The following is a 100179-nucleotide window of genomic DNA, read 5'->3' on the forward strand; positions in this document are numbered from 1 at the left end:
GGTCTTGGAGGGGCTGAACTAGGATCGACGTGCGTTGAAAAGCATTGTTTTTGCCCGGCATGAATAAGCCGTGAAATGGTTCATAACCAATAGGTGCAAACGATAACTCAGCACTTGCTCTCGCAGCGTAATTTTGGGCCTCACGGTCTGAATTTACACTAAAAGAACGCGGCCGAACCTGCCGGGCAACAGAAAGGTTACTGCGGCCCCCGGGAGCCGAGCAACAGAATCCCGGGACCCTTTTAATATGCGCGTGCCGGGCAACAGAAGCCCCCACCTCTCCATCAATGCAAGGGGCAGCGATGCTCTGGCCTAAATGGTCCAAGCCGCGGCGCGTTGTTAAAGATCTTGGCCGTCAGGCGAGCGCAACGAGATCGGTGGCCTCCAGCAACACCAACCGCGCCAACCGGACTTTATCTAGCAAATCGGGGTCGCCAAGCTGGTCCGGCGTGATGGTTTCGGGCCAATGCGTGGCAACGACTTCGGCGATCACGTCCAACTTTGCCGCATCGGCGATAAAGCGTGGGTCAACCGTCGCAGGATCGGCAACAACGCGCAGGCGCAAGCAGGCTGGGCCGCCGCCATTTGCCATCGATTGGCGCACGTCCACAGGTACAAGCTTGCGGATGGGGCCATTGCCGTCGATCATTTCGGTCAGCCAGCCCCAAACCCGCGCATTTTCTTGCGCTTCGTTGGGTAAAATAAGCGCCATGCCGCCGTCAGGCAAGGTGACCAACTGCGCATTGAACACATAGCTTTGAATGGCGTCTGCGAGGCTAACGCGGTCCGCTGGAACGATGATGACCTCTGCCTCAGGCATAAGCCGTTTAACATCGGCATAGGTCTGTTCTGGGTGCTCGAACGCGTGCTCATGCGTGAAAAGCACGCGTTCATTTGCTACGGCGACAACATCATTATGAAACGCGCCAGCGGCGATGGCAGCTTCGGATTGCTGCACGAATAAAGTTTTAGCCGGGTCAAGCCGGTGCGCGCGCGCTATGGCCTTTGACGCCTCAATATGCTGCCGCGCAGGGAAGGGGCCGCCGGTTTTTCCATAGACAAATATTTCGACACCCGCTGCATCATGCGATGCGCATAAGCGCATGAAATTGGCCGCACCTTCGTCGCCAAACGGCGCTGGAACCGGGCCATGCACCGCAAAATGCCGTTCATTAGCAAAGGCCAATTGCAACTGCGCCAGCGTCCCTGTCCACTCATGGCTTCGGTGCGCCATGGTGAGCAGATTTGCCGCCGACAGATGGCATTTGCCGTCCGCCGTGTCTGGCCCGGGCGAAACAGTCGCCGCATTGGCCGCCCACATCGCAGAAGCCGAAAAAGCGGCTGCGCGGATATGTGGCTCGGCCGATTGCATGTCGGTTGCAAGTCCGGTGAGCCAGTTCTGGTTTGGCCGATCAAGCGGCATGAAAAACCCTTGCGCCAGACCAAGGCCAATGTTGGCGCGCATCTTCTCAATGCCCTGCAACGCCGCGGCTCTGGGATAAGATGCCGCGCCAGCGTTGTTTGACGATGCCAAATTGCCAAGGCTTAGCCCGGCATAATTATGGCTTGGACCTATGATTCCGTCAAAATTGATTTCGACCAAAGTCATTACCACCGCTCCACATAAGTCACTTCATCGCCAACCGAAATATTCAGCGCCCGCGCACATTCGCAGTCGATTATGACGTCATCGCCGCGATCATCAATCCAGCCATAAGCGGCCTTAAATGCGTGCAAGCGCCCTATTGTAAGCAACTTCTTTTGGTCGCTCTTCTGCTCGTGTACGAAGTGGCTTATCTTTGTTATCGTCACATCCTTTGCCTCCCGGATACTCCGGATCTGGTCAGTGCGGGCGTTCATGGTTGGGCCACCGTCAAAAATGTCGATATAATTTTCCCACCCGAAACCTTCATTCTCCAGCATACGCATGGCCGCACGGCCAGAAGGGTGCGGCACGCCAATAACGGTTTTTGCGTTTTCCGGAAGCATGGCGATATATACGGGGTGCTTAGGCATGAGGTCAGCGATGAATTGGTTGCCGAATTTCGCGTTGAATTCGTCCGCCTCTTGAAAGGTCATCCCGAAAAAGCGTCTGGCCACGCCATCCCAGAAAGGAGAGCCGCCGGCCTCGTCGATCACGCCGCGCAACTCGGCAATAGTTCTGTCCGCGAACCTTTGGCGGTGATTGCGAATGAAAAGATAACGGCTGCGCGCAATCAACAGGCCAAGCCCGCCAGCGCGTTCGCCGGGGTGCAGGAACAAACCGCCGACTTCCGTGGTGCCCTCCAAATCGGTCGAGAGGTTTAAGATGTCCGCACGGAATGTGCGTTCCAATTCCACGCTATGCTGAGTTAACGCGCCAATGCGATAGCTGTAAAATGGCCATGTCTGTCCCACCTTGCCAAAGATTTGGCAGGTGCCGCGCACCTCGCCGGTGAGACTGTTCTGCAGCACGAACACATATAGGTCGTCGGCAACATCATCCCCCACACGGTCAAATCCAGCGGCAGACCGTTCCAGCTTTGCGGACAGCGCCTCCTTGTCCGGTGGCAAGTTGGTGAAACCACCGCCAGTGCGTTTCGCCATTTCGTAAATGGGTTGTAAATCACCTATATTCGCCGGACGGATCAGGAAAGTCATAATGCGCCTTTTTCTGATAAACGCATAATGGTTAGTGCGGACAATTGCGCGCGCTCGGTTAGGCTTTCGACGATGAGGAATTCATCGTTGCTGTGAATGTTACCACCGCGAACGCCCATCGTATCGACGACCGGGACGCCGCACGCCGCGATGTTATTACCATCACACACGCCGCCGCTTGAACGCCACGCGATGGATAGGCCAAGATCAGCGCCAGTTTGCTTTACAAGGGCAAATAGCTTGGCGGCCCTGTCGTCGATTGGCTTGGGTGGGCGGCCAAAACTGCCATGCAGATGGGCACGCACGTCATGTTCGCGTTCGATGTCGGCGATGATCCGGCGCAAATCTGCCTCGGTTTGTGTCACGATCTCCGGGGTGCGTGGCCGGAAGTTAACGCGCAGTATTGCGTGATCGGGCACTACATTATTTGGACCGCCACCGTCAATTTTGGCTGGGTTAACCGATAGCCCTTCGCGCGAGAGCCGCTTGAGCCGAAGCGCGAGATCCGCCGCCGCCAATACAGCATTGCGGCCAACATCGGGGTTGCGCCCGGCATGCGCTGACAACCCTGAAAAAATAACCGAGAAATTACCACTCCCGCCACGTGCCCCGGCCAGCGTTCCGTCGGGCAGTGCAGGTTCATAGGTCAACGCCGCCAACTTGTTCCGCGCAAGTTCGGCAATAAGCTTTGCTGATGAAGGTGAGCCAACTTCCTCATCGCTGTTGATAAGGATTTGATACCCCGTACGCGAGATGCTTGCCGAAAGTTCAACCGCGCGCAACGCAGCGAGCAGGACGGAAACGCCGCCTTTCATGTCGGCAACCCCGGGTCCATTGAGCACCCCGTCATCCAACCAGCGCAGCTTCTGAAATTCATGGTCCGCAGGAAAAACCGTGTCCATATGGCCTGTAAACAACAATTGTGTTGGCGCATCAGGGCGCACTGTGACCAAAAGATGTTGGCCATGCGCAGCAGCTTTGATGGATCCGTCGGCCAGCACGCGGTCGACCGGTTCGGGGTTAACCAAGGCAACTTCGCCAGGAAGAACTGAAAACGCATCGGCCAACATTTTTGCGGTCGTCGCCAAGCCATCAAGATTGCCGGAACCGCTGTTTACCGCAGACCAGCTTTGCACCTCGTCAAGCATGGACTGCTGTTGTATCGTTTCAAGAACCTGTCGTTCGTTGTCGGTGAGTGTATGCATCACATGATCTTAGCTTTGGTCGGTTAAAAGGACCACCCCTAGCGTGTTTGGGTTATCCAACCTCTCGTGCAAGCCCGCACCATTCAGCAATGCTTAAGGTTTCAGGACGACGGTCTTCGGCAATGCCGGTTCTGTGGAGTGCCTCCAAAGCGCCGGGAACGCCTTTGAGACTTTGCCGGAGCATTTTGCGCCTCTGCCCGAAGGCGGCACCCGTCAGATTTTCCAACACGGACATTTTAACTCCGTTTGCCGCTTCCTTGGGCGTGATGTGCACTACGGCGGACATCACCTTTGGCGGCGGGGTAAAAGCGGAGCGATGGACTGGCATTGCAATTGCCGCATTCGAGCGCCACTGCGCCAATATGGCCAAGCGGCCAAAAGCGCCGGTGCCAGGAGAGGATACTATCCTGTCAGCAACTTCGCGCTGGAACATAAGCGTCAGGCTTTTCCATGTTGGTGGCCATGCATTGCCGCCAAGCCAGCCAACCGCCAGCGCCGTGCCCACATTATAGGGCAGGTTGGAAACGATGTGAAATGGTGCGCCGATTTCGGTAAAAGGATTGATCTTCAGGGCATCGCCTTCAATCACGCGCAATTGGCCGGGAAATGCCTCAGCCAGCTCGGCGAGCGCTGGTAAGCAGCGATGGTCGCGCTCTACGGCAACAACATGTGCGCCGGCGCGTAACAGCGCGCGTGTGAGGCCACCAGGGCCGGGGCCCACCTCATACACCACTTCGCCCGCCAATGGGCCGGGAATCGCGGCGATACGATCAAGCAGCTTTTCATCGAAAAGGAAGTTTTGGCCAAGCGCCTTGCTGGCGGACAGGCCATGGCGGGCAATGACTTCCCTAAGCGGGGGCAGTGAAACCGTCATCAACCAGCATCGGCGGCAGCAAGGCGGTATAATGCCGCTGACTCCGCCATTTTGATTGCTGCTATCATGGAATATGGCAGCGCCTTATTTTGGCCAGCTATATCAAAAGCTGTGCCATGGTCCGGCGATGTCCTGACCACGGGCAACCCAAGAGTTATGTTTACGGCATCGTGGAAATACAGTGTTTTTAACGGAATAAGTGCTTGGTCATGATACGCGCACAAGGCGGCGTCATATTGCGCCCGTGCCTCGGCATGAAACATCGTGTCGGCGGGCAGAGGGCCAATGACGTTGAATCCTTCGCTCCTGATCTGTGCAATGGCGGGTTCAAATATTTCCAGCTCTTCGCGTCCCATATTCCCCGATTCCCCGGCATGGGGGTTGAAACCAGCGACCGCGAGCCGCGGATTTTCAATACCAAAATTGCGCTGCAAGCCCTTTGCCGTGGCGCGCAGGCGTTGACGGATCAACCCTCCGTCCAGCTTTGCCGCTACTTCGGCAAGCGGAATATGCGTCGTCATCGGGACCACGCGCAGGTCCGGGCCAGCGAGCATCATGACCGCATTATTCTTCGCTACGCCGCAGCGTTCGGCAATGAATTCGGTCTGGCCGGGGTGCGTAAACCCAACGGCATAAAGCTGCGATTTGGAAACAGGACCAGTGACCAAAGCGGCGGCACTCCCCGCCCGGACAAAGCCAATCGCCATTTCCAACGCCTGATACGCACAATGCGCGCCGTCCAAGTCCGGGATGCCTGGTACGACCGAAAGGCAGTTGTGCAGTTGAATCACAGGCAGGGCTGTGTCGAAATGCTTGAAGGTATCTGCCGGGTCTTCAATGCGGACAACCGGTCCGTGCCAATGCGGCGCGAAACTTCCAATGTCACCAATGGCAAAGAAAGGCGCCAAGCCAGAAGCGTTGCGGGCCTCCCATGCTTTTCCAATTATTTCCGGCCCGATACCAGCCGGATCACCGACCGAAACGGCCAGCGGCAGTTCCAGTCGGCCCGTCGGCATCAGTTATATTCAATAACAGCGTCGCGGCGTAAATCGCGCAGGTAAATGCGGGCGCGCTTGTTTACGCGCTCTTCTTCCAATCGCGACATGATTTCGTCAAAACTCTCGGATGCGGCCTCTTGTGGTGCGTCGCGACCACACAGGACGAATACGCGAACGCCATCGTCCAAAGAACCATAAGGCGGCGTTGATTGGCCAACTTTTAAATCAAGCATAACCTGCTGCAAAGGAGCGGGTAACTCGCGGATTTTGATACCGTCTCGGTTAACCACATCGGCGCCAAGTTTGCGCGCCATCTCGTCCGCGACACCGCAGCCGGAGATTTGTTGCGTTTCCTCGCTGAATCTATTGATCAATGGTGTCACCTGCGCTTCAGTTGTGCCCTTAGGAAAGTTGATTGCAATTTGCTTCAAGCTTAACACGGAGTCTCGTGGATCAGAGGTAGCCACCTGACGTTTATCGATCAGCAACAGGATAGAGATACCGCCAGGCGATGCCACGGCTTTAACCTCGTTACTGTTCATACTTGCTGCTGCCGTGGCCAGCGATTGTGGCAATTGCGCGAGTGACAACCAACCCAGGTCACCACCGACGGACGCAGTAGATGCTTCAGAAAACTGCCGCGCATAAGCTACAAAGTTGCCGCCTTGGCGCAATTGATCGATTACTTTTCCAACGCTTTCCTGCACAGCCGGCAAGGTTTCAGGCGTCGCCGCCAGGTAAATTTCGCCCAAGCGATATTCAGTCGTGCCCTTGGTTGCCTTAATGCGTTCAATGATAGCGTTAACTTCGTCGTCGCTTACATTCGCAGAGGGACGTACATTGCGCGAAAGCAGTCGGCTCCACGAAAGTTCGCCCTTAATTTGGCGCTTGAGTGTTGCGATCGACGCACCAATGGAGGCCAGATATTTTTCAACCTCATTTGCTGGGCGGTTGAAGTTCTGTTGCGCAACACGGTCGAAATATTGGTTTACTTCAGCCTCAGTGACTTCGATTTCATTGGCCGCCGCCTCTTGGATCTGCAGTGTTTCATCGATCAAATTGGTCAGGATTTGTGCGCGAAAACGGGCGAGTTCTTCTGGCGGTAATTTGTTGTCATTTGCGGCGACGATGAGCGCAAGGCGGTGATCAATGTCCGTGCCTGTGATGATTTCACCATTCACTTGCGCAGTTGCACGACGCACATTGGGGTCGTTTTTGCCGAACAGCTGCTGTCCCTCGGGTATATTCAAATTGGACTCCGGGGCGATAGTATCGGAGGCCGCTTGCGCAATTAAAGGTGTTAGTGCCGAGGCAGAAACGAGCAAGGCAGCTAAGGACAGGCGCGTGAATAACTTCATTGATATTGATCCAATACAGTATCATCTTCAGACGGCCAAATAGCCAACGCCTGCTGAACAGCAGATGAGCGGCCAGAAACCCGTCAGAATATTTCTTAACGACGCCTTACACACCCAGATTGCGAAATGCCAGACGGAACAGGAAGCTGTTGCCGCTCTGGGAATCGCCCACAGGCTGATAGTCGCGCCGCCACGTCAGGCTTAATGATAAGCAGTCGTCATCATAGGAGATGCCAAGCCTATGCCGGATGGGATCGAAACCATCTGAGAGGATTGTAGGGTCTTCCTTGGCATCGGTAAGGTCAAGAATGGTCGATCCAAAAACCGACCAGTAGCGCGCCACACGGACACGCCCAGCGAGACGAATTTCTTCGCGGTCCTTCAAATCTTCTAGCGTCGGACCAATGTTGCGGTTCAACTTAAGGTAGCCCGCCTGCAAATAGGTTCCGCGCGAGCCGACAGTGGCGTCGACTTCGTTACGCCGGATGGACAAATTGTCCTTATCCAATCTGAAACGGTGCGTTAGTTTTAAGATATTTTTGTATTGAAATTCTGAACGGCCAACAATGTCTGATGCTTTATCCGAAAGTCCTGTTCCGTCGGGGAAAATCGAAGCCTGGTTGGATAGGCGGTAGCTTTGGCCCAAATTGACAACTGCCGTAAAATTAGTCTTCCGCAAGGCCCAGTCAAAGCCATAGGTTATGCGATAATCATCTTCAAACCTGTCATAGCCTGGAAACCGGTTCAACGCGAAAAGATTGCTATCCTCAAGGTCGACAGCCCGCGAATCTTCGTTTGGAATCTTTAGATTGCTAATGGCCGGCGCTGCCACGACCTGAACGCGCGGCGTGAAAATCTGCGTACCGCCAAAGGCCTGTCCTACAAAAGGCCATTTAACGTCTGCTGCCGCTGCAAATATGCCGCGCGTTTGCCAGCCGGTTTCACCGCGGTAAATTGCGGTAAGCGTGCTTGCATTATCGTTGCTGTGATAGACATCTCCACGTGCAAGCATATTAAAGCTCACTTCTTGACCAAGGCCAGTAATGGTCCGCAAGTCCCACTTGGCAGAAGCAAAGGCCCGTTGCGTGTCTTGCCCCTCCGTGCGGGCAATGGCTAGGCTGTTGGCCTGAAGCTGCAAAGTTCCCCCAACCACTGGGGCATTCATACGCAAGCGGTAATCTATTTCGGGCAGCGCGATGGGCGCAAGCCCTTGCGGGTCGCCTGTACGCAAGGTCTGCACAGCCCAGCCTGCCAAGGAAAAATAGCTTTTGTCCCCGATGCGCTCCGCCGAAAAAGTCGAACGCAGCCTGTCGTCGCGGCTTATGTCATAGCGCCGAAGGAATGTTCGGTCAGATGCATAGCGGCCGGATGCGGAAAATGACCAATATGGGTCGAATTGAAACCGGCCAGCGCCCTCCAGATATCCCCGAAACACATTTGACCCAACAGCGCTTACAACGCCGCTCGTACTAATGCGGTCGCTATATGTGCCATATGCCGTCAGGTCGACCGCGCCATATTTTTCCAATGACCGAAAATTTACGCGGCCCAAAGGTGCCGCATCGGAAAATGCCGTGACTGATCCGGTTAAATCCCGATTTTGGGAAATGCGCCAATAATAAGATTGCTCCAGCTCAACGCCGTTGTTGCGCGAGAAACCGATGCTTGGAACGAGAAAGCCGCTGCCCGCTTTTATACCGACAGGGTGCGATAATAGCGGTAATGGTATGATGGGTAAACCAAAGAGCTCAATACGCGCGCCTTCGTAATGAACACGTTTCTTGGCGGGGTCATAGACGACTTTGACGGCCTTTACCTCCCAGCTTGGCTTTTTCGGGCAGCCATCTGCGGTTTTCACCGCACACGCCGTGTAAGCTGCATAGTTTAGCGTGTAGACGCCATCTGTGCGTGCACCACGATTGGCGGCGAGGCGGCTCTTGTCGGCGAGTACCACCAGCATATTGTTGATAACGCCGTCTTTTAGGGCGTCTGTAAGCTCGACTTTGTCGCCATAAGCCACGTCGCCTTCTGGTCCGACCGTCCGGATATTTCCCTCGGCCACAACTTGGCCCGTCGTGCGGTTCCAAAGGATGGTATCTGCGCGCACGAAATAACCTTCGCGATTTGCAATTACGTCGCCTCTGGCCGTTACAATTTCGGTATTCGAGTCAAATTCGACAACCGCAGCGGAAAACCCGATCTGGTCGCTGGTCTGTTGTGTTTTTTCGGCTGATGCTGCGGTTTGAGCCATCGCGACTGCCGGCAACGCGCTGCATCCGAGCAATATCGGCATAAGCAAAGCACGAAAAGGGGTAGGCCGAGGGGCAGAAATAATCATAAAAACCGATATGCCCTTTATCGCCGCTATTGCCGTGGGTCCACCCATGTTGCCGTGCATGGCAATATTTGGGTTAAAGCGCTGGCACATTGATACCATCTTTTGCTTTAATCGGAACGGATAATAGGCCTATAGAAAAGTTAAACATGACACCCAGCGGAAAGGCTGTTCATTTCCATGATCATCAATTTTAACGATGCGCGCCCCCAAGATGCCGACGTGCTCGCATTTATCGTTACCAAAAGTACTTTTGCCGATTTCGAGTTTCTCTTGGAAAAAACGGACATTATTCAAGCAACCGCAAAGCTTGCACGGTTTGAGGGTGCTGCTGGACAAAATTTTCTGTTTATCAACGAACAAGACGGCAAGTTGGTGCGTATTGTTCTGCTTGGTGTGGCGGAAGGTGAGGCGGCTGATTACCAGAAAGTTGGCGGCGACATTATCGCCAAGGTGCAGACATCGGGCGCAAAGCACATTGCCGTTCATGGGGCTAATTTGACCGCGCAACACGCAGCAGAGGTTGCTTTTGGCGCAACGCTGCGCAACTGGCGGATGGACAAATATCGCACCAAATTGCCCGAAACGTCAAAGCCGACCGTGGAATCGTTCACCGTCGTTGCTGCGCCTGCACAGGCCAGCGCACACTGGACAAGTTACCATGCAGTGGCCGAAGGCGTTGCCTTGACTAAGGAATTGGTAACTGAACCTGCAAATATCATTTATCCCGAAAGCTTTGTTGAGCGTTGCCAGCATTTAAAAGAACTGGGCGTGGAAATTAGCGTCCTAGATGATCAGGATATGGCAGCGCTTGGCATGGGGGCGCTGTTGGGCGTGGCGCAAGGCTCTCGTCGCCCTGCGCGCCTGCTGGTAATGAAATGGGACGGCACTGGCGGCGCCCAGCAGCGGCCAGTCGCTTTGGTCGGCAAGGGTGTGACGTTCGATACAGGTGGTATCTCCATCAAGCCAGCGGCAGGCATGGAAGATATGAAATGGGATATGGGCGGTGCGGGCGCGGTCGCAGGTGCCATGAAGGCATTGGCGGGACGCAAGGCTAAGGCGTATGTCGTGGGCGTCTGCGGCCTTGTGGAGAATATGCCGGACGGTAATGCGCAACGTCCCGGTGATGTCGTTACGTCAATGTCGGGCCAAACGATTGAGGTGCTGAACACCGACGCAGAAGGCCGCCTTGTATTGTGCGACGCGCTCCATTGGGTACAGGAGAATTATAACCCAGAATATATCGTCGATTTGGCGACACTGACAGGCGCGATCATTGTGTCGCTTGGCAGTGAATATGCAGGGCTATTCTCGAACAGTGATGAACTTGCCGATAAGCTCACGGCGGCGGGTAAGGCATCAGGTGACCCTTTATGGCGTTTCCCCTTGTCGAAGGCTTATGACAAGATGATCGACAGCCCGATTGCCGATATGAAGAATATCGGCGGGAAAGGCGCAGGCTCCATTACCGCCGCGCAATTCTTGGGCCGCTTTATTAAGGACGGCGTGAAATGGGCGCATCTTGATATTGCCGGGACAGTGTGGGCCGACAAGCCGGGTACGGTATGGGACAAGGGCGCAACCGGATATGGCGTGCGTTTGCTTGATCGCTTCGTCGCCGACAATTTCGAAGGCTGATGTAGCCGCATCATGCAGGTCGATTTCTACCAGCTCACCCGCGATCCTGCTGAAAAAATACTCTCAGTCATTGCCCAGCGTATATTGGACGATGGCGGGCGGTTATTGATCGTCAGTGACGACAGCCTGCAATTGGACGCCATATCGTCCGCGCTTTGGACGGCAAAGGCGAACAGCTTTCTCGCGCATGCCAAAGCAGGCGAGGGGGAGGATGCCCTGCAACCCATATTGCTGTCGGATAATACCGACGCTGCAAATAAAGCGCGTTTTGTTGCCGTTGCCGATGGAAATTGGCGTCCGATTGAAAAAGAGTTCGATCGCATTTTTTATCTCTTTCCGCCCAGCCATATCGACAACGCACGCGCGGCATGGCGCAGCTTAAGCGATGGTGTAGAACGGCGTTACTGGAAACAGGATGGCGGCAAATGGGTGCAAGGCCCATAAAGCTTGCAAAAAAGGCCAAGCGTCGTTAGACGCGCGCCAAATTCACCCCTATATTTTTGGAGCATCTCATGGCGGTTACGCGCACATTTTCGATCATTAAGCCCGACGCAACACGCCGCAACCTGACAGGTGCCGTGACCAAAATGCTTGAAGAAGCTGGCCTGCGCATTGTGGCTTCAAAGCGCATCCACATGTCGCGCGAACAAGCCGAAGGCTTTTATGCTGTGCACAAAGAGCGTCCCTTCTTTGGCGAGCTCGTTGAATTCATGATCAGCGGACCAGTCGTCGTGCAAGTGCTTGAAGGCGATAACGCCATGCAGCGCAACCGCGACATCATGGGCGCGACCAACCCTGAAAATGCCGAACCCGGCACCATCCGCAAGGAACTCGCCGAAAGCATCGAAGCCAACACCGTGCATGGTTCGGACAGCTATGAAAACGCCGCCATCGAAATCGCCTATTTCTTCAAGCCTGAAGAGATTGTTGGGTAATTTATCCTCGAAAAGGCGATTTTTTCCATAAATCGTCGAGTACGTGCAGTTTATCTTCACTGACCCGCTCGGCAGGCGGCCAAGGGCCGTCTGCCGACATGGAGCGAAACGCTTTTTCGCGTGCAGATTCCGAAGGCCAAAGCGCAACTGCGACTAATTCTTCATTTGCACCACGACCAAGGCATGAGCCAAAAGACCCATACTCGGAGCCTTGGCGCGTTAAATCGCGCCAGCGATTTCGAAAATCTGCCTCATGTTCAGGAGCCACACGCCACCGATAAATGGCAATAAATCCGGTGGTAGCGTTAGAATTCATTGGCTAAGTCCATGAACCTAGTCAGCTTCTTCGGTGCCACCGCGCGCCAGCTTTTGGCGATCCAGTCGCCGATATGGTCCCAATCGGTGTCGCCAAGGTCTAGCCGGATGCCGACCCACCCATCCCCGAAATAGGCAGGGCGATAATAACGCTCCGCGTTGCTGTCGATCAGCATAGCTTGCTCCTCCGCACCGCTGATTTTCACCAATAGCGCGGTTTTGCCGTCGCCGTGATGGTCGATAGACACATAAGCGAATTTCTTGCCACCAACGATGCCGAAGCACGGCATGCCATGGGATGATACTTCGTCGGCTTCAGGTTGGGCGAGGGCAAGGGTACGGACTTGCGCCGTCAGATATTCCGGGTTGGTATCGCGCGCGACAAAATTGGCCAGCGTCTTGGGGTATAATTGATACTCCGCCATTTTAACGCGGTCGGCGAGCGTATCTGCGGTGTCGCCGGGCAAAATCGCCACCTCGATTTGGCCAAGCACGGGGCCATCGTCCAATTCCGCCGTGACCAAATGCACGCTGGTCCCCGCGACTGTGTCTTTGGCCTGTATGGCCCTTTGATGTGTATGTAGCCCCTTATATTTCGGCAGCAAAGACGGGTGGATATTGAGCATGCGCCCATACCATTTTGCGACGAATTCTGTGGACAATATCCGCATATACCCCGCCAAAGCGATATAGGCCGCGCCTGCCTCGATGATCGCGTCGTGCATGAGCGCGTCATGCGCGGCACGGTCAAGGCCGATATGTGACACCACAAAGGTTGGAATGCCCTCTGTTGCGGCGATTTTTAGTCCTTCTGCATCTGGGTTGTTGCTGGCGACCAGAATGATTTCATAGGGGCAGCTTGGCAATTTAGAGGCGAACAACAAGGCGGCCATATTGGTGCCCGCGCCGGAGATTAGGACGGCGACTTTAGCTTTCATTTGCACTCCCCTCCCACAGGCGGGAGGGGGATAAAGGCAGTTTAGCCCACATAAGTCGCAGTCCAATCAGATTTCGCGCTCCATGTTTCGACAGAGCCCGTGACGGTGCAGCCTTTGTCGCCATCTGCAATGTGACCGATGTTGAACACCGTCTCACCAGCGGCCTCCAGGGTAGCTGTCACATCCGCTACATCCGCCTGCGCCACAACAACAGCCATGCCGACGCCACAGTTAAATGTGCGCGCCATTTCCTCTGGCTCAATATTGCCCTGTGCCTGCAAAAACGCCATCAGGTGCGGTTGCATCCAAGCGTCCGCGTTGACATGCGCGTGAAGTCCAACTGGCAAAATACGCGGAATATTCTCAAGCAAACCGCCGCCCGTGATATGCGCCATTGCGTGGATTTTCCCAGTGCGCACCAGTGGCAGCAAGGACTTCACATAGATCCGTGTGGGCGCCATCAGCGCGTCGATCAGGATGACATTCTGGTCGAACAGAGCGGGACGATCAAGCTTCCAGCGCTTGTCCGCCGCAAGCCTGCGCACCAAGGAAAAGCCGTTGGAATGCACGCCCGAAGACGCGAGGCCCAAGATGACATCGCCCGCCTCAATTTTGTCGGCGGTCAGGACTTGGTCGCGCTCCACTGCGCCGACACAAAAGCCAGCAAGGTCATAATCGCCGTCGTAATACATCCCGGGCATTTCCGCGGTCTCGCCGCCGATCAGCGCGCATCCAGCCAGTTTGCAGCCCTCAGCGATGCTGGCCACGACTGACGTCGCTATAGCATTGTCCAGCTTGCCGGTCGCATAATAATCAAGGAAAAACAACGGCTCTGCGCCTTGCACGATCAGGTCATTTGCGCACATCGCAACGAGGTCGATGCCGACGCCTTCATGCCGTCCGGACTCTATTGCTAGCTTCAGCTTTGTGCCCACACCGTCATTGGCCGCGACCAGTAACGGGTCATGAAACCCTGCCGCTTTCAAATCGAAGAACCCGGCAAATCCGCCAAGGTCGGCGTCGGCACCTGCACGACGCGTTGCTTTGGCCAGCGGCGCAATGGCGCGTACCAGGGCATTGCCAGTTTCGATGGAAACACCCGCCTTGGCATAAGTGTAGGATTCTGAGCTGTGATCTTTTGCGTCCATTTGTCGCCGTTAGCGAGAACAGGCTTGGAATTCCACGTCTATGTCGCCTAAAGGTGCGGAGATGACAAATTTGCGCAAGAATTGGTTCCGCATATCAGCGATCGGCTTGCCTTTGGCGCTGGTTGGCGGCGGCATCGTGGTTGCGCAGATTGACGGGCCAAAGCGCGGTATTGCGCCGATTGCGAGCGCCGGCGACTTTGAAGTTACGGGCGTTTCGGTCAACGTGGTTGGCGACAACGCCTTTGAAGCACGAAAAAAGGGGTGGGAGCAGGCGCAGCGTATCGCTTGGGCGGCATTGTGGCGCAAAACCCATAATGAAGCAGGGGCCGGTCTGTCCGATTCGACATTGGACGGCATCACTGCCGCCATTGTGGTGGAACAGGAACAAATTGGTCCACGTCGTTATGTTGCAAAACTGGGCGTCTTGTTTGACCGTGCGCGCGCGGGTCAGTTGCTGGGCGTCAGCAGTGTTGCAAGGCGTTCTGCGCCTTTGATGTTGTTGCCCGTCACTTACTCTGCAGGTGCACCCACCGTGTTTGAACAGCGCACATCATGGCAACGGAGCTGGGCCAAATTTCGTACCGCAGACAGCACGATCGATTATGTTCGCCCAAGCGGGGCAGGCGGCGAGTCGCTTTTGTTGAATGCTGGCCAAGCGGAACGCCGCAGCCGCATTTGGTGGCGCACGATCCTTGACCAGTTCGGTGCGGCGGACGTTATCATTCCCATCGCGCGGATTGAACGGCAATGGCCCGGTGGTCCAGTCATAGGACGTTTCTCGGCGCGTTATGGTCCGGATAACAAGTTTCTGGGTGCATTCACGCTGCGCACATCGAATAGCGCGGGCATTCCTGCGATGATGGATCAAGCCGTATTGCGGATGGATCAATTGTTCCAATCGGCCCTCTCCTCGGGACGCCTGCGGGCTGATGCATCTTTGGTCCTAGAACCCGACGTGGTCGAGGGCGAGGATTTGGAGAGCGAAGTCGAAGACACCGCGGCTTTAAATGAAACTGGCACACCATTGCAGGAACCGGCCGCGCCATCGCTTGACGACGTTGTCAAATCCATCGTGCCAGAGTCGCAGCTTCCTTCCGCGCCTCAACCCCGGCCATAAGGGCATTTAGCGGGTCGATGCGTCAAATTGCCTTGCCCTTGGACGAGTTGCGCAGTGGCGCGTCGTCCAGCCTCATCATCACGGAATCAAACGCAGCGGCCTTTGCCGGGCTGTCCAGTGCGGCGGCCTGGGCAAAGGGCTGTGCAATTCTTACAGGGCCGGCGCGCTCCGGAAAAACACTGATGGCGCGCTATTTCTCGGGAAAGAATGGCACCGTCATTGATGAAGCCGAGGCGAGCGCTGACGAAACAATTTTCAATGCGTGGAACCGTTCGCAAGAAAGCGGCGTGCCGTTATTGCTGATATCGCGTTGGCAACCTGCGGAATGGAGTGTTGCACTGCCCGATTTGCAGTCGCGATTAGGCGCGGCAATGTTGCTCGAAATCGCGCCGCCGGATGACGAGATGATTGAACAATTACTGCAAAAACAGCTTTCCGACCGAGGCGCAGCGATTAGCATCGATGTCTTAAGCTATGTGAAGCGGCGTATCGAACGCAGCTATGTTGCCATTGAAAAATTTGCGCGATCCGCAAACGCCATGGCGCTCTCGGAAAATGCGCCCGTAAATTTGACCTTGGTAAAAAAAGTTCTCGAAGACTGATTTAAGTGGGCCTGACCCTAAGCCGGTGTTTCCCGCACCATGTCTTCTTCATGCGTGAGGGTCATCTTGAGCTTGCCATTGACCACGGCAAAGGCCAACCGTCCTTCGACAAGGTCAAGTGCATCGCGCCCGAATTGGTCAAAACGCCATCCCGTTAACACTTCAAGGTCGTCGCGCTCGCCAGCGGCCAAGCGCTCAAGCTCTTCTGTCCGCACAATCAAGCGCGGGGCCACGTTAATTTCGCGGGACCGGATTTTGAGCAATAGCTTCAGCAGATCGGCGACTAGCGAACCGTCTTTGCCACCGCCGGGAGATGATCGGGCACGGTCTGGCAAATTGTCACGCGCCATGGGCTGGCTCGCCTCAATCACCCCGATCAGGCGCGCACCAATTTCATTGTCGCGCCATGCGGGCGATAGGCCGCGCACTTTGGGCAGGTCGGCCTGACTTTTGGGTGGATGCGCGGCGATATCGGCCAGCGTTTCATCCTTCATAATCCGTCCACGTGGGATGTTTTTGCGCTGCGCCTCTTTTTCGCGCCAGGCTGCCATCGCTTGAAGGCGACCAAGCACTTCGGGTTTGCGCGATTGCACTTTAATCCGTGCCCACGCGTTTTCGGGGTCATTGCGATAATTGGCGGCGTTGGAAATCCGCTCCATTTCGTCATTCAGCCACGCGCCCCGCCCCGTTATCTTAAGCTTTTCAAGCATCATCGGAAAGATGACGGACAAATGCGTCACATCGGCAATGGCATAATCAATTTGGCGTTTATCCAACGGACGCCGTGACCAATCGGTAAAACGCGCCCCCTTGTCCAACTGGATACCCATCCACAGTTCGACGAGGTTTGAGTAACCGACTTGCTCACCCTGACCTAGCGCCATGGCGGCAATTTGCGTGTCGAACATGGGGTAGGGGGTTTTGCCGGTCAGGTTGAAGAATATCTCGATATCCTGCCCACCCGCGTGGAAAACCTTCAACACATCCTCATTTTCGCACAACAGCTCAAGCATTGGCGTCAGGTCAAGACCCTCGGCCTTGGGGTCAATTGCGGCTGCCTCATTGGCGTCGGCCAGTTGAACCAAACATAAGTCGGGATAATACGTGTTTTCCCGCATAAATTCGGTGTCGACCGCAACAAATGGCGATTGTGCAAGGCGTGCGCACAATTCGGCGAGGCGTTTGCTGTCAGTGATGAGTGGATGAATCTGCATTGGGCATCGCCCTAGCACCCATTCACGACTTGACAAAGTGCCGCTGCACTGTTGACAGGCCCGCTTTCCACAGCTTTTTTGAATTGAGCCAACAATGCACGCTTATCGTACGCACAAATGCGCTGAACTCCGCGATTCCCATGTGGGCGAAACCGTCCGCCTGTCGGGCTGGGTCCACCGTAAGCGCGACCATGGCGGCGTGTTGTTCGTCGACCTGCGCGACCATTATGGCATGACGCAGATCGTGGCCGATACCGATAGCCCCGCTTTGCCGATATTGGAGGCTTTGCGCCTCGAAAGCGTCATCACCATTGACGGTGACGTGAAGGCCCGCAGTGCAAGCTCGGTCAATGCCCATCTACCGACCGGGCAGATTGAAGTCTTCGCCCGCAGCGTCACGGTGCTGAGCAAGTCGGAAGAACTGCCATTGCCGGTCGCCGGTGAGCAAGAATATCCTGAAGAAACGCGGCTGAAATACCGCTTTCTTGATTTGCGCCGCGAAACGCTCCACGCCAACATTGTTAAGCGCACGCAGATCATTCGCGAAACGCGCCGCCGGATGGAAGATATCGGCTTCACCGAATATTCAACGCCCATCCTTACGGCATCCAGCCCAGAGGGCGCGCGCGACTTTCTTGTACCAAGCCGCATCCACGCCGGAAAATTCTTTGCACTGCCGCAAGCGCCACAGCAGTATAAGCAACTGTTGATGGTCGCCGGTTTCGACCGATATTTCCAAATCGCACCATGCTTCCGCGATGAAGACCCGCGCGCCGACCGTTTGCCGGGCGAGTTTTACCAGCTTGATCTGGAAATGAGCTTTGTCACGCAAGAAGAAATCTGGGACACGATGGAGCCAGTGATGGCAGGTGTGTTCGAAGCATTTGCCGACGGCAAAAAAGTGACACCAGCAGGACAGTTCCCGCGCATCCCGCATTCAAAGTCGATGTTAGATTACGGCACTGACAAGCCCGATTTGCGCAACCCGCTGATCATCCACGATGTTACCGATCATTTCAAAACCTCGGGCTTTGGCTTGTTTGAACGCGTTGTTGAAGGCGGCGGCGTTGTCCGTGCCATTCCTGCGCCAAAGACTGCGGACAAGAGCCGTAAATTCTTCGACGATATGAACGAATGGGCGCGCAGCGAAGGCCATGCCGGACTTGGTTATGTCACCCGCAAGGGTGGCGAGTTTGGCGGTCCAATCGCCAAGAACCATGGCGAAGAGGGGATGCGCGCTTTATATGACGCGATCGGCCTTGGACCCGACGATGGTTGCTTCTTTGCCGCTGGCAAGGAAGAGCAAGCGGCAAAGCTGGCTGGCGCGGCGCGCACGCGGACGGGCGAGCAGCTTGACCTGATTGAAAAGGACGCGTTCCGTTTTTGCTGGATCATCGACTTCCCCTTCTACGAATGGAGTGAGGAGGACAAAAAGGTCGACTTTGCGCACAACCCCTTCTCAATGCCACAGGGCGGGCTACAGGCGCTCGAAACGCAGGACCCGCTCACAATCAAGGCGTATCAATATGACATGGTCTGTAACGGCTATGAGCTTGCCTCAGGCTCGATCCGGAACCAGCACCCAGATTTGATGGTCAAGGCGTTTGAACTCACGGGTCTGACGCAGGCGGATGTTGAAGATCGCTTTGGCGGCATGTATCGCGCTTTCCAATTTGGTGCGCCACCGCATGGCGGCATGGCTGCAGGGGTGGACCGGATGGTCATGCTCTTGTGCGGCGTGCAGAATTTGCGCGAAATCACGCTTTTCCCGATGAACCAGAGGGCCGAGGACCTTTTGATGGGCGCGCCGTCGCCTGCGATGGCTAAGCAGTTGCGCGAATTGCACATTCGCGTTGTGGAACAACCGCCCAAGGCCTGATATCAGGGACAAAATCAGCAGCAGGATCTGTCCCTTTTGGGGACTGAGCTGCGCTTTCGCTTGTTTGTCTGTGCAATAGATGCTCGAACGCGGGCATGTCCATTGACCTTTCCAAGTTTGAAGCCGGCAAAATATATATATATGACGGCACATATGACAAGGACCTGAAAAGGCTTCAGGATCGCTTGTCCAAGCTACAAGCATTGCACATCCTGCATGATGCGCGCACTTTGATCATCTTCGAAGGCTGGGATGCCGCTGGCAAGGGCGGCGCAATCAAGCGCATGACCTCTTCGCTTGACCCGCGCTTTTATAAGGTATTCCCTATTTCTGCGCCGACCTCAGAAGAAAAGGACAAGCATTTCCTGTGGCGCTTCTGGAACAAATTGCCGGGTAAACGAGAGATCAGCATTTGGGACAGAAGTCACTATGGCCGCGTGCTGGTTGAGCGTATCGAGGGATTTTGCACCGAAGCCGAATGGCGGCGCGGTTATGACGAAATCAACGAATTTGAATCGCGTCAAGGCGAGATTGGCACGAAGATTATCAAGATATTCCTGCATGTGACCTCCGAAACACAAGACAAGGTTCTGACGGAAAGGCTGGATGATCCAACCAAAAGATGGAAAGTCACTGCAGAAGATTTTCGCAATCGCGAAAAGCGAGACGACTATCTCGACGCGCTAAAGGATATGTTCAAGCGCACGCATACGCATTGGGCACCCTGGACCGTTATCGACGGCAATAATCAAAAGGCGGCCCGGATTGCGGTCCTTTCGCATGTTATCGCAGAATTAGAGAAGAGCGTACCGCAGGAGTTTCCGGAGGCCGATCCAGCGGTTGTAGCGTTGGCGCAGCGGACGATTGGCTATTCCCCCAAGGGATAGTCTATCCGTAGTATTTCCCATTCTTTGGGCCCTGTGGGCAAATTCACGGTTTTGACATCACCCACGCGCGCGCCGCGTAGGGCACGGGAAAGGGGTGCGTTCCAGCCTATGCGACCGTTGCTGGCATCGGCTTCATCGTCGCCAAGGATTGTGATCGTGCGTTCAACATCATCGACATCCGCAATCGTGACGCACGCGCCAAAGAATATGCGGCTTCGGTCTTCTTGCTTAGATGGGTCGAGTATTTGCGCGACCTTCATCTTTTTGGACAACTGACCCAATTCCTGGTCAATCGCGCGGAGCTTTTGGCGGCCATAGATATAATCGCCATTCTCGCTTCGGTCGCCATTGCCTGCGGCCCAATGGACGATTTCAACCACTGTGGGGCGGTCGATGGCGAACAGCTGTTCATAGCGTTCGCGTAAGGCCGCGAATCCGGCTGGGGTAATCGGGTTGGTGCGCTCGGCCATGCATTAACCCGGTGTCGATTTACCCAAATAGGTGCCGAGCGGCGTTGCCGAGCGCACGCGCGCCTTTTCGGGGTGGAGATGGTCATACATCACCGCGTTTTCCAAAACGCGGTAGACATAATCGCGGGTTTCGCTGAGCGGGATTTTCTCAATCCAATCCAACATGTCGATGCTGCCTGTGCGCGGGTCGCCATAGGTGCTGAGCCATTTGTTCACGTTACCCGGACCGCCGTTATAGGCGGCGATGGCGAGCGGATAACTTCCGTCATAATAATCGAGCATGCGTTCAATATAGGTGGCGCCCAAGGCGATGTTGTAATCGGTATCAATGGTCAGCGCATCCGGACGATAGGCCATTGAGATTTTGCCCGATGTTTCCCGGGCTGTTCCGGGCATCAACTGCATCAGGCCGCGTGCTCCTGCGTGGCTGACGGCGGCGCGGTCAAACTGGCTTTCCTGACGCATGATCGCATGGGCGAGCGTCCAGGTCTGGCTATGCGCCGCTGGAACATTGACGGTGGGGTAGCTGTTGCCCAGCAAATCGGGGATGCCATCGGTGCGCGCTGCACGACCCGCCATCACTGCCAGATCCGGACGGGCAAGCGCTTGCGACAGGCCGATAGCAGCCGTATATGCGTCACGGTCATCCGCGTGGCGGGCAATGGCCCTGAAAAAGTTACTCTGGTCACGCCAGCTGCCATATTTTGCGGCCAACGCCGCTGCCAGATGCACAGGGGGGACATTCCCGTCTGTCAGAACTGGCGGGGTAGCTGCCACGTGCGGAACTTGCGGTAAGGGATGACGCAGCTGCTCCAAAGACAACTGGCCAAAAAAGCTCTCATAATATGCCGCTGCTTGCTCATAATAGCGTGTCGCGCTTAAAGGGTCTCCAGCCTTCGCAGCGGCCTTGCCCGCCCAATAAAAACCCTTTGATCGGGTTTGTGGGGTTTTTGCGGCAGTCGCATAGCGTTCGAACATGTTTACGGCATCACGAGGGCGGCCCAAACGGTCCATAGCCAACGATCCGGCCAGCCAAGTGAGGCTGGTATATCGATCCCGCGTCGGCAGATCCTGATCCGCCATTACAAGGCCAGCCGGGACGGCATCGTCCACACGCGATGCGATGCGATATGCCACGTCATATTGGCCGTCAATTTCGGCAGCGCGTGCATGCGTGAGTAGCAATTGGTACCAATCCTTAGGGACAGGCACCGGTGCGACCAGATTCCCTCGGTTTGCAAGCAATTCGCGCACTGCAAAGCTGTCACCAGCAGCACGCATCGCGTCCGCCCGCGCCGCCAGCAGACTGGCTTCGGTGTTCGCTAATGCGCCTGCTTCTTGCACCTTTAACGCGGCATCGGGTGATTTCATTCGCGTTGCAAGCGCAGCCGCAAACGCAGGGCGACGCTGCGGTGAGGTAAATGCGACCCAGCGTTCGGAACTGCGCGTCGATCCTGACCATAACAGCCGGTCAACTCGTGCATCATGGTCGGCGGATGTCAGCGTGCCGCTGGCGATGCGGAAAACCCGACCTTCATCTTCGTCGCTTAGTGCGCCACCGCGCCAAGCTTCGCGCGCTTGCGCTTGGGCACGCGCCTTATCGCCAACAGAATCCAGCGCTAACGCAAATTTTGCGCGACCTTCATTGGTGACTGGCGGCAAGCGGTCAAAATAAGCCACTAATTGGTTTGGAGAGTAAGATAGGGGATTGATCGCCCGTTCCGCTTTCTGCCGCATGTCGTCAGTATTTGGCCAGTCCGGGTACAGCATGAGGAATGATGCATAATCGTTAAAGCTGAAATTGCCGGGTGCGCCTAACATTTTCCATCGCTGCAGCGCGGCGGAGATTTTGCCCTCGCTTGGGTCGTAAATGACCGGTGAAGACATTGGTTGTCCGGATGGCGCAGACGTTTGTCCGCTGCCAGTGCCGGGTTTCCATATGATCCCGTCGGATTGCTGCGCGGAGGCGAGTGTAGCGCATGAAATAATGAGTGCCGTTGCTGAAAGAAGGTGCTTTACCATGCCGGACATATTATGGACCCCAACCTTATCAATCGCTGAACAAGCGACTATGATAAGCTTAGCGTTCAATTTGGATCAGAATGAAAGTCGTATAATATGTTTTCCGGATCAATACCGGCTCTAGTGACTCCTTTTTGCGACGGAGCGTTTAGCGAAAAGCATTTTCGTGCGTTAATCGATTGGCAAATCGAGCAAGGCTCAAGCGCGCTTGTGCCCGCAGGAACCACAGGAGAGGCGTCGACACTGTCTAACGCGGAGCATCATCGTGTCATTGAGATATGCATCGAGCAAGCCGCTGGGCGCGTGCCTGTCATCGCTGGTTGCGGTTCAAACGACACAAATAACGCTGTCTTGCACCTCAACTTTTCCAAAAAAAGCGGGGCCGCCGCTGGGCTTGTGGTTGCGCCTTATTATAACCGGCCAAATCAAGAGGGCATATACGCGCATTTCGAACATATGACGAAAAAGAACGATTTGCCTATACTGCTATACAATGTGCCGGCGCGTACGGTGACGGATATCAAGCCGGAAACCGTCGCCCGTCTGGCAAAGTTGCCAACCGTAATCGGCATTAAGGATGCCAGTGGCGATATGCCGCGTGTCACCGACCACCGTTTGGCGTGTGGGCCGGACTTCTGTCTGTTGTCAGGCGTCGATGAACAGTCGCTCGCTTTCAACGCGGCGGGCGGCAAAGGCTGTATTTCGGTGACGGCAAATGTCGCGCCGAAGCTATGCGCGCAGTTTCAGGCGGCTTGTGCCTCAGGCGACTATGATTTGGCGCGTCAACTGAACGACAAGCTTTATCCCCTCCATTTGGCATTGTTTTCTGATGCGTCCCCCGGTCCAATCAAATATGCTTTGTCGAGGGTAATCGAAGGTTTCCCGACGGAGTTGCGTTTGCCAATGACGCCGCCGAGTGAGGCGAGCCGTCGTCAGGTAGATGCCGCTTTGGAGAATGCAGGTCTCATCTAATGACTCGTCCAAAGCCGGAAGCATTTAACAAGGTCAAAACTGTCGCCGAGAACCGGCGGGCGCGCTATGACTTTCATATTGATGACAAATATGAAGCTGGCATTGTCCTGACCGGTACCGAGGTAAAATCCTTACGCTTTGGTGAGGGTTCAATTGCCGAGAGTTACGCCGAAGTTCGTGATGATCAAATATGGCTGATTAATGCTAATATTCCTGAATTCAGTCATGGCAACCGTTTCAATCACGAACCGAAGCGCCCGCGCAAATTACTCCTTAACGAACGTGAAATAAACAAGCTGCATGGAGCGGTCATGCGTCAAGGTATGACGCTCGTTCCGCTGTCGATTTACTTCAACGGCCGGGGTAGGGCGAAAGTGGAACTGGCGTTGGCAAAGGGTAAAAAGGCCCCAGACAAGCGTGCGACGGAAAAAGAGCGCGACTGGAAACGGGAACAAGGACGAATTATGCGGGATCGCGGATGAGCAAATTCAACGCCTGGTTACATAAGCAAGCGCCGACTCGCGACAGCTTTGAACGCAGCCGTTTTCTGCGTCCTTTTGCCCAACGCGTATTCCACCCGGCATTGTGGCGATTTACGCGCCGTTCGGTGCCGCGCGGCGTCGCGCTTGGCCTGCTCGTCGGCATCTTCCTGCTGGTACCCGGTGTTCAAATTGCTGGCGTAGCGTTATTGGCGCTGCCGCTGCGTGCCAATATTCCGATCGGCGCGGCAATGACTTTTCTCAGCATGCCAGCGACCACGCCATTTATCCTCTTCGGGTCAATCTATGTCGGTGAATCCGTTTTGCGGTTAAACAATGGTTCCGGGCGCTTTTATGAACTTGTTGAAACGGCTGCGCCCTTATCCGCTTGGGTTGATTATGTCTGGAATGAAGCGCCACTTGCACTCGTTCAGGGGTTAGCTGGCCTAGCAATTATTTCGATTGTGATGGCCGCCATTGGCTATTTCCTCTCCGCCTGGTTTTGGCGGTGGCGTGTAAGTGCCAAATGGCGTCGGCGGTCGAAGTCACTTCGGTAGGGCAGATGAAGTTTCGGCGGGTTCGAGGCAGAACCTGAATGGCAATCACGAAGTTTTGACAAATATTCCGTTGCGTTCCAGCCCAAGGCTATGGTCAGCTGCGCCTTAACTCTGCGTAGCAGGATTTTATCGGGTAACGGGCCGTTTTGAACAAGATATAGCCGCCGATTGCGCGAACAGATCAGCCTCGACAATGTCGCTTTCTTGGCTAAGCCATTTTCTGTTAAGCGCATTACAGAAGCGGTTCACGACGCGCTTGCGAAAGATGATTGGGTTAGGTACTGAAATAAAAGATGTAAATTTACTTGTTCCACTCTTGTTCTTTTAGAACATAAAGCGTACATATCAGGTGTTCCGGGGAAGTCTTTCGGAATAGGCGTGACGCTAAGGAGTGGAAAAATGGCAGCTAGTCTCAAGATAATTGATGGGAATCAGGCAAACGGTATGAAAAATTCGGAACGTGAAAAGGCCCTAGAAGCAGCATTGGCGCAGATTGATCGCGCATTCGGCAAGGGTTCGGCGATGAAGCTTGGCAGTCGTGAGGCGATTAGCATCGATGCTGTGTCGACGGGTTCGCTTGGGTTGGACATCGCACTTGGCATTGGTGGATTGCCCAAGGGACGCGTGATTGAAATTTATGGCCCTGAAAGTTCGGGTAAGACGACACTGACCCTGCACGTGATTGCAGAGGCGCAAAAGGCAGGCGGCACGGCGGCATTCATCGACGCAGAGCATGCGCTTGATCCCGGCTATGCCAAGAAGCTTGGCGTCGACGTGGACAATTTGATCGTGTCGCAACCAGATACTGGCGAACAAGCGCTTGAGATTGCCGACACTTTGGTGCGTTCAAACGCCGTGGACATCATCGTCATCGACTCGGTTGCGGCACTTGTTCCGCGCGCGGAAATCGAAGGCGAAATGGGCGATAGCCATGTGGGTTTGCAGGCGCGGTTGATGAGCCAAGCGCTGCGCAAGATTACAGGTTCGATTAGCCGATCAAACTGCATGGTCATCTTCATCAACCAGATTCGTATGAAGATTGGGGTGATGTATGGTTCGCCAGAAACCACAACGGGCGGCAATGCGCTGAAATTCTACGCATCGGTGCGTTTGGACATTCGCCGCACAGGCCAGATCAAGGCAGGCGAAGATATTGTTGGCAATGCGACCCGTGTGAAGGTTGTAAAGAATAAGGTCGCGCCGCCATTCAAACAGGTCGAATTTGACATCATGTATGGCGAAGGCATTTCCAAAACGGGTGAGCTGCTCGATCTGGGTGTGAAGGCGGGGTTGGTAGAAAAATCGGGTAGTTGGTTTAGCTATGACTCGATTCGTATTGGCCAAGGTCGTGAGAATTCGAAAAGCTATCTGACCGAAAATCCGGAGGTTGCGGCTCGGTTGGAAGCAGCCATTCGCGGAAAGACAAAAGAAGTCGCTGAGGTCCTGATGACCGGGCCAGACGCGGAAGACGATGCTTAAGGTTTTTAAGAACAAGCGCGGCCTTGCCTGAGTCCGCTGCTTTCGACCCGCCCTGGTCCACCCCGGGGCGGGTCATTTGCGTGAAGGTCGGTAGATACGTCCCCGTGCTGTCTTTACGGCATAGGCGGACGCACGGGCGCTAAGTTCTTGACAGGCACAATGGGTGGGGCACAACGATCGGCATGGGGCCCATCATTCATCTTATCGGCTTGCCGACTGATCAGAACAGCTCATTTGAGCGCGGTGCAGCATTGGCCCCCCCGGCCATCCGCGCGGCATTATGGAGCGACCGGGGCAATCTATTCGCGCAATCCGGCCTTGAGATTGGCACTGACGTTATACTCAAGGACCTCGGCGATTTGCCGTTATCGGACGTTGACTGCGCTGCCGATGACGCATTGATTTTGCAGGCGGTGACCAAAAGCGTGGAGGCAGATGCTATTCCGCTGTTGCTTGGCGGTGATCATGCGGTGACATACCCCATCGTTGCAGCGCTGGCTGCGCGGCATGGACCGCTGAACATCCTGCATTTTGATGCGCATCCCGATCTATATGCCGATTTCGAAGGCAATCCGCGCAGCCATGCCTCGCCCTTCGCGCGCATAATGGAAGGGGGGCATGCAAAGCATATCGTACAGGTGGGTGTTCGCACGTTGAATACGCACTGCCGCGAACAAGCCGACCGTTTCAATGTCGAAATTCTGCCGATAGGTAATTTCGAAGCCGCGATGGTGCCCATCCTTGACGGCCCATTGTATATCAGCGTTGATCTTGACGGCATTGACCCGTCCGAAGCGCCCGGCGTGGCGCATCCCGAACCCGGCGGCCTAACGGTCCGCGAAGTCCTGTCCATTATCGCCAAACAACGCGCGCGAATTGTCGGCGCGGACATCGTCGAACTTAACCCTGCGCGTGACGTGAACGACATTACCGCCATAGTCGCCGCCAAGCTGGTGCGCGAAATCGCCGTGCAAATGCATCAAAATTACGACCATATTTAAGGAAGCAGCTATGACTATCATCTTACACCATCTCAACAATTCGCGTTCACAACGTATCTTGTGGTTGCTCGAAGAATTGAACATTCCTTATGAAATCCGCCAGCATGCCCGTGATGCTGTGACCAATCTTGCGCCCGAAGCGCTTTTGAATGTCCATCCCTTGGGTAAATCGCCGTTGATTGAAGATGATGGCAATGTGATTTTCGAATCCGGCGCAATCGTGGAATATCTGTGCGAACGGCATAATGGCGGCCACCTTGTCCCTACACGCGGCACTGACGCGCACATCCGCTATCTGGAGTTCATGCATTTTGCCGAAGGTTCGGCGATGACGCCGATCTTGTTGAACCTGTATACGGCGCGGTTGGGCGATGCTGCTGCACCCTTGCATCCGCGCATTAACGAGCAGCTTGAAAGCCATTTTGCGTTCATGGAAGAAAATTTGAAAGCGACGGGCTGGTTTGTTGGCGATACCCTCACTGGCGCTGACATTATGATGAGTTTTCCGGCCGAAGCAGCAGTCAAGATGGGCCGGGCTGCAAACCTGCCAAACCTCACTGCTTTCGTCGAAAAAATCCATGCCCGCCCAGCGTATCAGACCGCCCTGCAAAAGGGCGGACCTTATGCCTATGCGTGATGGCCGCCGCAAACTGCATATCCGGCTTGCAGCGCGGCGAGTCGTTCCCTAAGTCGCAGTCATTATGACATCGACCAATGACATTCGCCGCGGCTTCCTCGATTATTTCGGTGGTGCCAATCATGACATAGTGCAGTCTGCACCGCTCGTGCCCTATAATGACCCGACATTGATGTTCGTCAATGCCGGGATGGTGCCGTTCAAGAACGTGTTTACCGGCCTTGAAAGTCGCGAAACGCCGCGTGCTGCCTCTAGCCAGAAATGCGTGCGGGCAGGGGGTAAGCATAACGACCTCGACAATGTGGGCTATACCGCGCGGCACCACACGTTTTTTGAAATGCTCGGCAATTTTTCGTTTGGCGATTATTTCAAAGAGCAGGCGATTACCCATGCATGGAACTTGTTGACGAAGGAATGGGGGCTTGACCCAGCACGGTTAACGACCACCGTCTATCACACCGATGATGAGGCGTTTGACCTGTGGCGCAAGATTGCCGGCCTGCCTGAAGAGCGGATTATCCGCATTTCAACCAACGACAATTTCTGGTCGATGGGCGACACTGGGCCGTGCGGACCGTGCAGCGAGATATTCTACGACCATGGCGACCATATTTTCGGTGGCCCTCCGGGAAGCCCGGATGAAGATGGCGACCGTTTTGTAGAAATCTGGAACCTCGTGTTCATGCAGTTTGAACGGCAGGACGACTGCACCGACGTGCCATTGCCCAAGCCGTCTATTGATACGGGCATGGGGCTGGAACGGATCGCTGCGGTCATGCAAGGCGTGCCGGACAATTACGACACCGATACGTTCAAGGCATTGATCAACGCCTCTGAGGAGCTGACGAGTACAAAGGCGGTTGGCGATCAAAAGGCCAGTCATCGCGTCATTGCGGACCATTTACGCTCGACCAGTTTCCTTCTGGCCGATGGCGTGATGCCGTCGAATGAAGGTCGCGGCTATGTCCTGCGGCGGATCATGCGCCGCGCCATGCGCCATGCGCATATTCTTGGTGCAAAAGAGCCATTGATGCATCGTCTGGTCGGAAGCCTTGCCGCCGAAATGGGTGCGGCTTACCCCGAACTATTGCGTGCGCAGCCCATGATTGAGGCGACGTTGAAGCAGGAGGAAACGCAGTTCCGCCGGACACTTGATAAGGGCATTAAGCTGCTCGACGAAGCGACCGCTGGCATGACGCCGGGCGATATTTTGGCAGGCGACACGGCTTTCAAGCTGTATGACACTTATGGTTTTCCTTATGACCTGACCGAAGACGCTTTGCGTGCGCAAGGCTTTGGTATTGATCAGGCGGGTTTTGAAACCGCGATGAATAGTCAAAAAGCCATGGCGCGGGCTGCGTGGAAGGGCTCCGGCGCGAAGGCGTCGGACGATGTCTGGTTTGACATTGCCGAACGCGTCGGCAGCACGGAGTTTACAGGCTATGCCGCAAACGAAGGCGAGGGGCAGGTTGTGGCTCTCGTCAATGACGGCATTGAGGTGCAGTCGGCGGTCGCCAATGACACAGTCACGGTTATCACTAACCAGACACCATTTTACGGCGAGAGCGGCGGCCAAATGGGTGATGCAGGCGTTATTTCCAGCAGCAATATGCGCGGCGAAGTGACGGACACGGCACAGCCCTTGGGCCGACTGCATGCGCATCAGGTCACGATTGGCACAGGCGAGATCAAAGTCGGCGATTTCGTGACGCTGAAAATCGACACTGCGCGCCGCAACGCATTGCGCGCCAACCATAGCGCCACGCACTTACTGCATGCGTCGTTGCGCCACCGCTTGGGCGAACATGTGAGCCAAAAGGGCAGCATGGTGGCACCGGATCGCCTGCGGTTCGACTTTTCGCATAACCAGGCGGTGACGTTGCAAGAAATTGCGATGATCGAGGCCGATGTAAACGCGCAAATCCGCGGCAACGACGCGGTGACAACACGGTTGATGACTCCCGATGACGCCGTAGCCGCTGGCGCACTTGCCTTGTTTGGCGAAAAATATGGCGAAGAAGTGCGCGTTTTGACGATGGGCAAGAGCGAGGACACGCATTATTCGTTGGAACTGTGCGGTGGCACGCATGTCAACGCATTGGGCGACATCGCCTTGTTCACGATCATTTCCGAAGGCGCAGTTGCAAGCGGCATTAGGCGCATCGAGGCGCTAACGGGTGAGGCGGCGCGCTTATGGCTTGTTGGCCGCGAGGCACAGTTGAAGAATGTGGCCGCAATGTTGAAGACTGCGCCGGACGAAGTAAGCGTGCGTATCGAAACGCTGATCAACGAACGCAAGCGGATGGAGAAGGAACTGTCCGAAGCAAAGACTGCGCTCGCGCTGTCCGGTGGCGGTGGTCCAAAGGTAGAGGCCGAACACATCGGTGATATCACCTTCATGGGGCAAGTTATCGCGGGCATTGAACCAAAAATGCTGCGCGGCCTGGCGGATGACCAGATGAAGGCCATTGGCAGTGGCATCGTCGCCATCATCGCCGCGAATGAAAACAGCAACACGGTTGTGGTTGCCGTCTCACCTGCCTTGCATGGCACTGTGACCGCGCCTGACCTTGTGCGTGTGGCGACCGAGGCCATGGGCGCGCAAGGCGGCGGCGGACGCCCCGACATGGCGCAAGGCGGCGGTCCAGCAGGCGCTGAATTGGCGCAAGCGGCGTTGGATGCGATTAAGGCAAAAATCGTTGGTTAAGAGGTAAGTTTTAGCTTGGGGGTCTCTTCAAGGCCCCCGGCTTCCTTTATCTGCCGCCGGAATTCATCGCGCTTTTCGTGGATCGACGCGATGACGGGGCCCATGGCAACGCCCAGATCGACGAGAACGGCTTCCGTTAGCTGAAGCGAGCTTTCCAGCGTTTCGGGCACGGCGTCGGTTGCGCCCGCTTGATAGAGCCGCGCGGCATGGTCCGGATCACGGGCGCGCGCGACAATCGTTATATCGGGCAACCATTGACGGACGCGCTTGACGATATGTTCGGCCAATACCGGCTGGTCCATTGTCAGGATAAGTGCCTTGGCATGGCCCAATCCCAATTTATCCAGCGTTTCGGGCCGTGATATGTCGCCATAAACAACCTTATAACCCCCGCGCCGCGCGGCGGTTACGGCGTCGACATTGGATTCCACGGCAACATAAGGCTGCCCGTGGGTGGTCAGCATGTCGGCCACCAGCTTTCCGACTCGGCCAAAGCCGATCACGACCGTTCGCGGCTCTTGCGTTGGGTCTTGTTCGTGCACCTCATCATCGCTCTCGCGCAATTCCAGACGGCGGGCCATATCATGACCGATCCGCGCCAATATGGGCGTGATCGTCAGGCCAATCGCGGTTGCCACTTGCCAGAAATTGATTGCGGCAGCGTCAATAATCTGAGCGGCGCCTGCGGCACCTAGCACGATCAAAGTTGTTTCCGACGGACTGCCCATAAGAACGCCGGTTTCTGTCGCTGTGCCCGTGCGCGCGCCATTCAGCTTTAACAAAGCTGCGGTGACACTTGCCTTGATGAACACCACCGCCGACACCGCACCCACCAAAGCCACCCAATTGGCCCCCACAAAGCTCAGATCAACCTGCATACCGATGCTGATCAGGAACACGCCCAGTGCCAGCCCTTTGAATGGTGCGGTCATCGCTTCGACTTCGCTATGGTAATCGGTTTCGGCAATTAACAGGCCAGCGATCATTGCGCCGACGATAGGCGAAAGGCCAACCGCGCCCGTCGCCAGACTTGCGACAATGACAACGAGCAAGCTGACCGATACAAATAACTCCGGGCTTTTTGTGCGCGCGGCTTGTCCGAACAGGCGGGGCAAGAAAAAGCGACCAAGCACAAGCATGCCGACAATGACCAGCGTTCCCTGCCACAATATAGTGACGAGACCTGACCATGAATCCGCCCCGGCTTGTGGCGCCAATGCACCCAAAACGAATAATATCGGGACGATGGCCAAATCTTCGAACAGCAACATTGCCAAAGCTGACTTCCCAACGGCGGAATGCGTACCCGATATGGGAAGCACCAACGCTGTGGAAGAGAGCGCTAATGCAATTCCAATGCCGATGGCGGCGGTCACGCCATATCCGAACAGATACAGACCAGCCGCGATAGCTAGGCCAGCGCCAAATAATTGCGCTGCACCGACACCGAACACCAAGCGCCGCATTTTCCATAATCTGCGGAAAGATAGCTCAAGACCAATGGAGAACATCAATAAAATAATGCCATATTCGCCAATGGGATGAATAGCCTCTGCATTGGTGATGGTGACCCATTCGAGCATGGGATAACGTTGCACTAAGGATCCAAGTCCCATTGGACCAACCATTATCCCGACCAATATAAAACCAATTATGGGCGTGATGCGAAGCCGGGCAAAAGCGGGGATCACTATTCCCGCTGCACCCAATATGACGAGCAGATCGCTAATGCCTTCGGTTTGTAGTTCACCTGCCATGGCTTGCATTTACGCACAGGCGACAGGAGAAAGAAAGGGCAGGGCAATAAAAAAGCGCGGGAGTTGTCCCCCGCGCTCTTACATATTCAAACGCGCTGGAGTTACGTCCATCTGCCCATTTTGATTTCGAGATTGGCACGAACCTGCTCAAAAAACTGTTCTGTGGTCATCCAAGCCTGATCCGGGCCGATGAGGATCGCGAGGTCCTTGGTCATATGGCCATCTTCAACGGTCTGAATGCAGACTTCTTCCAGTGTTTCGGCAAAGCGCGTTACATCCGGCGTTTCGTCGAACTTGCCGCGGAATTTGAGACCGCCCGTCCATGCGAAAATCGACGCAATCGGGTTGGTTGAGGTTGCCTTACCTTGCTGATGCTGACGATAATGGCGCGTAACCGTGCCGTGCGCGGCCTCGGCCTCAACCGTCTTGCCATCTGGTGTCATCAGGATGGAGGTCATCAGGCCAAGCGAGCCAAAACCTTGCGCAACCTGATCGGACTGCACGTCACCATCATAATTCTTACATGCCCAGATGAACTTGCCCGACCATTTCAGCGCCGATGCGACCATATCGTCGATCAAACGATGCTCATAGACAATGCCCAGTTCCTTAAACTTTGCTGCGAATTCGGCTTCGTAAACTTCTTGGAATAGATCCTTGAAACGACCATCATAATATTTGAGGATCGTGTTCTTGGTCGACAGATAGACTGGCCATTCCCGAGTTACGCCATAGTTCAACGACGCACGCGCAAAGTCGCGGATGGAATCGTCGAGATTGTACATCGCAAGCGCCACGCCAGGCGACGGGTAACGGAAAACCTCTTCATCAATTTTTTGCCCATCATCTCCATCCCATACGAGACGTAGCGTTCCGGGACCGGGAACCAAGAAATCCGTAGCGCGATATTGGTCACCGAAAGCATGACGACCAATGACGATTGGGTCAGTCCAGCCCGGAATCAAGCGCGGAACGTTGTCGATGACGATTGGTTCGCGGAAGACCACGCCGCCCAAAATATTGCGAATGGTGCCATTGGGCGACTTCCACATTTTTTGAAGACCGAATTCTTCAACGCGTGCTTCATCTGGCGTAATCGTGGCGCACTTTACGCCGACACCGAATTCGCGGATTGCGTTGGCGGAATCGACGGTGACCTTATCATTGGTCTTGTCGCGATACTCCATGCCAAGGTCGTAATATTTCAGATCGATATCAAGATATGGCAAAATGAGTCGCTCACGGATCCATTCCCAGATGATCCGTGTCATTTCGTCGCCATCAAGCTCAACGACTGGGTTTTTGACCTTAATTTTTGCCATGGCAGAACGCGCTTTCCATTAGGGAGATAGGAACTTTAGCGGTGCCATAGCAAAGTCTGCCATATGTTCAACTGCATCGCCAACATTGTCTGAAAATGGCTGAAATTGTATCTTTGGTTGTAAGATGGCGGCGCATCCCCTAGCTAAGTTTAATGAGCAGACAAGAATTGACAAACCGCGGTGCCGGGGTTGCGAAATGGTCGTTTCCACCCATCCATCCTGAGGGCCGCAAGTTCGGACTTATCGCCGCGGGTATAACCCTATTTTTTGCCCTTATGGCATGGGAAACGCTTGCTTGGCCGATGGCGGCAGTCACCGTGTGGACACTGGCCTTCTTTCGCGACCCTGCGCGTGCGACGCCAATCGACGACCGATTTATCGTGGCACCCGCCGATGGGCTTATCACGCTGATCGAACAAGTCCTTCCGCCAGTTGAACTGCGCGGGCCTGAAGGTCTAGGTGATCAACCGATGACGCGGGTGTCGATTTTCATGAGCGTGTTTGACGTGCACATCAACCGGACACCCATTCGCGGCACCATCAAGCGTGTTGTCTATATCGCGGGCAAATTTCTCAACGCCGACCTTGATAAGGCGAGCGAAGAAAATGAACGCCAACATTTCCTCTTGGAACGCGGCGATGGCGTTCGCATCGGCTTCACCCAAATCGCTGGCTTGATCGCCCGTCGCATCGTTGCTTTTGTCAAGGAAGGCGACAGTGTTGCCAATGGGCAGCGTGTTGGCTTGATCCGCTTTGGCAGCCGCGTTGATGTGTATTTGCCGCATGGCACGTCGTCGCGAGCCATCAAGGGGCAGCGTTGCGTTGCAGGGGAAACAGTTCTTGGCGAAATCGGTGTTGACCAAGACCTGATTGCCGTGGCGCATTGACGGACGTGGTTTCCTCCCGTCCGGGATTACCCTTACGGGCGCTTGCGCCGAATGCGGTCACCGCCCTTGCGCTGTGTACGGGATTGTCGGGTGCATGGTTCGCGATGCAGGGCCGTTGGGAAAATGCCGTTGCCGCAATCGTGATTGCTGGCGTGCTTGACGCCATGGATGGCCGTATCGCCCGGATGCTGAAGGGAGAAAGCCGTTTTGGTGCTGAACTGGATTCGCTCTCTGATGTGATTGCCTTCGGGGCCACGCCTGCTTTGGTCATATATATGTGGGTGATGCAGGATATGCCGCGCTTTGGCTGGACCATATCGGTATTCTTTGTGCTGTGCGCGGCATTACGTCTGGCAAGGTTTAACGCACAGATTGATACTGAGAACCAACCGCACAAGTCCGCTGGGTTTAATACAGGCGTGCCGTCGCCACCGGGCGCGGCCTTAGCTTTATTGCCCATGATGATCTGGTTTGAAACCGGCGCGGATTGGGTGCGCGATTACCGCTTCATTGCGCCATGGTTGCTGCTTTGCGCGCTGTTGATGATTTCCAATGTCGCGACCTTTAGCTGGTCGTCGATTAAAGTGCGGCGCAGCCTGCGTTTCATGACGCTGGCGGGCGTTGGCCTGTTTACCGCAACCTTGGTCGCGGCGCCATGGGTTGCGCTCATCGGTGTCGGCGTCTTTTACGTCGCCCTGCTGCCGCTGAGCGTGATGAGCTACGCACGGGTTAAGAAGTCGCGACGGGACTTCGCCGAAGCCACTTGACCTCCGCCCCGCACGGTCTATGTTCCGCGTTCGTTCTATTTTGGTGCTAATTTGGGAGGTGGCCCTTGGAGCCGTTAATCGTTATTGTCGTGGTGATTTTCGCTTTGTTGGGCGGACTGCTGCTTGGCTGGTTTGCAGGCAGTCGCACGGGCAAAGCAGGGCTTGAAACGACCACGCAGTTGCGGATTATGCTCGATCAGGTGGTCGTCGAACGTGATAGTGCCAAGGACCGCCTGGCGCGGCTTGAAACCAGTTTGGAAGAACGCGAGCGGAGTTTTGAAGAACAAATCGCGGCGCTTGGCGAGGCGAAGGAAAACCTGTCCGCACAATTTGTCGAGATTGGGCAGAAATTGTTGGGCGAGGCGCAGGCGGCGTTCCTGCAACGCGCCGATGAACGCTTCCATCAGGCCGGCGAAAAGAATGAGGAGCGGCTGAAGCAATTGCTTGGCCCTGTAGGCGAAAAGCTGAAGGCATATGAAGAGCAGGTCGGCAAGATCGAGAAGGACCGGACCGAGGCCTATGGCGATCTGAAGGGGTTAATCGGCGAAATGCGATTGGGTCAGGAACGCGTGTCGAGCGTCGCGTCGGGACTCATGAATTCGTTACGAAACGCGCCCAAAGCACGTGGTCGCTGGGGTGAGCAGCAGTTGAAAAATGTGCTCGAAAGCTGCGGCTTGTCCGAACATGTCGATTTTGACCTCGAAACCAGCATTGACGTTGGCGATGGTTTACGACTGCGGCCCGACGCCGTCATCCATGTCCCCGGCGGCAGGACGTTAGTGATCGACGCGAAAGTGTCGTTGAATGATTATCAGGATGCTTTTGACTCAGTGGATGACGATGTCCGCGCTGTAGCCATGACGCGCCACACGCAATCGATGAAAAACCACATCGATGGGCTATCGCGCAAAGCCTATTGGGATCAGTTTTCCGACGCGCCCGATTATGTCATCATGTTCGTGCCGGGTGAGCATTTCCTCGCGGCCGCGCTGGAGCATGAGCCGCAATTGTGGGACTTCGCCTTTGATAAGAAAGTGCTGCTGGCGACGCCGACAAACCTTGTCGCAATCGCCCGCACCGTTGCCAGCGTCTGGCGGCAAGAGGGGCTCGCGCGCGAGGCAAAGCAAATCGGGGCGCTTGGCAAGGAAATGTATGACCGCATTGCGGTGGCTGCACAGCATCTGAAATCAGTCGGCAGCGGGCTGTCGTCGGCGGTGAATAACTACAATAAATTCGTCGGCAGCTTCGAACGCAATGTCATTTCAACGGGCCGAAAATTTGCCGATCTGAACATCGAAACCGGTAAGCGTGAATTGGAAGATATTCCGATGGTCGAGGCTTTACCCCGTTATGGCGAAGCTGAGGCGCCGTCGCCACCGATTGAGGACCAACGCGAAGCTGCTGTCTGAGGCCTAACTGACCTTTAGGCGTGCCGAAACTGGTTCAGGACCTCATAGGCCATCACTGCGGTCGCGACAGCCGCGTTTAAGCTGTCCGCCTTGCCACGCATCGGCATTTTGACGCGCAGGTCGCATTCGGCTTCATAATCGTCGGGCAAGCCCTGCGCCTCATTACCCGTCAGGATGAAGCATGGTGCGTGGTAGCGTGCGGCTTGGTAGTCGGTGTCGGTTTGCAGGCTGGTGCCGACCAATTGGCCTTCGCCCGCACGCAACCATGCGGTGAATTCCTCCCACCGGCATTGCACCACCTTTTGCGTGAAAATGGCGCCCATGCTGGCGCGGACGGACTCAACAGAAAATGGGTCCGTGCAATCATCAATCAGGATGAGTCCGCCAGCCCCCACCGCATCGCCGGTACGCAACATCGTGCCTAGATTACCCGGATCACGCATCGATTGCGCCACAAGCCAGATCGGCGCTGCCGTGCGGTCCACGTCCACCAAAGCAGTTCCATGGTCCCGATAGACGCCAACTACGGCCTGGGCGTTGTTCTTGCCCGACAGTTTGGCCATGATCTCGGCGCTGGTTTCGATAACGTCGCCTTTGTTGGCCAGCACATCGGCCTCTAAAGCCACCTCAAGCGTGTGTACGGGCCGGTCTTTAACGCGAAACAGCATTTTGGGAAGAAATCCCGCCGCGCGCGCTTCGGTCATAATGCGCAGCCCTTCAGCAAGGAACAGCCCAGCGCGTTTACGAAGCTTCTTTTCACGAAGTCCGCGTATTTCCTTTAGCAGCGGATTGGAAAATCCGGTAATTTCACGGCGCATCAATCTTCGCCAAAACCGTCGACAATCAACCCGACCAGCTTTTCAATGGCAAGCTCGGCCTGCTCGCCTTCGACATGAATGATGATTTCGCTACCCTTGGCCGCGCCCAACATCATTAAGCCCATGATGGATGTGCCCGTCACTGATTGCCCATCTTTTTCGACTTCAACTTTGATGCCTTCGGGCAAGCGGGACACGAATGTCACGAATTTGGCACTGGCGCGGGCGTGGAGGCCCTTTACGTTAACGATAGTGACGGGGCGGCTAATCCGCGTCATCGTGAAGCTTCAAGCACTTCAGAGGCGACGCTGATATATTTGCGTCCCGCTTCACGTGCGGCAGCAACCGCCTCTTTCACGTCCAAGTTTTTGCGCGCGCTATCCAAGCGGATCAGCATGGGCAGGTTCACGCCAGCGATGACTTCGACGCGTCCGCTATCCAGCAAGGAAATCGAGAGATTTGATGGCGTTCCGCCGAACAGATCGGACAGGATGATGACGCCCTTGCCGGTATCAACCTTTTTAATGGCAGCCGCGATTTCATTGCGTCGCGCTTCCATGTCATCATGCGGGCCGATGCAGATGGTCGCAACGTCCTTTTGTGACCCCACAACATGTTCAAGCGCGACAAGAAACTCATTCGCCAGTTTCCCATGCGTGACTAAAATCAAACCGATCATGTGATGTTGCTGCCTTGTCGCGACGTTAATCTATCTGCGCCGTTAGCAGGCTGTTCCAGCGCGTCAATCGGTCTTGATGTCAGATCGCGATGTGCCACCGTCAAGGCAAAGCCATCCGCACGCAACCAAGCGCCAAAGGTTTCGGCAACATGCACAGACCGATGACGTCCACCCGTGCACCCAAAGGCGATATTTACATAAGCCTTGCCCTGCGCGTCGTAGAGCGGCAGCAGGAACCGCAGAAGGTCAAGGATTTTCTGCATCGCTTCATCATATTTCGGGTCGGCGGCAACATAATCGGCAACCGCCGCATCCAACCCCGTCATGGGTCGCAAATTGCCGTCCCAGTGCGGGTTCCGCAAAAAACGCAAATCGAATACCAAGTCGGCATTGTGCGGGACTCCGCGCGAAAAGCCAAAGCTTGATATAGTGATATTAGAGTGCAGTGACGTATCGCTGCTAAACCGTTCGCGGATGACCACTTGCAAGTCATGCGCCGATAGTTTGCTTGTATCAATGACGGCCTCCGCCCATCGGCGAAACGGTTCCATCACGGCCCGGTCAATGGCGATGCCGTCCATCGCAGGCCGGTCTTGCGCCATCGGATGACGGCGGCGGGTTTCGGCGTAGCGGCGCTCGATCTCAACGCCCGCACAATCCAAAAATAGCATCATTATTTCGAGGTCAGCTTGCGCCTGCAGCTTCCTGATTTGCCCAATCAACGCCTCGGCATCAAAACCGCGTGTCCGGCTATCAAAGCCCAGCGCCAGCGGAACATTTGGTCCATTCTCACCGCCCGGCACGGGAATTTTAAGCAATTGACCTGCCAGCTTGATCGGGAAATTGTCCACTGTTTCCCAGCCTAAGTCTTCCAGCGTTTTCAGCGCGGTTGTCTTACCGGCACCCGACACACCAGTAATTAGCAGGATTTTCTGCGGTTCAGAGGCTGTGTTCGGGGTCACATTTTTACGCTTTCGTTGGACGCGGCATCCGCACTTGCCACCGGGTGCAACCCAGCGTCAATGGCTGACCGGAGCGCCCATTCCACCTTTAATGCACTGCTCGCCTGAAATGGGTCCAGCTTGCACATGGGCACCGCGTAACCGGCTATGGTTATGCTCTGATGCTCCGGCGGCATGCGGTCCACGTCCTGCGCGAATTGCACGATCAGGCGCAGTGGCGCGCGATGGACGAAATCCATGGGGCATATTCCGATGCCACGCACTTCTATTTTACCAGCTATATTCGGCGCGCAGGTCAGTTGTGGCACACCGTTGCTGCTTTCAATGTGTAATATGTCGTCGCAGATCAGCTTTGCCCCGCGGTCAATCAGGCGAAGCGCCAGGTCTGATTTTCCGCTGCCGGACGGCCCAAGCAGCAGCACCCCGTTCCCGTCAATGGCGACTGCGCTACCATGCACCATGTCGGACATTAGCGTGTTGCCGCAGCCGCGCAGGGCAAGGCGATTTCGAAGCAGGCCCCGCCTTTGCCATCAACCCGGTCGCGTACCCCAATGCGTCCATGATGCCCCTCGATAATTGTCCGCGCAATGGCGAGGCCAAGTCCGCTATGCTTGCCAAAATTCTCGGTCGCTGGCCTTTCGCTGTGGAACCGTCGGAAAATGGCCTCGCGCTCTTGTGGTGGCACCCCTGGGCCTTCATCGCTAATCCGGATGATAACGTCTTCATCGGCAAGCGTCGCAGATATTTCCACGACTGCTCCTGGCGGCGAGAAGGACACGGCATTGTCGATCAAGTTGGTCAACATGCGTTCAAGACGGACATCTTCACCCATCACGGTAGCGATTTTCCGGCGTGGTCGTGCAAAGGCGATGTCGACGTCTTTGTCGCTGTCCCGGTCTTCGCGTGCCTGAAGCAATTGTTCGATCATGTCGCCAAGGTCGATAGGCTCAAACTTTGCTTTGGCCAGTTGCGAATCCACACGGCTGGCGTCGGAAATATCGCTGATCAGGCGGTCCATTCGAAGCACATCAGCTTTTGCAACGTCCATCAATTGTTCACGCAATTTTGGGTCTTCAACCCGTTCTGCGCCATCAAGTGCAGAGCGCAGAGACGCAAGCGGATTTTTAATTTCATGCGCGACATCGGCGGCAAAGGCTTCGGTGGCATCAATCCGTTGGCGCAGCGCGATGCTCATATCCGAAAGCGCACGTGCCAACATACCAATTTCGTCGCGGCGCGAGGGCAGGCGGGGAACGGTAACCTCTTGCGCGCGACCAAGCCGAACCTTTACGGCGGCGCGGGCCAGGTGGCGCAACGGACGGACTATCGTGCGGGCGAGAAATATGGAAAGCAGAACGCCGATGCCAAGCACCAAAAGGAAAAACATGCCGACGTTGAACCGCTCTGCCCGGACGAACAAGCGGATGTCCCGTTCATTGGCGGTTGTCAGCACCGTAAAGCGTCCGTCGCGCGCAGTTGAGGCTGCGCTAATCATGTGCGTGAGGTCAGGCGCAAAGCGCACCATCGACGCGGCTTTGGAAGGCGTTGCCGCGCGAATTTCCGGCCATGCTGAAGGGATATCTTCTACAGGCTCAACAAAGCGGTCCAGCTTGGCCGCGCCGACGAGGAAATCGAATAGGACGTCAATCCAGCGTGCTATAATTTTCGGCCAAGGTTCGCTGTCGGGGTCGCGAAAGACATAAGTGGGTTGTTGGCCCGCAAAGCTGTCTAATATTTTCGCTCCATCTTGGTCGTAAACCCGGATCCGCGACAGGTTCAATTGCCCGAATTTGGCGACATAATCGTCCCGCTTTTCCGTGGTGATAAGTGGCAGGCTGGATACCAGGAAGCTGGCCTGAACGCGGGCTGCGTTCTCGCGATCTGCAATTAACCGGACGCGATAGCTGTCGAGGTAGAACAGACCGGCGCCCAGCAGAGCAAGTACGAAGATGTTTAGGGCAAGTATACGGGCGGTCAGCGATAACCCCCGGCTCCATCCCAGCTGGAGATTAGCGGGCTCAGCTGTCTGCAAAGCGATATCCGGCCCCATAAAGCGTATCAATGGCGGTGAATTCAGGGTCAATTTCACGGAACTTGCGCCGGAGCCTTTTGATATGGCTGTCAATGGTCCGGTCATCCACATAGACGTCGTCCTGATACGCAGCGTCCATCAGTTGATCGCGGGTGCGCACGACGCCCGGTCGATTGGCCAGCGCCTCAAGGATCATGAACTCTGTCACCGTAAGCGTCAGCGACCGACCGTCCCATTTTACGTTATGCCGTGCCGGGTCCATTTCCAGCTTGCCGCGTACCATGGGTTCTGGTTCGGGCTCCGCCTCGCCATTGCCAGCGACCTTGTCATAAGTTGCGCGTCGCAATATGGCTTTCATTCGCGCAATCAACAGACGTTGCGAAAATGGCTTGGTTATATAGTCATCGGCGCCCATAGCGAGGCCAAGTGCCTCGTCCAGTTCCTCATCTTTTGACGTCAAGAAGATAACGGGCATATCGCTTTTTTCGCGCAACCGACGAAGCAATTCAAGCCCGTCCATACGCGGCATTTTAATGTCAAAAATACCAAGGTCTGCCGGATTTTCGATCAGCGCCTTTAACGCGGTTTCGCCGTCCGAATATATCCGCGTCACATATCCTTCGGCCTGCATCGCAATCGATACGGAGGTCAGGATGTTCCGGTCGTCATCAACCAAGGCGATGTTCGCATTCATCGGCTAACTATAGAGGGGCAAGTGTGATGGTTCAATCTATTGCTCATTTCATGCAAAGTCTGCCGTGGATAACCTTTTTCCCGTAAATTGATACGCCCCCTATTTGACCTTATACGATGCATCGTATACCGGCGGCGACTTCACAGTGCATACGTATGCCCTAGATTCGCAATTTTGCCGGAGCATTTAATGTCGACACCACTGAATATCTCACTTTCGCAACAGGGTTTCGGCACCGATGCGACACTGTTTTGCAACCTCGGCACGGCGCCGTTGGTGGAGGCCGCTTTGGCCAATTCAGAAGGCATACTGGCCAAGGATGGCCCGCTTGTTGTCAAAACCGGCACGCATACTGGCCGCTCGGCGAGGGATAAATATATCGTTCGCGATGCCGAGACCGATAACAGCATCTGGTGGGGCAAGTCCAACGTCGCCATGGCTCCTGCGCATTTTGAAGCTTTGAAGGCAGATTTTATTGCGGCGCTTGGCGGTAAAGACAAATTATACGTCGCTGACCTGTTCGGCGGGTCGCAGCCTGAGCATCGCGTCAATGTCCGCGTCATCAACGAATTTGCGTGGCATAACTTGTTCATCCGGACGCTGCTGGTGCGCCCGGCGCCGCATGAATTGGCAAGCTTCGAACCCGAATACACCATTATCGATTTGCCAAGTTTCCGCGCGGACCCGGCGCGCCATGGTTGCCGCAGTGAGACGGTGATTGCGGTCAACTTTACCGAAAAGCTGATCTTGATTGGCGGCACCGCTTATGCTGGCGAAATGAAGAAGTCGGTGTTCGGCATCCTCAATTATCTGCTGCCGGTAAAGGGCGTTATGCCGATGCATTGTTCGGCGAATATTGGTGCCGACGGTCACACTGCGGTGTTTTTTGGCTTGTCAGGCACCGGGAAGACCACCTTGTCCGCCGACGCAAGCCGCACTTTGATTGGCGATGATGAACATGGCTGGTCCGACACCGCCGTTTTCAACTTTGAAGGTGGTTGCTACGCCAAGATGATCCGCCTTTCGGCTGAAGCCGAGCCAGAGATTTTCGCCACAACCAAGCGTTTTGGCACCGTGCTCGAAAATGTGGTCATTGACCCGGAAACGCGCGAATTGGATTTCGACGATAACAGCCTCGCCGAAAACAGCCGTGGTTCGTACCCCATCGAATTTATTCCGAACACCTCGGAAAAGAATATGGGCCCAGTGCCCAATACGATCATTTTCCTGACCGCTGACGCGTATGGCGTGTTGCCGCCCATCGCGCGGTTAACGCCCGATCAGGCGATGTATCACTTCCTTTCGGGTTACACTGCGCGGGTTGCCGGGACCGAAATTGGCGTGACGGAGCCGGAGGCGACGTTCTCTACCTGCTTTGGCGCGCCATTCATGCCGCGTCACCCCAGCGTCTATGGCAATTTATTGAAAGAGCGCATTGCCAAGGGCAATGTCCAATGCTGGCTGGTCAACACCGGCTGGACCGGTGGCAAGGCAACTATGCCCGGCATCAGCCGCATGCCGATCAAGGCCACGCGCGCACTTTTGAACGCGGCGTTGGATGGCAGCCTGAACAATGCCGAATTCCGCAAGGATGCAAATTTTGGCTTTGAATTCCCGGTTGCAGTTCCAGGCGTTGACAGTGGCATCCTTGACCCACGTGCGGCATGGGCCGACGGCGCGGAATATGATGTGACCGCGCAAAAGCTGGCGCAACAATTCATTGATAATTTCGCGCAATTTGCCGATCATGTTGACGAAGGGGTAAGGCAATCTGCGCCAAAAGCGGCTTAGGTCCTGACGCTAACGCGTCCGGACATGATCGGACAACGGACAAGGTCCGTTTATTTCTGATGTTTCGATACGCCTGTTTGACGATGATGCATCGATAGTCGCTATTGGAGAAGGCTTGCTTGCCGCCACTTTGCCGCGTGACGCATGGACGCATGAGGCGCATTTGGCGGCGTACAGCTGGCTACTGCGTGATAAGCCCACATCGATATTCAGCGCGCGCTACCGGCGATTATTTCGGCGTACAACGTCGCCAGCGGCGGCGTGAATGACGATGCACACGGCTATCACGAAACGATTACGCAGGTGTATATTGCGGGGGTGAGGGCGCATCTCGCGGAGGTCGCGACCGACCTGTCGCTTTATGAGGCGGTCAATAGCCTGTAGCTGTCCGCAAGGGGACGTCGCGATTTACCGCTTCTTTTTTTCGAAAGAGCTGTTGTTCTCGGTGCCCGCGCGGCGGACCTTTGTGCCGCCAGACCTCGTTGACCTCGACCAGATATGAATGCCCGCTAAATGCCTTACAAACCCCCAGGAATACTGACAAGTTCACACTGAAATAAGTCCTAAACGGCACTGCGGATAGGGCCGTATGTCTGAAGAAAAATTGGTCACCGCGAGCAAGGACACTGCTAACGACACAGCCGATATCACGATGTCAAAGAACCCCCGATGCCGAAAAAAGACAGCAGCGCATCAAAGCCTGACAAAACAAATCCTACATTGCAAGTGCGGCAATATCAGCTCAGATGCCCTCAACCAAAAACACAGCGCCGTCCGCTCCGATGACTCGCACGCTGACTCCAATATCTGCATTCATGCCGCACGCCCCGATCATTCAATTTGGCATCTCCGGTTTCAATGGGTCTTTACGGCTGAATTTTTTTCCGGCAAAGACCGACAAGACGGACAATATGACGAACATTGCGACTTGATAGGCAAGGGTGATCGGCAGGAAATAGTCCGCTACGCCTATTATCAACGCTGCAAAACCTACCCACATCAGGTAGCGACCCCGCGCAACAAATTCGGCCACCACACAGACGAACCCAAGCGCGAGCCAGAACCAATGCGTTGATATTGTGTCGAGCCATGCAGCCATTTTGTCATTCCCAAAGCTAAGATGCGTTATCATAGTCATTTGTGACTCCCGCGAAAGCCGCAATCTGCGGTTTTGCACGTCTGTCTTGACTTATTCGCAAAAATTGCGGCGAGTTGAGGCGCGTGTTGTTCAATTAAGGGTCGCATGAATGTTTTGATGGATGTAGGGCTTGCGGTTGACGACAGAGCGTTCCCGACATGCGATGGGTGACGATTATTCTTAGTCTGGAGCAAACCCACATGCGTCTTGTCCATTCGCCAATTTTCCTTGGTCTTGTAGTTTTGGCGGCAAGCCCATCTTTTTCCAAGGCGGTGACAGAAGCAGATTTGCGCAGTCATATCGGGATACTGGCCAGTGATGCATTTGAAGGCCGCAAACCTGGCACAGCCGGCGAGGCAAAGACGGTTAAATATATTGCCAAAGCATGGGCCAAGGCGGGACTGAAGCCTGCGGCCGCCGACGGTAGCTGGTTTGACCCCGTGCCCCTCATTCAACGCGGGCAGTGCATTTCTAAACATGCTTTCACGGCGAAAGGCCGGCCGTTACGGATCGGTTCTGATGACATTATTCTCATCGGCAAGCAGGCGTCTTATATACGCGGCGATCTGCCATTGGTGTTCGTCGGACGAGGTGTAACAACGCAAGGAAACGTCGCCGCTGATGTCAAAGGTAAGGCGGCGATTATTCTGTTTGATGCCGAAAATGTGGCAGAAGGCATGAAATCACCCCGCGCGCGGCGCGAAGCCTTGATTGCGGCGGGTGCAGAGGCCGTGATTTTTGTGGCAGATAGCCGAGGCAATTGGCCGACATTGCGCCGTCAGCTGTTGTCGCGACCCATCACGCTTGAGGGCCGAGAAAAGCGTGCACCGTTGGAGGGCGCCATCAGCACGGAGTTCGCGGTCGGGCTGGTCACAGCGGCGGGGCAAGATTGGGACAAATTGCGCGCCAACGCCAAACAAGCGGATTATGCAGGCGAAGCGCTTGGCATTGACGCGGATCTGGACGTGAAAACCGACCTATATCGTTTCAACAGTTCAAATGTCATCGGCAAGATTGCTGGACGCAAAAAGAACAGCGGTGCGTTGGTGTTCATGGGGCACTGGGACCATCTGGGCATCTGTGCGCCAGAAGGCGCGCCCGACCGTATTTGTAACGGCGCAGTTGATAACGCCAGCGGCATTGCGGTGATGAACGAAGTTGCCAAAGCCTTGGCAAAGAAAAAGCATGACCGCGATATCTATTTTCTGGCGACCACAGCAGAGGAAAGCGGTTTGCTGGGCGCATATGCTTTTGCGGATAAACCTGTGCTGCCTTTGGACCAGATCATTCTGACGTTAAATATCGACACCATTGCGATTGCGCCGCGCGGGTCGAAGGTGGCGATTATTGGTCGGGGAACAACGCCGCTGGATGCTGTGGTTGAAACTGTGGCAAAGAAGGCGGGCCGTACAATTGAAGAATCAACCGACGCCAATGCCTTCATTGAACGGCAGGACGGGTGGGCGCTAGCGAAAAAGGGTGTGCCTGCGTTGATGGTGGGCGGATCATTCGCCGACTTGAACCTCTTGCAGAAATTTTTGGGTAGTGACTATCATGGCCCAAATGACGCGTTGACCGACAGGACCGAATTGGGCGGTGCAGCCGAAGATGCCGACCTGCACATTGCGCTTGGCCGCCACTTTGCCGACACGCGAAAATATAAATCGAAGAAGGCTGGCGAATAATAGGGTTACTGTTTACATGGGCCGCCACGAATCAAAGCTTAAAGCGGTGGCACCATGAAAGAAATTCCCCTCGGTCTGACATTTGACGACGTGCTGTTGCAGCCCGGTGCGTCGGACATTTTGCCTAGCCAAGCGGACACGCGCACGCGGCTGACCAAAAGCATTGCATTGAATATTCCCGTTTTGTCATCCGCCATGGACACCGTGACCGAAGCGCGCATGGCCATCGTCATGGCGCAGCTTGGCGGCATTGGCGTCTTGCACCGCAATCTCAGCATCGAAGAGCAATGCGCCGCAGTGCGTCAGGTGAAGCGTTTTGAAAGCGGCATGGTCGTCAACCCAATCACCATCGCGCCGGATGCAACCTTGGCTGAGGCGCAGGCGTTGATGCTCGCAAATGCCATTTCCGGCATTCCCGTGGTGGAGGCGAGTGGCAAGCTTGCGGGTATATTGACCAACCGCGACGTTCGCTTCGCCGAAAATCCTTCGCAGCCTGTGTCCGAGCTGATGACGCATGAAAATTTGGCGACGGTGTCAGCGTCCGTCACACAAGAAGAAGCGCGGCGTTTGCTGCATCAGCGGCGGATTGAGAAGCTGTTGGTTGTCGATGATGCCTATCATTGCATTGGCCTGATTACGGTCAAGGATATCGAAAAAGCCGTTTTATACCCCAATGCGACCAAAGATAGTTCCGGACGCTTGCGCGTCGCTGCGGCGACCACCGTGGGTGAAAAGGGCTTGGCGTATACAAAAGCGTTAATTGACGCGGAATGCGACCTGATCGTCGTGGACACCGCGCATGGCCATAGCGCGATGGTTGCCGCTGCCGTTGCCGAAATCAAGCGCATGGCGCCAGAGGTTCAGATTGTGGCCGGCAATGTCGCAACCGCCGCTGCCACCCGCGCGTTGATTGATGCGGGCGCAGATGGCATCAAAGTCGGAATTGGCCCCGGGTCAATCTGCACCACCCGCGTGGTTGCAGGCGTTGGCGTGCCGCAATTGACGGCGATTATGGAATCGGCAGCAGAAGCATCAAAATCCGGGATTCCGGTAATAGCCGACGGTGGTTTGCGGACATCGGGTGATATTGCCAAGGCGCTTGCGGCGGGTGCATCATCGGTGATGGTCGGATCATTGCTGGCGGGTACCGAAGAGGCACCGGGCGAGACATTCCTGTATCAAGGCCGCACTTATAAAAGCTATCGCGGCATGGGTAGTGTCGGGGCGATGGCGCGCGGGTCCGCTGACCGTTATTTTCAGCAAGATATTAAGGATCAGCTTAAGCTGGTCCCCGAAGGCATTGAAGGGCAGGTACCTTTCAAAGGTCCCGCGCGCGATGTCATTCATCAGCTTGTGGGCGGCGTGAAGGCTGCCATGGGGTATACAGGTTCGCGCACTATCCCCGACCTTCAGGAACGCGCGCAATTTGTGCGCATCACCAATGCCGGATTACGGGAAAGCCATGTTCATGACGTTACCATTACACGCGAAGCACCCAATTACCCTACGCGTTAAGTCATGAGGCCCGCTGCGCGCCTGCAATCGGCCATTGAGCTGGTTGACCACATCATCCTTGCGGCCCGCGATGGCGGTGCATCTGCGGACCAGATTGCCAAACGCTTTTTTGCCGAGCGCCGCTACGCGGGATCGAAGGACCGCCGCGCTGTGCGTGATTTGGCGTGGGGTGTTATCCGGCGGTTTGGCAAGCGACCGGCAACCGCGCGCTCGGCCTTTGCCGCGATGGCGGATGCGGACCCGGAATTGGCCGCTTTATTCGACGGCAGCGATTATGGCCCGGCGGTCATTGACCCGGCAGAGGCTCGGTCAACGGGCGGCGCTTTGCCCAAATGGATAAAGCCTTTATTTTCCGCACTTGTGGATGAAACGGAGCAGGCGTCGTTGCTGGACCGCGCGCCGATGGACCTGCGCGTCAATCCGTTAAAGGCCCGCCGGGACGAAGTTGCCGCTTTGATGCCGGAAGCAGAAATATTGCCAGCGCTCGATTTTGCGCTGCGCTTGCCTGGCGGCACCGCGATCGACAGCCATACTGCGGTTGAAAATGGGCAGGTTGAAATTCAGGATTTGGGTAGCCAGCTCATCGTCGAGGCGTGTCAGGCCAAGGGGCTTAATACTGTACTTGACCTATGCGCTGGTGCAGGCGGCAAGACGCTTGCCTTGGCTGCGGCGATGCGCAACACTGGACGCTTGATTGCCACTGACACGAACCGTAACCGACTTGACCAGCTAAAACCAAGGGCCGCACGGGCAGGGGCGACAAATGTCGAAACACGTTTGCTGAACCCAAATAAAGAGAAGGACATGCTGTCTGACCTTAAGGGCGGCTGCGACCTTGTGCTGATCGACGCACCTTGTTCTGGCAGTGGGACGTGGCGGCGGAACCCCGAAACGCGCTGGCGTTTGGACGCTGCACGGTTGAAGCGTGTGGTCGATGAACAGGCCAAGCTGCTGGATATTGGTTCGGAAATGGTCGCGCGTGGCGGGCATTTGGTATATGCGGTATGCTCACTCATCGAAAATGAGGGCAATGGGCAAGTGGCAGCGTTTTTGAAATCGCATAATGGCTGGCGCGCGGTGAAAACGGGCGTTTCTATGGGCCGTGCAGATGGCGATGGTGTGCTGCTGACGCCTTTACATGATAACAGCGATGGATTTTTCTTCGCGAGGCTCCAAAAGCTGTGATAGCAACGCGAGTGAAAAATATTTGGATACTGATTATGCGTTTTTCTCCCGCGGCCATTGCCCTGTCACTCACCTTGGCCATTATGTCGAGCGCCAGCATTAGTGGGCGGGCGGACAATGATGTTGATGCGCGCTCAATCGCTTTGGTAAAAACCGGTGACGAAGAAGCCAGCGCTGGCCGCATCGATAGCGCAATTGGCTGGTATGAAACTGCGCTCGCGGTCGACCCGCGCAACCGTGCCGCTTATGTTGCCATGGCGCGCGCCGTAAAGTCCCAAGGGTTAAACGGTAAGGCCATCGGTCTCTACAAAGAAGCGCTTGAGATTGATCCCAACGATCAGATAGCATTGGCCGGGCAAGCCGATGCCTTTATTGCAAAAGGCGCGCTTGAGCAGGCACGCAAGAATATTGCCCGTCTGACCAATGTGTGCCGCGCCGATTGTGGTGCTGTAGACAGGCTTTCCCTCGCCATCGACGCGGCGTCACGCAAAGAACAGGCGCAGGCCAGTGCGGTTGACCTGAAGGCGACATTGGGCGCAACGCCGGAGCCAAAGGCGAATTGATCGCTTAGGGTCCTGACCCTAAATCAGGTCGGCAAATTCAGCGAGGATGTTTTCATATAGCCGCTTTTTAAACGGCACGATAAGCTGCGGCAATCGGGGGGCATCCACCCATTGCCAGCTTGTGAACTCCTGATGCTCGGTTTCAATGTTGATATCGGCATCCGTGCCCTTGAACCGCATGAGAAACCACATTTGCCGCTGCCCGCGATATTTGCCCTTCCAGATCTGCCCAATCATATCGTCGGGTAGATCGTAGAAATGCTCTTCCTTGCTGCGGGCGAGAATGTCCACAAGGTCAGCGCGGACGCCGGTTTCTTCGAACAATTCGCGTAAAGCAGCGGCCTCCGCTTCTTCGCCGTCGTCAATACCGCCCTGCGGCATCTGCCATGCGTCGGAGCCGTCGGGCCTGTCCATGCGTTGACCCACGAATATTTTGCCTTGCATATTGGCAAGCATAATACCGGCGCAGGGGCGGTACGGGAGGTCGTCAAACGAAGCGGTCATGTAGCGGACATCACTTTGGCGAGCATACTTTTGAGAGCCTTGATATAGCCTTCGACATCGGCCTGAACTGACGGAATGGCTTGGCGAATGTTGATATGGCCGTGGATATTGCCATCGGCGCTGATATGTTGAACATGCACGCCTGTTTGCTTAAGCTTTTCCACATAAGCAAGGCCCTGATCACGCAAAGGGTCTAGGCTGGCGGTGGTCACAAGGCTGGGCGGCATGCCTTCTTGTGGGAAGTTAAGTGGTTCCGAGCGATAGTCACCTGCCACCGCTGCATGGCCTTGGCCGAAATAGGTCATGGCTTCTTCGGTCAGCAAATAGCCATTGGAAAAATCGCGCATGCTTGGCCAATCGGAGTCAAGCGTGACAACAGGGTAAATGGGAAACTGCACCAGCACTGGGACGGCAGCGGGCTTGTCGCGCAGTGCCATGGTGGTCACAATGGTCAGGTTGCCGCCCGCGCTATCGCCCGATGTGATGAGACCAGTTACCGTCAAGCCCAATTCTGCCGGGCTAGACGCGATCCACCGGGTAGCCGCTTCGCAATCTTCCGCAGGCGCGGGGAAGGGATATTCCGGCGATAGACGATAATCGATGGAGATAACTGGCAGGTCGAGCAATCGCGCGACTTCGGCGCAATAAGGCTCATATGTATACAGGCTACCAATCACGAAGCCGCCGCCATGGTAAAACACCATGACAGGGCCAGGGCCACGATCGGCGCGGCTGTCATACACCCGTGCCGGGATTGTTCCTGCGGGACCGGGAATGTCTATATCGCGCAAGACGGCAAGTTCACCCACGGGCGCATCGGCAACATCGCGCATCGCCGACGTCATCGCGCGCGCTTCATCTGCGGCAACCTCCCAAAATTTAGGACCGGGGACCGCGTTCAAAAATTGCAGGAATAAGGCCACATCAGGGCGGACCAACGGTGTGGTTTCAGTCATTTGTATCTCCATGTTCAAAGCCTAATAGGTCGGCTGGCGAAGCAGGTCCAGCATATTGGGTCGTGAGGCGATTTGGCGCGCATGAAGATACGAAAGAGGCAGACATTACCGGCTGGTTTAAACCCGCGAGCGCCGTTGCACGTTCACCGCCAGTTTGTGTGCACAAAATCTGCATAGCGATAACGCCGTATTGCCATTTTGGCCCTAATCCGTCAGCAGTTGCTATATGGATAATCTCACACATAGCCTCGTTGGCGCGCTCATTGGGCAGATGGGTTTGAAGCGTAAAACCGGGCTTGCGATGCCGACGCTGATTGTCGCGGCGAACATCCCAGATATTGACGCTGTGGCTGCATTGCTTGGCGGGCAACAGCATCTCGCGCTGCGGCGTGGGCTGACGCATGGGCCAATTGCGATGCTGGTCTTGCCATTGTTGCTGTGGGGAATCATGCTCTGGTTTGACCAGTGGCAGGCAAAACGCGGCAAGCGACCCGAAAAACGATTGCCGGTGCATAAGGGCTGGTTGCTGGCGCTTGCCTATACTGGATGCTTGAGTCACCCGCTGTTCGACTGGTTCAACAGCTATGGCATTCGTTTGCTTGAGCCATTTTCAAGCCAGTGGTTCTATGGCGACACTTTATTCATTATTGATATCTGGCTTTGGGCTGCGCTGATCGCTGGTGTCTGGATTTCGCAACGTCGTGAACGTCATGGTACAAGCTGGCGTATGCCGGCGTTGGTGAGCTTCACGGCCATCTGCGCATATATTCTGGCCAATGGCCTGATAACCGGCCGTGCGGAGCAATTGATGGCGGAGGCGGTGCGGCAAAAGCATGATCTTGTTCCCGCTTTGGTGGTCGCAAACCCAGTGCCAGTGTTATTCTGGAAACGTGAAATGCTGTGGCGCGACGACAGATATTATGGGCAGGGCAGCTACAGCGCGTTCGATAATGTGCGCGTCGATGATAGTGCGCGCGCGCATTATATGGGCGTGCAGGATAAAAAGGCGTTTGCAGCAAATGTCGTTGCGCAGTCACCTCTATTGTTCTGGTCACGCATGCCCGTCGCAGTGATTGTCAGCAAGGGCGATAAGAAGACGCTGAAAGTGTCCGACCAACGCTTTGTCGATCCCATGGTTAGTGACCGATTTTCTGTGTCCTTTCCAATTGTAGATGAGGGCAAATGACCGCACCCGTGATCCTCTGGTTCCGTCGCGATCTGCGCCTTGCGGACCAGCCAGCATTGGCGGCTGCGGTTGCTAGTGGCGCGCCGGTTATTCCGCTCTATATCCTCGACGACGACACGCCAAAACATCGCAAGATGGGCGCTGCTTCGCGCTGGTGGCTGCACCATAGCCTGACAGCGCTTGATAGCGACCTGCGCGCGCTTGGTTCACGGCTAACATTGCGGACGGGACAATCCGACGAGATTTTGTGCGCCTTGGCCGCAGAGACAAATGCTTCGGCCATTCATTGCATTCGCCATTATGAACCCTGGTGGCGCAATGCCGAGAAGGCTGTTGCCAATGGCTTGGGCGAAGGTTGTTCTCTCATCTGCCATAATGGCAATTATCTGCTTCCCGCAGGCAGCGTGACCACAGGCAGCGGCGGGCAGTATAAAATTTACACGCCGTTCATGCGCGCTTTGTGGCAGCATATGCCCCCACCAGCGCCATTGGCAGCGCCCACGCAACTGGCTGTGCCGCAGAACTGGCCAGCGAGCGAGGATATCGCTGCATGGGGCTTGCTACCGACAAAGCCCGATTGGTCGAGCGACATATTGAGCATGTGGACCCCCGGTGCGGCGGGGGCCAAAAAGCGTCTGGCGGATTTTGTCGACAAGGCAAAATTCTATGACGAAAAACGCAACCTGCCGTCCGTAGAAGGCTCCTCCTTTCTGTCTGCGCATTTGCACTTTGGCGAGATTTCGCCTGCTGCATGCTGGCATGCAACCATGCAGGCGGGCGGCTCGGTGGATGTGTTCTTAAAAGAACTGGTATGGCGGGATTATGCGCAGAATGTCATTGTCCAGATGCCGGAATATGGCGCAAAGACCGCGCGCGATGCATTCGACAAGCTGCCGTGGCGCGATCTATCCGATCCATCTGTAAAGGCCGATTTTGTGGCATGGACGAAGGGCAAAACGGGCTATCCCATTGTCGATGCCGGAATGCGGCAATTATGGGCGACAGGATGGATGCACAACCGCGTACGCATGATTACAGCATCATTCTTGGTTAAACATCTGCTGATTGACTGGCGCGAAGGCGAGAAGTGGTTTTGGGATACTTTGGTCGATGCCGATTATGGCAGCAACAGCGTCAATTGGCAGTGGACCGCTGGCACGGGTGTTGACAGCAACATGTTCGTGCGGATCATGGCGCCATTATCGCAATCGGAGAAATTCGATGCTGCTCGGTATATTCGTGAATGGGTGCCCGAACTTGCGGCGTTGCAGGAGCCCTATATCCACGATCCCGATGAATATGGCGCGCGCCCGAAAAGCTATCCGCGAAAGATTATTGGTCATAAAGCCGGGCGCGAACGGGCTTTGGCGGCATTTGTTGCAACAAAAAGTTAATCGACCAACAAAGCTTATCATTCCCGCGTAAGCGGGAATCCATGACCGAAGCTGTGCGCGAAAACGGCACACTTAGTGTAAACTGGATCGTCAACTTATGGATTCCCGCTTTTGCGGGAATGACAAATTTTGATTTGGTGCGGCTATCCCTCAACCACCAACCTGTGCCCGGTCTCAAACTCGCTTGCTAGCAACGCGCAAATCGCATTGGCCACAACCGATGGCTCTTTAACCGTTGACGGGTCTTCGCCGGGATAGGCCGAAGCGCGCATTTTGGTACGCGTGCGGCCGGGATCGACGATTGCGGTGCGGACGGGTGACAGGTTTTTAATCTCATCGCCATAGCACTCGACCAAATTTTCCAATGCTGCCTTTGACGCGCCATATGCGCCCCAAAACGCACGCGGGTGTGCGCCAACGGAGGATGTGAGCGCCAATAATCGGCCTGCGTCACTTTTGCGTAACAAGGCATCAAATGATGCGATCATTACTTGCTGTGCCGTTACGTTCAATGTGAATAATCGCGCAAATTCTGCGCCATCAATCGCGGGCACTGGGCTTAATGTGCCAAGCATCGCAGCGTTCAAGACAAGGATATCGAGCTTGCCCCAACGCTCCGTCACGGCGACAGCGAGGCGCGCTATACTGTCGCCATCGGTTAAATCGAGCGGGGCGATGGTCGCGCTACCGCCGGCGTCAAAAATCGCGTCTTCGACAGCCTCAAGGTCTTTTGCCGTCCGCGCGGTCAAAATCACATGTGCGCCTTGTGCCGCCAGTGCCGTCGCGGTTGCCGCGCCAATCCCGCGACTTGCACCAGTTACCAGCGCAATTTTGCCTTCAAATGCGTTCGTCATGCTTATACCCGTTTTTGGCCGCCAAGCATCATGAGGTCACTTGCCTCATGCTCTTCATGGTCGGTCAGGGTGGTGGGATAATCGCCCGTGAAGCACGCGTCGCAATATTGCGGTCTGTCCGCATGGCGCGAATCTTCGCCAAGCGCGCGATAGAGGCCGTCGATCGACAGGAAGGCAAGGCTGTCCGCCTGAATAAACTGTCGCATTTCTTCGACATCCATGCGGCTGGCGAGCAGCTTGGAGCGTTCGGGCGTATCCACGCCGTAAAAGCAGCTGTTCATTGTTGGCGGGCTTGCAATGCGCATATGCACTTCAGCAGCGCCTGCTTCGCGCATCATCTGCACGATTTTGAGCGAAGTTGTGCCACGGACGATGGAATCGTCGATCAGGACGATGCGTTTGCCGGCAACCAAGTTTCTATTTGCATTATGCTTTAACTTCACCCCCAAATGGCGGACGCCGTCGCCAGGTTGAATGAAGGTGCGGCCGACATAATGCGAACGGATGATGCCCAGTTCAAACGGGATTTTTGCAGCTTCGGCATAACCGATGGCCGCTGGCGTGCCGCTATCGGGCACTGGAATGACATAATCGACATCAACGCCATTTTCACGCGCCAGTTCAGCGCCAATCGCCTTGCGCACTGAATATACGCTGATGCCTTCGACGATAGAGTCGGGTCGTGAGAAATAGACATGCTCAAAAATGCAGGGCCGTTGCGAAATTGGAATGAACGGCTTGTGCGACTGGATTTCCGTTCCACGCACCACAACCAATTCGCCGGGCTCGACTGACCGGATATATTCTGCGCCCACAATATCAAGCGCGACGGTTTCCGATGCAAAGATGATGGTGTCACCAAGCTTGCCCATGACCAATGGCCGAATGCCCAACGGGTCGCGGCAGGCAATCATGCCCTCTGTCGTCAGGCACAGGAGCGAATAGGCGCCCTCAACGCGCTTCAACGCGTCAATCAAACGATCAAGCAACGTCCGGTAGCCGGAGGTCGCGACCAGATGGATGATTACTTCGGTGTCCGATGTGGACTGGAAAATCGACCCACGACGCACAAGGTCACGGCGCACGGTCATCGCGTTCGAGATATTGCCATTATGCGCAATAGCAAAGCCACCTGTGGCAAGATCGGCATATAAAGGCTGCACATTGCGCAATGATGTTTCGCCAGTGGTGGAATAGCGCACATGGCCAATGGCGCATCGTCCAACCAAGCCGCCAATGATTTCTTCACGGTCAAAATTGCCCGCGACATGGCCCATTGCGCGGTGCGTGTGGAAATCATGATCATCAAAGCTGGTGATGCCTGCTGCCTCTTGCCCGCGATGTTGCAGGGCATGGAGGCCAAGCGCCACCATAGCAGAAGCGCCTTCTGTATCGTAGACACCGAAAATCCCGCACTCCTCGCGAAGTTTGTCGTCATCAAAAGGGTCCGTGGTCAGCATATATCAAATCCCGCTACGCTTCGCTGCGTCGCCTATAGGCATGGCCGTTACAATTGTCTCCCCCTTGTCGTGTGATTATCACAAAGAAAATGTTGGCGGGGCGAAGATGGTTGGGTTACGCAGCCAGCATGACCGACGAACGAGAAAGCGGATGGACGCTTGACCCCAAATATGACGCCAATGGATTGGTGACTGCCGTAATCACGGATGAAGCCGACGGCACAGTGTTGATGGTGGGGCATATGAACGCAGAGGCGCTTGCGCAAAGTATCGAAAGCCGCCGTGCCACATTTTTCTCGCGCAGCCGCCAGCGGCTTTGGCAAAAGGGCGAAAGCAGCGGCAATGTCTTGCATATCGTTGAAATGCGCATCGACTGCGATCAAGACGCCATATGGATCATAGCCCGGCCGCAAGGTCCGACCTGCCATACCGGCGCAAGAAGCTGTTTTTATCGCAAGGTGACTGATGGGGGCTTAGAACCCGTTTGAAAGCGTCGGCGATGATGTAGAGGGAATGCCAAGCAATATCTGCCTAACCCTAAATAACCTTGCCGCCCTTTAACATCTGCCGAACGCGGCCCTGAACGGGCAAGCGGTCAAAGGGTGTGTTGCCTGCCAACGCGGCCATGCGGTCACCATCGACTTGCCACGGCGCATCAGGGTCGATCAAGATCAAGTCGGCCTCTTGCCCTTCTACAATTTGGCCTGCGTTTAATCCTAATATCTTTGCTGGGTTTGACGCGAGCAGTTCAAACATGCGGCCAGTTGATATCACATTATCGCGCACGAGGTTCAGCGCTAGCGCTAGCAATGTTTCTGCCCCCGCCATGCCGGGTTCGCTCTCGGAAAAAGGCAGGCGCTTGTCTTCTGGCCCGCGCGGGTCATGGCCTGATGCGATGACGTCAATCGTGCCATCGGCAAGTGCCGCGATGCATGCCAGCCGGTCGCTTTCGGACCGCAATGGCGGTGAAAGCCGCGCAAAGGTGCGGAAATCCGAAATGGCGTTGTCTGAAAGGAAAATATGCGCTGGCGTGATTCCGCACGTAACGCGCAGGCCCTTTGTCTTTGCCGCACGGATCAGGTCAAGGCCGCGTGCGGTGGTGACTTGCCGGAAATGCGCATGCGCGCCGCTTTCTTCCGCCAACATCAGGTCGCGGGCGATAGCGAGTGTTTCGGCAATGATTGGCGCGCTTGAAAGGCCAAGCAAAGTGGCGGTTTCGCCGGCCGTTGCTACGGCATGGCCGGTTACCCCTGAATCTTCATTATGCAGGATGACGGGAAGGTCTAAAGCTGCGCAATAATGCATAATGCGGAGCATGACGCCGCTGTCGGATATCCATTTGCGGCCAGTCGCCACACCCAGTGCTCCGGCCTCTTTCATCAGCGCAATTTCCGCCATACGAAGCCCATCAAGGCCTTGAGTTGCGGCGGCAAGGGGGTGAACCCACAAATCGGGCTTACCCTTCAACGCGGCAAAGCGGACGGTTGCTGGATCGTCATGCACAGGCGACTGATCGGGCATCAATGCCGCACGGGTTATGCCGCCAAATCTGAACGCAGGTTTGTCGGTTTTGAAAACACCCAAATCAATTATGCCCGGCGCAACGATAAACCCGCTCGCGTCGATATGTTCGGCAATCGTGGCTGCCTTGCCAACCGAGGCAATTTTGCCGTCCTCGATATGCAGATGCAATGGTTCTGCCTTATCCGCGCCGGGCAGGATGATATGGCCGTGAATGATGTTCACACTGGTCATGCCCACCCCTCCTGACCACGGGCCTTGCGAGTCAATATGTCGAGGCAAGCCATCCGCACCGCAACGCCCATTTCTACCTGCTCAGTAATGGCCGAGCGATCAACATGATCAGCGATGCTGCTGGCAATTTCCACGCCTCGGTTCATGGGGCCGGGGTGCATGACAAGCGCGTCGGGCTTGGCCAACGCCAACCGTCGTTCGTCGAGGCCATATAAATGGAAATATTCACGCGGCGATGGGATGAAATCGCCCTGCATCCGTTCGCTTTGCAGACGAAGCATCATAATCACATCGGCCCCGTTCAATGCGGCATCGAAATTGCTAAAGGGAACGGCGCCAAAGCCTTCAATCCCGCTTGGCATAAGGGCAGGGGGGGCAACCACGCGCACCTCTGCGCCCAGCGATTTAAGGCAAAACAGATTGGATCTTGCCACCCGGCTGTGCAGAACGTCGCCGCAAATGACCACGGTTTGACCTTCAACCTTGCCCTTGCGGCGCATGATGGTCAGCGCATCAAGCAAGGCTTGAGTCGGGTGCTCGTGGCTACCGTCACCTGCATTCATCACGGGACAGTCGACTTTGCCGGATATGAGCTGCACCGCGCCAGAACTGCCGTGGCGAATCACAATGGCGTCCGCGCGCATGGCGTTGAGCGTCATTGCCGTGTCGATAAGGGTTTCGCCCTTTTTCACGCTCGACTGCGCCGCGTGCATATTGACAACGTCCGCGCCGAGCCGCTTTCCAGCTATTTCGAACGATAACAAAGTGCGCGTTGAATTTTCAAAAAAGGCGTTGATGATTGTTAGGCCGGAAAGCGTATCAACGTGTTTCGCAGCGCCAGAGCGGTTTAGCGCAACCCATTGCTCCGCCTCTTTAAGGATGTAGAGAATTTCCCAGGTCTGAAGTCCGGCGATGCCAAGCAAATGCTTTTGCGGAAAGGCATCCGACCCGCTTGGAAAGCTGTCGGCTGCGAAGGGTTTTGTCCATGTCATTAAAGCGAGGTCCTTAATAGGGATTTGGGTGAGACTCAAATGATTTGTCAGGTTGGGGGCTTGGGCGCGCCGTGCAGCGCGGTTCTACAAAAATTATCCGTCACCCTGAACTTGTTTCAGGGTCCATTTAGCTTTTCTAGCTCTGGGCTTGCTGCGCGATAAACCCTGAACCAAGTTCAGGGTGACGGGGTGATTTAAGGGAAGTGGGAGAAATTATGGCGCGTAACAGTGCCTTTTATAACAACATCACCCACTTGTCAGCGCATCAATCGCGCCTTGCAGGATGAACGCTGCAGCGCCGCTGTCGATTTTTTCGGCGCGTTTGGCGCGGCTCATGTCGGCGGCGATCATGTCGCGTTCGACGGCTTGAGTCGACCAACGTTCGTCACGCAGCAAAATCGGAAGGCCCAGATCTTCGATATTTTTTGCAAAGGCGCGGCTGGACTGGCTCCGCGGGCTTTCGCTGCCATCCATGTTTAACGGCAAGCCAATCACAATGCCGCGCGTTGGCCGCGTCGCGATTGCGGCCTGCAATTCGAATTTATCCTTGGTAAACTTGGCGCGTTTGATGAGGTCAGCTGGCGAGGCGAAGGTCCAGCCAGCATCACAAAACGCCGTGCCAATGGTTTTGCTGCCGACATCTAACCCAATTAAAACCCCGCCGTCAGGCAGTTGATCGCGGAATCTGGCAACCGATTCAAAAATCATTTCTGCAGATATTTCTGCAAACGCCGTGTCGCATCCGCCCGAACATTGGCCCAAAATAAGGGGAAATCATACACATGGTAATTGTTGCCGGGCAGGACATAAGAGCCAATCTCTGGCGGATCGCCAATCAGCAGGAACCCCTTGCCATCGCATCGGGCCGGCACCGCACCAACAATCAATTCGCCAGTTTTCAATTCATCATCGGGCTTTAACGTGCCCAGATTCGCCTCCATCAACGCAGCAGGCTCCGCTCCGCCATTTAGCGGGTTGGTGCATAAAATCGGCGTGTCCTTGCGCGGCCTGCCGTCTAATCCGGTTGTGGCGTTATAGGCTTTGACGATCCGGTCATATTCGGCCGGCTCGGCAAAGCTTTGCCACGCCATGATGCAGCCGGTGTCATCGGGCCCCGTGCAAGCAGGGAAGCCCAGTTTTGGTAAATCAGCGGTTATCGATATCGGCCAACCAGCGGCATAGACGGCGACAATGCGTTTGGCGAATGGCTTGCCCACCACGCGGTCCTTCAGCAAATTTGTGAGGTGCAGCGCGCCTTGGCTATGCCCGGCCAATATGATCGGGCGGTCTTTTTGGACCGTTGCCGCAAATTCATCAAAGGCCAAGAGCACATCTTGATACGCGGCATTCAGCGCTTGCTGGCCCTCTGGCTTATTGGTCAGAAACGCGCCAATTGCTGCTTGCCGGTAACGTGGTGCCCACATCTCGCCTGCGCTGGCGAGCGGTGACGCAAGGCCGCGCAGGAACATCCGCGCGCGGTCTTGCGATTCTGCATCATGCAGGGGCGCGTTCCAATAATCCCGGCCGATATAGGAAGTGGGATGCACAAAAAATATCGCAGCAGAACCGCGTATTTCCGGCTTCGCTGCACCCATCGGCAACCAGTCCGCAGGATTGCCTGCCTTGCCGGGACGCGCAAACCACATATCGTTGCCCGCATATTTGCTGGGTTCAAAGGCCGGTTGCGGTTCAAACTTGGCCGTCGGAACAAAAGCAAGCTCAGTCAGCTCGCTTTCGTAAATACGAATGACAATGCCACCTGCAATGACAAGGATGATAAGCGCTGCGAAGATATAGAGAAATTTACGTGCCAATTTTATGTCCTGAGATTTTGTTGCAATTTACCCAATTGGATAAAAATAGCATGGGAAAATTGAATGGGGGCTGAAAGATTAGGATCAGGAACAATGTAATCCGCCATTTTGCCTATACCGTCTTTGGCAAGCTTCAATGGAAAAGCGCGCGCGGGATATTCGGCGGCATTGCGGCACGTGCCAAAACCGACAGCCGGTCTTGCAATTCGATAAGGTCGCGGCCATATGCGGCGTGGGAGTCGGATGGACGTGGCACTCGCCAATCTGGTCAGGTCCTGACGGAAGCAGCCACAACGAATTCGCTGCGGGTCATTCGGCTCCTACTTTTCCCCGTGTTTAGGTGGAGAAGACTTCGACAAAGGTCGGTGATGCTTCTAATATGATGATAATGCCCGACTCCGACAGCCCAGATTTCGCAATGCGCGACCCGGATATGCCCGATGACGCATTGGGGCTGGGGTTGGATTTGCCACTAGCCGCTCTGTCGCCAGTGGCCCCACCGCCCCCTGCGCCTGTCCCAACCGGCGGCGCGGCCTACCGCGTTCTGGCACGCAAATACCGGCCACAGACTTTTTCCGAGCTTATCGGGCAGGATGCCATGGTGCAGACGCTTGGCAACGCCATTAAGCGTGACCGGCTGGCGCACGCGTTCCTGATGACTGGCGTGCGCGGGGTGGGCAAGACATCGACGGCGCGGCTGATTGCCAAGGCGCTGAACTGCATTGGCACTGACGGGCAGGGCGGGCCAACCATTTACCCGTGCGGCCATTGCGAGCCTTGCGTTGCTATTGCCGAAGGTCGCCATATCGACGTCATCGAAATGGATGCCGCAAGCCACACCGGCGTTGACGATGTGCGTGAGATTATTGAGGCAGTGCGCTATTCTGGGGTATCCGCGCGCTATAAAATTTACATTATCGACGAAGTGCACATGCTGTCGAAAAACGCGTTCAATGCGCTGTTGAAGACGCTTGAAGAACCGCCGGGCCATGTGAAGTTCCTGTTCGCGACTACTGAAGTAAACAAGGTTCCAATCACCGTATTGTCGCGGTGCCAGCGTTTTGATTTGAAGCGGATTTCGACCGAGAAGCTTTCGGCGCACTTTGCCGAAATAGCCGCCAAAGAATCCGTTGCGGCTGAGGTGGAGGCACTGACCCTCATTGCGCAAGCGGCCGAAGGGTCAGTGCGCGATGGCCTCTCGATCCTCGACCAAGCCATTGCCCATGCCGATATGGAGGGCGACGGAAAGGTAACCGCCGCGCAGGTGCGCGACATGTTGGGGCTTTCCGACCGGGGCGCAATTCGCCGTCTGTTCGGGCTGATACTTACCGGCGATGCGCAGGCGATGTTGGCGGAGGCGAAGAACCAGTATAATTTGGGCGTTGAACCGCTGGCGATGTTTGCCGGGCTTTTGTCCGAGGTCCATCGGCTCACGCTCGCAAAGGTTGGCGCGCCGCGTGATGGGGCTTTGGATGCCGAGGCTGCTTCTGTAGTCGAGGATCATGCCGATCGTCTATCCTTCCCTGTTTTGCACCGCCTTTGGCAGTTGTTGCTAAAGGGGCAGGAAGAGGTCACCCGCGCAGCAATCCCGCTTGATGCGGCGGACATGGCACTGCTGCGTGTGGTCCACGCCGCAACGCTGCCTGATCCCGGGGAGTTGGCCAAGATGATTGGCGAAGGGGCGTTCACGGCGCCTCCGCCAGCTTCGGCGCTCACTGCGCGCGATGTTCCACCACCGGCCAATGTGCAGTCATTGATGCCAGCGGATTTCAATGCCCTGCTGGAACGATTATCGCGCGATGGTTTTGTCAGCCTTGAAATGACCATGCGCGATGTAATTCGCCTTGTGGATTATGCGCCGCCTTTCCTGGCGTACCAGTTGTCCGGGCCCGTTGCGCCGACCTTTATGGCCGAATTGCGGGATGCCCTGGCCAAGGTCACTGGCATCCGATGGAACCTAGAAGAACGCGCAGGCGAAGCGCAGCCAAGCCTGTTGGAGCAAGAGCAAGCCGCAGCCGAAGTTGATAAACATATAATATTGGAGTCACCTTTGGTCAAAGCTGCTTTTGCAGCGTTTCCAGAGGCGGAGCTACTCGACAGCGACGAAAATGACATGAAATGGAGCAAGAGCGGATGAAAAGCATGGAAGAGATGATCAAGGCCGCGCAGGAAGCCGCCCAAAACATCCAACAGCAGATGGAACAAGCGCAGGCGACGCTCGACGTTATTCAAGTTGAAGGCGTCTCTGGAGGCGGTCTCGTTAAAGTCCGCGCGACCGCAAAGGGCCGCATTTTGAACGTTGCGCTGGATGACAGCCTGATCGTGCCAGCGGACAAGGGCATGTTGGAAGACCTGATCACAGCAGCCCTAAACGATGCCCGCGAAAAAGCGGATGCCGCCAGCAACGCAGAAATGAGCAAGATGTCCAGCGGCATGGCATTGCCGCCCGGGTTCAAACTGCCGTTTTAATAAACAGAACGGCTTTGATGCCGCATTCCGATATGGCTTTTCCCCAATTAAATGCGCTCTACCGAAGCACATGCATTGAAAGCGCGTGCAAAGCGCTCATATTGAGGGAGAACCGGCGGGGCACCATTTTGGGTGATCGCCAATTGGAGTATCTATGGACCTGAACCTTCCATTATTGCCGTTACGCGATATCGTTGTTTTTCCTGGCATGATTGTGCCTTTGTTTGTCGGTCGCGACAAATCGGTGGTTGCACTCGAAAAGGCGATGGCCGCCAACAAAGAAATTTTTCTGGTGGCCCAGCTTGACCCTGCCGAGGATGATCCTGACAAGGATGATCTGTATAATATCGGGGTAACTGCCACTATCATGCAATTGTTGAAACTGCCCGATGGCACCGTGCGCGTGCTGGTTGAGGGCAAGCAGCGCGCCGAATTGCGCGACTTGCTGGAGCGCGGTAACGATCATGTCGAAGCCAGTATCAGCCTAATCACCGAACAGAATGTCGAAGGTCCGGAGGCCACTGCGTTAATGCGGTCGGTTACTGAGCAATTTGAGAATTATTCGAAGCTGAATAAGAAAATGCCCACCGAAACGGCGGTGCAGCTGACTGAGATTAAAACACCCTCTGCGCTTGCAGATGCGGTGGCGGCGAACATGCAATTGAAAGTGGCCGAGAAGCAGTCCTTGTTGGTCGAATCCAATCCACTGCGCCGCCTTGAGATGGCCTTTGCCTTCATGGAGGGCGAGCTTGGCGTTTTGCAGGTGGAGAAGAAAATTCGTGGCCGCGTGAAGCGCCAGATGGAGAAGACTCAGCGCGAATATTATCTGAATGAGCAGATGAAGGCCATTCAGCGCGAGCTTGGCAATGATGATGGCGAAGGCGGCGACGAGATTGCCGAGCTTCAATCCAAGATCGATACGATGAAGCTGTCCAAGGAAGCAAAGGCGAAGGCCAATGCGGAATTGAAAAAGCTGCGTGGTATGGCGCCTATGTCAGCAGAAGCGACCGTGATTCGTAATTATCTCGACACGTTACTTGGTATTCCATGGGGCAAGAAGTCAAAGCTGAAGCGGGATATCGCAAAGGCGCAGGACGTGCTCGATGCCGACCATTTTGCGCTGGAAAAGGTGAAGGACCGGATCATCGAATATCTTGCGGTACAAGCCCGGACGAACAAGCTGAAAGGGCCAATATTGTGCCTCGTTGGTCCTCCCGGCGTCGGCAAGACATCGCTAGGTAAATCGATTGCCAAGGCAACGGGCCGTGAATTCATCCGCCAATCCTTGGGCGGTGTGCGCGACGAAGCGGAAATTCGCGGTCATCGTCGCACCTATATCGGTTCGATGCCCGGCAAGGTTGCGGCAAACTTGAAAAAGGCAGGCACGATGAACCCGTTGTTCCTGCTCGACGAAATCGACAAGCTTGGACAGGATTTCCGCGGCGACCCCGCGTCGGCCTTGCTGGAAGTGCTTGACCCGGAACAGAACAATAAGTTCAACGACCATTATCTGGAAATCGACCTTGATCTTTCGGACGTCATGTTTGTGACGACTGCAAACAGCCTCAACTTACCGCGCGCCTTGTTGGACCGGATGGAAATCATCCGTCTTGAAGGCTATACCGAAGACGAGAAGCTTGAGATCGCCAAGCGGCATTTGATCGAAAAGCAAATCGCAGCCCATGGCTTGAAGCCTGATGAGTTTTGCATCAGCGACGACGCCATGCGGGACGTCGTCCGTTACTACACACGCGAAGCGGGCGTGCGGACTTTGGAGCGCGAAATTGCAAAGCTTGCGCGCAAGGCGCTGCGCCGCATTTTGGAAGGCAAAGACAAAAGCATTGCCATCACGCCGGAAAATCTGTCGGATTTTGCGGGTGTCCGCAAATATCGCCATGACATGGGCGAGCAAGAAAACCAGATTGGCGCCGTTACGGGCCTTGCCTGGACAGAAGTTGGCGGCGAATTGCTTACGATCGAAGCGGTTACGGTGCCCGGTAAGGGGCAGATCAAAACCACGGGTAAGTTGGGCGAGGTGATGAGCGAATCCATTCAGGCCGCCTTGAGCTATGTAAAGGCGCGTGCGCCGAGCTATGGCATCAAGCCCAGCCTGTTTGCCCGCAAGGATGTGCACATTCACCTTCCCGAAGGCGCAGTGCCAAAGGATGGCCCCTCCGCCGGTATCGGCATGGTCACGTGCATCGTGTCGACGCTCACGGGTATTGCGGTGCACCGAGATGTGGCGATGACTGGCGAAGTGACCTTGCGCGGCCGGGTGCTCCCCATTGGCGGCTTGAAGGAAAAATTGTTGGCGGCCCTGCGCGGCGGGATCAAAACAGTTCTCATCCCACAAGAGAATGAGAAGGGCCTCGCAGATATTCCGGCAAATATTAAAAATGGTCTGGAAATCATTCCAGTCAGCCATGTCGACCAAGTTCTGGCGCGTGCGCTTGTGGCGCCATTGGTCGCCGTTGAGTGGACCGAGGCCGATGATCTGGCTGCGGCTTTGCCAGCGGGTAACGGCGGGGACAATGGGGTGGCGGTGACACACTGATCTTGCGGGTTCTGCATTTAGTTATGCTTATGAATATATCCTAATTTATATTTGTTATGTAAAAGGCGAAGTTTTTTACAAAAAATGACGGTTTTAGGTCGTTATTCCTTTGACAGTGTTGGTAATCTCCTCATTATCCGCGCACCGGCCTAGGTCGCGACTCAACTTAGCAATATTTGAGTTTAACATAGTTAAAGAGGGGGTTCCTTTATGAACAAGCAAGATCTCGTCAGTGCAGTTGCCGACGCTAGCGGTTTGACTAAGGCCGATGCCGGCAAAGCCGTTGAAGCAACATTTGAAGCGATTACTGGCGCGCTGAAAAGCGGCGGCGAAGTGCGTCTCGTTGGTTTCGGTACTTTTGGCGTTGCAAAGCGCAAGGCATCAACCGGCCGTAACCCACGCACCGGTGAGCCAATGACGATTAAGGCATCGACTCAGCCAAAGTTCAAAGCTGGCAAGGCGCTCAAGGACGCTGTCAACTAAGACACACGCCAAGAAATTGTTAAAAAGGGCGGGGCGAAAGCACCCGCCCTTTTTTGTATTACGGAGCGAAGGCGACACATTCTGTCACCAAAGGGCGCATATTATGCGCAAATTCGTTATAGGTGAAGCACAATCATGCCTGACTCTAGGTCGATTTTGATAGCGATGTGGATTGAAGGGGGACGATGCCCACCAATGGTTGTTAAGCCGCCAAGCGGTTGCCGCTTTGCGGGCGGGACGTAGCTGGAAAAGCGATGATCTCAGCAGGTGCCAAGCGCCGCATATCGCCCAGAATGATCCGGCGCTCCCGCTGCATTGCTGGCGCAAATTCCATATCGATAACTTCATGAATGCGCGGCAAGGCGTTGCGAATTGTCAGCATGATTACGCCAATGGATGCACCCAGCGCAGTGAGGAAAAGAAGGGAAGCAATGATAGTCATGGCAATAATCCTTTTTGATTCTCGCCCTGAATTGGGCGGCGTGCTGATTCGGTTTAACACCGTATTTCTGCCATTGTTCTTTATTTGTTCTAACTTGTCAAGCGGCATTACGCAACCGGAACAACGCTGGATAAAATGGTGGATGAATAGTGGATAACTCTGGCAAAGGGCAAAGCTGCCAATAGCCAAAGTTTAATGTGTGATGCCGGTTCCCTGGCGTTCCGCTTGCCATTTTTGAAGTGCTTGTTGCAGGCATCCGGTGAAACCATTGGAACCATTCACCGATCAGCTATTTGGTAAAATGGCGCGCGCATAGGCATCAAGGCTTTCGACCGCTGCGGTCCAGCTTCCGCCCGCCACGTCCGGCTTGCCTTCTGCGCGTAGTGGTTTTGGAATACGGTAGCGGTCACCTTCGGGTTGCGCTGCGCAGACAATGATTTCGTCGCCTTCCGCCTTTGGGCATGGCTCAGTACCAAAGGTTATGAGAAAGGACACGCGTTCGGGTGGTGCTGACTGTTGCGCGTCGCCCAACGAAGGTTCATATGCAAAGGCCGACATGGGCGTTACCCCCAGCACAAGAGCAGCGATGACGGTTTATTGCATTTTCATGTTGCTTTCTCGTCCATCCCATCGCCCTATGCACATCGACCTGAACCGCTTTTTAATGCCGTCACCGCGGGTTTTGCATTTTGGTAAAAAGCATTGGTGCTTGACGAATCTAGCCATCAACGGTAACCGCCCTCTCATTCCACATGGGAAACGCACATACCGGTGCTGATCTATGCCTTTCAGGCAATAGTGAAGTTCTAGTTTCCCAGAGGCTCAACCGGAAGGAGAAGTACCATGGCGGCACCTGTCGTTACCATGCAGCAATTGCTTGAAGCTGGGGCCCATTTCGGCCACCAAACACACCGTTGGAATCCGCGTATGAAGCCGTATATCTTCGGCGCGCGCAACGGCATCCACATTCTCGATTTGTCGCAGTCCGTGCCCTTGTTCGCACGTGCGCTAGATTTCGTTGCCCAGAGCGTTTCGTCTGGCGGCAAGGTATTGTTCGTTGGCACGAAGCGTCAGGCGCAAGGCCCCATTGCCGATGCAGCCCGCGCATCGGGTCAGCATTTCGTCAACCATCGCTGGTTGGGCGGCATGCTCACCAACTGGAAGACCATTTCAAACTCGATCAAGAAGCTCAAGACGCTTGAAGAGCAGCTTTCGGGCGATACGCACGGTTTCACGAAGAAGGAAATCCTTCAAATGACCCGCGAGCGCGACAAGCTTGACATGAGCCTTGGCGGTATTCGCGACATGGGCGGTATTCCTGAGGTCATGTTCGTTATTGACGCCAACAAGGAAGAGCTCGCTATCAAGGAAGCCAATGTTTTGGGTATTCCAGTGATCGCGATACTCGATTCAAACGTATCGCCTGACGGCATTGCATTCCCCGTTCCTGCAAATGATGACGCTGCACGCGCCATTCGTTTGTATTGCGACGCCATTGCCACTGCGGCAACGAAGGGCAATGTAAACGCTAAGGTTGCCAAGGGCATTGACCTTGGTGCGGAAGTTGAGCCAGCGGCTGAACCAGCCTTGGTTGAAGAAGCTGCGCTAGTAGCCGAAGAGGCTGCGCCAGTAGTTGAAGAAGCAGGGCCTGCCGCAGAAGCTGCACCAGTAGCCGAAGAAGCAGCGCCTGTTGCTGAAGTTGCTCCAGCCGAAGCCCCTGCCGCAGAAGCGTAACATTTCTTTGTCATTCCCGCATAAGCGGGAATCCATGGTCTGACTTGTCGGTGTAAACTGATTGGGCGGACCATGGACACCCGATCAAGTCGGGGGTGACACTGTTTAGAGCGGTGAGGGGTTCCTGCCTCTCGCTAACCACATTTCGAAAGGACAAATATATGTCTGCAATTACCGCTTCAGCCGTTAAGGAACTGCGTGAGCTTTCCGGCGCGGGCATGATGGACGCCAAAAAGGCGCTTGAAGAAACCAATGGCGATATCGAAGCCGCCGTTGACTTGCTGCGCGCCAAGGGCCTTGCAACCGCTGCCAAGAAATCCAGCCGTACCGCAGCCGAAGGTCTTGTCGGCGTTGCTGTAGAAGGCACCAAGGGTACGGCAATCGAAGTTAACAGCCAGACCGACTTTGTTGCGAAAAACGAACAGTTCCAGGAATTTGTTGCTGCCGTTAGCCAAGTTGCTCTTGGCCTATCTGCCAACGAAGCCGAAGCCGTTTTGGCCGCGCCTTATAGCGATAGCGAAACCGTTCAGGAACGTTTGACCAACAACATTGCAACCATCGGTGAAAACCAGGTCATCCGCCGCGTCAAATCGCTATCGGTCACCAATGGCCGCGTTGTTTCTTATGTCCATAACGCTGCGGCGCCTGGCATGGGCGGCATCGGCGTTCTTGTGGCGCTTGAGAGCGAAGCGGACGCGGCGACGCTAGATGGCCTTGGCAAGCAACTGGCGATGCACATCGCCGCTGCATTCCCGCTGTCGCTGGACGAAACGGGTCTTGACGCTGAAACGCTTGAGCGTGAGCGCGGCATTGCCCGTGAAAAGGCATCGGAAAGCGGCAAGCCTGCTGATATCGTCGAAAAGATGGTTGAAGGCGCAGTGAAGAAGTTTGCGAAAGAAAATGCCTTGTTGAGCCAGCCATTTGTGATGGACGGCAAGACCCCGATTTCCGATGTTGTTGCCGCCGCTGCTAAAGAAGCTGGCAAACCCATCGTGCTGAAGGATTATACCCGCTTCCAGCTTGGTGAAGGCATCGAAAAGGAAGTGTCCGACTTTGCGGCTGAAGTGGCTGCTGCGGTCGGAGGCTAAACCGAGCAATGACATACTAGGTCACCCCCGAATAAGCCGGGGGTGACAAAAGTTTGTTATCTCGCTAGGTTTCTAGCTACGTTATTGACACTTGGCGATGTGGCGCGCGGCTCCTATAGCTGGGCGCCATTATCGTATCAGAATGAGGGACATTATGGGCGCGCACGGCTATCGTCGCATTCTGCTGAAATTATCAGGGGAAGTGCTTATGGGCGACCAAGCCTATGGCATTGACCCTGCCACGGTCGCGCGCGTGGCCGAAGAGGTAAAGGCGGCGCAGGATACTGGCCTCCAATTGTGCCTGGTCATCGGCGGAGGAAATATTTTCCGTGGGATGTCCGGCGCGGCCAAGGGCATGGATCGCGCGCAGGCCGACTATGTGGGAATGCTCGCCACCGTCATGAACGCCCTCGCGATGCAAAACGCGCTGGAACAGCTTGGCGTGCCGACCCGGGTCCAATCTGCGATTGAGATGGACAAGGTCTGCGAGCCGGTCATTCGCCGCCGTGCCGAACGGCATTTGGAAAAAGGGCGCATTGTCATTTTCGCCGCAGGCGTTGGCGCGCCGTTCTTTACAACCGATAGCGGGGCTGCGCTGCGCGCGGCCGAAATGCGGTGCGATGCCTTGTTTAAAGGGACCTCGGTTGATGGTGTTTATGATGCTGATCCCAAAAAGGTCTCAACAGCAAAACGTTACGAAACATTAAGCTATGATCGTGTCTTAGCAGATAATCTAAAGGTTATGGATGCCAGCGCGGTATCTTTGTGCCGTGACAACAATATTCCAATCGTGGTCTTCTCCATCCGGGAGCAGGGCAATATATTGAAAGTGCTTGACGGAAGCGGCACTTCAACTGTGGTAACAAGCGAAGGAAATTGATCCATGCCGCAATATGACAAAACCGATGTAGAGCGCCGTATGAAGGGCGCCGTGGATTCATTCAAAAGCGATCTTTCGGGCTTGCGTACGGGCCGCGCCAATGTGACCTTGCTTGATCCTGTGGTGGTTGAAGTTTACGGATCACACATGCCGTTGAGCCAAGTTGCAACCGTCAGCGCGCCAGAGCCGCGTTTGCTGTCGGTGCAGGTATGGGACCGGTCAAATGTGACGCCAGTGGAAAAGGCCATTCGTTCGGCAGGCTTGGGCCTAAACCCGATTACCGATGGCCAAACGCTGCGTCTGCCTATTCCCGACCTTACCGAAGAACGCCGCAAGGAGCTTGCAAAGCTGGCGGGCCAATATGCAGAAAAAGCAAAAATTGCGATTCGCAACGTGCGCCGCGATGCCAACGACGGGCTAAAGACCGATGAGAACAACAAGGAAATCAGTGAAGATGACCGCAAAAGGTTGGAAACTGAAGTCCAGAAAATGACCGATGAAATGATCAAGGCGGTCGATGACGCGGCAGCGCACAAGGAAAAGGAAATCCTGAGCCAGTGATTTTGGCCAGCCCTTTAACTTCATTGGGTTTAGGTAAGTGATGGCTGTCGCTGAAGCTCAAGAGCGCATTGCCGCAGGAACGGGCAAAATGCCGCGCCACGTCGCGATCATCATGGATGGCAATGGGCGCTGGGCGAAAAAGCGGATGTTACCGCGGGCAATGGGGCATAAGCGCGGTGTCGAGACAGTCCGGAACATTGTCCGTGCGGCGGGGGATCTCGGGCTTGAAACCTTGAGCCTATACGCCTTCTCCAGCGAGAATTGGAAACGGCCCGAGGATGAGATCAGTGATCTCATGGGCCTTATGCGCGATTTTATCAAATCTGACCTTGATGAATTCGCCGCTAATAACGTGCGGCTTAAAATTATTGGAAATTATAAAGCATTAGCGCCAGATATTGTGGACATGCTTGAGGAATCCATCGCGCGGACGTCGAAGAACAGCCGAACGACGTTGGCGGTCGCACTGAATTATGGCGCGCAAGATGAAATGGTCCGCGCGGCCCGTGCTGCTGCTGCGCAGGGCGAAATTAATGCGGCGAGCCTTGAGGCCAATCTCGATACAGCCGATTTGCCGCCGCTGGATTTGCTCATCCGCACATCAGGGGAGCAACGGCTGTCCAATTTCATGCTGTGGCAGGCGGCGTATGCCGAATTGTGGTTTACGGAAACCTTATGGCCGGATTTCAACAAAGACGAACTCGCTGCCGCCCTAAACGAATTTGCGCGGCGGGAACGGCGCTATGGTGGTCGATGAACGATAAGGTCGCGCCGCTGCTGAAACCCCGATCGGATTTGGGCATACGGACATTGTCCAGCGTTGCCATGATGTCGGTTGCGATAATTGCGATCTGGCTGGGCGGCTATGTCTTTATCGGCCTCGTTATTGCTGTAGGCCTTTGTGTTTTTTTTGAATTTACCAAATTGGTGCTCGGTTTCGCGCACAGTCCGCAGGCGCGGATATTTTGGCTATTGGGCGGCCTGACCTATGTCGGCTTGGCATGTTTCACTTTGATACTGTTCAGCGCGCCTTTCTTCGGCATGACACCTGCAATTCTGTTGATCGCAGGTGTCATTGGTACGGATATCGGCGCGTATTTTGCGGGACGAAGCATCGGCGGAGCCAAGATCTCGCCACGAATTAGCCCGTCCAAAACATGGTCTGGTCTTTTTGGCGGCATTATTGGCGCGGGCCTTATGATGGTTGTCATTCAAGCAGGCATCTACGCCTTTAGAGGTGGAAATGCTGGCGATGGTGATGCCTATCTTGCATATGGCTGGGCGGGCCTCATGCTGACGGGGGCCGCGCTTGCGTTGGTCGCGCAAATGGGGGATTTCTTCGAAAGCTGGATGAAGCGGCGGGCAGGGGTGAAAGACTCCGGCCGATTGATACCGGGCCATGGCGGGTTATTTGACCGGACAGACGGCCTTATTGCGGTCGCTTTTGCCGCCGGTGTCATCACGCTGTTTCAAAATGTGGCAGGTTGCTGATCCTGTGACCCGCAGCGTTTCCATCTTTGGCGCAACAGGTTCGGTCGGGCTGTCGACACTGGATCTCATTCGCCAACATCGCAGCCAATATCGCGTTGTCGCGCTAACCGCGAACGGCAATGCGGCTGCCATAGCGCAGTTGGCCCGGGATTTTGATGCCGAACTGGCGGTCGTTGCAGATGAAACGGCCTATGCCGATCTCAAGGACGCATTGGCAGGGACGAGTATAGAAGCCGCAGCAGGCGCCCAAGCGCTTGTGGAGGCCGCCAGGCGCAATGCCGATTGGACAATGGCGTCTATCGTCGGCTGTGCTGGATTGCCCTCTACGATGGCTGTAATCGAGGCTGGCAAGACCATCGCTTTGGCCAACAAGGAGGCCTTGGTTTCCGCAGGCGCATTGATGATGGCCGCGGTGCGCCGGTCGGGCGCAGCTTTGTTGCCAGTCGACAGCGAACATAATGCGATATTCCAGTGCCTTGCCGGCGGCAAGATTGACCAAGTACGTAAAATTACGCTCACCGCGAGCGGCGGGCCGTTGCGCTCTTTTTCGCTTGAGGAGATGCGGGGCGTAACGCCAGCGCAGGCCGTGGCGCACCCCAATTGGGACATGGGCGCGAAGATCAGTATTGATTCCGCGACCATGATGAACAAGGGCCTTGAACTGATTGAGGCCTATCATTTGTTTCCGGTGGGCTTGGATAAAATCGATATACTTGTGCATCCACAATCGGTCATCCATTCGATGGTCGAATATGTCGATTGTTCGACTTTAGCGCAGCTTGGATCGCCAGATATGCGCATTCCAATAGCGAGCGCGCTGGCATGGCCGGAGCGGATTGCTACGACCTGCAAGCCGCTGGATTTAGCGAATATTGGGCAGTTGACGTTTGAGCAACCGGACATCGCGCGCTTTCCGGCGTTGCGCCTTGCCCGCGCGGCCATATCCGAAGGCGGCGCAAAGCCGGCAATCATGAACGCGGCCAACGAAGTCGCGGTGACGGCGTTCTTAAATGGCCAAATCGGTTTTCTCGATATCGCCGCTTTGGTGGAAGATACGCTGTGCGGTTACGCACCGAACAATCTGCCAGCCTGCATCGATGACTTGTTCAGCATAGATGCAGCCGCGCGCCGTTATGCGCAGACGCTCATACAAAAGGTCAGCTAATGCCAATGGAATCGCCAAATATCATCGTGACTGCTCTTGCGTTTATAACGCTGATCGGCAGTTTGGTTGTCGTGCACGAACTGGGTCATTATGCCGTGGGGCGTTGGTTCGGCGTGAAGGCCGAGAAATTCTCGATCGGCTTTGGTCCGGAGATCTGGGGCAGGGTCGACAAACGTGGCACCTTGTGGCGCATCGGCTTGCTGCCTTTGGGCGGCTTTGTCCAATTTGCAGGCGACATGAATCCCGCCAGCCAAGCCGACGAAGGCTGGAAACAATTACCAGAAGAGGAGCGCAACCAGACGTTCCAGTCCAAAACCTTGTGGCAACGTGCGTTGATTGTGTTTGCCGGGCCAGCGGTGAATTTCATCTTGGCCATCCTTATCGCGATGGGTTTCCTGTTGGCGTTTGGGAAATCAGTGACTCCGCCGGTAATTGACGTTGTGCAGCCCAATAGCGCGGCTGCGGTGGCGGGCCTGATGGAAGGAGACCGCATCCTCACTTTGAATGGCCGGACCATCAAGACGTTCAACGAAATGGCGAACGAAATTGTGATGATCCCCAACGAGCAGGTCGTGATCGAAATCGAACGCGACGGTGCGAACATGGTCAAGGAAGCCACGGTCGCTGCGGCTATCGAAGTTGATCGTTTCGGTAATGAATACCGCATTGGCCGGCTCGGCATAGGTGCTGGCAAATTGGAAGCCCGCGAAGTGGGCCTGCTTGAGGCGCCGTGGGCTGCAGTTGTTCAAACCGGAAATATCTTGCGGCAGCAAGTGATTGGCCTTGGTCAGATTATCTCTGGTCGACGTCCCATTTCCGAACTGGGCGGGCCGTTGAAAATCGCAAAAGTTTCAGGCGAAGCCATGAGTCTTGGCATTTTAACATTCATCAGCCTTGCAGCGCTTATTTCGATTAACTTGGGGTTCATCAATCTCCTGCCAATCCCGATGCTGGATGGAGGGCATTTGTTGCTCTACGCCGTGGAAGCAGTGCGTCGGCGCCCAGCCACGCCGGTAGTGCAGGAGTGGGCCTTTCGTGCAGGATTTGCGATGCTCGCGGCATTTATGATAATGGTAACTTTCAATGACCTTGCGTCTTTCGGTCTTTTCGGAGGCGGTTGAGGGCATTGCATACTTGATTGCGCGCGCTGCATCGGGCAGAGACGCAAAACTATTTTAGCGGCAATATGCCAACGCCCGGTGGGGGCGCACATCAGATCGGATGACAATGAAAAGTAGACCTCGCGGCAACTTCAAAAACTTTGGCATGTATTTGATGGGTTCGACGGCGCTTGCCGCGACGGGCACGATGACTCCCGCTTTGGCACAGACTGCGCCGGCGACGCCCGCTGCGCAGCCTGTGGTAGACGCCCCTGTTGACACCATTCAATCGATCACTGTCGTTGGCACGCAACGACTCGAAGCCGATACAGTTCGATCATATATTCGCTTACGCGCGGGGCAGCCATGGACGCAGGTAACAGGTGACCAAGCGTTGAAGGACCTATATGCGACCGAATTGTTCGCGGATGTTGCTGTCCGCAATAACGCCGGCGCGGTTGTTATTGAGGTGCGCGAAAACCCAGTGGTGAACCGCATCATTCTTGAAGGCAACAAGCGCATCAAGAATGACAAAATTGAACCAGAAATCAAACTTGCCCCGCGCCAGATTTATTCGCGATCCAAAGTGCGCGCCGATGTTGCGCGCATCATTGAGCTGTACAAGCGTCAGGGGCGCTTTGCGGCGGTTGTTGAGCCTAAATTGGTTCAGCTCGACCAAAACCGCGTAGACATTGTTTTCGAAATTACCGAAGGGCCCAAGTCCAAGGTTCGGCAGATCAACATCATCGGCAACGACAAGTTCTCCGATGGCCAGCTGCGTGGCGAAATGGTCACGAAACAAGCCCGGTTTTACAAGTTTTTCAGCTCCGGCACCAGCTATGATCCGGACCGCTTAGCTTTTGACCAGCAAAAGCTGCGTCAATTTTACCTGACACAGGGCTATGCCGATTTCCGCGTGGTTTCCGCAGTCGCCGAACTGACGCCTGATAAGCAGGACTTCATCATCACTTATGTGGTGGAAGAAGGGGACCGGTACAAATTTGGCGACGTTAAGGTAGAAAGCCAAATCCGCGATTTTGATTCAGAGCGCCTAACGACGACTTTGCGCATGAAAAAAGGCGACTGGTATGACGCCAAAATGGTTGAGGATACCGTCGAGAGCCTGTCGGAAACCGCAGGTTTATTTGGTTATGCCTTTGCCGACGTAAACCCTGATTTTCAGCGGGATAAAGAAACGCTGACAATGGGCATTACGTTCAACGTGGCGGAATCTCCGCGCGTGTTTGTGGAACGGATTGACATTAACGGCAACACGCTGACGCATGATAAGGTTGTCCGCCGCGAATTCCGCCTGAATGAAGGGGACGCGTTTAACAGTATTCAAGTCAAGCGGACCGCAGATCGTATCAAATCGCTTGGCTATTTTCAGGAAGACCTTGAAGTCGAACAGGCGCAGGGCAGTGCGCCCGACCGCATCATTCTAAGCACAAATGTCGAAGAAAAACCGACGGGCGAATTGTCACTGTCGGCCGGATTTTCGTCGGTTGAAAACTTCATTTTCCAAGGTTCGATCAGGCAAAGGAACTTCCGCGGCTTGGGGCAAGAACTGCGGACGAACATTTCTTATTCGTCTTATTCCAAATCAGCGGAAATCGGCTTTACCGAGCCCTATTTGTTTGATCGTTCGATTGCTGTATCGGGCGACATTTTCCGCCGCGATGTAAACAGCTTCAACTACTTCAACAACGAGCGCAACACGACCTATCAGCAAGCCACAACAGGTCTGCAAGTGCGCGTTGGTGTGCCCGTTAATGAGTTTGTTTATTTTCAGGCGCGCTACGGGTTGAGTCAAGATGATGTTTCGCTTGATGAGAACACCTTCTTCTCTGACCCGGATGGAGCAGGGCCGCTTGAACGGTCATGCGACCCACTCATCGCCGGACGTTTCTTGTGCGATGCCATTGGTAAGCGGCTGACATCGTCCATTGGGTACACATTGCTTTATGATGATCGCGACAACCGCATTCGCCCGACACGCGGCCAAAGCTTCAGTGTAAGTCAGGATTTTGCCGGGCTTGGTGGTGACGTCAAATATGTTAAAACGCGGATTAACGCTGATAAATTTTGGAAGCCTTTTGGCAACTTCATTTTCGGATTATCTTTCGAAGGTGGGTATATCCACCCGTTGGAAAACCGCGGAAGCACCGCCGACGGTATTGACGATGTCCGTCTGACCGATCGTTTTTATCTGGGTGAGCCACAAATGCGGGGTTTCGATATTCGCGGTGTCGGCCCACGTGTGCAGCGTGTGTTCTTCGAAGGTCAGGTTGTAAACGGACTGGCCGTGAATGCGCCGCTAACTGATCGTAACCAGATCCAGGACGATGCGATTGGCGGACGTTTCTATTATCTTGGCCGTGCCGAACTTCAAATTCCGCTGGGCAGTGGAGCAAGAGAGCTTGGCTTACGTCCTTCCTTGTTCCTCGATGTGGGTTCTGTGTTTGATGTGACCCGCCCTGTTTTGCAGACGGCAACGCAGCGCGAAGTGCTGTCAGACGGCACGCAAGGTGCGCCACTATATTATGTTGTGGATTCCACTGGCTTGCTTCAAACATCCACCACGGCTATAAATGCTGATGGCTCGGCCCGGGTTGCCGTGCTGCGTTTCGAAGAACGCTTCCTCGGCGACTCATGGAAGCCGCGCGTGTCGGTTGGCTTTGGCGTGAACTGGAATTCACCCTTTGGTCCGTTCAGGATTGATATCGCCCGTGCTTTGCTCACGCAGCCGGGTGACGATACCAAATTATTTACATTTAACGTAGGAACGCAATTCTAATGAAAATTCGTAAAAACATTCTCGTCGTTGCATTTTTGTCAGTAGCTGCCATTTCGGCACCAGCGTCTGCCCAAGTTGCAGGCATTGCTACCGCTGACACAGCGGTTGCAATCACCCGTTCAAAGGCGCTTGGCACAGCCTATCAGCAAATTGGTGAGCAATACGCGACCGTGGCACAGCAATTGCAAGCCAAGCGCGTAGAGATTAACAATCTGAATGCGCAGCTTGATACCAACAAGGACAAGGAGCTGACACAGGCTGAGCTGGATGTCGCCATTCAAGCAAAGAACCCGTTGCTGACGCAAATTGATGCGAAGCAAAAGGAACTGAACACGCTTCAAGAGCCAGTCTTCCTTGCGCAGCTTTATGCCGTCGAACAGATTGCGTTGAAGTATGACACTGCACAGCAGGCAGTCATTACCGCTAAGAAAATCAATGTCATTCTTGCGCCCGATGCGTTTGTGTGGGCACCAGAAGCAGTTGACGTAACTGCTGCGATTACAGCAGAGCTTGATAAGGCCGTACCATCCGTGCCTATCACGCCGCCCGCCGGCTGGCGTCCGTCGCGCCAGATTGGCGCCTTATATCAGCAGATCCAGCAACTGATCAACGCAGCGACCCAGCAAGCACAAGCCGCTGCCGCGCAAGCCCGGCCTGCAAACCCAGCAGCGCAGCCTGAAAGCCGCTAGACTGCATGTCAGGGGGCGATTTCAGTTATTATGACGTACGCCGGGTCATGGCGGTGCTTCCGCACCGCTACCCCATGCTTTTGGTTGACCGCGTAGAAGAGCTTGTCGTTGACGAGCGGATATGCGCGGTCAAGGCCGTTACCATGAATGAAGGGTTTTTTCAGGGGCACTTTCCGGGAAGACCCATCATGCCGGGTGTTATGATTGTCGAGGCATTGGCCCAAGCGGCTGGCGTGTTGGCGATGGAAAGCCTTGGGTTGATTGGTTCGGGCAAGCTTGTGTATTTCATGTCGATCGACAATGCCAAGTTCCGCGCGCCAGTTGAGCCGGGATGCCTTTTGCATTTGCACGTTGAATTTGTGCAGAAACGTGCTCGCGTTTGCAAATTTGCCGGACGTGCCATGGTCGGCGACCAAATCGCCGCTGAGGCCCAATTTATGGCGATGATTGCCGAGGCGGCTGCTTAATGAGGCATAAGCGTGAATGGTACGGAGTTGTAAATCCGCCGCGCCCCGGTTCTACAATATTTCCATGTTGCTATCGCGTCCGCTCCCCGCTATGCGCGGCGCTTCCGAATTTAGGGTTGCCGGTCGGAAACCGGTGACTGAACAAAGGATTTAACTATGAAAGCCGACATTCACCCCGATTATCACATGATCAAGGTGCAGATGACCGATGGCACCATCTTCGAAACACGCTCCACTTGGGGCAAGGAAGGTGACACCCTCGCTCTGGATATCGATCCGACATCGCACCCGGCATGGACCGGCGGTTCGGGCCGTATGCTTGACACGGGTGGCCGCGTTGCCCAGTTTAACAAGCGTTTTGGGGGCCTCAGCCTGAAGAAATAAGATATTCGATGTGCCGGGCTTCGGCTCGGCACATGACATATTTCAGGTCTAAGATTAGACCGAAAAACGGGATCGCGCCTGCCTCAGTGGCGCTATGGCGACCGTAGCTCAGTTGGTTAGAGCGCTGGTTTGTGGTACCAGAGGTCGGGGGTTCAAGACCCCTCGGTCGCCCCATTTTACCCACTGCGAAATCTATGTGACATTTTTGCGTAATATTTTTACGCAAAAATGTAATATGATTCCGAACGCCCGAGGGCCATTTTTCGCACAAGGAAATATATCATGCCCGCCATTTGGGACCTGCCTGATTTTGACTCGCATGTGGCGGTTCACGTCTTTGACGACCTGGCAACTGGGCTAAGGGCCGTTATCGCAGTGCATTCTACTTACTTGGGGCCAGCAGCCGGTGGAACGCGTTTTTGGCATTATGGCAATTCCCAGGCCGCGATTATAGATGCGCTGCGCCTGTCGCGCGGCATGAGCTACAAAAACGCGATGGCGGGACTTTCTGCCGGTGGTGGCAAAGCAGTCATTCTTGCGAACCCAGCGCGCACCAAAAAGCAGGATATGCTCGACGCATTTGCCCGCGCGGTGGATTCGCTCGGCGGGCAATATATCACAGCGCAGGATGTCGGCATGTCCGAAGCAGACATGGTGTCCTTGTCGAAGGTCACGTCGCATGTTGCCGGATTGCCGGAGCAAGGCGGCGATCCCGGTCCTTATACGGCGCGTGGTGTATATCTGGGCGTGGAGGCTGCGGCAAAGCATGCGCTTGGGACCGATAGCATGTCGGGCGTTCACGTCGCTATTCAGGGCGTAGGCAGTGTTGGCGGCGGTCTGGCGCGTTATTTGGCGCAGCAAGGGGCAAAGCTGACATTGGCCGATGTCGATGCGCAACGGGCCGCCGATCTGGCGGCGGAACTTGGCGGCAATAGCGTTCCTGCCGACGCGATCATGACCGTCGATGCAGATATCTTCAGCCCCTGCGCTTTGGGGGCCATACTGACCCAAGCCAGCGTGAACGCCTTAAAAGTACGCGCGGTTGCTGGCGGCGCGAACAACCAATTGGCCACAGGTTCGGAGGGGCAAATGTCCCCGCCCGCACAATTGGCATTCGACAAAGCGCGGGCAATTCGGCCTAACTATCCTGCGCCTTATTATTTTGTGGGGCTCGCGCGTTTGTTTGCCGGGGACCTTGATGGGGCCATTTTGCTCTGGGAAAAAACCGTTTCACTGGCGACCCCGAAAGCCAAATGGAAAACGCGGATTGAGTCGCAACTGCAGGCGGCAAAGGCCTTGCAAGCGCAAGCGGCACAAGCAGAATCAAGTATAAACTCCAAGTAATTGATTATTTAATTTTTTTATAGTTTTTGAACATATCATTGCTGTGTTGTGAAGGGTAGTGCTCCATGCTAATGCCCGCGCCCAAGTCACGGAAAAGGTGGCGTCTGGGGCAAAAGCCGGGGAAACAATATGGTTGGACCGCAAGCAGACGATTTTGGTCACAGTGACCAAGATCACAGTCACAGCCATGCCCCAAAAGGCTCGCTGCTGGCTTTATGCGTGGGCACTGTTGGCGTTGTCTTCGGCGACATCGGCACTAGCCCGATTTACGCGTTCCGTGAAACCTTTGCCGGGCACCACCCGATAGCGCCCGACCCGATGCATATTAAAGGCGTTTTGAGCCTTGTGTTCTGGTCGATGATGATTGTCGTGACGCTCAAATATGTATTCACCATCATGAAAGCCGACAACAAGGGTGAGGGCGGAAGCCTCGCTTTGTTGGCGCTTATCAACCGGCAGACGGCTGGCGCGAAATGGACGGCGCCTTTTGTCATGCTTGGGGTATTTGCAACCGCGCTATTTTATGGCGATTCCATGATTACGCCTGCCATGTCGATCTTGTCGGCGGCAGAAGGTCTGAAATATGTGAACGAAGGCTTTAGCGCATGGATATTGCCGATATCGGTTGTGATCATCGGCGCGCTGTTTGCATTTCAGTCACGCGGTACGGCGAAAGTGGGGGCTTGGTTTGGGCCAATCATGTTGGTCTATTTCGCGACATTGGCGGGCTTGGGTCTGTTGCATCTTACAAAGATGCCGTCGATCATATTGGACGTTCTGAACCCAATGAATATGTTCTATTTTTTCTATATTGACGGTTTTCGCGCCTTTGTGGCGATGGGCACTGTTGTTCTTGCTGTGACGGGTGCGGAGGCACTTTACGCCGATATGGGGCATTTTGGCCGGCGGCCCATTAAGTTTAGCTGGCTATTCTTCGTGCTGCCTGCGCTGATGCTAAATTATATGGGGCAGGGGGCAATGATATTGTCGATGACCCCCGAAGAGGCACAGGCGGCCATTCGTGATCCATTCTTCCTGATGGTGCCAGAACTTATAAGCACCCCTGTCATTTTCCTGACAATCATGGCGGCCGTTATCGCCAGCCAAGCGGTTATTTCCGGGGCGTTTTCTTTGACGCAGCAGGCAATCCAGCTGGGCTTCATGCCGCGCCTCAGCATATTACACACCAGCGAGAAAGCCGCTGGCCAGATTTACATTCCAGCGATTAACTGGGGCCTTGCGGTGATGGTTTTGTTGCTGGTGCTATTTTTCCAGTCATCGTCCAATCTTGCCGCCGCTTATGGTATTGCGGTGACGGGCGCTATGTTCATCGATACATGTTTGATTGCGGTCGTCCTGCTGTCGCTGTGGAAATGGCCAAAGTGGAAAGCGCTGCCAATCCTCGCTTTGTTCTTCATCGTCGACTTTGCCTATTTGGGCGCCAATTTGTTGAAGGTGCCATCGGGCGGATGGGTGCCTTTGGTAATCGGCTTAGTTATCTTCACATTATTGACGACGTGGTCACGCGGGCGGGCATTGATGCGCGAACGCATGGCGGAAAGCACCATGCCGATGGATATTTTTATCAAATCCGCCGCCAATAGTGCGACCCGCGTTCCGGGTACGGCGATATTTATGGCGTCGGCAGCGAGCGGTGTCCCTTCGGCTTTGCTTCATAATATCAAGCATAACCGCATCTTGCATGAACGCGTCATCATCCTAACCGTGCAGATCGAGGATGTGCCTTATGTTATTAGCTCGGACCGTATAATCTGTAAGGATTTGGGTGAAGGTTTTTACCGCGTAAAAATGCGCTTTGGCTTTTTGGAAGAGACCAATGTGCCTGCAACCCTCGACTTAGTTGATTTGTGCGGTCCCAAATTTGACATGATGCAAACCAGCTTTTTCCTTTCGCGTCAGACATTGATCGCATCCAAAATACCCGGCATGGCGATCTGGCGGGAAAAGATTTTCTCCTGGATGCTGCGCAATGCGGCCAATGCAATGATTTTCTTCAAATTGCCAAGCAATCGCGTGGTTGAACTGGGCAGCCAGGTTGAAATCTGACCTGCCTTAATTCTTGGTTTGTGTGCCCGCCATTTTCGTAACAAAATAACCCCGACGCATTTTAAGACTGGACGAATGTTGATCGATATCGCTATCGTTAAAACATTATGAAAACGCGCAATGCCCTTTCGCTTCTCCTACTACGACTTACACGCCCTTAGGCGTGCCTCTTTTGTCGGCCATGTTCGGCAACCCGCCTAAGGGCCTTACCACTGCAAAATTTAGCCCCTGAGTTGGGCGTCTCAGCGAAGTTGCCATATATCATGATGCTTTCCGATCCATCGCGTAAATACCGACCCTTCCCCCAAATTGATTTGCCTGACCGCATATGGCCGACGCGGACCATCGACCGCGCGCCGCGCTGGCTTTCCACCGATCTGCGTGATGGAAACCAAGCGCTTATTGACCCTATGGGCGCAGAGAAGAAGAAACGCTTTTTCGACCTGTTGCTGAAGGTCGGCGTAAAAGAGATTGAGGTTGGTTTCCCAAGTTCGGGCGCCACCGATTTTGATTTTATTCGCGGGCTCGTCGACAGCGGACGTATTCCCAATGACGTTATGATCCAAAGCCTGACGCAGTCACGGCGTGACCTGATTGAAAAAACGTTCGAGAGCATGGCCGGCGCGCCACGAGCAATCGTCCATCTCTATAATGCTGTCAGCCCGGCGTGGCGCGATATTGTCTTCAACCTCGACAAAGCGGGCGTGAAGGCGATCGCCATTGAAGGCGCAAATATCCTTAAAGAGCAAGCCGCGAAATATCCGCAAACCGACTGGCATTTTGAATATAGCCCCGAAACATTCTCGACCGCTGAGCTCGAATTCAGCCTTGAGGTTTGCGAAGCGGTGATGGACGTGCTGCAACCCACCGCGGCAAAGCCACTGATCCTAAATCTACCAGCGACGATTGAGGCCGCCATGCCCAATGTCTATGCCGATCAAATTGAATGGATGTGCCGCAATATCAGCGCGCGGGATCATGTGGTCATCAGCCTGCATCCCCACAATGACCGGGGTAGCGGCATCGCAGCCGCCGAATTGGGCTTGCTGGCAGGCGCGGACCGCATTGAAGGTTGCCTGTTCGGTAATGGCGAGCGCACCGGCAATGTCGATTTGGTGACGCTGGCGCTTAACATGTATACCCAAGGGCTGCACCCCGGCCTTGATTTTAGCGACATTGATGAGGTCATTCAGACGGTCGAATATTGCAACCAGTTGCCCGTTCACCCGCGGCATCCCTACGCTGGCGAATTGGTATTCACCGCCTTTTCAGGATCGCATCAGGACGCGATTAAAAAAGGGTTTGCGGCGCAGGAACGGCAGAATGATGAAATCTGGCGCGTGCCCTATCTCCCCATTGATCCTGCCGATTTGGGCCGCAGTTATGAAGCCGTTATCCGCGTAAATTCGCAAAGCGGCAAGGGCGGCGTGGCTTGGGTGATTGAGCAGGACCAAGGTTTGAAGCTGCCCAAACGGATGCAGGCGAATTTTTCGACCACCGTGCAGACATTGTCCGACACAAACGGGCGCGAACTGACCAGCAGTGATATTTGGGAGGCGTTTGAAAAGCGCTATTATCTAAAGGGTGAGGGCCGGTTCCGATTAATCGATTTCCATGAGACCCAAAGCCAGCGGCAAAAGGACGAACGCATCTTTGCAGGTAACATCCGCATAGATGGCGTCGAACAGAGCGTCAGCGGCCGCGGCAACGGTCTGATTTCCAGCCTTGCCAACGCATTGGAACACGCGCTGGGCGGTCCGCTGAATATCATCGACTATAGCGAGCACGCGATTGGCCATGGTACCGATGCCCGCGCCGCCGCTTATGTCGAATGCCGCGTTGGCGACGGTCCGATATTATTTGGCGTCGGCATCAGTCAGGACGTGGCCACAGCGTCCGTCAGAGCCATTCTAAGCGCTGCTAACGGGGCTTAAGGCAATCGGTTTGCCCCGGCGGGTCAGGTGCGCTGGGGACGCTCTTGTGGCCTTTTATCTGAGGTTATGCCGAGGATTGGGCGGGAAGAAGCGCGCCATTTGGAGCGCCTTACCTTACGGAATCGCCCGTGCAAAAAGGTGGGTTTGACAGCTGCGACATGCTGTGGCTAATCCCCACATAACTCGTGAATTAACAAGGGATTCGACGCATGGCACTTCCGGCAATTTTTGACAATCTTCGGCTTCCAGTGATCGGCTCACCGCTGTTCATCGTGTCTGGGCCAGAACTGGTTATCGCGCAATGTAAGGCGGGTGTCGTCGGGTCGTTTCCGGCGCTCAATGCGCGCCCTGCAAGCCAGTTGGACGAATGGCTGCATCAGATTACCGAAGAACTGGCGGCCCATAACCGCGACAATCCCGACCGTCCCGCCGCGCCATATGCGGTGAACCAGATTGTCCATAAATCCAATAACCGGCTGCAGGAAGATATTGCCATGTGCGCCAAATGGCAGGTGCCCATTACCATTACCTCGCTCGGTGCGCAGGAAGAACTCAACAAAGCCGTGCATAGCTGGGGCGGGATTGCGCTCCATGACGTCATCAACGACCGTTTCGCGCGCAAGGCGATTGAAAAGGGCGCCGATGGCCTCATTCCTGTTGCGGCGGGTGCCGGTGGCCATGCGGGCGTGACGTCGCCTTTCGCGTTGATGCGCGAAATTCGCGAATGGTTTGATGGACCTGTCGCTCTATCCGGTTCCATTGCGCACGGTGCCTCGGTGCTTGCAGCGCAGGCCATGGGCGCCGATTTTGGCTATATCGGCAGCGCGTTTATCGCGACCAAAGAAGCCAACGCCGTGGACGGTTACAAGGAAGATATCGTGGAGGCGAAGGCCGCGGACATTGTCTATTCCGACCTGTTTACGGGCGTTAGCGGTAACTATCTGCGCCAGTCGATTGAGCGCGCTGGTATGGATCCGAATAACCTGCCCAAGGGCGATATTTCGACCATGAACTTCGGTTCCGGCGGTAATAGCGATGCCAAGGCGTGGAAAGACATTTGGGGTTCAGGCCAAGGCATTGGCGCGATCAAAGAAGTGCAAACCGTCGCGCAATTCGTTGACCAGCTTGAGGCCGAATATCGCGCAGCGAAAGCCAGCCTTGATGCGCGCTATTTAGGGTAAGCGCTTAATCACCAACCTGTGTCAACCTCGCGGATGCGGGGATCCATGGCCCGCGGTAGATGTGTAAACCGACAAGTCAGGCCATGGACCCCCGATCAAGTCGGGGGGACAATTTGTATTGCGGACTAGCTTGCCTTTTCAAAGGCGACGCTGATGTCCAGCGTTACGTCATCCGAAATCATCGGAACGGCATAGCCGATGCCGAATGCGCTGCGGTTGATGACCGACGTGGCGTGAAAGCCGATGGTGGATTTCTTGTTGAACGGGTTATTGCCCGCGCCTGAAAATTTGGTGTCAAGCACCACGGACTTGGTGACGCCGTTGAGCGTCAGGTCGCCAGTGATTTTGGCGGTGGTGCCCGATGCCACGACACTTGTTGACACGAATTTGGCATCGGTTGGCGCAGGGCCAAAAAAGTCAGCCTTGCCGCCGTCCTTGCCAGCGCGCAGAAGATGCCCTGTCAGGCCAGCACTTGCGGTTGTGACCTTGCCAATAGGAATAGTGATATCGACCTTGGCAGCATTCGGATTGGCTGGATCAAGTGTCAGCGTTCCTGTCGCATCTCCAAAAATACCGAAATAATCGTTGAAGCCAAAATGGCTGACGCGCCAGCCGATCAGCGTGTGGCCGGGGTCGGTGTTGTAGGTTCCCGCGGTAACGCGGACGACTTCCATCGTTCCGGGCACTTGCGGCGCACTTTGCGCGATGAGCGGTACAGCGAACAGGAGGGGAAGGGCACATAAAAGCTTACGTATGAGTCTGCTCCAAATAGCAAAAGGGGGAGGCATCAGTGTCGATGCCTCCCCCAAATGAGTCAAGCTATGAAAAAGCGATTAGTTCTTCGCTTGATCCACCAACTTATTCTTTGCAATCCATGGCATCATCGCGCGCAGCTTTGCACCCGTTTCCTCAATGGGGTGCGCCGCAGCGGCCTTGCGTGCGGCCTTCAGCTCTGGCTGACCAGCGCGGTTATCGAGCACGAAATTCTTAACGAAACGACCCGATTGAATGTCCGCGAGAACGCGCTTCATTTCCGCCTTGGTTTCGTCGGTGATGATGCGTGGACCCGTGGTGATGTCGCCATATTCTGCGGTGTTCGAAATCGAATAGCGCATGTTGGCGATGCCGCCTTCATACAGAAGGTCGACGATCAGCTTGGTCTCATGCAAGCATTCGAAATACGCCATTTCTGGTGCATAGCCTGCCTCAGTCAATGTCTCGAACCCGGCCTGGATAAGATGCGTGATACCGCCGCACAACACGGCCTGTTCGCCGAACAAATCGGTTTCGCATTCTTCGCGGAAGTTGGTTTCGATGATGCCGCTGCGTCCGCCGCCGACGCCGCTAGCATACGCAAGTGCGATGTCATGGGCATTGCCGCTTGAGTCTTGCGCAACTGCGATCAGGCACGGCACTCCGCCACCCTTTTGATACTCGCTGCGCACGGTGTGGCCGGGCCCCTTGGGTGCGATCATGATAACGTCAATGTCCGCGCGCGGTTCAATCAGGCCGAAATGGATATTGAGACCATGGGCAAAAGCCAAAGCCGCGCCGGGTTTCATGTGGGCATGCAGATCATCTGCGTAAATTGCGGCCTGATGTTCATCTGGCGCCAACACCATGAGGATATCAGCCCAAGCCGCAGCGTCGGCATTTGCCAAAACCTTGAACCCAGCAGCTTCTGCCTTTTGGGCCGTTGCCGAACCAGCGTGCAAGGCGATAGCGACATCCGCAACGCCGCTGTCGCGTAAGTTTTGCGCGTGGGCATGGCCCTGGCTACCATAGCCTACAATCGCGACCTTTTTGTCTTTGATAAGGCCCAAGTCGCAATCTGCGTCATAATATACTTTCATTCTTCCGTCCTTCTTCGTTGCCGTCACCCTGAACGTGCTTCACGGTCTTACTTTCAACGGCGTATTTTCAAAATCCTGAAAAGCAGCTTTTGTTGTTCAAACGCATTCAGGATGACGATATGGCAGTTAACTGACCCCGGCCCCCCGCATTAGGCCAACAATACCGGTCCGGCCAACCTCGACTAATCCGACTTCGCGCATCAACGATACAAAAGTGTCGATTTTTTCAGGTCCGCCTGTGATTTCGAATATGAAGCTGTTGACCGTCGCGTCAATCACGCGTGCGCGGTAAATATCGGCGAGGCGCATGGCCTCAACACGTTGATCGCCCGTGCCGCTGACTTTGACCAGTGCAAGTTCCCGCTCCACATGTGGCCCGGCCTCAGTGAGGTCAGTGACTTTGTGGACGGGGATTAAGCGCTCGCATTGCGCGATGATCTGGTCGATCACGGGCGGCGGGCCTTTGGTGACGATTGTTATCCGGCTTGTCGTATGGTCCTCGCTGATATCGGCCACGGTAAGGCTATCGATATTGTAGCCGCGCGATGTGAACATGCCAGCGATGCGGGCCAACGTGCCCGCTTCATTATCGACGGTGAGCGTCAGCACATGCCGTTCTGTAAGTTCTTGCTTAATATGCATTATACGAGCGCCTTTGCTTCGTCATCCATGGTGCCCGATACCTGATCTGCGTGCAGGATCATGTCCGTATGGGCTGCGCCCGATGCAATCATAGGGAAACAGTTTGCCGTTTTGTGCACACGGCAATCGAACATCACTGGCCCGTCATGCGCAAGCATCTCGGCGATGGCATCATCAAGCTTGGCGGGGTCCGCACAACGTATGCCTTTCCAGCCATACGCTTCGGCCAGCGCGACGAAATCAGGCAGGCTGTCCGAATAGCTTTCGGAATAGCGGCTTTCATAGGTCAGCTCTTGCCATTGGCGCACCATGCCCATCCATTCATTGTTCAGGATGAAGACCTTCACGGGCAAGCGATACTGCGTGGCAGTTGCCAATTCCTGAATGTTCATCTGGATCGATGCCTCGCCGGCGATATCGATCACAAGCGCGTCTGGATGACCCATTTGCGCGCCAATTGCGGCAGGCAGGCCATAGCCCATGGTGCCAAGCCCGCCGCTGGTCAGCCACTTGTTCGGCGCATCAAAGTGGAAATGCTGCGCCGCCCACATTTGATGCTGGCCAACTTCGGTCGTGATAATCGGAGCTTTGTCCTTGGTGGCTTCAAACAGGCGCTCAATCGCATATTGCGGCATGATTTCCTGCGTGCTGCCGGGGTAGCTAAGGCAATTAACGGCGCGCCAATCCGCGATGCGTGCCCACCATTCGGTTAGCGGCTGTTTTTTGGTTTTCCGGCCTTTCCAGACATCGATCATCTGACGCATGGCCTTGCCAACGTCAGCGACGATCGGCAGGTCAACGCGCACGGTCTTGTTCATCGAACTACGGTCGATATCGACATGGATTTTGACGCTGTCGGGTGAAAAGGCGTCCAAGCGGCCCGTTACGCGGTCGTCAAAGCGCGCGCCGAGGCAGACCATGACATCGCATTGGTTCATGGCCAAATTGGCCTCATATGTGCCATGCATGCCCAACATGCCCAGCCATGCGTCACCGGAGGCGGGATATGCGCCAAGGCCCATGAGGGTGGATGTGACGGGCGCTCCGGTCAACTCGGCTAGCTCCCGCAGGGCTTCGCTGGCGGCAGGGCCCGAATTGATGATGCCGCCGCCTGTGTACAAAATCGGCGCCTTGGCGTTGGCAATCAATTCGACCGCGCGGTTGATTTCGGCATAGTCAGCTTCGCCAGCATAGGTGAAGCGTGATCGGGTAGGGCGCTTCACATCAGTTGCAGCCTTTGCGACCTGCACATTTTTTGGGATGTCGATAACAACCGGACCGGGACGTCCTTTGGTGGCGATGGTAAAAGCCTCCCGCACGACCGTTGCGAGTTCGGCGGGGTCTTTCACCAGATAATTATGTTTTGAACAATGGCGTGTAATGCCAACGGTGTCGGCCTCCTGAAAGGCGTCGGTACCGATTAAATTGGTCGCAACCTGTCCCGTCAGCACGACCATAGGGATGGAATCCATAAATGCATCGGCAATACCGGTAACGGCATTGGTGGCACCGGGGCCGGATGTGACAAGCACAACGCCGGGCTTACCCGTTGCGCGGGCATAACCCTCTGCCGCATGGGCAGCGCCCGCCTCATGCCGGACGAGGACATGTTTAATTTTCTGTTGCTGAAAAAAAGCGTCGTAAATGGGCAGAACTGCACCACCGGGGTAACCGAAAATGGTGTCCACGCCCTGTTCAATCAGGGTATCAATCAAAATTTCTGCGCCGGATTTTTCGGGCACTGGATAATCCTTATGTGTTAAGCCGCTGTAATATGTTGCAGTGCAATAGGGTAAGCAAGAGCGCGCTAGCTAATGGTTAGAAAATGACTTGTCAAATACATTCATTGAAATATTATTTCAAATTTGTCCATATTTGAATCATTTATGATTGCGTTTGCACGCTGCCAGTCCGCTGGAGCTTGGTTTCGGAACCACGTAAACTGCCGTTTTGCATATTGTCGTGTGACGATTTGGCCGAGCTTGATCGCTTCTGCCCGCGACACCGTGCCTTTAAGATAGGCCGAAATCTCGGGCACGCCGATGGCACGCATAACAGGCGCATCTTGCGGCAGATTGCGCGCCAGCAACGCCTCCACCTCACCAATTGCCCCACGCTCCATCATCAGTTCAAAGCGTTTGTCGCAGCGATCGTATAGCCAATCGCGCGGGGGTAAGAGCAGCAAAGGCCGCAAACAGATGTCAGCGGATATCCCCCCGGTCTTGGTTGCGCGCCATGCCAATATGCTGCGTCCGGTGCTTTGCACAACCTCAAGCGCGCGGGTGATGCGGCTCACATCCGTGGGGGCCAAAGTTGCGGCAACGGACACATCATATATTTGAAGCGCGGCATAGGCTTGATCCACCGGCATCGCACGTATCTCAGCGCGCAATTGCGGATCGACCTCCGGGATGGGCGCAATGCCGTCAAGCAAGGTGCGGATATATAGGCCACTACCGCCAACCAATATCGGGGTCGCGCCTGCCGCATGAGCCTGTGCAATACGGTGCTTTGCATCCGTTGCCCAGCGCGCGGCAGAGCAGGGTGTGACGCCGTCGATATAACCAAATAGATGGTGCGGAACGCTGCGTTGTTCATCGGCTGTGGGCTGGGCGCTCAATATGGGCAGATCAGAATATACTTGCGCGCTGTCGGCGTTGATTATCTCGAAATTGCCGGATCGGGCCAGATTCAGCGCTAATGCCGTCTTGCCGCTTGCCGTCGGACCCGCAATAAGCGCGACCATATTATGAGGATTCGATATGCCCATTTGCACTCTGATAGCAGCAGACAGTCTGGAAAGCGGCAACTTTTCCGAGGCTAAGGATCGATTGGCCGAAGCTGGCTCTATCCCCAATGCTTTTGACTGGCTGGCAGAGGGCAAAGCCGTAGACATATCGTTTGCAGGCGACTTAGCGGATGCGCGCGCGGCCCTGGCGGGGCTTGAGGATCGTTTCGATATTGTAGTGCAGGATGAAGGCAACCGCCGCAAAATGCTGTTGGTGTCCGATATGGACAGCACCATGATTACGGTCGAATGCATTGACGAGCTGGCCGATTATGCCGGCATTAAGCCGCAGATCGCTGCGATTACCGAACGGGCAATGGCAGGTGAGCTCGATTTTGCCGAGGCTTTAAAGGCGCGGGTCGCTCTGCTGGCGGGGCTGGACGAGAATGTCATTGCACAGTGCCTGCGCGAACGTGTGCAGCCAATGCCGGGGGCCGAAATCCTCGTGCGGACGATGACCGGCTGGGGCGCGCATGCGGTGCTCGTGTCGGGCGGGTTTACAAGCTTTACGGGGCCTGTGGCTGATATGCTGGGCTTTCATGACGTGCATGCTAATATTCTGGAGATTAAAAACGGGCGACTGACCGGCGCATTGGCGGGCGATATAGTTGATGCATCGACAAAGCGTTTGGTGCTGCACGCCGCCGCAGAAGCGCGCGGTTTTGCCTTGGAATCGGCGCTCGCGGTTGGTGATGGCGCGAATGACTTGCCGATGATCGCTGCGGCGGTATCCGGCGGTGGCCTTGGTGTTGGCTATCATCCGCGCCCGCAATTGGCGCAAGCGGCGAACTTTTCTGTGCGGCACAATAATCTGACAGCGTTGCTGTTTGCACAAGGCATTAAACCACATGACTGGGCAGACTGAATGCATGAAACAAATTGAGCGCCGCTCGGTTGATGTTATGCTGCTGATGCACACCCAGATTCAGGAGAAGAATATGCGCAAGCTAATGCCGATTTTCATCATTCCGATCCTCGCCAGTTGTGCGACCCTGCAATCGACAAAGACGGCTGAGGTGTCCGAAGTACTGACGGCTGATCTCGCCCGTGCCGATGGCAGTTGGGCCGGTGTTGCGACCATATCGCAGCGGCGCGATGGCGTGTTTCTCAGCCTGTCTGCCCGGGCGCCTGCCGCCGGGACCTATGGCATGCATCTGCATGCGGTTGGTAAATGCCAAGCACCCGACTTCACCAGCGCGGGGCCGCACTGGAACCCTGATATGAAGCAGCATGGCCGCGATAACCCGATGGGCGCGCATCACGGCGATTTGCCGAATGTGGATGCGGGCGCTGACCTTGAAATCACGCTTGAGTATAAGTTGACGAATATCACGCTGTCAGGACCGAACGGTCTGTTGGATGCCGATGGCGGCGCTCTTGTCATTCACGAAAAAGCCGATGATTACAAAACCGACCCAAGCGGCAATAGCGGGAAGCGGATTATCTGCGGCTTTTTCAAAGCCGGCAACCGGAGCTGATATCAAACCCTATCGGCGTATAACAGGCATCCTGGGGCCACACGCTCCAAGATAACATTGATGTCATCTTTGGCAAAAGCGAAGCAGCCTTGGCTGCGGCCAATTTTGCCTTGGTCGTGAATGAGCGACTGGTTCACATACCAAGCAGGGTGAATGACGATCGCGCGGGCCTCGGCTTGGTCGTTTTGCGGATCAAGCCCGATTAGCCGGCGGGATTCTCCATATTGACCAAAATAGGTCTCGCCGACGAGATAGCTGCCAGCTGAGGTGGCTTCCGACCCATGCGCGTTGGAAAAATGTTGCACCCAGCCGCTATGGCTTGGGTCCGAACCCTTGCCATGGGCGACGAGGAACATGTCGGATTTACCGCTGCGCAGATCAACAACGTAAAAGCGCGGGTCGCGCGAAGCTTTGGAAAAGTCCGCTATAGCAAGCAAATCATGGTTGCGAATGCGCGCCTTATGCGCGGCCAACGCCGCCTTCGCGCGGCCTAGCAATACAGGCGATGCACCGCCCGGTTCGATCCCCGTACCCGACCGAAAGATGATGTCGGCCGCCTTTGACGGAACAGTCAGCAGGCTCGCGCCTAAAACTGCTGAATGAATGAAGTGCCTGCGTCCCAAGTCCATTCCCTGCAGATAAAGACCAATCCTTTAAATAAACAGGCCTCCAGAAGCATTTGAGCGCAAAAGTAGGACGGTTAGGCGCATCGTGTCTGGGTTTAATTTTTATATGCCTGCGGGAAAATTGCTGTCGAGTTTTTACATCTATGATGGTAACGCCCATATCGACGCTGCCTTGTGCGGTTCAACATCCGGCAGTTGGGGCAGTTTCATGGGTTTCGGCGCGGGTATCCGCAAATTGCAGGGCATAATCGCGCTTTTGTTGTTGAGTGCCGTGCCGGGCATGACTTCAGCGCAAGCATTGGGGCAGGCGCAGCCTGCGCCTATTCAGCAAGGTCAACTGCCACAAGTCGTTCCGGCGGATGCGGCCTTGGCAACGCCACCAGCGCCAACGCAATCATCTGCTGTGCCGCCTGCGGCAACACCACCCACAGTCAAATCCCCGATTACAACGCCAGCAGCAAAGCCACGCAAAAAAGGACCTGTTGACGCGCTAAAGCCTGGACAGTTTCTTTGGGTGAAGCAGGACGTTTATGAAGGACCGATGAAAATCGTCATCGTGCTTGATACGCAGCGTATCTATGTGTTTCAGAATGACCAGCTCATTGGCTTCAGCACAATTTCGTCGGGGAAAATGGGTAAGGAAACGCCGACAGGTATTTTCAACATTCTGCAGAAAAATGTGGACCACAAATCCAACCTCTACAGCAACGCACCGATGCCATTTATGCAGCGCCTGACTTGGGATGGTATTGCCATCCACGGGGGCGACTTGCCGGGATATCCAGCGTCGCATGGGTGCATCCGTCTGCCAATGGTCTTTGCCAAGGCGTTGTTCGGCGTAACGCAAATGGGTCAAGAGGTAGTCGTTCTTCAAGACACGTCAACGCCCGTCAAGCGGCCAGAGCCCCAGCCGGCCATAGACCCTGTGGTCGGGCCAGCGGATGCAATCGCTGACCCTGCGCTGCCGCCGCCGATTGTGGCACCAAAGCCAGCAGAAGCATTCCCGCCCGAGCCATCCGTTTAACCTGCGATATATCGTACCGCAGTCGTAACTTCCCCGATTGACGTTTACGCTAACGTAAACTAGTGACATTAGGGTAACCAAGAGGGAAGGCGCTATGGAATCTGTAACGCGCGACGAAAGGCGGACCGATGCGACCATCGACACGCCCGACGCACATAATCGGGAATCATTTACGATATCCGACCTATCAGTCGAATTTGAGGTAACCGCGCGGGCATTGCGTTTTTACGAGGATCAGGGCCTGATTTCGCCGGAGCGTATGGGCTTGGCGCGGATTTATTCAAAGCGCGATCGAGCCCGGCTTGCTTGGATACTGCGGGCAAAGCGTGTCGGATTTAGCCTCGCCGAAATCCGCGAAATGATCGATTTGTATGACCTTAACGACGGCCGCAATATTCAGCGCCGCGTGACTATTGAAAAATGCCGCGACCGCGTCAATTTGTTGAAGGCCCAGCGCCACGATATTGAAAGCGCGATTAACGAGTTGACCGAATTTGTTTCAACGGTGGAAAAGGTCGAGGCGGCGGAAAAATCTGCTGCGGCCTAAGCCCACTCCACTGCTATCTGAAGGACCTAAAATGCCAAGCTATACCGCCCCTGTTCGCGATACGCAGTTTATCCTCAACGAAGTTTTGGGTGTTGAGCGCTACGCCAATCTGCCAGGGTTTGAAAACGCCAGCGCTGACATGATCGATGCGATCCTGACCGAAGGCGCAAAGTTTGTGGAAAACGTGCTTTTCCCTTTGAACCAAGTCGGCGACTTGCAGGGCTGCACCCGTCATGAGGATGGCAGCGTGACTACCCCTGATGGGTTCAAGGAAGCCTATAAGTTGTATTGCGAAGGCGGTTGGGGCACATTGTCTGGCCCATTGGAGTTTGGCGGGCAGGGCATGCCACACATCGTCTCCATGGCCTTTGAGGAGCTGATATCGAGTTCCAATATGGCGTTTGGTATGTACCCCGGTCTGACGCAGGGCGCGGTATCCTCGATTTTGGTCAAGGGTAGTGAGGAGCAGAAGGCCAAATATGTCCCGAACATGATTTCGGGCAAATGGACCGGGACAATGAACCTGACTGAGCCGCATTGTGGAACAGACCTTGGCCTTATTCGGACCAAGGCAGAACCCAATGGAGACGGCAGCTTTGCTATTTCCGGGACCAAGATATTCATCTCGTCGGGTGAGCATGATCTGACCGAGAATATCATTCATTTGGTGCTCGCAAAAACAGTCGGTGCACCGGACAGCGTGAAAGGCATATCGCTGTTCATCGTGCCGAAATTCCATGTGCATGACGACGGATCGCTTGGCGCACGCAATGCGGTATCATGTGGTTCGATTGAACATAAAATGGGTATTCACGGCAACGCCACCTGCGTCATGAATTATGATGGTGCCACCGGCTATTTGGTAGGCGAAGAGCATAAGGGCCTTGCGGCCATGTTTATCATGATGAACATCGCGCGGCTTGGCGTTGGGCAGCAGGGTTTGGGCATTGCAGAAGTCGCCTACCAAAATGCAGTTCATTATGCGCAAGATCGCCGTCAGGGCCGCGCGTTGACCGGGCCGCAAGATATGGACCAAAAGGCGGATACACTGTTTGTGCATCCGGACGTTCGCCGTATGCTGATGGATGCAAAGTCGTTTACCGAGGGCATGCGTGCCTTGTGCCTTTGGGGCGCGTTGCAGGCCGATTTGCTGCATCATGCGCAAACCGAAGAAGAGCGGCAGATGGCCGATGATCTTTTGTCTTTGCTGACTCCCGTCATCAAGGGTTATGGTACCGACAAGGGGTATGAAGTCGCAACCAATGCGCAGCAGGTATATGGCGGCCATGGCTACATCGCCGAATGGGGCATGGAGCAATATGTGCGTGATGCCCGCATCGCGATGATTTACGAAGGCACGAATGGTGTTCAGGCCATGGATCTCGTTGGCCGGAAACTCGCGCAAAATGGTGGTCGGGCAATTCAGGCGCTTTTCAAGATTGTGGATGAGGAATGCGCTGCTGCGAAGGATGGACCGCTGGCGGATTTGGCCGGTCGTCTTGAAAAGGCCAATGGCGATTTGAAGGCGTCAACGATGTGGTTCATGCAAAATGGCATGGCAAACCCGAACAATATCGGCGCGGGCGCGCATCATTATATGCACATCATGGGCATAGTTGCGCTTGGTCTGCAATGGCTACGTATGGCGCAAAGCGCACATAAGGCATTGGATGCAGGCACAGGAAATGCGTCATTTTACGAAACCAAGCTGGTGACGGCGCGTTATTTTGCGGAGCGTCACATGCCAGATTGTGGCGCGCTGCGTCGTAAGATTGAAGCGGGCAGCGAAGCGATCATGGCGCTTACACCGGAAATGTTCGCAGCGGCGTAAACACCTACTGCACCGTCAGAAAATTAGGGTCAGGACGAATTAAATGCCGGGAACATGTTTCCCGGCATTTTTGGTTTACTCGACCGGTAAGAAATCCGGGACCGATAGATAGCGTTCACCGGTATCATAGTTGAAACCAAGCACACGGCTTCCGGCAGGTAGTTCGGGCAGTTTCTGCGCAATCGCGGCAAGGGTTGCACCTGATGATATACCCACCAACATGCCCTCTTCGCGTGCGGCGCGGCGCGCGGTTTCTTTGGCGTCTTCGGGATCAACCTGAATGACGCCGTCGAGCAACGCCGTGTGTAAATTGGCGGGAATGAAGCCAGCGCCAATCCCTTGTATCGCGTGTGGACCCGGTTGGCCGCCGCTGATGACAGGCGACAGCGTTGGTTCAACCGCAAACACTTTCAGATTTGGCCACGCCTTTTTCAGAACCTCGGCGCAACCTGTTATATGCCCACCTGTGCCGACGCCGGTAATCATCACGTCAATCGGGGTGTCGGCAAAATCTTCTAATATCTCCAGCGCCGTTGTGCGCACATGGACGTCAATGTTGGCGGGGTTTTCAAACTGCTGTGGCATCCATGAATTTGTGGTTTGTGATACCAGTTCAAGCGCGCGTTCAATTGCGCCCTTCATGCCCTTTTCACGCGAGGTGAGATCAAACGATGCGCCATAGGCCAGCATCAAGCGGCGACGCTCCAGCGACATGGATTCGGGCATGACGAGAATGAGCTTATAGCCCTTGACCGCTGCTACCATGGCAAGACCAACGCCGGTGTTGCCGGAGGTCGGTTCAATGATTGTGCCGCCGGGTTTAAGCGTCCCGTCTTTTTCGGCTGCTTCTATCATGGCCAAGCCAATGCGGTCCTTAATCGATCCACCGGGGTTCGACCGTTCCGATTTAATCCAGACTTCTGCATTCGGGAACATCCGTCCCATGCGAATATGCGGACTGTTACCAATGGTTTCGAGGATCGATTGTGCTTTCATGGACTTTTTCCTCTATATTGTGGTTCGAATGTGCGGGCGTTTTTAAGCTCGGGGAATAAACCTGCCCAAATTGCTGTAACGAATATGGCACCAACGCCACCAAATACAACTGCGCCGACGGGACCAAGCAATGCTGCGGCCACACCGGATTGTAATTCGCCCAATTCGTTGGACGCGGAAATGGCAAGGCCGGACACCGAACTCACACGTCCGCGCATTTTGTCCGGTGTGTTGAGTTGCACAAGGGATGAGCGCACATAAACGGAAAGCATGTCCGATGCGCCAAGCACGACCAGCATGACCAACGCCACGGCCATGCCAGCGCCCATATCAAGGAAACCAATGCGCGCATCTGAGAAGACTCGCGCTCCTATTTCATGGCTCAGGCCAAAACCAATGGTCGCAATCCCGAATATGACCACAGCCCAAAGCATTTTTGCGCCAACATTATGGCGCAACGGCCGGAAGGTGAGCATCAGTGCCACCACTGACGCGCCCACAGCCGGTGCCGCACGCAATTGCCCAAGCCCATCTGGTCCCACCATCAATATGTCGCGTGCATAGACGGGAAGCATGGCCGTTGCGCCCGCCAGCAACACCGCAAACAGGTCAAGCGTTATGGCACCCAATAAGAATCGTTCCGACCAAGTATAGCGGACGCCATCGATCATTTGGCGGATGGGGTGAATTTTCTTTTCCATCGGCGGCGGGTAGACTGGTCCAACGAAGCTGAGGCTGATGGTCGCCATCAACATGAGGCAAGCCGAGGCAAAATAGGGCAGTGACGGATGTGCGGCGAACATCAAGCCGCCGGCCGCAGGGCCGATCACGGAACCGATTTGCCAAGCAATAGAGCTTAAGGCAATCGCGCGCGGCAATGATGCGGGCGGCACGATATTGGGTCCAATCGCCGACATGGACGGCCCGACAAAAACGCGTGCGACGCCGTGCAATGCTGCAAACAGGAAAAGGAGTGGAAGGGTTAGTCCGTCAATGAAGGTGAACCAACCCAAAGCAAGCGCGACCAGCATATCAATGCTATTGGCGAGCCGCGCCACAGTCCGCCGTTCCCAACGATCTGCAGCCCAGCCAGCCACTGGCGTTAGCAGCGCCAGCGGAACGAACTGCACCAGCCCAAGTAGGCCAAGTTGCAAGGATGCCTCGCGAATGGACATGCCATAATCGCTGCGGGCGATGTCATAGGCCTGATAACCGATAACAACGACCATCCCCATCGTCGCAAGCACCGCCATAAACCGCGCCATCCAGTAAAAGCGGAAGTCAGCAATTTTAAGCGGATGAATTTCAGGGGTAATATCAGCCATGCCCTGAGCGCCTATCGGCTTATGTTTCTAAGTGCAATGCGCACAATTTCACCAGCCCCATCATGAGGTCCCGACCGTAGCAGCTCAGCCTAGACTTACAAAGCTGTCCATCACGCGTTTGCGGCCAGCTTGTTCAAAATCGATCTCAAGCTTGTTGCCCTCAATCAACGCAATCGCGCCATAGCCGAATTTTTCGTGGAACACGCGAAGGCCAATGCTGAGGTCGCTTCGGCCCTTATTTCCCAGGCTGACGGCGCTGCGCGTGTTTTCGGCTATACGTTGCGGGCGGGGGTTGAAACCGCCCGAGGTGGCGGCGCGTTGCCAGCCTGGGCCACGCGCATTGCTTCGCCCCTGGTTGGCGGCGGCCAGATGCGCGAATGGGTCGGATTGTTCGCTCCAGTTCGCGCGCCACAAGGATGCACCGCCCGTCATCGTCTGTTCTGCTTCGATATGGTCGAGCGGCAATTCTTCAATGAAACGGCTAGGGATGCTGCTGGTCCACTGGCCATAAATCCGGCGATTTGCGGCATGGATGATGGTGCATTTGCGCTTGGCGCGGGTGATCGCGACATACGCCAAGCGGCGTTCTTCTTCCAACGAAGCAAGGCCACCTTCATCAAGCGCGCGTTGCGATGGGAAAATGCCTTCTTCCCATCCCACCAGAAAGACATTGTCATATTCAAGGCCCTTGGCGGCATGGATAGTCATGATGGTGACACTGGCGCCTGTGTCGCCGCGATCATTGTCCATGACGAGGCTGACATGCTCCAAAAAGTCGCCCAAAGTTTCATATTCTTCCATCGCGCGGGCCAGTTCGCTCAGGTTTTCAAGGCGGCCAGATGCCTCAACGCTGCGTTCGGCTTGCAAGACGGCGGTGTAGCCACTTTCATCCAATATCAGGCGTGTCAGATTGGCAGGCGACATCGTCGCGGCCTCGTCACGCCAGCGGGCAATGTCGACCACAAGGTCCGCGAGTGATTTTCGTGCCTTGCCAGTCAGTTCGTCGGTCCCGACCAGACGCGCGGCGGCAACGCACAAAGCGGCGCGTTCTGCGCGCGCAACGATGTGGATTTTCTCAACCGCCTTGTCGCCAATGCCGCGCTTTGGCACGTTGACGATCCGTTCGAACGCGAGGTCGTCGGCGGGCTGATTGACGATGCGCAAATAGGCAATGGCATCGCGAATTTCGGCACGTTCGTAGAAACGAAAACCACCAACTATCCGATAGTTGAGGCCGATTTGTATGAAGCGGTCTTCAAATTCACGTGTCTGGTGCTGCGCGCGGACGAGGATGGCGATACTGTCGAGGCTTTCGCCCTTATACTGGATTGCCTCGATTTCCTCACCGACGCGGCGAGCCTCTTCGGGGCCGTCCCATACGCCGATGATCCGAACCTTTTCGCCATCGTCCAGCTCGGTCCACAATGTCTTGCCAAGCCGTGTGCTGTTGGCATTAATCAGGCCCGATGCCGCCGCAAGAATATGCGGCGTGCTGCGGTAATTTTGCTCCAGCTTGATTGTCTTTGCGCCTGGAAAGTCTTTTTCGAAGCGCAGAATGTTCGCAACCTCGGCCCCGCGCCATGAATAGATGCTTTGGTCATCATCACCGACGCAGCAGATATTCTTGCGTTTCTGCGCCAGCAATCGAAGCCACAGATATTGGACGGCGTTGGTATCCTGATATTCGTCGACAAGGATATATTTGAACTGCGC

General features: G+C 55.2%; 94 protein-coding genes, 1 tRNA gene and 2 other RNA genes. 55 read left to right on the forward strand and 42 right to left on the reverse strand.

Annotation, left to right across the window (positions count from 1 at the left end; genetic code table 11):
- Positions 1 to 202: a transfer-messenger RNA gene (gene ssrA, locus Q0N43_RS05300) on the forward strand; the annotation flags it as partial.
- A 153-nt stretch (positions 203 to 355) separates the two neighbouring features.
- On the opposite strand, the gene Q0N43_RS05305 is transcribed toward ssrA, so the two are convergent.
- From Q0N43_RS05305 to lptD, 7 genes are all read right to left on the reverse strand, one after another.
- On the reverse strand, positions 356 to 1609 hold the full coding sequence (locus Q0N43_RS05305) for an N-succinylarginine dihydrolase (RefSeq protein ID WP_295443581.1): 1254 nt from the start codon (positions 1607 to 1609) through the stop codon (positions 356 to 358).
- On the reverse strand, positions 1609 to 2640 hold the full coding sequence (locus Q0N43_RS05310; RefSeq protein ID WP_295443583.1) for an arginine N-succinyltransferase: 1032 nt from the start codon (positions 2638 to 2640) through the stop codon (positions 1609 to 1611). Before Q0N43_RS05310 ends, Q0N43_RS05305 begins: the two co-directional genes overlap by 1 nt.
- Entirely contained in the window at positions 2637 to 3845 is a 1209-nt protein-coding gene (locus Q0N43_RS05315) for a hydrolase (RefSeq protein WP_295443586.1), read from the reverse strand. Before Q0N43_RS05315 ends, Q0N43_RS05310 begins: the two co-directional genes overlap by 4 nt.
- 52 nt (positions 3846 to 3897) lie before the next feature.
- A complete protein-coding gene (gene rsmA / locus Q0N43_RS05320; RefSeq protein ID WP_295443589.1) occupies positions 3898 to 4719 on the reverse strand; it encodes a 16S rRNA (adenine(1518)-N(6)/adenine(1519)-N(6))-dimethyltransferase RsmA in 822 nt (273 codons plus the stop codon).
- Complete coding sequence (pdxA, locus tag Q0N43_RS05325) at positions 4719 to 5735, reverse strand: 4-hydroxythreonine-4-phosphate dehydrogenase PdxA (protein ID WP_295443592.1); 1017 nt, start codon at positions 5733 to 5735, stop codon at positions 4719 to 4721. Before pdxA ends, rsmA begins: the two co-directional genes overlap by 1 nt.
- A complete protein-coding gene (locus Q0N43_RS05330; protein WP_295443595.1) occupies positions 5735 to 7075 on the reverse strand; it encodes a peptidylprolyl isomerase in 1341 nt (446 codons plus the stop codon). Before Q0N43_RS05330 ends, pdxA begins: the two co-directional genes overlap by 1 nt.
- A 106-nt stretch (positions 7076 to 7181) precedes the next feature.
- Complete coding sequence (lptD, locus tag Q0N43_RS05335) at positions 7182 to 9368, reverse strand: LPS assembly protein LptD (RefSeq protein WP_295443598.1); 2187 nt, start codon at positions 9366 to 9368, stop codon at positions 7182 to 7184.
- A gap of 222 nt (positions 9369 to 9590) precedes the next feature.
- Between lptD and Q0N43_RS05340 the strand changes: the two genes are divergently transcribed.
- From Q0N43_RS05340 to ndk, 3 genes are all read left to right on the forward strand, one after another.
- Positions 9591 to 11048, forward strand: coding sequence for a leucyl aminopeptidase (locus Q0N43_RS05340; RefSeq protein ID WP_295443600.1), 1458 nt, complete (start codon positions 9591 to 9593; stop codon positions 11046 to 11048).
- Between the two features lie 12 nt (positions 11049 to 11060).
- The gene (locus Q0N43_RS05345; protein WP_295443603.1) at positions 11061 to 11492 is read left to right on the forward strand and encodes a DNA polymerase III subunit chi; all 432 of its coding nucleotides are present in this window, start codon (positions 11061 to 11063) and stop codon (positions 11490 to 11492) included.
- Between the two features lie 68 nt (positions 11493 to 11560).
- Positions 11561 to 11983: a nucleoside-diphosphate kinase gene (gene ndk / locus Q0N43_RS05350; RefSeq protein ID WP_295443606.1), complete on the forward strand. Its 423-nt coding sequence runs from the start codon at positions 11561 to 11563 to the stop codon at positions 11981 to 11983.
- A 1-nt stretch (position 11984) separates the two neighbouring features.
- Here ndk and Q0N43_RS05355 read toward each other — a convergent pair whose 3' ends face one another.
- Genes Q0N43_RS05355 through purM form a run of 3 tightly spaced genes read right to left on the reverse strand, consistent with a single transcriptional unit; the run spans position 11985 to position 14384 of the window.
- The gene (locus Q0N43_RS05355; RefSeq protein WP_295443609.1) at positions 11985 to 12299 is read right to left on the reverse strand and encodes a hypothetical protein; all 315 of its coding nucleotides are present in this window, start codon (positions 12297 to 12299) and stop codon (positions 11985 to 11987) included.
- The gene (purN, locus tag Q0N43_RS05360; protein WP_295443613.1) at positions 12289 to 13236 is read right to left on the reverse strand and encodes a phosphoribosylglycinamide formyltransferase; all 948 of its coding nucleotides are present in this window, start codon (positions 13234 to 13236) and stop codon (positions 12289 to 12291) included. Before purN ends, Q0N43_RS05355 begins: the two co-directional genes overlap by 11 nt.
- A gap of 41 nt (positions 13237 to 13277) precedes the next feature.
- Complete coding sequence (gene purM, locus Q0N43_RS05365) at positions 13278 to 14384, reverse strand: phosphoribosylformylglycinamidine cyclo-ligase (protein WP_295443615.1); 1107 nt, start codon at positions 14382 to 14384, stop codon at positions 13278 to 13280.
- A 40-nt stretch (positions 14385 to 14424) separates the two neighbouring features.
- On the opposite strand from purM, the gene Q0N43_RS05370 reads away from it, so the two are divergent.
- Positions 14425 to 15501, forward strand: a complete 1077-nt coding sequence (locus Q0N43_RS05370) for a heavy-metal-associated domain-containing protein (RefSeq protein ID WP_295443617.1) — start codon at positions 14425 to 14427, stop codon at positions 15499 to 15501.
- Positions 15502 to 15518: 17 nt separating this feature from the next.
- Positions 15519 to 16103 carry a DnaA/Hda family protein gene (locus tag Q0N43_RS05375; RefSeq protein WP_295443619.1) on the forward strand — a complete coding sequence of 195 codons (585 nt, stop codon included), beginning with the start codon at positions 15519 to 15521 and terminating at the stop codon, positions 16101 to 16103.
- Between the two features lie 17 nt (positions 16104 to 16120).
- Here the strand turns inward: Q0N43_RS05375 and rnd are convergent, their stop codons facing one another.
- On the reverse strand, positions 16121 to 17317 hold the full coding sequence (gene rnd / locus Q0N43_RS05380; protein ID WP_295443622.1) for a ribonuclease D: 1197 nt from the start codon (positions 17315 to 17317) through the stop codon (positions 16121 to 16123).
- A gap of 94 nt (positions 17318 to 17411) precedes the next feature.
- On the opposite strand from rnd, the gene aspS reads away from it, so the two are divergent.
- Both aspS and Q0N43_RS05390 read left to right on the forward strand, forming a co-directional pair.
- Positions 17412 to 19196 (forward strand): aspartate--tRNA ligase, encoded by a 1785-nt coding sequence (gene aspS, locus Q0N43_RS05385; protein ID WP_295443624.1) that lies wholly within the window; start codon positions 17412 to 17414, stop codon positions 19194 to 19196.
- A 95-nt stretch (positions 19197 to 19291) separates the two neighbouring features.
- A complete protein-coding gene (locus Q0N43_RS05390) occupies positions 19292 to 20083 on the forward strand; it encodes a polyphosphate kinase (RefSeq protein ID WP_295443625.1) in 792 nt (263 codons plus the stop codon).
- On the opposite strand, the gene Q0N43_RS05395 is transcribed toward Q0N43_RS05390, so the two are convergent.
- Both Q0N43_RS05395 and Q0N43_RS05400 read right to left on the reverse strand, forming a co-directional pair.
- On the reverse strand, positions 20065 to 20553 hold the full coding sequence (locus Q0N43_RS05395) for a GreA/GreB family elongation factor (RefSeq protein WP_295443627.1): 489 nt from the start codon (positions 20551 to 20553) through the stop codon (positions 20065 to 20067). The genes Q0N43_RS05390 and Q0N43_RS05395 overlap by 19 nt on opposite strands.
- Before the next feature lie 3 nt (positions 20554 to 20556).
- The gene (locus Q0N43_RS05400) at positions 20557 to 22440 is read right to left on the reverse strand and encodes a lytic transglycosylase domain-containing protein (RefSeq protein ID WP_295443629.1); all 1884 of its coding nucleotides are present in this window, start codon (positions 22438 to 22440) and stop codon (positions 20557 to 20559) included.
- Positions 22441 to 22671: 231 nt separating this feature from the next.
- On the opposite strand from Q0N43_RS05400, the gene dapA reads away from it, so the two are divergent.
- The 7 genes from dapA to alaS all read left to right on the forward strand — a co-directional run bounded on the left by dapA (position 22672) and on the right by alaS (position 30407).
- Positions 22672 to 23547, forward strand: coding sequence for a 4-hydroxy-tetrahydrodipicolinate synthase (dapA, locus tag Q0N43_RS05405; protein ID WP_295443631.1), 876 nt, complete (start codon positions 22672 to 22674; stop codon positions 23545 to 23547).
- Complete coding sequence (gene smpB, locus Q0N43_RS05410; RefSeq protein ID WP_125230014.1) at positions 23547 to 24029, forward strand: SsrA-binding protein SmpB; 483 nt, start codon at positions 23547 to 23549, stop codon at positions 24027 to 24029. Before dapA ends, smpB begins: the two co-directional genes overlap by 1 nt.
- Positions 24026 to 24583 (forward strand): DUF2062 domain-containing protein, encoded by a 558-nt coding sequence (locus tag Q0N43_RS05415; RefSeq protein ID WP_295443635.1) that lies wholly within the window; start codon positions 24026 to 24028, stop codon positions 24581 to 24583. Before smpB ends, Q0N43_RS05415 begins: the two co-directional genes overlap by 4 nt.
- Before the next feature lie 399 nt (positions 24584 to 24982).
- Positions 24983 to 26062, forward strand: a complete 1080-nt coding sequence (gene recA / locus Q0N43_RS05420; protein WP_295443637.1) for a recombinase RecA — start codon at positions 24983 to 24985, stop codon at positions 26060 to 26062.
- Positions 26063 to 26244: 182 nt separating this feature from the next.
- Positions 26245 to 27063: an agmatinase gene (speB, locus tag Q0N43_RS05425; protein WP_295443639.1), complete on the forward strand. Its 819-nt coding sequence runs from the start codon at positions 26245 to 26247 to the stop codon at positions 27061 to 27063.
- A 10-nt stretch (positions 27064 to 27073) separates the two neighbouring features.
- Positions 27074 to 27700, forward strand: coding sequence for a glutathione S-transferase (locus Q0N43_RS05430; RefSeq protein WP_295443641.1), 627 nt, complete (start codon positions 27074 to 27076; stop codon positions 27698 to 27700).
- Between the two features lie 64 nt (positions 27701 to 27764).
- Positions 27765 to 30407: an alanine--tRNA ligase gene (gene alaS / locus Q0N43_RS05435; protein WP_295443644.1), complete on the forward strand. Its 2643-nt coding sequence runs from the start codon at positions 27765 to 27767 to the stop codon at positions 30405 to 30407.
- Here alaS and Q0N43_RS05440 read toward each other — a convergent pair.
- Together Q0N43_RS05440 and Q0N43_RS05445 are read right to left on the reverse strand one after the other, a co-directional pair.
- Positions 30404 to 32164, reverse strand: coding sequence for a cation:proton antiporter (locus Q0N43_RS05440; protein ID WP_295443820.1), 1761 nt, complete (start codon positions 32162 to 32164; stop codon positions 30404 to 30406). The two genes, alaS and Q0N43_RS05440, sit on opposite strands and share 4 nt — an antisense overlap.
- A 101-nt stretch (positions 32165 to 32265) precedes the next feature.
- Positions 32266 to 33486, reverse strand: coding sequence for an NADP-dependent isocitrate dehydrogenase (locus tag Q0N43_RS05445; protein WP_295443646.1), 1221 nt, complete (start codon positions 33484 to 33486; stop codon positions 32266 to 32268).
- A gap of 152 nt (positions 33487 to 33638) precedes the next feature.
- On the opposite strand from Q0N43_RS05445, the gene Q0N43_RS05450 reads away from it, so the two are divergent.
- From Q0N43_RS05450 to Q0N43_RS05460, 3 genes are all read left to right on the forward strand, one after another.
- Positions 33639 to 34373 (forward strand): phosphatidylserine decarboxylase, encoded by a 735-nt coding sequence (locus Q0N43_RS05450; protein WP_295443648.1) that lies wholly within the window; start codon positions 33639 to 33641, stop codon positions 34371 to 34373.
- 5 nt (positions 34374 to 34378) lie between these two features.
- The gene (locus Q0N43_RS05455; RefSeq protein WP_295443650.1) at positions 34379 to 35140 is read left to right on the forward strand and encodes a phosphatidylcholine/phosphatidylserine synthase; all 762 of its coding nucleotides are present in this window, start codon (positions 34379 to 34381) and stop codon (positions 35138 to 35140) included.
- Positions 35141 to 35205: 65 nt separating this feature from the next.
- On the forward strand, positions 35206 to 36549 hold the full coding sequence (locus tag Q0N43_RS05460) for a DNA recombination protein RmuC (protein WP_295443652.1): 1344 nt from the start codon (positions 35206 to 35208) through the stop codon (positions 36547 to 36549).
- Between the two features lie 14 nt (positions 36550 to 36563).
- On the opposite strand, the gene Q0N43_RS05465 is transcribed toward Q0N43_RS05460, so the two are convergent.
- Genes Q0N43_RS05465 through Q0N43_RS05495 form a run of 7 tightly spaced genes read right to left on the reverse strand, consistent with a single transcriptional unit; the run spans position 36564 to position 41734 of the window.
- A complete protein-coding gene (locus Q0N43_RS05465; protein WP_295443654.1) occupies positions 36564 to 37367 on the reverse strand; it encodes an RNA methyltransferase in 804 nt (267 codons plus the stop codon).
- Positions 37367 to 37645, reverse strand: coding sequence for an HPr family phosphocarrier protein (locus Q0N43_RS05470; protein ID WP_295443656.1), 279 nt, complete (start codon positions 37643 to 37645; stop codon positions 37367 to 37369). Before Q0N43_RS05470 ends, Q0N43_RS05465 begins: the two co-directional genes overlap by 1 nt.
- Positions 37642 to 38046, reverse strand: coding sequence for a PTS sugar transporter subunit IIA (locus Q0N43_RS05475; protein WP_295443658.1), 405 nt, complete (start codon positions 38044 to 38046; stop codon positions 37642 to 37644). Before Q0N43_RS05475 ends, Q0N43_RS05470 begins: the two co-directional genes overlap by 4 nt.
- Positions 38043 to 39008, reverse strand: a complete 966-nt coding sequence (gene rapZ, locus Q0N43_RS05480) for an RNase adapter RapZ (RefSeq protein WP_295443660.1) — start codon at positions 39006 to 39008, stop codon at positions 38043 to 38045. Before rapZ ends, Q0N43_RS05475 begins: the two co-directional genes overlap by 4 nt.
- Positions 39005 to 39478, reverse strand: coding sequence for an HPr kinase/phosphorylase (locus tag Q0N43_RS05485; RefSeq protein ID WP_295443662.1), 474 nt, complete (start codon positions 39476 to 39478; stop codon positions 39005 to 39007). The genes rapZ and Q0N43_RS05485 overlap by 4 nt, the downstream gene beginning before the upstream one ends.
- On the reverse strand, positions 39478 to 41058 hold the full coding sequence (locus tag Q0N43_RS05490; RefSeq protein ID WP_295443665.1) for an ATP-binding protein: 1581 nt from the start codon (positions 41056 to 41058) through the stop codon (positions 39478 to 39480). The genes Q0N43_RS05485 and Q0N43_RS05490 overlap by 1 nt, the downstream gene beginning before the upstream one ends.
- A complete protein-coding gene (locus tag Q0N43_RS05495) occupies positions 41027 to 41734 on the reverse strand; it encodes a response regulator transcription factor (protein ID WP_295443668.1) in 708 nt (235 codons plus the stop codon). Before Q0N43_RS05495 ends, Q0N43_RS05490 begins: the two co-directional genes overlap by 32 nt.
- A 189-nt stretch (positions 41735 to 41923) precedes the next feature.
- Here Q0N43_RS05495 and Q0N43_RS05500 point away from each other — a divergent pair, with 189 nt between their 5' ends.
- The 3 genes from Q0N43_RS05500 (at position 41924) to Q0N43_RS05510 (ending at position 43909) form a co-directional block, all read left to right on the forward strand.
- The gene (locus Q0N43_RS05500) at positions 41924 to 43525 is read left to right on the forward strand and encodes a phosphoenolpyruvate carboxykinase (RefSeq protein WP_295443671.1); all 1602 of its coding nucleotides are present in this window, start codon (positions 41924 to 41926) and stop codon (positions 43523 to 43525) included.
- Positions 43526 to 43640: 115 nt separating this feature from the next.
- Complete coding sequence (locus Q0N43_RS05505; RefSeq protein ID WP_295443675.1) at positions 43641 to 43790, forward strand: hypothetical protein; 150 nt, start codon at positions 43641 to 43643, stop codon at positions 43788 to 43790.
- Complete coding sequence (locus tag Q0N43_RS05510; RefSeq protein WP_295443678.1) at positions 43787 to 43909, forward strand: hypothetical protein; 123 nt, start codon at positions 43787 to 43789, stop codon at positions 43907 to 43909. The genes Q0N43_RS05505 and Q0N43_RS05510 overlap by 4 nt, the downstream gene beginning before the upstream one ends.
- A 451-nt stretch (positions 43910 to 44360) precedes the next feature.
- Here Q0N43_RS05510 and Q0N43_RS05515 read toward each other — a convergent pair whose 3' ends face one another.
- Positions 44361 to 44663, reverse strand: a complete 303-nt coding sequence (locus Q0N43_RS05515) for an NfeD family protein (protein ID WP_295443680.1) — start codon at positions 44661 to 44663, stop codon at positions 44361 to 44363.
- Between the two features lie 167 nt (positions 44664 to 44830).
- Here Q0N43_RS05515 and Q0N43_RS05520 point away from each other — a divergent pair, with 167 nt between their 5' ends.
- Genes Q0N43_RS05520 through Q0N43_RS05535 form a run of 4 tightly spaced genes read left to right on the forward strand, consistent with a single transcriptional unit; the run spans position 44831 to position 49611 of the window.
- Positions 44831 to 46348 (forward strand): M28 family peptidase, encoded by a 1518-nt coding sequence (locus Q0N43_RS05520; protein ID WP_295443684.1) that lies wholly within the window; start codon positions 44831 to 44833, stop codon positions 46346 to 46348.
- 54 nt (positions 46349 to 46402) lie between these two features.
- On the forward strand, positions 46403 to 47863 hold the full coding sequence (gene guaB, locus Q0N43_RS05525; protein WP_295443687.1) for an IMP dehydrogenase: 1461 nt from the start codon (positions 46403 to 46405) through the stop codon (positions 47861 to 47863).
- A 3-nt stretch (positions 47864 to 47866) separates the two neighbouring features.
- On the forward strand, positions 47867 to 49048 hold the full coding sequence (locus Q0N43_RS05530) for an RsmB/NOP family class I SAM-dependent RNA methyltransferase (RefSeq protein ID WP_295443690.1): 1182 nt from the start codon (positions 47867 to 47869) through the stop codon (positions 49046 to 49048).
- Between the two features lie 35 nt (positions 49049 to 49083).
- The gene (locus tag Q0N43_RS05535; protein WP_295443692.1) at positions 49084 to 49611 is read left to right on the forward strand and encodes a tetratricopeptide repeat protein; all 528 of its coding nucleotides are present in this window, start codon (positions 49084 to 49086) and stop codon (positions 49609 to 49611) included.
- A gap of 18 nt (positions 49612 to 49629) precedes the next feature.
- On the opposite strand, the gene Q0N43_RS05540 is transcribed toward Q0N43_RS05535, so the two are convergent.
- The gene (locus tag Q0N43_RS05540; RefSeq protein ID WP_295443695.1) at positions 49630 to 50115 is read right to left on the reverse strand and encodes an RNA pyrophosphohydrolase; all 486 of its coding nucleotides are present in this window, start codon (positions 50113 to 50115) and stop codon (positions 49630 to 49632) included.
- Complete coding sequence (locus tag Q0N43_RS05545) at positions 50112 to 51071, reverse strand: alpha/beta hydrolase (RefSeq protein ID WP_295443698.1); 960 nt, start codon at positions 51069 to 51071, stop codon at positions 50112 to 50114. The genes Q0N43_RS05540 and Q0N43_RS05545 overlap by 4 nt, the downstream gene beginning before the upstream one ends.
- A gap of 226 nt (positions 51072 to 51297) precedes the next feature.
- Between Q0N43_RS05545 and Q0N43_RS05550 the strand changes: the two genes are divergently transcribed.
- Together Q0N43_RS05550 and Q0N43_RS05555 are read left to right on the forward strand one after the other, a co-directional pair.
- Entirely contained in the window at positions 51298 to 52257 is a 960-nt protein-coding gene (locus Q0N43_RS05550; RefSeq protein ID WP_295443700.1) for a metal-dependent hydrolase, read from the forward strand.
- Entirely contained in the window at positions 52254 to 53651 is a 1398-nt protein-coding gene (locus Q0N43_RS05555; protein ID WP_295443703.1) for a deoxyribodipyrimidine photo-lyase, read from the forward strand. Before Q0N43_RS05550 ends, Q0N43_RS05555 begins: the two co-directional genes overlap by 4 nt.
- 143 nt (positions 53652 to 53794) lie before the next feature.
- Here the strand turns inward: Q0N43_RS05555 and Q0N43_RS05560 are convergent, their stop codons facing one another.
- Positions 53795 to 54505 (reverse strand): SDR family NAD(P)-dependent oxidoreductase, encoded by a 711-nt coding sequence (locus Q0N43_RS05560; RefSeq protein WP_295443706.1) that lies wholly within the window; start codon positions 54503 to 54505, stop codon positions 53795 to 53797.
- Between the two features lie 2 nt (positions 54506 to 54507).
- The gene (purF, locus tag Q0N43_RS05565) at positions 54508 to 55965 is read right to left on the reverse strand and encodes an amidophosphoribosyltransferase (RefSeq protein WP_295443709.1); all 1458 of its coding nucleotides are present in this window, start codon (positions 55963 to 55965) and stop codon (positions 54508 to 54510) included.
- A 128-nt stretch (positions 55966 to 56093) separates the two neighbouring features.
- Between purF and hisI the strand changes: the two genes are divergently transcribed.
- Positions 56094 to 56453 carry a phosphoribosyl-AMP cyclohydrolase gene (gene hisI, locus Q0N43_RS05570; protein WP_295443712.1) on the forward strand — a complete coding sequence of 120 codons (360 nt, stop codon included), beginning with the start codon at positions 56094 to 56096 and terminating at the stop codon, positions 56451 to 56453.
- Positions 56454 to 56502: 49 nt separating this feature from the next.
- On the opposite strand, the gene Q0N43_RS05575 is transcribed toward hisI, so the two are convergent.
- The 4 genes from Q0N43_RS05575 to Q0N43_RS05590 form a co-directional block, all read right to left on the reverse strand.
- Positions 56503 to 57720: a dihydroorotase family protein gene (locus Q0N43_RS05575; RefSeq protein ID WP_295443715.1), complete on the reverse strand. Its 1218-nt coding sequence runs from the start codon at positions 57718 to 57720 to the stop codon at positions 56503 to 56505.
- Positions 57717 to 58712: an aspartate carbamoyltransferase catalytic subunit gene (locus Q0N43_RS05580; RefSeq protein WP_295443718.1), complete on the reverse strand. Its 996-nt coding sequence runs from the start codon at positions 58710 to 58712 to the stop codon at positions 57717 to 57719. Before Q0N43_RS05580 ends, Q0N43_RS05575 begins: the two co-directional genes overlap by 4 nt.
- Before the next feature lie 246 nt (positions 58713 to 58958).
- Positions 58959 to 59420: a Holliday junction resolvase RuvX gene (ruvX, locus tag Q0N43_RS05585; protein ID WP_295443721.1), complete on the reverse strand. Its 462-nt coding sequence runs from the start codon at positions 59418 to 59420 to the stop codon at positions 58959 to 58961.
- Positions 59417 to 60526, reverse strand: coding sequence for a DUF3089 domain-containing protein (locus Q0N43_RS05590; protein WP_295443724.1), 1110 nt, complete (start codon positions 60524 to 60526; stop codon positions 59417 to 59419). Before Q0N43_RS05590 ends, ruvX begins: the two co-directional genes overlap by 4 nt.
- Before the next feature lie 232 nt (positions 60527 to 60758).
- Here Q0N43_RS05590 and ffs point away from each other — a divergent pair.
- The 5 genes from ffs to Q0N43_RS05615 all read left to right on the forward strand — a co-directional run bounded on the left by ffs (position 60759) and on the right by Q0N43_RS05615 (position 66032).
- An RNA gene (ffs, locus tag Q0N43_RS05595) (signal recognition particle sRNA small type) lies at positions 60759 to 60853 on the forward strand.
- Between the two features lie 61 nt (positions 60854 to 60914).
- Positions 60915 to 62663 carry a DNA polymerase III subunit gamma/tau gene (locus Q0N43_RS05600; RefSeq protein ID WP_295443727.1) on the forward strand — a complete coding sequence of 583 codons (1749 nt, stop codon included), beginning with the start codon at positions 60915 to 60917 and terminating at the stop codon, positions 62661 to 62663.
- Positions 62660 to 62995, forward strand: coding sequence for a YbaB/EbfC family nucleoid-associated protein (locus tag Q0N43_RS05605; RefSeq protein ID WP_295443730.1), 336 nt, complete (start codon positions 62660 to 62662; stop codon positions 62993 to 62995). Before Q0N43_RS05600 ends, Q0N43_RS05605 begins: the two co-directional genes overlap by 4 nt.
- 154 nt (positions 62996 to 63149) lie before the next feature.
- The gene (gene lon, locus Q0N43_RS05610) at positions 63150 to 65549 is read left to right on the forward strand and encodes an endopeptidase La (RefSeq protein ID WP_295443733.1); all 2400 of its coding nucleotides are present in this window, start codon (positions 63150 to 63152) and stop codon (positions 65547 to 65549) included.
- A 210-nt stretch (positions 65550 to 65759) separates the two neighbouring features.
- Entirely contained in the window at positions 65760 to 66032 is a 273-nt protein-coding gene (locus tag Q0N43_RS05615) for an HU family DNA-binding protein (protein ID WP_295443736.1), read from the forward strand.
- Between the two features lie 202 nt (positions 66033 to 66234).
- On the opposite strand, the gene Q0N43_RS05620 is transcribed toward Q0N43_RS05615, so the two are convergent.
- Together Q0N43_RS05620 and Q0N43_RS05625 are read right to left on the reverse strand one after the other, a co-directional pair.
- Complete coding sequence (locus Q0N43_RS05620) at positions 66235 to 66474, reverse strand: hypothetical protein (RefSeq protein WP_295443739.1); 240 nt, start codon at positions 66472 to 66474, stop codon at positions 66235 to 66237.
- 285 nt (positions 66475 to 66759) lie between these two features.
- Positions 66760 to 67032, reverse strand: a complete 273-nt coding sequence (locus tag Q0N43_RS05625) for a hypothetical protein (RefSeq protein ID WP_295443741.1) — start codon at positions 67030 to 67032, stop codon at positions 66760 to 66762.
- Between the two features lie 285 nt (positions 67033 to 67317).
- On the opposite strand from Q0N43_RS05625, the gene rpsB reads away from it, so the two are divergent.
- The 17 genes from rpsB to Q0N43_RS05710 all read left to right on the forward strand — a co-directional run bounded on the left by rpsB (position 67318) and on the right by Q0N43_RS05710 (position 85356).
- Positions 67318 to 68208, forward strand: coding sequence for a 30S ribosomal protein S2 (rpsB, locus tag Q0N43_RS05630; protein WP_295443743.1), 891 nt, complete (start codon positions 67318 to 67320; stop codon positions 68206 to 68208).
- A gap of 161 nt (positions 68209 to 68369) precedes the next feature.
- Positions 68370 to 69296: a translation elongation factor Ts gene (gene tsf, locus Q0N43_RS05635; protein ID WP_295443746.1), complete on the forward strand. Its 927-nt coding sequence runs from the start codon at positions 68370 to 68372 to the stop codon at positions 69294 to 69296.
- Between the two features lie 154 nt (positions 69297 to 69450).
- Positions 69451 to 70176 (forward strand): UMP kinase, encoded by a 726-nt coding sequence (gene pyrH / locus Q0N43_RS05640; RefSeq protein WP_295443823.1) that lies wholly within the window; start codon positions 69451 to 69453, stop codon positions 70174 to 70176.
- Positions 70177 to 70179: 3 nt separating this feature from the next.
- Positions 70180 to 70737, forward strand: coding sequence for a ribosome recycling factor (gene frr / locus Q0N43_RS05645; protein ID WP_295443748.1), 558 nt, complete (start codon positions 70180 to 70182; stop codon positions 70735 to 70737).
- 40 nt (positions 70738 to 70777) lie between these two features.
- Positions 70778 to 71494, forward strand: a complete 717-nt coding sequence (gene uppS / locus Q0N43_RS05650; RefSeq protein WP_295443751.1) for a polyprenyl diphosphate synthase — start codon at positions 70778 to 70780, stop codon at positions 71492 to 71494.
- Complete coding sequence (locus Q0N43_RS05655; RefSeq protein ID WP_295443754.1) at positions 71491 to 72228, forward strand: phosphatidate cytidylyltransferase; 738 nt, start codon at positions 71491 to 71493, stop codon at positions 72226 to 72228. Before uppS ends, Q0N43_RS05655 begins: the two co-directional genes overlap by 4 nt.
- Positions 72212 to 73393 carry a 1-deoxy-D-xylulose-5-phosphate reductoisomerase gene (locus tag Q0N43_RS05660; RefSeq protein ID WP_295443757.1) on the forward strand — a complete coding sequence of 394 codons (1182 nt, stop codon included), beginning with the start codon at positions 72212 to 72214 and terminating at the stop codon, positions 73391 to 73393. Before Q0N43_RS05655 ends, Q0N43_RS05660 begins: the two co-directional genes overlap by 17 nt.
- A gap of 5 nt (positions 73394 to 73398) precedes the next feature.
- On the forward strand, positions 73399 to 74514 hold the full coding sequence (gene rseP / locus Q0N43_RS05665; protein ID WP_295443760.1) for an RIP metalloprotease RseP: 1116 nt from the start codon (positions 73399 to 73401) through the stop codon (positions 74512 to 74514).
- Between the two features lie 145 nt (positions 74515 to 74659).
- A complete protein-coding gene (gene bamA / locus Q0N43_RS05670; protein ID WP_295443826.1) occupies positions 74660 to 77290 on the forward strand; it encodes an outer membrane protein assembly factor BamA in 2631 nt (876 codons plus the stop codon).
- Entirely contained in the window at positions 77290 to 77979 is a 690-nt protein-coding gene (locus tag Q0N43_RS05675) for an OmpH family outer membrane protein (protein WP_295443763.1), read from the forward strand. Before bamA ends, Q0N43_RS05675 begins: the two co-directional genes overlap by 1 nt.
- A gap of 5 nt (positions 77980 to 77984) precedes the next feature.
- The gene (fabZ, locus tag Q0N43_RS05680) at positions 77985 to 78446 is read left to right on the forward strand and encodes a 3-hydroxyacyl-ACP dehydratase FabZ (protein ID WP_295443766.1); all 462 of its coding nucleotides are present in this window, start codon (positions 77985 to 77987) and stop codon (positions 78444 to 78446) included.
- A 156-nt stretch (positions 78447 to 78602) separates the two neighbouring features.
- Positions 78603 to 78830 (forward strand): 50S ribosomal protein L31, encoded by a 228-nt coding sequence (gene rpmE / locus Q0N43_RS05685; protein ID WP_295443769.1) that lies wholly within the window; start codon positions 78603 to 78605, stop codon positions 78828 to 78830.
- A 97-nt stretch (positions 78831 to 78927) separates the two neighbouring features.
- Positions 78928 to 79004: transfer RNA gene (locus Q0N43_RS05690), tRNA-His, on the forward strand.
- 108 nt (positions 79005 to 79112) lie between these two features.
- Positions 79113 to 80174 (forward strand): Glu/Leu/Phe/Val dehydrogenase dimerization domain-containing protein, encoded by a 1062-nt coding sequence (locus Q0N43_RS05695; RefSeq protein ID WP_295443772.1) that lies wholly within the window; start codon positions 79113 to 79115, stop codon positions 80172 to 80174.
- Between the two features lie 129 nt (positions 80175 to 80303).
- Positions 80304 to 82241 carry a potassium transporter Kup gene (locus Q0N43_RS05700; RefSeq protein WP_295443775.1) on the forward strand — a complete coding sequence of 646 codons (1938 nt, stop codon included), beginning with the start codon at positions 80304 to 80306 and terminating at the stop codon, positions 82239 to 82241.
- A 263-nt stretch (positions 82242 to 82504) separates the two neighbouring features.
- A complete protein-coding gene (leuA, locus tag Q0N43_RS05705; protein ID WP_295443778.1) occupies positions 82505 to 84175 on the forward strand; it encodes a 2-isopropylmalate synthase in 1671 nt (556 codons plus the stop codon).
- 209 nt (positions 84176 to 84384) lie between these two features.
- Positions 84385 to 85356 carry a nitronate monooxygenase family protein gene (locus Q0N43_RS05710; protein WP_295443781.1) on the forward strand — a complete coding sequence of 324 codons (972 nt, stop codon included), beginning with the start codon at positions 84385 to 84387 and terminating at the stop codon, positions 85354 to 85356.
- Between the two features lie 125 nt (positions 85357 to 85481).
- Here the strand turns inward: Q0N43_RS05710 and Q0N43_RS05715 are convergent, their stop codons facing one another.
- The 5 genes from Q0N43_RS05715 to miaA all read right to left on the reverse strand — a co-directional run bounded on the left by Q0N43_RS05715 (position 85482) and on the right by miaA (position 90621).
- Positions 85482 to 86042: a YceI family protein gene (locus tag Q0N43_RS05715; protein ID WP_366845948.1), complete on the reverse strand. Its 561-nt coding sequence runs from the start codon at positions 86040 to 86042 to the stop codon at positions 85482 to 85484.
- Positions 86043 to 86189: 147 nt separating this feature from the next.
- The gene (gene ilvC / locus Q0N43_RS05720) at positions 86190 to 87209 is read right to left on the reverse strand and encodes a ketol-acid reductoisomerase (protein WP_295443783.1); all 1020 of its coding nucleotides are present in this window, start codon (positions 87207 to 87209) and stop codon (positions 86190 to 86192) included.
- A gap of 126 nt (positions 87210 to 87335) precedes the next feature.
- Positions 87336 to 87851, reverse strand: a complete 516-nt coding sequence (gene ilvN, locus Q0N43_RS05725) for an acetolactate synthase small subunit (protein ID WP_295443786.1) — start codon at positions 87849 to 87851, stop codon at positions 87336 to 87338.
- Complete coding sequence (locus Q0N43_RS05730) at positions 87851 to 89593, reverse strand: acetolactate synthase 3 large subunit (RefSeq protein ID WP_295443789.1); 1743 nt, start codon at positions 89591 to 89593, stop codon at positions 87851 to 87853. Before Q0N43_RS05730 ends, ilvN begins: the two co-directional genes overlap by 1 nt.
- 101 nt (positions 89594 to 89694) lie before the next feature.
- Positions 89695 to 90621 carry a tRNA (adenosine(37)-N6)-dimethylallyltransferase MiaA gene (gene miaA / locus Q0N43_RS05735; RefSeq protein WP_295443791.1) on the reverse strand — a complete coding sequence of 309 codons (927 nt, stop codon included), beginning with the start codon at positions 90619 to 90621 and terminating at the stop codon, positions 89695 to 89697.
- Between miaA and serB the strand changes: the two genes are divergently transcribed.
- Positions 90614 to 91504, forward strand: coding sequence for a phosphoserine phosphatase SerB (gene serB, locus Q0N43_RS05740; RefSeq protein ID WP_295443794.1), 891 nt, complete (start codon positions 90614 to 90616; stop codon positions 91502 to 91504). The genes miaA and serB overlap by 8 nt on opposite strands.
- Before the next feature lie 4 nt (positions 91505 to 91508).
- Entirely contained in the window at positions 91509 to 92117 is a 609-nt protein-coding gene (locus Q0N43_RS05745; RefSeq protein WP_295443796.1) for a superoxide dismutase family protein, read from the forward strand.
- Positions 92118 to 92119: 2 nt separating this feature from the next.
- On the opposite strand, the gene Q0N43_RS05750 is transcribed toward Q0N43_RS05745, so the two are convergent.
- Positions 92120 to 92746, reverse strand: coding sequence for a murein L,D-transpeptidase catalytic domain family protein (locus Q0N43_RS05750; RefSeq protein WP_295443799.1), 627 nt, complete (start codon positions 92744 to 92746; stop codon positions 92120 to 92122).
- 103 nt (positions 92747 to 92849) lie between these two features.
- Here Q0N43_RS05750 and Q0N43_RS05755 point away from each other — a divergent pair, with 103 nt between their 5' ends.
- The 3 genes from Q0N43_RS05755 to Q0N43_RS05765 all read left to right on the forward strand — a co-directional run bounded on the left by Q0N43_RS05755 (position 92850) and on the right by Q0N43_RS05765 (position 96145).
- On the forward strand, positions 92850 to 93767 hold the full coding sequence (locus Q0N43_RS05755) for a L,D-transpeptidase family protein (protein WP_295443802.1): 918 nt from the start codon (positions 92850 to 92852) through the stop codon (positions 93765 to 93767).
- A gap of 94 nt (positions 93768 to 93861) precedes the next feature.
- Positions 93862 to 94314, forward strand: a complete 453-nt coding sequence (locus Q0N43_RS05760) for a MerR family DNA-binding transcriptional regulator (RefSeq protein WP_295443805.1) — start codon at positions 93862 to 93864, stop codon at positions 94312 to 94314.
- Between the two features lie 31 nt (positions 94315 to 94345).
- A complete protein-coding gene (locus Q0N43_RS05765) occupies positions 94346 to 96145 on the forward strand; it encodes an acyl-CoA dehydrogenase C-terminal domain-containing protein (protein WP_295443808.1) in 1800 nt (599 codons plus the stop codon).
- Between the two features lie 75 nt (positions 96146 to 96220).
- Here Q0N43_RS05765 and cysK read toward each other — a convergent pair whose 3' ends face one another.
- The 3 genes from cysK to Q0N43_RS05780 all read right to left on the reverse strand — a co-directional run.
- A complete protein-coding gene (cysK, locus tag Q0N43_RS05770) occupies positions 96221 to 97141 on the reverse strand; it encodes a cysteine synthase A (RefSeq protein ID WP_295443811.1) in 921 nt (306 codons plus the stop codon).
- Positions 97138 to 98466 carry an MFS transporter gene (locus Q0N43_RS05775; RefSeq protein WP_295443814.1) on the reverse strand — a complete coding sequence of 443 codons (1329 nt, stop codon included), beginning with the start codon at positions 98464 to 98466 and terminating at the stop codon, positions 97138 to 97140. The genes cysK and Q0N43_RS05775 overlap by 4 nt, the downstream gene beginning before the upstream one ends.
- An 84-nt stretch (positions 98467 to 98550) precedes the next feature.
- Positions 98551 to 100179: 3'-5' exonuclease (locus Q0N43_RS05780; protein WP_295443817.1), on the reverse strand; the 1629-nt coding region annotated here is incomplete at its 5' end.

This window comes from Sphingorhabdus sp. EL138, assembly GCF_945882965.1.
GTDB lineage: Bacteria > Pseudomonadota > Alphaproteobacteria > Sphingomonadales > Sphingomonadaceae > Sphingorhabdus_B.

Excerpts from the sequence above, each read along its gene's own strand:
- Q0N43_RS05490 (WP_295443665.1), bottom strand. The coding sequence starts at position 41,058 with ATGGGGCCGGATATCGCTTTGCAGACAGCTGAGCCCGCTAATCTCCAG.
- rpsB (WP_295443743.1), top strand. The coding sequence starts at position 67,318 with ATGGCGGCACCTGTCGTTACCATGCAGCAATTGCTTGAAGCTGGGGCC.
- Q0N43_RS05530 (WP_295443690.1), top strand. The coding sequence starts at position 47,867 with ATGAGGCCCGCTGCGCGCCTGCAATCGGCCATTGAGCTGGTTGACCAC.
- Q0N43_RS05475 (WP_295443658.1), bottom strand. The coding sequence starts at position 38,046 with ATGATCGGTTTGATTTTAGTCACGCATGGGAAACTGGCGAATGAGTTT.
- Q0N43_RS05515 (WP_295443680.1), bottom strand. The coding sequence starts at position 44,663 with ATGACTATGATAACGCATCTTAGCTTTGGGAATGACAAAATGGCTGCA.
- Q0N43_RS05375 (WP_295443619.1), top strand. The coding sequence starts at position 15,519 with ATGCGTCAAATTGCCTTGCCCTTGGACGAGTTGCGCAGTGGCGCGTCG.
- Q0N43_RS05305 (WP_295443581.1), bottom strand. The coding sequence starts at position 1,609 with ATGACTTTGGTCGAAATCAATTTTGACGGAATCATAGGTCCAAGCCAT.
- alaS (WP_295443644.1), top strand. The coding sequence starts at position 27,765 with ATGACATCGACCAATGACATTCGCCGCGGCTTCCTCGATTATTTCGGT.
- Q0N43_RS05605 (WP_295443730.1), top strand. The coding sequence starts at position 62,660 with ATGAAAAGCATGGAAGAGATGATCAAGGCCGCGCAGGAAGCCGCCCAA.
- Q0N43_RS05660 (WP_295443757.1), top strand. The coding sequence starts at position 72,212 with ATGTGGCAGGTTGCTGATCCTGTGACCCGCAGCGTTTCCATCTTTGGC.
- fabZ (WP_295443766.1), top strand. The coding sequence starts at position 77,985 with ATGTCAGGGGGCGATTTCAGTTATTATGACGTACGCCGGGTCATGGCG.
- ndk (WP_295443606.1), top strand. The coding sequence starts at position 11,561 with ATGGCGGTTACGCGCACATTTTCGATCATTAAGCCCGACGCAACACGC.
- Q0N43_RS05470 (WP_295443656.1), bottom strand. The coding sequence starts at position 37,645 with ATGACGCGGATTAGCCGCCCCGTCACTATCGTTAACGTAAAGGGCCTC.
- uppS (WP_295443751.1), top strand. The coding sequence starts at position 70,778 with ATGGCTGTCGCTGAAGCTCAAGAGCGCATTGCCGCAGGAACGGGCAAA.
- lptD (WP_295443598.1), bottom strand. The coding sequence starts at position 9,368 with ATGCCGATATTGCTCGGATGCAGCGCGTTGCCGGCAGTCGCGATGGCT.
- Q0N43_RS05370 (WP_295443617.1), top strand. The coding sequence starts at position 14,425 with ATGTCGCCTAAAGGTGCGGAGATGACAAATTTGCGCAAGAATTGGTTC.
- Q0N43_RS05555 (WP_295443703.1), top strand. The coding sequence starts at position 52,254 with ATGACCGCACCCGTGATCCTCTGGTTCCGTCGCGATCTGCGCCTTGCG.
- Q0N43_RS05495 (WP_295443668.1), bottom strand. The coding sequence starts at position 41,734 with ATGAATGCGAACATCGCCTTGGTTGATGACGACCGGAACATCCTGACC.
- Q0N43_RS05620 (WP_295443739.1), bottom strand. The coding sequence starts at position 66,474 with ATGACTATCATTGCTTCCCTTCTTTTCCTCACTGCGCTGGGTGCATCC.
- hisI (WP_295443712.1), top strand. The coding sequence starts at position 56,094 with ATGACCGACGAACGAGAAAGCGGATGGACGCTTGACCCCAAATATGAC.
- rsmA (WP_295443589.1), bottom strand. The coding sequence starts at position 4,719 with ATGACGGTTTCACTGCCCCCGCTTAGGGAAGTCATTGCCCGCCATGGC.
- Q0N43_RS05625 (WP_295443741.1), bottom strand. The coding sequence starts at position 67,032 with ATGTCGGCCTTTGCATATGAACCTTCGTTGGGCGACGCGCAACAGTCA.
- rseP (WP_295443760.1), top strand. The coding sequence starts at position 73,399 with ATGGAATCGCCAAATATCATCGTGACTGCTCTTGCGTTTATAACGCTG.
- Q0N43_RS05450 (WP_295443648.1), top strand. The coding sequence starts at position 33,639 with ATGAGCAGACAAGAATTGACAAACCGCGGTGCCGGGGTTGCGAAATGG.
- Q0N43_RS05430 (WP_295443641.1), top strand. The coding sequence starts at position 27,074 with ATGACTATCATCTTACACCATCTCAACAATTCGCGTTCACAACGTATC.
- Q0N43_RS05580 (WP_295443718.1), bottom strand. The coding sequence starts at position 58,712 with ATGACATGGACAAAACCCTTCGCAGCCGACAGCTTTCCAAGCGGGTCG.
- Q0N43_RS05390 (WP_295443625.1), top strand. The coding sequence starts at position 19,292 with ATGTCCATTGACCTTTCCAAGTTTGAAGCCGGCAAAATATATATATAT.
- Q0N43_RS05415 (WP_295443635.1), top strand. The coding sequence starts at position 24,026 with ATGAGCAAATTCAACGCCTGGTTACATAAGCAAGCGCCGACTCGCGAC.
- ruvX (WP_295443721.1), bottom strand. The coding sequence starts at position 59,420 with ATGATTTTTGAATCGGTTGCCAGATTCCGCGATCAACTGCCTGACGGC.
- serB (WP_295443794.1), top strand. The coding sequence starts at position 90,614 with ATGCCCATTTGCACTCTGATAGCAGCAGACAGTCTGGAAAGCGGCAAC.
- Q0N43_RS05615 (WP_295443736.1), top strand. The coding sequence starts at position 65,760 with ATGAACAAGCAAGATCTCGTCAGTGCAGTTGCCGACGCTAGCGGTTTG.
- Q0N43_RS05500 (WP_295443671.1), top strand. The coding sequence starts at position 41,924 with ATGTCGACACCACTGAATATCTCACTTTCGCAACAGGGTTTCGGCACC.
- Q0N43_RS05345 (WP_295443603.1), top strand. The coding sequence starts at position 11,061 with ATGCAGGTCGATTTCTACCAGCTCACCCGCGATCCTGCTGAAAAAATA.
- Q0N43_RS05675 (WP_295443763.1), top strand. The coding sequence starts at position 77,290 with ATGAAAATTCGTAAAAACATTCTCGTCGTTGCATTTTTGTCAGTAGCT.
- rpmE (WP_295443769.1), top strand. The coding sequence starts at position 78,603 with ATGAAAGCCGACATTCACCCCGATTATCACATGATCAAGGTGCAGATG.
- Q0N43_RS05655 (WP_295443754.1), top strand. The coding sequence starts at position 71,491 with ATGAACGATAAGGTCGCGCCGCTGCTGAAACCCCGATCGGATTTGGGC.
- rnd (WP_295443622.1), bottom strand. The coding sequence starts at position 17,317 with ATGCAGATTCATCCACTCATCACTGACAGCAAACGCCTCGCCGAATTG.
- Q0N43_RS05340 (WP_295443600.1), top strand. The coding sequence starts at position 9,591 with ATGATCATCAATTTTAACGATGCGCGCCCCCAAGATGCCGACGTGCTC.
- Q0N43_RS05760 (WP_295443805.1), top strand. The coding sequence starts at position 93,862 with ATGGAATCTGTAACGCGCGACGAAAGGCGGACCGATGCGACCATCGAC.
- lon (WP_295443733.1), top strand. The coding sequence starts at position 63,150 with ATGGACCTGAACCTTCCATTATTGCCGTTACGCGATATCGTTGTTTTT.
- purF (WP_295443709.1), bottom strand. The coding sequence starts at position 55,965 with ATGCTGACCACGGACCCTTTTGATGACGACAAACTTCGCGAGGAGTGC.
- Q0N43_RS05400 (WP_295443629.1), bottom strand. The coding sequence starts at position 22,440 with ATGTCTTCACCGGTCATTTACGACCCAAGCGAGGGCAAAATCTCCGCC.
- Q0N43_RS05710 (WP_295443781.1), top strand. The coding sequence starts at position 84,385 with ATGGCACTTCCGGCAATTTTTGACAATCTTCGGCTTCCAGTGATCGGC.
- aspS (WP_295443624.1), top strand. The coding sequence starts at position 17,412 with ATGCACGCTTATCGTACGCACAAATGCGCTGAACTCCGCGATTCCCAT.
- ilvC (WP_295443783.1), bottom strand. The coding sequence starts at position 87,209 with ATGAAAGTATATTATGACGCAGATTGCGACTTGGGCCTTATCAAAGAC.
- Q0N43_RS05545 (WP_295443698.1), bottom strand. The coding sequence starts at position 51,071 with ATGACTGAAACCACACCGTTGGTCCGCCCTGATGTGGCCTTATTCCTG.
- Q0N43_RS05440 (WP_295443820.1), bottom strand. The coding sequence starts at position 32,164 with ATGGCAGGTGAACTACAAACCGAAGGCATTAGCGATCTGCTCGTCATA.
- Q0N43_RS05550 (WP_295443700.1), top strand. The coding sequence starts at position 51,298 with ATGGATAATCTCACACATAGCCTCGTTGGCGCGCTCATTGGGCAGATG.
- Q0N43_RS05575 (WP_295443715.1), bottom strand. The coding sequence starts at position 57,720 with ATGACCAGTGTGAACATCATTCACGGCCATATCATCCTGCCCGGCGCG.
- cysK (WP_295443811.1), bottom strand. The coding sequence starts at position 97,141 with ATGAAAGCACAATCGATCCTCGAAACCATTGGTAACAGTCCGCATATT.
- Q0N43_RS05755 (WP_295443802.1), top strand. The coding sequence starts at position 92,850 with ATGCCTGCGGGAAAATTGCTGTCGAGTTTTTACATCTATGATGGTAAC.
- speB (WP_295443639.1), top strand. The coding sequence starts at position 26,245 with ATGGGGCCCATCATTCATCTTATCGGCTTGCCGACTGATCAGAACAGC.
- pdxA (WP_295443592.1), bottom strand. The coding sequence starts at position 5,735 with ATGCCGACGGGCCGACTGGAACTGCCGCTGGCCGTTTCGGTCGGTGAT.
- Q0N43_RS05540 (WP_295443695.1), bottom strand. The coding sequence starts at position 50,115 with ATGACCGCTTCGTTTGACGACCTCCCGTACCGCCCCTGCGCCGGTATT.
- Q0N43_RS05445 (WP_295443646.1), bottom strand. The coding sequence starts at position 33,486 with ATGGCAAAAATTAAGGTCAAAAACCCAGTCGTTGAGCTTGATGGCGAC.
- recA (WP_295443637.1), top strand. The coding sequence starts at position 24,983 with ATGGCAGCTAGTCTCAAGATAATTGATGGGAATCAGGCAAACGGTATG.
- Q0N43_RS05315 (WP_295443586.1), bottom strand. The coding sequence starts at position 3,845 with ATGCATACACTCACCGACAACGAACGACAGGTTCTTGAAACGATACAA.
- Q0N43_RS05700 (WP_295443775.1), top strand. The coding sequence starts at position 80,304 with ATGGTTGGACCGCAAGCAGACGATTTTGGTCACAGTGACCAAGATCAC.
- purN (WP_295443613.1), bottom strand. The coding sequence starts at position 13,236 with ATGAAAGCTAAAGTCGCCGTCCTAATCTCCGGCGCGGGCACCAATATG.
- purM (WP_295443615.1), bottom strand. The coding sequence starts at position 14,384 with ATGGACGCAAAAGATCACAGCTCAGAATCCTACACTTATGCCAAGGCG.
- leuA (WP_295443778.1), top strand. The coding sequence starts at position 82,505 with ATGATGCTTTCCGATCCATCGCGTAAATACCGACCCTTCCCCCAAATT.
- tsf (WP_295443746.1), top strand. The coding sequence starts at position 68,370 with ATGTCTGCAATTACCGCTTCAGCCGTTAAGGAACTGCGTGAGCTTTCC.
- smpB (WP_125230014.1), top strand. The coding sequence starts at position 23,547 with ATGACTCGTCCAAAGCCGGAAGCATTTAACAAGGTCAAAACTGTCGCC.
- Q0N43_RS05330 (WP_295443595.1), bottom strand. The coding sequence starts at position 7,075 with ATGAAGTTATTCACGCGCCTGTCCTTAGCTGCCTTGCTCGTTTCTGCC.
- miaA (WP_295443791.1), bottom strand. The coding sequence starts at position 90,621 with ATGGGCATATCGAATCCTCATAATATGGTCGCGCTTATTGCGGGTCCG.
- Q0N43_RS05750 (WP_295443799.1), bottom strand. The coding sequence starts at position 92,746 with ATGGACTTGGGACGCAGGCACTTCATTCATTCAGCAGTTTTAGGCGCG.
- Q0N43_RS05310 (WP_295443583.1), bottom strand. The coding sequence starts at position 2,640 with ATGACTTTCCTGATCCGTCCGGCGAATATAGGTGATTTACAACCCATT.
- Q0N43_RS05765 (WP_295443808.1), top strand. The coding sequence starts at position 94,346 with ATGCCAAGCTATACCGCCCCTGTTCGCGATACGCAGTTTATCCTCAAC.
- Q0N43_RS05745 (WP_295443796.1), top strand. The coding sequence starts at position 91,509 with ATGAAACAAATTGAGCGCCGCTCGGTTGATGTTATGCTGCTGATGCAC.
- Q0N43_RS05395 (WP_295443627.1), bottom strand. The coding sequence starts at position 20,553 with ATGGCCGAGCGCACCAACCCGATTACCCCAGCCGGATTCGCGGCCTTA.
- ilvN (WP_295443786.1), bottom strand. The coding sequence starts at position 87,851 with ATGCATATTAAGCAAGAACTTACAGAACGGCATGTGCTGACGCTCACC.
- Q0N43_RS05485 (WP_295443662.1), bottom strand. The coding sequence starts at position 39,478 with ATGTCCGACATGGTGCATGGTAGCGCAGTCGCCATTGACGGGAACGGG.
- frr (WP_295443748.1), top strand. The coding sequence starts at position 70,180 with ATGCCGCAATATGACAAAACCGATGTAGAGCGCCGTATGAAGGGCGCC.
- Q0N43_RS05465 (WP_295443654.1), bottom strand. The coding sequence starts at position 37,367 with ATGCGCCGTGAAATTACCGGATTTTCCAATCCGCTGCTAAAGGAAATA.
- Q0N43_RS05600 (WP_295443727.1), top strand. The coding sequence starts at position 60,915 with ATGCCCGACTCCGACAGCCCAGATTTCGCAATGCGCGACCCGGATATG.
- pyrH (WP_295443823.1), top strand. The coding sequence starts at position 69,451 with ATGGGCGCGCACGGCTATCGTCGCATTCTGCTGAAATTATCAGGGGAA.
- Q0N43_RS05355 (WP_295443609.1), bottom strand. The coding sequence starts at position 12,299 with ATGAATTCTAACGCTACCACCGGATTTATTGCCATTTATCGGTGGCGT.
- dapA (WP_295443631.1), top strand. The coding sequence starts at position 22,672 with ATGTTTTCCGGATCAATACCGGCTCTAGTGACTCCTTTTTGCGACGGA.
- Q0N43_RS05775 (WP_295443814.1), bottom strand. The coding sequence starts at position 98,466 with ATGGCTGATATTACCCCTGAAATTCATCCGCTTAAAATTGCTGACTTC.
- guaB (WP_295443687.1), top strand. The coding sequence starts at position 46,403 with ATGAAAGAAATTCCCCTCGGTCTGACATTTGACGACGTGCTGTTGCAG.
- Q0N43_RS05695 (WP_295443772.1), top strand. The coding sequence starts at position 79,113 with ATGCCCGCCATTTGGGACCTGCCTGATTTTGACTCGCATGTGGCGGTT.
- Q0N43_RS05535 (WP_295443692.1), top strand. The coding sequence starts at position 49,084 with ATGCGTTTTTCTCCCGCGGCCATTGCCCTGTCACTCACCTTGGCCATT.
- bamA (WP_295443826.1), top strand. The coding sequence starts at position 74,660 with ATGTATTTGATGGGTTCGACGGCGCTTGCCGCGACGGGCACGATGACT.
- Q0N43_RS05560 (WP_295443706.1), bottom strand. The coding sequence starts at position 54,505 with ATGACGAACGCATTTGAAGGCAAAATTGCGCTGGTAACTGGTGCAAGT.